Below are 81,155 nucleotides of genomic sequence, written 5' to 3' on the forward strand. Positions count from 1 at the left end.
CCCGCGAGGTCTACCGCGCCCTGACCACCACACCAACCGAACGAACCAGTCAAAACGACCTTGCTCCTGCCGCTTGACATCTATAGGAGCATCCCCGGACACCGCTCCAGGTGCCCAGGCAAAGCAGAGGGCGCCTCCGACCGGATCGGTCGGAGGCGCCCTCCACTCGGAAAATCAGCTGCGGCGAGCCCGCTTGGCCTTGCGCGGCGGCGGCAGCGCGCCCTCCGCGCGGAGCCGGGCCGCGTGCTCGGCCAACGCGTCCACCAAGTCCTCCACCCGCGGGATCTCCGGCTGGACGTCGACCCGCAGGCCGAACTCCTTCGCGGTCTCCGCGGTGTTCGGGCCGATGCACGCCACCAGCGTCCGGGCGTGCGGCTTGCCCGCGATGCCGACCAGGTTCCGGACGGTGGACGACGAGGTGAAGCACACCGCGTCGAACCCGCCGGTCTTGATCATCTCGCGGGTCTCGGCCGGCGGCGGCGCGGCGCGGACGGTGCGGTAGGCCGTCACGTCGTCGACCTCCCAGCCGCGCTCGCGCAGCCCGGCCGACAGCGTCTCGGTGGCGATGTCCGCCCGCGGCAGCAGCACCCGGTCGACCGGGTCGAGGATGTCGTCGTGCGGCGGGAAGTCATTCAGCAGGCCGTCGCTGGACTGGTCGCCCGAGGGCAGCAGCTCCGGGATGATCCCGAAGGAGCGGACCTTCTCCGCGGTGGCCTCGCCGACGCACGCGATCTTCACGCCTGAGAACGCCCGGGCGTCCAGTCCGAACTCGCCGAACTTCTCCCACACCGCGCGGACCGCGTTCGCCGAGGTGAACACCACCCACTGGTAGCGGCCGTCGACCAGGCCCTTGACCGCGCGCTCCATCTGCGCGGGGCTGCGCGGCGGCTCGACGGAGATCGTCGGCACCTCGTGCGAGACGGCGCCGTGCGACCACAGCCGGTCGCTCATCACGCCGGCCTGCTCCTTGGTGCGCGGCACCAGGACCTTCCAGCCGTACAGGGCGCGCGACTCCCACCAGGACAGCTTGCCGCGCTCGGACACGATGTCGCCGATGGTCACCACCAGGTGGCCCTGCAGCTCACCCGCGTCGGCGGCCAGCGAGGCCAGTGTCGTGTCGATCGTGCGCTGCTGCACGGTGGTGCCGGAGGCGGTCACCGCCACGGCGGTCGTCGCCGGCCTGCCGTGCTCGACCAGGCGCGAGGCGGCCTCGGCCAAGTGGCTGCCGGTGGTGTGCAGCACCAGTGCGCCGGGCACCGCGGCCAGCGATGCCCAGTCCACGTCGCCGCGGACATCGACCTCGGTGTGCACCGCGCCGAGCGCGACGCCGGCGTAGGCCGGAACCGCGCTGCCGCCGGCGACGCCGGGGATGATGTCGAAGGCGGCGCCGGTCTTGGCGACCTCCTGGACCTCGCGGACCACCGCGTCGGCGGTCAGCGGGTCGCCCGCGACCAACCGCACCACGGTGCGGCCGATCGCGGCCTCGTTCGCCAGGTCCTTGGCCACGTCCGCGGGATCGCCCACGGCGGGGCGGACCTCGGCGCCGTCGGCTGCTTGGCCGACGATGTCGGCGGGTACGTCCGGGTCGGTCACCAGCAGCGAAGCGCGGGTGATCACGTCCCGGCCCCGAACGGTGAGCAGTCCCGCGTCACCGGGACCGGAGCCCACGAAAGCAATCCGTCCGGGGGTCTTACGTGCTCGGGTCATCAGGGCACTCCCCATCAACTACTGCCAGGTCCGCTGAGCAAAGCGGCCCTGGCTTCCAGCAACTGGGCGGCCAACTCCCGGCCCAGCTGCTCGGCGGCGGTCGTCTCACCAGTGGCGGAGGCGCGCACCAACTGATCGTCGTCGGTCGCCACCACCCCTCGCACGGACAGCCGCAGCGCCACGCGCCCGTCCTCGTCGAGGTCATCCACCACTTCGGCCAGCGCGCCGACCGGCGCGCTACAGCCCGCTTCGAGCGCGGACAACATGGCGCGCTCGGCGGCCACCGCGGCGCGGCTGGCCTGATCGTCCAAAACGGACTGCAGCAGGTGCTCGGTGTCCACGTCATCGACGCGGCATTCCACTGCGAGCGCACCCTGGGCGGGCGCGGGCAGCATCTGCAGTGGATCGAGCGTTTCCGTGATCACCGCAAGCCGGCCCACACGGGCCAGCCCGGCTCGGGCGAGCACGACGGCGTCCAGCTCACCGTCGGTCACCTTCCGCAGGCGGGTGTCCACATTGCCGCGGATGCTGCGCACCTCCAGCCCCAGGCCGAGGGCCCGGAGCTGGCTGGCGCGGCGCGGCGAACCGGTGCCCACAACGGACCCCGGGGGCAATTCACCGAGCGTCAGACCGTCCCGTGCCACCAGCGCGTCCCGCGGGTCCTCCCGGACCGGGACAGCCGCCAGCGACAACCGGGGGTCCGGTTCGGTCGGCAGGTCTTTGAAGGAGTGCACCGCGACGTCCACCTCGCCGGCGGCCAGCGCCTCGCGCAGCGCCGAGGTGAACACGCCGACACCGATCTCGGCGATCGGCGCCATCGAGAGATCGCCGGGGGTCTTCACGGTGACCAGCTGGGTCGGATAGCCCGCCTTCTCCAGCTCCTCGGCGACATTCGACGACTGCGCCATCGCCAGGGCGCTGCCGCGGGTGCCGATGCGGAGGGTCTTGTTCAACGGTCCTCACCGTCCTGTTCTGCTCGACCGCGCAGCCGCGCCTGGGCGACGGTGACCCCGCCGGGCAGACTCTCGTCGGCCTGCGGGGTGCCGAGCACGGCAGTCGTCTGCGGATCGAGTTCGAAGAGCTCTCGGAGCGCGTCGGCGTACCCGGCACCGCCGGGCACCGACGCGAGTTGCTTGACCCGGACCGTCGGCGTGTGCAGGAGCTTGTCCACCACGCGACGGACGGTGCGCGCCAGTTCGTCGCGCACGTCGCCGTCCAGTTCAGGCAGCCGCGAGTCGAGTCGCAGCAATTCGCCGTCCACGACCTCGGCGGCGCGCTTGCGCAGCGCGGTCACGGTCGGAGTCACCTCGGCCGAGCGTTGCGCGGCGAGGTAGTTGCGCAGTTCCTCGGCGACGATCTGCGCGGCCCGCTCGGACTCGTTGCCGCCCTGCTTGTCCGACAGCCGCTGCTGCAGGCTCTCCAGGTCGACGACGGTCACGCCGGGCAGCCCGGCCACCTCGGGCGCGATGTCCCTGGGCAGGCCGAGGTCGCAGCACAGCAGCGGGCGGTCGTCGCGGACGGTCAGCGCCGCCGCGACCACGTCTTCGGTCACCACCGCGCCGATCGCGCCGGTGCAGGCCACCACCAGGTCGGCCGCGGCGATCGCGCTCCTGAGGTCCGTGAGGTCGGCGGTGCGGGCAGCGACGCCGTCGGCGCGCAGCGACGAGGCCAGCCGTTCGCCGTTGGCCGCGGTGCGGTTGGCGATCACGACCTCGCCGATGCCCGCTCGCTTGAGCTGCGCGGAGGCCAGGCCGCCCATCGAGCCCGCGCCGACCACCAGCGCGCTGCGCCCGGCCAGGCCGTCGAGCGCGACCTCGGCGTCGGCGAGCGCCTCGGAGACCACCGACGCGCCTTCGGCGTCGATGCCGGTCTCGGCGTGCACCCGCTTGCCGACGCGCAGCGCCTGCTGCGCGAGCTCGTGCAGCGTCTTGCCGATAGTGCCGTTCTCGTCGGCGGTGCCGTAGGCCTGCCGCAGCTGGCCGAGGATCTGCGCCTCGCCGACGACCATCGAGTCCAGGCCCGCGGACACCGAGAACAGGTGCTCCACCGCGGCGCCCGCGTAGTAGACGTAGAGGTGATCGGCGAGCTCGCCGACCTCCGCACCCGCGTGCCGGGCGAGCACGGACGTCACGTCGTCCAGGCCGCCGTGGAAGGTCTCCGCGACCGCGTAGACCTCGACCCGGTTGCAGGTCGAGATGATGAACGCCTCGCAGATGTGCTCGCGCTGCAGCAGTTCGCCGAGGAGCTTGGGGACGTCATCGCCGCCGATCGCGACGCGCTCCAGCACCCGCACCGGGGCGCTGTGGTGGGAAATCCCGACGGTGAGCAGGTTCACAGCCGTTCCACCATCCTGTCCGCCGATTCGACCTCACCCGACACCCGATCGCCGCCGCCCGGTGGACCGATGTCCGCACCGTCCACATCGGATCGGCCGGCTTCCGCCGCCGCTTCCTGCTGACGTCGGGCCACGTGAAACGAGAGGATCTGCATCTCCACCGCCAGGTCGACCTTGCGCACCTCGACGTCTTCGGGGACCTGCAGCACGACGGGCGCGAAGTTCAGGATGCACGTAACGCCGCCGGCGACCAAACGGTCGCAGACCTCCTGGGCGCCCTGCACGGGCGTGGCGATGACGCCGATGGTGACCTCGCGGTCGGCGCACACCTCGACGATGTCGTCGATGTGGCTGACCGGGATGCCGCCGACCGGCACGCCGACCAGGTCCGGGTCGAGGTCGAACAACGCGGAGACCGGGAAGCCGCGGCCGGGGAAGCCGCCGTAGTTGGCCAGCGCGTGGCCGAGGTTACCGATCCCGACCACCGCGACGCTGTGCTTGCGGGTCAGGCCCAGGGTGCGCTCGATCTGGCCGATGAGCACCGCGACCTCGTAGCCGACGCCGCGGGTGCCGTAGGAGCCGATGTAGGAGAGATCCTTGCGCAGCTTCGCGGAGTTGACCCCGGCGACGACGGCCAGCTCGTCGCTGGAGACCGTGCCCACGTTCTGCTCGGCGAGGGTGGAAAGGGCCCGCAGGTAGACCGCGAGCCGGGCGACGGCGGCTTCCGGGATCGCCCTGGCGCGCTCCCGAGCCGCGGGGACCTCGATCGCCGGCGACTGCTTGGAGTCGGTCCGGGAATCGGCCTCGGCCTGCCCGTCACCGTCCTGCACGTCCGCTCCGTGGGCCGTCACGCTGGATCTCCCTCGCCCTACCTGCTGCTTTGGCCTGCCCGCCCGTCCGCACCCGGAGGCGCGGCGGTCGTCGCCCACTTCCCGGCATCACTGCTCAGGCTGGGGGCTCCGACACCGGCCGGGCTGCCGACCGGCTGCCCGGCGTCATCCGCGAACGCCGTCGGCATCCGACGGCTCGACACCTGATCCGCTGATCCACACCGGGAATCCGGCGACCCGACCCGTACACCGTAACTAATTTGTGAACGCATGCACAAAGTCGCAGGGCCGGACTCCGCCGGAGGCGCAAGCCTTCCCCGCCATCATTGCCGATAGCCCCCCGACGTGCCAAAACGCGTGGTCTGGAGCACGTGACGGCGGCAACCCGCGCCGGCACCGGGCGGGATCGCGGTTCAGTGGGCCAGGGCCCGGCGGAAGCGGCCCTCCTCGACCTTCCAGTAGCCGTGCTCGACTCCATCGATCAAGATCACCGGGACCCGGTCGCCGTACTCCGCGCGCAGTTCCGGGTCGGCGTCCACGTCCTGCGCGGACCACGGCACATCGAGCTCTGCGCAGATCCGCCGCACGTCGGAGATCGCGTCCGCGCAGGAGTGGCAACCCTCGCGGGTCATCACCGTCACCTCGTGCATGCCTTCGCTCCAGGGAGAAATTCGGGCCGACTTCGCGACCTCCAAGGTACCCAGCGGATCGAGGGGCGGCGCGACACCGACCGCGCTGGTCAAGTGTCCAAAATCACCTGTCCGAGTTAGGCGTCGCGCCGCAGTTGAACACGCTGTGCAACCAGACCGTCACCGAGTAGCACTACCTACTTCCGAGTAACAACACGTATGCTGCTGCTCCAACGCCCACGCCCCCGGCGTCACCAGGCCATCGGAGCCCCGTCGGCCGACCGGAGGCGGGTGTCCGCCGGACACCGCGACATGACACCGGCACCGGTGCGTCCCACCTGCACCACGCCGGTCCGCCAACGACGGCAGGAGGTCGCAAGAGATGAGCAGCCCGAAGACGCTCGCACCCCCCGCCCCGGCCGCACCCTTCCGCAGCGTCGACACCCCGGCCGCCCGACCGGTGTCCCGGCCGGGCACCGAGAGCTGGGTGTACGTCAGCGCCGCGCAGCAGGGCGACAACGACGCCTTCGGCCACCTCTACGACGAGTACGCCCAGATCGTCTACCGGTACGTGCTGTTCCGGGTCAGCGACCACTGCCTCGCCGAGGACATCACCAGCGAGACGTTCCTGCGCGCGCTGCGCCGGATCGCCTCCATCAGCTACCAGGGCCGCGACGTGGCGGCCTGGTTCATCACCATCGCCAAGAACCTGATCCTCGACCACATCAAGTCCAGCCGGAACCGGCTGGAGATCCCCACCTCCGACGTCACCGACAACCTGCCGGTCGGCCGGACGCACTTCGGCCCGGAACAGCACGTGCTCACCGAGGCGACCCACCGGGAGCTGCTCAGCTGCGTCCGGCAGCTCAACCCCGACCAGCGGGAATGCATCCGGCTGCGGTTCCTGCAGGGCCTGTCGGTAACCGAGACGGCGGTCGCGATGCAGCGCAACGAGGGGGCGGTCAAAGCCCTCCAGCACCGCGCGATCCGCCGGCTGGCGCAACTGCTGCCCGACGACCTCCGCTGACCTCCCGCCGCGATTCCGGCGGAGCCGGACGCCCGGTTTCCGCCGGAATCGCGGACCACCACGCCACGGCGGAGGTGCGCAAGTTCGGTTGCGGCCAGGTCTTAAGCTAGAGGCCTGCTGAGCCGGTCCGGCCCGGGTCGGCAAGACCTGGAACTTCGCACGACAACACCGGAGGACCCCCGGGAGGCGCGGCGGTGCCGACACGTCAAGGCTCAGCCGATGGCGCGGACCAGAGCTCGCGCGCGCCCGGCTCCGATCCGATCGACAGCGCGAAGGTGGCCGGTCGCGCGTCCGCCGAGGCCGCCGTCGCCGCCGCGCCGGTCCCGGACGGCTCGCTGGCCACCCCGCCCGACCTCACCGCCGCGGCGTTCTTCGACGTCGACAACACGATGATGATGGGCGCCTCGCTGTTCCACTTCGCCCGCGGACTCGCCGCCCGCAAGTTCCTCACCGCCACCGACCTGGCCGGGTTCGCCTGGCAGCAGCTGAAGTTCCGGGTCGGCGGCCGGGAGAACCCGCAGGACATGCAGGCCAGCCGGGAGCAGGCGCTGTCGTTCGTGGCCGGCCGCAAGGTCTCGGAGCTGGTGGAGCTCAGCGAGGAGATCTACGACGAGCTGATGGCGGACCGGATCTGGGCGGGCACCCGGGCATTGGCCCAGATGCACCTCGACGCGGGCCAGCGGGTGTGGCTGGTGACGGCGACCCCGGTGGAGCTGGCGCAGATCATCGCGCGGCGGCTCGGGCTGACCGGGGCGCTGGGCACGGTCGCGGAGAGCTCCGACGGCGTGTACACGGGCCGGCTGGTCGGCGAGATGCTGCACGGGCGCGCGAAGGCGCACGCGGTGCGGGCGATGGCCGCCAGCGAAGGCCTGGACCTGCGCCGCTGCACGGCTTACTCGGACTCGGCCAACGACATCCCGATGCTGTCGGCGGTGGGAACTGCGGTGGCCGTCAACCCGGACCAGCGCCTGCGCGACATCGCCCGGGCCCGCGGCTGGGAGGTCCGGGACTTCCGGACGGGCCGCAAGGCGGCGCGGATCGGCCTGAACTCGATCATGGGAGCCGGCGCCGTCGCGGGCGCGGTAGCGGCCGGCCTCGCCTACCGCCGCCGCGACCGGTCGTGAGCGATCCTTCCGGTTCTTACCGGCTTCAGCGCTCACGATCCGTCGGAAGCGCCGCCGACGGCTCGTGAGCGGTTGATCCGGTTCTTACCGGAACGACCGCTCACGAGGTCTGCGCCGGTCACGAGCCGGCGATGTTCACCATCCAGCCGATGCCGAACCGGTCCACGCACATGCCGAACGTGTCGCCCCACATCTGCTTCTCCAGCGGCACCGCCACCGTGCCCGCCTCCGCCAGCTTCGCCCAGTAGCCGCGCAGCTCGTCCTCCGAGTCACCGCTGACGCTCACCGAGATGTTGGTGCCCGGCTTGTGCTCCATGCCCGGCGGCGTGTCGGAGGCCATGAGCGTGAAGCCGCTGTCGGTCTCGAGCATCGCGTGCATGACCTTGTCCGCGCTGCTCGGGTCCGGGGCGCCGAACTCACCGAAGGTGCTCATCGTCAGGTTGCCGCCGAACACGCTCTTGTAGAACTCCATCGCCTGCCGGGCGTCGCCGTCGAAGCTGATGTACGGGTTGAGCCGGGAACTCATCGGATTCTCCCCACCGGTAGCGGATTGGACTCGGCGAAAGCATGACCGGACGCACCGACGGCGGCCACGCGAAAACCGGACCGGTGCGGTGGCATCCCCGCCCACCGCACCGGCCCGTCCGAAGGCCGGGCGCGCCCCTCCCGCTCGCGCGTCCGGTCATCGGCGTCATCCGGACGCGGCGACCCGCTTCGCGGCGGAGCGGATCCGGAAGGCGGTGATGATCTCCACGATGCCGAGGACGACCAACCAGATCCCGCCGAACAGGACCAGCAGCGCCACCGAGGCCAGCGGCGACACCATCAGCACGATCCCCGCCAGGGCCGTGACGATGCCCATGAAGATCTGCCAGCCGCGCGCGGGCATCGCCCGGTCGGCGATCGACGCGGTCGTCTGCGTGACGCCGCGGAACAGCCAGCCGATGCCGATCCACAGGCCCAGGAACAGGATCGACTGCATCTCGCCCCGGAAGCACAGCAGGCCCAGCAGGATCGACAGCGCGCCGCTGATGAACGCCAGCACCCTGATCGCCGCCGTCACGTGCGTGCCGAACGCCGCGACGATCTGCAGCACGCCGCTGACCAGCAGGTAGACACCGAACAGCACGCCGACGACGATCAGCGTCGCCCGTGGCCAGACCAGCGCCAGCACGCCGACGACCAGTGAGCAGACGCCCACGACGAGCACGGACTCCCAGGCCAGCTTCGCCAGCCGGTCGGTCACCGCCTGGGTCGGATCATCCGAAAGGCTACTCATGATCCATCCTTCCCACGGGATTTCGAACCAGCGCACTTCCGAACCGCCCGGACCACCGCTCCGGGTGGCTTCGCCGCGTTCGGCCGGGCAACGGCGATTCCGGGGGCTGTGGAAGCCGTCCCGGACGTGGTGGGGGCGGTGGCGTTGACCGAGCTCAGACCTTGCTCGATTCGGGCGCCTTGTCCCCGGCCTGCTGCGGGACGTCCGCTTCGTGCGGCCGGGCCAGGGTGCAGATCAGGTCGTCGTCCTCGATCGAGGCGAGGATCGTGTCGCCCGGCTGGACCTCGCCGCGCAGCAGCAGCTTGGAGATCCGGTTGTCCAGTTGCGTCTGGATGGTGCGCAGCAGCGGCCGCGCCCCGAACTCCGGCTTGAACCCGCGCCGGGTCAGCCACTTCTTGGCCGCCTCGGTGACCTCCAGGCCGATCTCCTGGGCGCGCAGCAGGCGGCGGCTGCGGTCCAGCATCAGGTCGACGATCTGCGCCAGGTCGTCCTCGGTCAGCCGGTGGAAGACGATCGTCTCGTCGATGCGGTTGAGGAACTCCGGCGCGAACCTCGCGTGCAGGTCGTCCATCAGCTGGTCGCGGATGCCGTCCACGTCGCCCTCGTGGGCCAGGATCCGCTGGGCTCCCGCGTTGCTCGTCATGATCACCACGGTGTTGCGGAAGTCCACGGTGCGGCCCTGGGCGTCGGTCAGCCGGCCGTCGTCGAGCACCTGCAGCAGCGTGTTGAACACGTCCCGGTGCGCCTTCTCGATCTCGTCGAACAGCAGCACGCTGTAGGGCTGCCTGCGGACCTTCTCGGTCAGCTGCCCGGCCTCCTCGTACCCGACGTAGCCGGGCGGGGCGCCGACCAGCCGGGACACGGTGTGCTTCTCCTGGAACTCGCTCATGTCGAAGCGGATCAGCTTGTGCTCGTCGCCGAACATCAGCTCCGCGAGCGCCTTCGCCAGTTCGGTCTTGCCGACGCCGGTCGGCCCCAGGAACAGGAACGACCCGATGGGGCGGTCCGGGTGCGCCATCCCTGCCCGGCTGCGGCGGACCGCCTCCGCCACCGCCAGGACCGCTTCGTCCTGGCCGACGACCCGCTCGTGCAGGGCCTCCTCCAGCCGCAGCAGGCGGTGCTTCTCGTCCTCGGTCAGCTGCGCGACGGGGATGCCGGTGCGCTTGGACAGCACCTCCGCGATGTCCTGGGTCGTCACGTCCGCGACGCCTTCGCGCCGCTCGGTGATACCGGCGATCTCCCCTTCCAGGTCCTCGATCTGCTCCTTGAGCTCGCGGGCCCGGTCGTAGTCCTCGGCGTCGACGGCCTGGTCCTTCTCTCGGCGCAGCTTGGCCATCCGGTCCTCGCGCTCCCGGACGTCGCCGCTGCGGCTGACCGACCGCAGCCGCACCCGCGCGCCCGCCTGGTCCATCAGGTCGATGGCCTTGTCCGGCAGGTAGCGGTCGCTGATGTAGCGGTCGGAGAGGGCGGCGGCCGAGGAGAGCGCCTCGTCGGAGAAGCGGACGCCGTGGTGCGCCTCGTAGGAGTCGCGCAAGCCCTGCAGGATCTGGATGGTCTCCTCGACGGTGGGCTCCGCGATCAGGACCGGCTGGAACCGGCGTTCCAGCGCTGCGTCCTTCTCCACGTGCTTGCGGTACTCGTCGATCGTGGTGGCCCCGATGACGTGCAGTTCTCCCCGGGACAACGCGGGTTTGAGGATGTTGCCCGCGTCCATGCTGCTCTCGCCGCCGGCCCCGGCGCCGACGATGGTGTGCATCTCGTCGATGAACAAGATCACCGAGCCCTCGGCGGCGCGGACCTCGTCGATCACCTTCTTCAGCCGCTGCTCGAACTCGCCGCGGTACTGCGCGCCGGCCACCAGGCCGGTCATGTCGAGCGCGAGAACCCGCTTGTCCTGCAGGGTTTCCGGGACGTCGCCGGCGATGACGCGCTGCGCCAGCCCCTCGACGATCGCGGTCTTGCCGACGCCGGGTTCGCCGATGAGCACGGGATTGTTCTTGCTGCGCCGCGAAAGGATCTCCACGGTCTGCTCGATCTCGTCGGCGCGCCCGACGACCAGGTCCAGCTTGCCCGCGCGGGCCTCTTCGGTGAGGTCCCGGCTGTACTCGTCCAGCGTCGGGGTGTCGCTGCCCGCGGTCGTCGGGATGTTGTCGGTGGTCGCGGCGCGGTCGACCCGGTCGCGGAGCTTGCGGGTGTTGATCTCGTAGGAGTCCAGCAGCTTGACCGCCGCCGAGTCCGGATCGTCGAGCAGGGCCGCCAGGATGTGCTCGGGCCCGATGTAGGACTTCTCCGCCGCCTGGGACCGCGCGTGCGCGCCGATCAGCGCGCGCTTCGCGGCGGGCGTCAGCCCCGGGCTCGCCGAGGGCTCGGCGCTGGCGCCGGGCAGCACCTCGGCGATCCGCGAGGCGAGGTGGTCCGGCTCCGCCCCGGCCTGGACCAGCAGGCTGCGGGACGGTTCCACCTGCGTCGCCGCCCACAGCAGGTGTTCGGTGTCCAGGTCGGCGCTGCCGTCCTGCTTCGCGCGCTCGGACGCCTTGCCGATCAGCTCGGTGGCGGATTCGCTGAGCAGCCGGCCGATCGGCACTCGCTGCACGGCGGGCGGCGACGTCATCGGCGACATGCCGAAGAACCTGTTGAGCAGCTCCGCGAAGGGATCTTGGGAGCCGAAGGTCGAGGGGTAGCTCATCACGCACCGTCCGCTTCGTCTGGCAACTGTCCGGATTTCCGCGTTCGACCTCACGGAAAAAGCACGTTCACCAGCACAAATAGAACAACGGACGGCCCGGTCCGCAACGCGGCACCGACCCGGCGACAGCCTTACAATCCCTGGCCTCGGCGCCCCGCCACGCCAGTTTCAATTGAAACTGGCAACCACCGACGCACTCACCAGGTCGAGCCCAGTTTCAAATTGAAACCGCGGTCAGCCGAGGAAGACGTTGGTGCGTTGGGAGAGCAGGCGGTAGAGGGTCTGCTGGATGATCTCCCGGACCTGGTCGCTGAGGCTGAACACCAGCATCGGGTCGTCCGCGGCGCCCTCCGGGAACGACGAGGTCTCGATCGGCTCGCCGAACTCGATGTACCACTTCGACGGCAGCGGCACCGCCCCCAGCAGCCCGAAGTGCGGGAAGAACGGCGTGACCGGGAAGTACGGCACGCCGAGCAACCGCGCCAGCGGCTTGATGTCCGCCAGCTTCGGGTAGATCTCCTCGGCGCCGACGATCGAGCAGGGCACGATCGGCGCGCCGGTGCGCAGCGCGGCCGAGACGAACCCGCCGCGCCCGAAGCGCTGCAGCTTGTACCGGTCCTTGAACGACTTCCCGATGCCCTTGAAGCCCTCCGGCCACACCCCGACCAGCTCGCCGTTGGTCAGCAACCGCTCCGCGTCCGGGTTGCAGGCCAGCGTGTGCCCGGCCTTGCGGGCCAGCGGGCCGAGCACCGGCAGCGAGAACACCAGGTCGGCGCCGAGCATCCGCAGGTGCCGGGGCGCCTGGACGTGGTCGTGCAGCGCGACCGTGGTCATCAGCGCGTCCCACGGCAGCGTGCCGGAGTGGTTGGCCACCACCAGCGCGCCGCGGTCGACGGGCACGTGGTGGCCGCCGATCACCTCGACCCGGAACCACTTCTCGTAGACCGGCCGCAGGAGCCGGAGGAACACCTCGTCGGTCAGCTCCTGGTCGAAGCCGAACTCGTCGACCTGGTAGTCGCCGAGCAACCGCCGACGGGCGAACGCCAGCGCGTCGATGACGGCGTCCTCCCAGCCGGGTTCCGGCGGTTTCGCGGCCTCCAGCTGCTCCCGGTCCGCCGCGCGCAGCGGGATCACCTGCGCATCCGCCATCACGCCCCCGCACCCGGTCGGGCGCGACCGTCGCTCACCAGTTCCGCCTCTCCGCGTTTCACAGTTGTGGTTGCGTCCGGCTCAATCACGCGTTTCGCAGTTTCTTGTGGCTGGTTTGCGTCACGTTCCCCTGAGGTGCGGTTGAGGAGGACTCGGGTTGACACAGGGCTACTCATGCCGCCTCCGTCACCGCAGCTTGGCCAGCAGGTCCCCGGCGCCGCGCTCCAGCGCCAGGATGTTCTCCTTGTCGACCACCGGCCGCAGGCCCCGACCGCGCACGAAGTCGTCGAACGCCTGCTGGGTGGTCCAGCGCGGGGTGAACCCGAACTCCTCGCGGAGCCTCGTCGTGTCCAGCACCCGGCCGAAGTTGAGGTAGCGCAGCTGCTCCGGCGAGAAGTCGACCAGCCGGGCGCTGCGGAAGAATTGGGCCAGCGGCAGCACCGCCGTGCTCGGCAGCGGCATCGCGACGCGCCCGGCGCGCCGGATCGCCTGCGAGAGCATCAGCACGCCGTCACCGGCCACGTTGAACACGCCGGGCAGGTCCATCATCGTCGCCCGCTCCAGCACCGCCAGCGCGTCCTCGGAGTGCAGCATCTGCAGCCGCGCGTCGAACCCGAGCACGGTCGGCACCACCGGCAGCGCGAAGTAGCGGGCCAGCACGGCGTCGATGCGCGGGCCGATCAGGTTGCTGAACCGCAGCGTGGTGATGTCCACATCGGGCCGCCGCCGGCCGAAGCCGCGCACGTAGCCCTCGATCTCCACCGCGTCCTTGGCGTAGCCGGACGACGGCAGGTCCTTGGGCTCCATCTCCTCAGTGAACACCGCCGGGTCCCGCGAGCTCGACCCGTAGACCGCGCAGGTCGACCGGACCACCACCTTGCGCACCAGCGGCGACTGCTGGCAGGCGGCCAGCAGCTGCATAGTGCCGATGACGTTCATCTCCTTCGTCGTGGCCCGTCCGCCGGGCCCGGAGTGGGAGTTGACCGCCGCGTGCACCACGGTGTCGACCTCGGCGTTCGCGATGACCTTGCTGATCAGCGGGTTCCGGATGTCGGCGCGGACGAACTCGGTGCGCCCCATCCGCCGCAGCAGATCGCGGCCGGGCTGCACGGTGTCCACGCCGAGGACCCGCTGAACCGAGGGATCGGCCGCCAGTCGCGCGGCGAGGTGCCCGCCCAGGAACCGGCTGACCCCCGTCACCAGCACGACATTCGGGCCCACTGTGCCTCCCTGCGCTCTCCGGCACGCTCGCCGACTGCGATGCTACCGCCGAATGCGCCCCTCACAGCGGCGTTCGGGTTACCGGAACGAGTCGGCCGCGCGCACCGGCCCACCGGCAAAAAACAACCGCCGCCGACCATCGGCCGGCGGCGGTGCGCAGGTCACTTGCCCAACTTGCGACGCTGAACGCGCGTCTTGCGGAGCAGCTTGCGGTGCTTCTTCTTGGACATGCGCTTACGGCGCTTCTTGATGACCGAGCCCATGCGGACTCCTTCACTCTTGACGGCAGTTCGAACGTCTCCCGCACCGGTGCAGCCGCATGAGCACGCACACCTGGCACGACCAACCCAAAACTTTACCCGCAGGTCTCGAGGCCTTCCGCCGTGGTCCTCGAAACGCCGCCGGGCACCGCCGGCCGGGCGCGCGAGCCGTCCGGGCCGCCATCGGCCGCCCGTCGGGCTCGCGGCCGGTCACCTGCGCAAACGGCCGGGCGGGCGGTCTCAGCCCGCGTTGTAGTAGGCGCTTTCCAGGTACGCGTGGACGTCCTTCTCGGCGACCCGAAACGAACGCCCCACTCGTGCTGCGGGCAGCTCACCCGCGTGCACGAGCCGGTAGACCGTCATCTTCGACACCCGCATCAGCTTTGCGACCTCTGCGACGGTGAGGAACCGCACCTGACCCATGCTCGGTGGCGCCTGTTGGCTGGGTTCGGAGTTCGCAGACATGCTTCACCGTGCCCTTCGGCACGTGTCGCGCCGTCGGCTTCCCCTCCGACGGAAACCTCACGCACGTGCTCTATCGAGAGTAGCGGGACACACGGGACACCTGCGATGGCCGAACGTCCCCCTTGGCCCTGAGTAGTTCGCACCACCTCGCGCTCGAAGCCATGCGGTCGCGCGGCGAGGGTGGCGATTTCGCGCGAAATCGCCACCCGTCAGGCGTGGGGAACGCCGATTTCGCCCGAAATCGGCGCCGTACCAGCACCGACCCGTCAGGCTGGTTCGTCGGTCTCGTGGGCCTTGCCGAGCTCGACGGACCGGTCGCGGGCCGCCTCGATGGCGTCGATGAGCGCCGCGCGCACGCCGTGCTTCTCCAGCTCGCGGATGCCCGCGATGGTCGTGCCCGCCGGGGAGGTGACCGCCTCGCGCAGCATCACCGGGTGGCCGCCGCCCTCGCGGAGCATCGCCGCCGCGCCGACCGCGGACTGGACGATCAGGTCCGCCGCGGTGGCCCGCGGGATGCCCAGCAGGATGCCGGCGTCGATCATGGCTTCGACAAGGTAGAAGAAGTACGCCGGGCCCGAGCCGGACAGCGCCGTCACCGCGTCCTGCTGGCTCTCGGGCACTCGCGCGACCTTGCCGACGCTGCCGAGCAGATCCTCGACCAGCGCCAGGTCTGCGTCCGAGGCGTGCGCGCCGCCGGAGATCGCGCTCATCGCCTCGCCGACCAGCATCGGGGTGTTCGGCATGACCCGGACGACCGCGGTGCTCTCGGGCAACCGGCGCTCGAACAGCTTCGTCGGCAGGCCCGCGCACAGCGACACCACGAGCTTGCCGCTGGGCAGGTTCGGCGCCATCTCGTCCAGCAGCGGCTCGATGTCCTGCGGCTTGACGGCGACGACGATGACGTCCGCGCGCTGCACGGCACCGGCCACGTCGACGTGCGTGATGCCGTAGGTCTTGGTCAGCTCCTCCGCGCGCGTCGGGAACCGCTCGGTGAACAGCAGGTCCGACGGGGCGCGCCCCGCCTTCAGCAGCCCCGACAGCAGGGATTCCCCGATCTTTCCGGCTCCGAGTACGGCGATCGTCGTCATGCCGCTCAGGGTGCCAGACCACGCTGCGTGGCCGACCCTCCCGAAGGTCGATTCCAGCCGCTACTGTGTCTGCCACCACAGCGCCCGCCACGGCCGAGCGATCTTTCGCGCCTGAATGACCAGCCCAAAGGAGCTTTGATCATGTTCAGCACGATGCAGGACGGCCCGCTCTCGATCGCTCGGATCCTCCAGCAGGGCAGCGGGCCGCACGGCGCGTCCGCAGAAGTCGTGACCTGGACCGGCGACGGGGCGCGGCGCCGCAGCTTCGCGGAGGTGGGCCGCCGGACCGCGCAGCTGGCGCACGCGCTGCGCGGCCTCGGCGTGACCGGCGACGAGCGGGTCGGCACGTTCATGTGGAACAACGCCGAGCACCTGGAGGCATACTTCGCGGTTCCGTCGATGGGCGCCGTGCTGCACACCCTGAACATCCGGTTGTTCCCCGAGCAGCTCGTCTACGTCGCCAACCACGCCGAGGACCAGGTCGTGCTGGTCGACGGGACGCTGCTGCCGCTGTTCCAGAAGCTGCTGCCGGAGCTGAAGACGGTGCGGCACGTGATCGTCACCGGCGGCGCCAAGGCCGCGCTGGAGGCGCCGTCCGGGGTGGCGGTGCACGACTACGAGGAACTACTGGCCGGGAAGCCGGAGGAGTTCGACTGGCCGGAGATCGACGAACGCTCGGCCGCCGCCATGTGCTACACCTCCGGCACCACCGCCAACCCGAAGGGCGTCGTCTACTCGCACCGGTCGATCTACCTGCACTCGATGCAGGTGTGCATGACCGACGGGATGGCCCTGTCGCAGGCGGACCGGTCGCTGGCCGTGGTGCCGATGTTCCACGCGATGTCGTGGGGCCTGCCGTACGCGGCGTTCATGGTCGGCGCGTCGATGATCATGCCGGACCGGTTCCTGCAGCCCGAGCCGCTGCTGAAGATGATCGAGGCGGAGCGCCCGACGATGGCCGCGGCGGTGCCGACGATCTGGCAGGGCGTGCTGCAGCACCTCGACGCCGACCCGCACGACGTGTCCTCGCTGCGCGAGGTCGTGGTCGGCGGCGCGGCGTGCCCGCCGTCGCTGATGAAGGCGTTCGACGAGAAGTACGACATCGCGGTGCTGCACGCCTGGGGCATGACCGAGACGTCGCCGCTGGGCAGCGTGGCCCGGGCGCCGGGAGGCGTCACCGGCGAGCAGCGCTGGACCTACCGCGCCAGCCAGGGGCGCCTGCCCGCCGGCGTGCAGGGCCGGCTGGTCGGCGACGACGGCGCGGTGCTGCCGTGGGACGGCGAAAGCGTCGGCGAGCTGGAGGTCCGCGGGCCGTGGATCGCCGGGGCGTACTACGGCGACGACGATCCGGAGAAGTTCCACGACGGCTGGCTGCGCACCGGGGACGTGGGGTTCATCACGCCGGACGGGTTCGTGCAGCTGACGGACCGGGCCAAGGACGTGATCAAGTCGGGCGGCGAGTGGATCTCGTCGGTCGACCTGGAGAACAAGGTGATGGGGCACCCGGCGGTGGCCGAGGCGGTGGTCATCGGCGTGCCGGACGAGAGGTGGTCCGAGCGGCCGCTGGTCGCGGTGGTGCTCCGCGACGGCCAGCAGGTGGACGCGGCCGAGCTGCGCGACTTCCTCGCGGGCGAGGTGGCGAAGTGGCAGGTGCCGGAGTACTGGACGTTCATCCCGGAAGCGCCGAAGACCAGCGTCGGCAAGTTCGACAAGAAGCGCCTCCGCAAGCAGCACGCCGACGGAGGCCTCGACGTCACCCGCCTCACCTGACCCCGCCCCCGACACCGGGCCCGCCGCAGATCACGAGGTCCTGAGCCTGGATCCCTGGTCCGGTGTCCCTGGTCCGCAGGGGACAGGGCCCGGTGTCCGGGTCGTCCGCAGAGCACGGGGTCCAGGGCCCGGGTCGTCCGCAGAGCACGGGGTCCAGGGCCCGGGTCGTCCGCAGAGCACGGGGTCCTGGCCCGGGGTCCGCAGGGCACGGGGTCCGGGGTCCGGGTCGTCCGCAATTTCAATGGAAATCAGAGGTCCGATTTCCATTGAAATTGCGGGAGTTGTCCACAACCTCCGGTGTGTTGGGATCCGACACACCGGACGTCCGCAGTTTCCCTTGAAACTGGAGGACCAGTTTCAAGGGAAACTGCGGGGAGACCGGGTCAGGGGGACAGGGCGAGTTGGCGGGCCTGGCAGATCAGGCGGCCGACCGAGTCGATCACCATGACGTCCTCGTCGAACCACTGGCCGTGCACCGCGCGGCAGTCCACCACCATCCGCAGCCAGCCGTTCGCCGGCTGAGCCCGCAGCAGGGCGGTGAGCTGCACCGTCGGCGCCCAGCCGAACCGGCCGAGGTTCAGCGTCACCGGCACCGTCAGGTCGCCCGCGACCAGCCCGAACAGCAGGTCGGGCTGCGCCTCGCGGGGCTTGGCCCACAGCCTCAGCCGCGGTTCGCCGGTGCCGCCGTTGAGGAAGTCCGCGGTGCTCGCGTCCAGCCGCATGTCGCAGACCCGGGCCAGCGTGAAGAACTTCCGCGCCTCGGTGGCGGCGAGGTCGATCGCGGTCGACGGCGGGTTCACCGGCATGTCGGGCAGATCCGACCACTCTGGCTCCGACTCGGGCACCTTGCCGAGGGTGGCCGTGGCTTCCACGCAGACCTGGCCGCTCTGCTCCAGCTGCGCGCGGGCGGCCGTCACGGTCTTGCCTGCCTTGAGCACCTCGGTCCGGACCAGCACCGGGCCGACGCGGGGCGGGTGCAGGTACTGGGCGCTGATCGAAAGCGGCGCGAGCCCGGTCACGTCGCCGAGGGCGCGGGCCATCAGCGCGAGCAGGTAGCCGCCGTGCGGACGTTCTCCGACGGCCCAGTCGGGATGCAGGTTGGCGACGAAGGTGCCATCGCCGAGCGGGCGCACCGAAGTGGCCGCTGCGAAGGGATCCAGGACCTCCGTCACGTGCGGTCCAGCGGTCGGAAGCGCTCGGCGGCCGATGCGCGCAACGAGTTCATGGTCACTGATTCTAGTGACCTTCGGAGAAGTTGATCACTAGGCATCGGTTAGTCGCGCCGGCCGCCCGCGCGCGGTTTTTGCGGGCTATCGCATGGAAAACCGCGCCCGGACCCTGACCAGGAGAAACCGGTCAGCCCGCGTGCAGGGGCTCCAGGTGCAGCCGCGCGAACAGCAGCGCCTCGGACAGCAATGCCGCGCGCTGCTGGGGATTGCGCGCCTTGCGGGTGTTGATCTCCAGGACCACCGCGCCCTGGTAGCCGTCGGCGGCCAGCGCCTCGCACACCTCCGCGCACGGCTGGTTGCCCTGCCCCGGCACCAGGTGTTCGTCCCGCGGCGCTCCGGTGCCGTCCGCCAGGTGCACATGCGCCAGGCCGTCCTTCATCCGCTTCAACAGCTCGATTGCGTCCACGTGCGCCGCGGCGGCGTGCGACAGGTCGAGCGTGTAGTTGCGGTAGCCGACCTCCGTCGGGTCCGGCGAGGGCTTGAACGCCGACAGCCCGCTGCTCTTGCCGCCGCGCAACCGGTTCAGCGTGCTCGGCGGACGCAGCGGGAACATGTTCTCCACGGCGATCGAGATCCCGCTGGTCTCCTCCAGCTCCGCGACCAGCTCGGTGAATCCCTCCGCGTAGCGGCGCTGCCAGCGGAACGGCGGGTGCACGACGACCGTCTGCGCGCCCAGCTCGCTGGCCACCACCACGGACCGCCGCAGCCGCTCCTCCGGCTCCGGCGACCAGACCCGCTGCGTGATCAGCAGGCACGGCGCGTGGACCGCCAGGATCGGCACGCCGTGCTGCTCGGAAAGCCGGTGCAGCGCCGAGACGTCCTGGCTGACCGCGTCCGCCCAGACCATCACCTCGACGCCGTCGAACCCGAGGTCCGCGGCCATCTCGAACGCCGCGCGCGCGGGCTGCGGCCACACCGACGCGCTGGACAGCCCGACCGGGATCCGGCCGGGTGCCTCCTCGCGCTGGGGCGGTTGCACTGTCATCGCCTGCCAAGCATGACCGACGGTGGGTAGGTGGTCGTGCGCCGGTGCGTCACGAGTGGCTGAACAGCAGCAGTGCCGCCGGGGACACCGTGCAGAACAAGCCGACCAGCACCGCCAGCAGGATCGTCTGCAGATCGTTGGTGCGCAAGAACTTCCACGCGATGAACACCAGCAGACCGGTGATCACCAGCGCCGCGCCGAGCGCCGCGAGGGCGTTCGTGCCCCACAACCAGCGGAACCCGACCCAGACCAGCCCGCCGCCGACCAGGCCGCCGACGCCCTGCAGCACCAGCGTGCCCCACTCCTTGCCCGCGGAGACGGGCTCGTCATCGGGTTCGCCGTCGCGGTAGTCGTCCGCATCCAGGCCCGCGGGCAGCTCGGGGTCGTAGTCGTCCTCGGCGTACTCGGACTCGGGTTCGTCGTAGGAGTCGAAGTCGTACGGGTCCTCCGGCTCGTCCGGCGCTTCCTCCTCCTCCTCCTGCTGCTGCGCAGGTGCAGGCGCGGGCGGGTAGGCCAGCACCGCAGTGCCTTCCGGATCGGGCTCGGACTTGGCTGCCGCGACGCGCGGCAGCTGCTCCGTGAGCCCCTCCTGCGGAGTGGGCTTCGGCGGCGCCGGGGGCGCGTCCTGCTGCGGAGTCGGCCGCCGCAAGGCGGGCTGCTGGATCGTCGCCTCGGCGTCGCCTTCCGGCGGAGCCGACGGGGGCGACGCCTTGCCCTTGCCCGCGCTGGTGAACCGCTGAGCCCAGTAGCCGGCGCCCGCCGCCTCCGCCGCTGGCTCCGAGGCCGCGGGAGGCGCAGCGGGAGGCGGTGTCGCAGGTGCTGCCGGCGGTGGCGGAGCTGCGGGCTGCTGAGCGGCCGGAGGCTGCGGAGCGGGCGCTTGTGGAGCCGACTGCTGAGCGGCCGGAGGCTGCGGAGCGGGCGCTTGTGGAGCCGACTGCTGAGCGGCCGGAGGCTGCGGAGCAGGTGCTTGTGGAGCCTGCTGCTGGGCAGCCGGGTTCGGTGCACCCGGGCGGTGGCTGCGACGCTGCGGCGGCTCGGCGTCCGGCGGCACGGCGCGCATCTGGCCGCTGTCCGACAGCACCCGCTCGATGATCGCCTGTGGCGCGGTTTCGGACGGGTCTTCGGCCCTGCGGCGCCGGCGGCGGGAACTCTTCTGCGAGCTGCCGCCGTACTCGGCCAGCAGCTCCGCAACGGTGCGCTGGGTGGGCTGATCGGCCCCGCTGTCCCGACTCATCGCTCCCACCGTGCCCCGTGCTGCGTCTGGCGTCCAGTTCCGTCCGCGGACCCCGACTCCGCGAGCCCCAGTGTTGCGCGGGCCTGAATGGCAGTGTGACTGTCTCCATTGGTGTGGTCCAGTCGTCGCAGGATCACACCCTCCCGCAGCGCCCAGGGGCAGATGTCGAGTTCCTTCAGACCCAGCGCCCGCATGGCGGCCTCAGCCACCAGCGCGCCCCCCACCAGCTGGTGCGCCCGCGCGCCGCTCACGCCGTCCAGCGCGGCCAGGTCGGCCGACGACATGCGGGTGATGAACGCGAGCAGCTGCCGCAGGCCGGTCTCGGTCAGCGTGCGCGGCACCCGTGGTCCCGCCGAGGCCGGGGCCGCCCCGGTCAGCCTCGCCAGCGACCGGAACGTCTTCGAGCTGGCCACCGCGCGATCGGGCCGCCCCAGCTTGCGGAAGCGCTTCGCGGTGGGCGCCAGCTGCCCCTGCAGCCAATCGCGCAGCTTCTTCACCTCGTCCTGGGTCGGCGGGTCGTGCAGCATCGTGCGCGCCAGCCGCCCGGCGCCCAGCGGCACCGACACCGCCAGGTCCGGCTGCTCGTCGATGCCGACCGCCATCTCCAGCGAGCCGCCGCCGATGTCGAGCATCAGCAGGTTGCCCGCCGACCAGCCATACCAGCGGCGGGCCGCCAGGAAAGTGAACCGGGCCTCGTCCTCGCCTGGCAGCACCTCCAGCTCGATGCCGGTCTCGGCGCGCACCCGAGCCAGCACTTCGGCGGCGTTCTCCGCGTCGCGGATCGCCGAGGTCGCGAAGGCCATCAGCTCCTCGCAACCTGCGGCGATGGCAGCCTCCTGCGCGTCGGCGACGGTGCGGACGAGCTCCGCGGCGTCCTCCTCTGCGAGTCGGCCGCCGTGCGAGCCGATCCGCTCGGCCAGCCGCAGCACGGTCTTCTCCGATGTCATCGGGGTCGGATGGGCACCACGATGCGCGTCCACCACCAGCAGGTGGACCGTGTTGGATCCGACGTCGAGCACCCCTAGGCGCATGCCCGACAAATTACCGGCTGCGCACGCGGTCGGGGGCGAGGTGGGGCAGCAAACGGCCTACCAGCCCACCCCGCGCACGCCGCAGACCTGGCCAACCAGGACATCAGTGCGCCAGGTCACGCGGCCAACATCACCCCTCGGCCTCGCCGTCGAGGTCGAGGCCCGAGAGGCCTGTCACGCTGAGTGCGCACTGGCCCGCCTACGCTAGAGGCTGTTTTGTGGTCCCGCGGATTGGAGCTTTGAAGCGGCGGAGCCGGGTTCTCAGACCGTGCCCGCCCTTCTGGGCTACTGGGCGAGGCCAGTCCTCGACGCCGCGTATTGGTCATACGAAGGTCGGGGATCCCACAGCCAGGCGGCTTCGGTAACTCCCGCAGGAAGGCCGCCACCCGCACCGCCACGCAAAACGAGCCTGGAAACCATCCTCCTCTCCTAGGCCGTTACCCGGCGGTTGGGGACGATGCTCCACCAGGTCGCGCAGCGCCAGACCCACTCCAGCGGGCCGTACCGGAAGCGGGCGAGCCACAGCCGGCTCCAGGTGATCTGGACGACGAGGATGCCGACGGCCAGCGCGATGAGCGCGCCGTACTCCGCCGACTCCCACAGTCCGGCCAGGGGGCCGAGCAGGAGGACCAGCAGCGTCGCGGCGACGTAGTTGGTCAGCGCCATCCGGCCCAGCGGTTCGAGCACCGCGGACAGCGCGCGGCGAGCCGGCGTCCGCATCAGCAGGAGCAGCCCTGTCGCGTAGGCGATGGCCATGAACAGCCCGGCCGCCGCCGACGAGTGCGTGAAGCCGGCGCTCAGGGGGTCCTGCTCTTGCAGCACCAGGAACCCGGCGGAGGCGATCACGGCCACCGCGAACACGATCGCGATCTGGCCACCGCGGCGGTGCAGCGTCGCGGGCAACCCGCTCTGGGCGAGGGCGAACCCGGTCAGCATCATGCCCGGGATCAGCGATATGCCGCCGCTGGTGAGGATGGTCGCGGCGGCGATCAGGGCCGCGCCGATCGGCAGGTTCGCCCACCACGGCAGGAAGCTCATCGGCAGCAGCACGACCAGCCCCAAGATCGCGTACGGCAGCAGCGCCTCGCCCGGCTGGAGGAACTGGTGCAGGGTGCCGAACCCGGCGAGCATGACCAGCCTGCGCAGGAACACCACGCGCGGATGCGCCGCGCGGCGGCCCGCGCTCGCCAGGAAGATCCCGAACCCGACGCCGAACAGCAGCGAGAAGATCGGGAAGAACCGCTGCTGGACGAACATGTCGAACACGTGCGGGATCGGCAGGACCTGGTAGTCCACCGTCCGGTCCATGTGCATCAGCGGCGGGATGTTGACCAGGAGGATCCCGCACAACGCGAAGCCGCGCAGCACGTCGAGCTCGACGATGCGCCTGGCGGCGGGTTTGCCGGGCGGCGCAGCGACGGCGGGCGGCGGAGTCGCGGCGGGGGCGTTGGGGATCGGGTTGTTCACGACTCAAGATTGCCCGCTCGCTCCCTGTTCGCCGATTGGCCGATCGGCCCTCCGACCTCGGTCGATCGGTCAGTCGTCGGCGCTGCTCGCTCGGCCGATCGGCGCGATCGAGCCCCCGGCGCGGGTCCCGAGGGGCCCGCACCGGGGGCTCGATCGCACGTCGTCCCCGCCCGCGGCTAGCCCTCGAACTTGTAGCCGAGGCCGCGGACCGTGATCAGGTAGCGCGGGTCCGCCGGATCGGGCTCGACCTTCGAGCGCAGGCGCTTGACGTGCACGTCCAGCGTCTTGGTGTCGCCGACGTAGTCGGCGCCCCACACCCGGTCGATGAGCTGGCCGCGGGTGAGCACCCGGCCGACGTTGCGCAGCAGGTATTCGAGCAGGTCGAACTCCTTCAGCGGCAGGTTGACGTCGGTACCGTCCACGGTCACCACGTGGCGTTCCACGTCCATCCGCACCGGCCCGGCCGCCAGCACCTGCGGCTGCAGCTCCTCCGCCTCGCCGCGGCGGCGCAGCACCGCGCGCACCCGCGCGATCAGCTCCCGCGCCGAGTACGGCTTGGTGACGTAGTCGTCGGCGCCGAGCTCCAGGCCCACGACCTTGTCGATCTCGCTGTCCCGGGCGGTCACCATGATCACCGGGACCGAGGAGCGCTGGCGCAGGTGCTTGCACACGTCCGTGCCGCTCATGCCTGGCAGCATCAGATCCAGCAGCACGATGTCCGCGCCGTTGCGATCGAACTCGTCCAACGCCTCCGGGCCGTTGGCGGCGACCGCCGCCGTGAAGCCCTCCTTGCGCAGCAAGAAGGCAAGTGGGTCGGCGAAGGACTCCTCGTCCTCCACGATCAGCACCCTGGTCACCGGACTCCTCCCGTTTCGACGGTTGTGACCCCGTCCGCGCTCTCCATCGCCGAGCGGGCGGCACTGCCCGCGCGATCCGCTGATGACACCGGCTCTGCTGCGGCCGGCGGGCCGTCGGTCGTGCCGTGCCTGGGCACCCGAAGTGTGAAGGTGGAGCCGGTGCCGGTGCGACTCCACAACTTGACCTCGCCGCCGTGGTTGGCGGCGACGTGCTTGACGATCGCCAGGCCCAGGCCCGTGCCGCCGGTGGCGCGGGACCGCGCCGGATCCACCCGGAAGAACCGCTCGAACACCCGCTCGTGGTACTCGGGTTCGATGCCGATGCCGCGGTCGGTGACCGCGATCTCCACGAAGTCGCCGGACAACCGGCGGCTGATCGACACCGGGCTGTCCGGCGGCGAGTACGAGATGGCGTTGTTGATCAGGTTGCTCAGCGCGGTCACCAGCAGCGTCCGGTCGCCGTCCAGCAGGTAGCCGGTGGGCTCGTCGACGGCGATCTCGATCCCGGCGGACTCGGAGGCCAGCCGGCAGCGGCCCAGCGCCTCCTCCACCACGGCGTCGACGCCGACCGTGGTCAGCTCGGGCAGCCGCTCCGCGCCCTGCAGCCGGGACAGCGCGATCAGCTCGGAGACCAGCGTCCCGAGCCGGGTCGACTCGTGCAGGATCTTGTTGGAGAACCGCCGCACCTCTTCGGCGTCGTCGGCGGCGTCCAGCACCGCCTCGGCGAGCAGCGCGAGCGCCCCGACCGGGGTCTTGAGCTCGTGGCTGACGTTCGCCACGAAGTCGCGCCGGGTGGCCTCCAGGCGGACCGAGTCGGACTCGTCGGCGGCGTCGACGACGCTGAAGCCGTCGCCGAGCGGGCGCACCTCGCCGAGCACCGCGGCCGGGCCGCTGCCGCGCAGCGCGGTGCCCGCGCGGTTGAGCGGGGAGAGGTCGACGGGCACGGATTCGCCGGTCAGCAGGGCCTGCTCGGCGGCCTTGCGGGCGCGCGGATCGGCCTGGTGGTCGCGGATGAGCCCGAGTTCGTCGGCCCGCGGGTTGTGCAGCACCACGTCGCCGAACTTGTTGAGCACGACAACGCCGCTGTCACTGGTGTGCACCAGCCGCTGAAGGAGGTCTGCGACGGTCGGCCCTTCGGGCTTGCCGCGGCGCCGGGATCCCCGAGCTGCGACGAAGCCGCCGATCGCGCCCAGTGCGAGCGCGCCGATGATCAGGGCGGTGTAGCCCAATGCGGTCACGCCAGCATCGTAAGCAAGCCGGGGTGGGGAAAGGCCAGTCTACGAGGGCGTTCCGTGATACCCGTGACACGAAAAGGGGGCTTCTTCACCTCGGCTTCACCCCCTGCTGGGAGCCAGTTCACGTAGCGCCCGGTCGACCGTCGCGCTCCGTTCTCCGCCTCGGCGACTATTCGCCATCCGCCACCCATCTAGGTAACGCGAGAGGGGCACCCGCACCAGGTTGCCCGGCGCCGGGTGCCCCTTGCTCTTGGGCCGATCGGGCTAGCGGCCCTGGTTCGCGACCGCCGCCGCGGCGGTGGCGGCGGCCTCCGGGTCGAGGTAAGTGCCGCCCGGGTTGGTGGGCTTGAGGTCGGCGTCGAGGTCGTAGCGCAGCGGGATGCCGGTCGGGATGTTCAGGCCCGCGATGTCGCCGTCGGAGATCCCGTCCAGGTGCTTCACCAGCGCGCGCAGCGAGTTGCCGTGCGCGGCGACCAGCACCGTGCGGCCGGCCCGCAGGTCCGGCACGATCGCCGGCTCCCAGTACGGCAGCAGCCGGGCCACCACGTCCTTGAGGCACTCGGTGCGCGGGAGGTCGGCGCCGAGGCCGGCGTAGCGCGGGTCGGCGTCCTGGCTGAACTCGCTGCCGAGCTCGATCTCCGGCGGCGGCGTGTCGTACGAGCGACGCCAGAGCATGAACTGGTCCTCGCCGTAGGCCTCGAGGGTCTGCTTCTTGTTCTTGCCCTGCAGCGCGCCGTAGTGGCGCTCGTTGAGCCGCCAGTCGCGCCGAACCGGGATCCAGTGCCGGTCCGCGACGTCGAGGGCGATGTTCGCCGTCGAGATGGCGCGGCGCAGCAGCGAGGTGTGCAGCACGTCCGGCAGCACCCCGCTCTCGCGCAGCAGCTCACCGCCGCGCTTGGCCTCGGCCACGCCCTTCTCCGACAGCGGTACGTCCACCCAACCGGTGAACAGGTTCTCGGCGTTCCACGTGCTCTCACCGTGCCGCAGCAGCACCAGGGTCGAAGTCATAACCCCAGGCTATAGAGGTTGTTCGGGAGCTGGTGGCGTCGGGTGCGGTAGCACGGGACGTTGCCTTTGAAGCGGCGCAGCCGCTTAGCCCACCTACGCAACTCGCACCGCCGCGGGTTCTCAGAGGGCTTCTCCCGAGGACAGCCCCGACGCCGCGGGTCATACGCAAGTCGGGGATCCCGGAGTTGAGAAAGGCCTCTGAGGTTCCTCCGCCACCCGCACCGCTACTCAAGGTGGGTCTGGAAACAGGCTCTTCAGTCGAGGGCGGCGTCGAGGGTGATGGTGGTTCCGGTGAGGGCCGCCGAGACCGGGCAGATCTCCTTGGCCTTCTGGGCCGTTCGGTCGAAGACGTCCGGCTCGATTCCCGGTACCTTCGCCCGCACGGTGAGCGCGATCCCGGTGATGGCGAAGCCGTCGCCGCGCGGGCCGAAGGCGACCTCGGCGCTGGTGTCGATCCGCTCCGGCGGCGTGCCGGCCGCGGTGAGCAGGCCGGAGAGCTGCATCGAGTAGCAGGCGGAGTGGGCCGCGGCGATCAGTTCCTCGGGACTGGTGCGGCCGTCGGGCTCCTCGGCCCGGGACGCCCAGGTGACCGGGAACTGGCCGGCGTTGGACGAGTCCAGCGTGACGGTGCCGGAGCCGCCCTTGAGGTCTCCGGTCCACTGCGTGGTGGCGTTGCGATCGGTCATCTCGCCGCTCCTCATCGGGTGCGCGGAGGCCGCTGCCCTCCGCCGGACCCACCCTCCCGCAGCGCGCGGTGCCCCGCAGTTTTGGTTGTGTGCTTCACCCGACAGTTATGTGATCACCGCAGCGCCGTGACACGAAAGTGGCGACTGTCACTTCCGTGGGCAAACTGAACGCAGTTCGAATCCTTAGCGTTACTTTCAGTAGAAAACATCACACTAATGGAGTAATGCGGCGGGCTTGTGGCCGCTGCAGGACTCTGCGAAGTTGACAACGCTCTCCTTGAGATCGGCTCCCACGCACTCCCCGATCTCGTGAGAGCAAGTCCGCGGTTCGCATCCCCCATCGAACCGCGCCCCCGCCGGGCCCCGGGTGCCCCCCGCCCACCGGCCCGTCAGGCGGGACCCCCACGCGGGGCGGCTCGTGCTCGTGACTCCCCCTCTCTCCCGAGCCGCCCCGCGCGGTCTCTTTGGGTCTTCCAGACGCGTTCCGCGCAGCGTTGCGGGTGGCGGAACCTCGCAAGCCTTGCCAGGCCCGATGCTGGTCCTAAGGTCAGATGCTGGCCTTGCGGAGGGCTTTGCGGCGGCGACGCAGGAGCCAGGCCGCGGTTGCCGGCACCGCGAGCGCCGCCGCGAACGGCAGCACCGCGCCGAAGGCCGTCAGCAGGAACGCGCCGATCTCGGACAGCGCCCGCCAGCCGCCGAAGAGGCCCGCCAGGAAGCCCGTGTCGTCGTCGGCGACCGCGGCCGGGCGCTCCAGCCGCACCGTCACCGTGGCCAGCTCGACCTGGCCGGACAGCGTCGCTTCGCGTCGTTCGAGGGCGTCCAGTTCCGTTTCGCGCGAGGTCAGCTCGCTCTCGATCGACACGATCTCGTCGACCGTCGCGGCGCGGTCCATCAGCGCGCGCAACCGCTGCACGCTGGCCCGCTGGGAATCGATCCGGCTCCGCGTGTCCACCAGCTGGTCGGTGACGTCCTGGGCCTGCTGGCTGCGCGACGTGACCCGTCCCAGGCCCGACAGCTCGCCCAGCACCTGGTCCAGCCGGTCCGCCGGAACCCGCATCGTCATCGTCGTGCCCGACCGGTAGGCGTCCTCCTGCTGGAGGTAGCCGCCCGCGCCCTCGCTGCGCCGCCGCACCTCGGCCGCGCCCCGCTCGACGTCGTCGACCTCGATGTCCAGCTCGGCCGTCCGGATCACCTCGCGCGCACCGGTCGCCGGGCTCTGCGCGTCGCCGGATGCCGTGTCTGTCGCGAAACCGCTGCCCGAGGTGTTGCGCTCCTGCGGAGCCGCCGGCGCCACCGCGCGCGACTCCGAGACCGCCGAATCACCCGCCCCCGAGGAACACCCGCCCAACAGGCCCAGTGCGACCAGCGCCACGATCGGCCCGCGTAATCGCCGCTTGCCCATGCCGTTCTCCTCCGCATCGTCGTGAACACGGCGGAGACGGAGCGGGACGATCTTCCGGTTGCACCGATCGGGCGAAACGCCGCTACGGCCGGTCGTGCAGGGGCTCGACCGGGCCGTCGCGCACCACCAGTTGCCGGAACGGCTGGAGGTTCGCCAGGGACTCGCCGCGCGATTCGCGCCAGCCCCACTCGCGCCGGATGGCCGTGGCGAACCCGAGCTCCAGCAGGGTGTTGAAGTCGCCGTCGGCCGCCTCCAGGACCTGCCCGAGCACCCTGTCGAGCTCGTCGGCGGTCACCGCGTGCAGGCCGATCCGGCCGACCAGGTAGATGTCGCCGTTGCCGTCGATCGTGTAGTGCACGCCGTAGAGCCGGGCGTTGCGGCGCAGCAGGAGCCGGTAGACGTCCTCGTGCGCCTCGTCGGGCTGCCGGCACACGAACGCCTCGACGACCAGGGCGTGCTCGGCGACGATGAGCCAGCAGTTGGTCTGCAGCTTCTTGGTGCCGGGCAGCGTGACGAAGTACCGCCCCACGCCCTTGGGCGCGTACTCCAGCCCACTCTCGTCCAATGTGGACTTGATGACCTCGTCGACGCTCACGCCGTGACCTCCCGGATGCGCAGCTGCGCGTGGAACGACATCTTCGCCTGCGCGTAGGCGTCGAGCAGGGCCTCGGTGGTGCGCTGCCACGAGAAGCGCGCTGCGTGCGCGGTGGTGTTCGCCGCCAGCCGAGCGCGCAGCCCCGGCTCCAGCATCGAGCCGAGCGCATCGGCCCACTGCCCGGCGCCGTGCCCGTCCACCAGCAGCCCGGACACCCGGTCGTCCACCGCGACCGGCAAGCCGCCGACGGCGGCCGCCACCACCGGCGTGCCGCAGGCCTGCGCCTCCAGCGCGACCAGCCCGAAGGACTCGTTGTAGCTCGGCACCGCCACGACGTCCGCCGCCCGGTACACATCACGCAGCGCCGCCCCGCTGCGCGGCGGGAGGAAGCGCACCACGTCGGTGATGCCCAGCTGCACGGCAAGTTCCTGCAGCGCCCGGGGACGCTCCAGCCCGCTGCCGGACGGGCCGCCGACCACCAGCACCACGAGGCGGTCGCGGATCTCCGGCCGACGAGCGAGCAGTTCCGCAGTCGCCCGCAGCAGCACGTCCGGGGCCTTCAGGGGCTGGATCCGGCCGACGAAGGCGAGCACCACCGCGTCCGGCGGCAGGTCCAGGGCCGTCCGGGCGGCAGCGCGGTCGCCGGGGGTGAAGAGTTCCAGGTCGACGCCGGGCGGGATCGTCGCGACCGCGTCCGGGTCGGCGCCGTAGCGTTCGATCAGGTCGGCGGCCTCGAACTCGGTGTTGGCCACCAGCATGTCCGCCTCGGCCACCACCTGCTCCTCGCCGAGCACCCGGCCTCGCGGCTCGGGGTTGTCGCCCTGGGCGAGGTTGGCGTTCTTGACCTTGGCGAGGGTGTGCGCCGTGTGCACCAGCGGGACGCCCCAGCGCTCCCGCGCCAGCCAGCCGACCTGCCCGGACAGCCAGTAGTGCGAGTGGACGATGTCGTAGTAGCCGGGCTCGTGGCGGGCTTCCACCCGCAGAGCGCCGGCGGCGAAGGCGCACAGCTGGGACGGCAGGTCGTTCTTGTCGAGCCCCTCGAAGGGGCCCGCGACCACGTTCCGGACCAGGACACCGGGGGCCAGCTCCGCGATCGGCGGGATGTCCGAGGAGGTCGCCCTGGTGAAGATCTCGACCTCGGTGCCGAGCGCGGCGAGCCGCTTGGCGGTCTGCGCGACGTAGACGTTCATGCCCCCGGCATCGCCGGTGCCGGGCTGCTCCAGCGGGGAGGTGTGCAACGAGAAGACGGCGGCGCGGCGCGGCCGCATGCGTAACGTGCTGGAAGTCATCTGCTGCCCATCGCAAGCCGAGCGGCCCGAATTTTTCGGGCCCGCGTCAACCCCGACACCCGGCGCGGCGGAAACATTCCCGTCGCCGTGCCGGAACACAGCCGGGGCCAGCGTTCGACGCTACCGCTCAAGGGCCGCCGGACGGTCCTGCCAGGCGGCCCCGGGTGGCACTGCTCACACGCCGGCCGACCGGCCCGCACGCAGCGCGAGCAACGCCACCGGAGGAACGCGAAGGGGCCGCGAGTCCTCCGGGCCGCGGCGGCGACCCGAAGGGCTCACGGCCCCGTTCCAGCAGCAGCTCAGACCGCGGACTTCTTGGTCCACTGATCCCAGTTGAGCAGCCAGTCGTAGACGTCGAACTGCGGCGGCATGCTGCTCGCCGAGCCCGTCACCTCGACCGGGTCGCCGAGCAGCGCGCTGTCGAAGTAGGCCTTCGCGTCGGCAGCGCTGAGGTTGATGCAGCCGTGCGAGTTGTTGACCTTGCCGAGCGCCGCGGCGTTCTCCTGGTTCTCGTGGATGAACTCGCCGTGGTTCGAGAACCGCGCCGCCCAGGTCTTGCGCACGTCGCGGTAGCCGTAACGGGGATTGTCCATGATCTCCACCGGGTTCTTCTGCATGATGATGAACGTGCCGTTGGGTGTGTTGCGGCCCGGGTCGTACTCCTCGCCGTAGCTCGCTGCGTAGTTGGCCACCTGCTCGCCATTGCGCATCACGACCAGCCGGTGGGTGCCCACCGCCGCCTTGACGATCTGCGCCCGGCCGATGTCGAACTCGGTGCTCAGGTCCGCCAGCCCGTAGGAGCCCTGGCCGTAGGACTGGCCGTAGAGCTTGGCGTGCACGCTGACGTGGGTGTGCGCCGGCCAGTACTCCTTCGGCCGCCAGTCGACCTGCCGGTCCGACAGCCAGGCCCAGGAGCCTTCGACCGGCACCGAGGTCTGCACGGTCAGCGCCCGCTGGATCCCCGCCTTGTCCTGGACCGCCTCGTCGAACTTCACGCTGATCGGCATCGCGATGCCGACCTCGGCGTTGTCCGTCGGGTTGATCGTCGCGCGGATCGTCTTCTTCGGCTGCAGCGTGCTGAAGGCGCCCTGCACCGGCACCTGCTTGCCATCCTCGCCGGTGGCCTGGCCGGTCCAGGAGTAGCTCTTGCCGTAGCCGAGCGCCTCGGTGGCGTGCCAGTTCTTGCCGTCCCTGGACAGCTCGCCTGCGACCTGCTTGCCGTCGGCGTTGGTCAGCGCGATGGAGTCGAACCTGCCTCGATCCACGGTGGCCGTGATCGGCGCGGCGGGGTTGACCTCGCCCGCGTCGGCGCCCGGTTCGAAGGACACCTTGGCGACCGGATCCGCGGGTTTCTGCTCCTGCGGCGCGGACGCACCGCAGCCCGAAATCAGCAGCACCGCCGCTACAGCTCCCGCCAGCGCAGCCCACCCCGACCGCAGCTTGGAACCACTCACCTTCTGACCTCTATCCCCTTCGAGAATGTGCGCACGACCATCCGTTTTGCCGGAATGCAACGGGACGGTCGTCGAAAAGTGACCCTTTATCCATAAGACGCCCGAAGGCGAAAAAAGATGTCTGGAACCCCCAGTGTGTCGTGTCACATCCGGCACGTCACATCAGCCCCGGCCGGACGTGGTCCGATGGACGCGGGCAATCGGCCGTCTCCCGGGAGGAAGAAGACGTGAGCACAAGTTCTGCAGGCCGCTGGGCCGTGGTCACAGGGGCGAGCTCCGGCATCGGCGCGGCCACCGCGCGCCACCTCGCCGCCGCGGGCTTCCACGTGGTGCTGGGCGCCCGGCGGCTCGAACGGCTGACCGCGCTCGCCGAGGAGATCGGCGGCACCGCGCTGCCGCTGGACGTCACCGACCCGGATTCGGTCGCCGCGTTCGTCGAGCAGGTGCCGGAATGCCACGTGCTGATCAACAACGCCGGCGGCGCGAAGGGCCTGGCCAAGATCGCCGAAGCCGACGAGGACGACTGGCGCTGGATGTGGGAGACCAACGTGCTCGGCACGCTCCGGGTCACCAAGGCGCTACTGCCGAAGCTCGTCGCCTCGGGCGACGGGCACGTGGTGACGGTGACCTCGGTGGCGGCCTCCGAGGTCTACGACAACGGCGCGGGCTACACCTCGGCCAAGCACGCGCAGGGCGCGCTGCACCGCACGCTGCGCGGCGAGCTCCTGGGCGAGCCGGTGCGGTTCACCGAGATCGCGCCGGGCGCCGTGGAGACCGAGTTCTCCGAGGTGCGCTTCGGCGGCGACAAAGAGCGCGCGGCGGCGGTCTACCACGGCATCACGCCGCTGGTCGCCGACGACATCGCGGACATCATCGCGTTCGCGGTGACCCGCCCGTCCCACGTGAACCTGGACTTCATCTCCGTCAAACCCCGCGACCAGCACTCGGCCACCCGGATGCACCGCCGGACCGAGTGATCCCGCCCGGGTGACGGTCCGCAATTTCCATTGAAATCGAGCCTCTGATTTCCATTGAAATTGCGGACCCGACCGGCCGGGAGCCGATCGGGTCGGGGCAGGAGGGGTGTGGGTCAGACTCGGATTCGCTGGGATTCGGTGCAGAGTTCCACGTCGAGTTCCGCCAGCACGTCCGCGATCGGGCTGGCGAAGCCGAACGCCCCGCCGCGGCTGCCCGCCACGTGCAGGCCGATGATCCGCCCGCCCGGATCGAGCACCGCCGCCCCGGCGTCGCCCGGCCCGCAGAACCGCAGGTCCGCGGCCGCGATCCGGATCTGCTCCCGCAGCACCCGGACACCCAGGGCCTCGCCGTGATCGATCCGCACGGTCGCGTCGATCGAGGTGACGACGCCGAGCGTCACGCCCGTGCCGAAGCCGTTCTTGCGGACCCGCTCGCCCGGGTACGCCGACGCGTGCCCGGTGACCGGGCCGATCCCGGCGACCACGCACGACGTCTCCGAACCCGGCGCGATCGCGACCGCGGCCGCGTCGACCCGGCCGGACAGCGCCGCCCGCGCCAGCTCGGTGTGCACCCGGCCGTCGTCCGGATCCGCCATCCTGTCGCCCACCGCCCAGGCGTCGTCCAGGCAGGCCACGTCGAAGGTGGTCAGGCCCATCGTGACCACCGTCGGCGCGGTGCCGGTGACGATCGCCCCGAGCGTGCCGATGCGGCAGTACTCGCCGGCGCTCGGCACGGTCGGCGGCGCCAGGTGGACGGCCCGGCAGGGCGCTAAACCACCGCCGGCCCGCACCACCCCGGAGCGGTCTCCGCGGCGCCGGTTCGGCGCCATCGCCTCCTGCCGGGCGCAGTGGATGTGCTGCAGGACCGGTTGTTCCTCGATGACGTCGGTCGGGATGCCGAAGATGTCGCCCGGCACGCAGGTGCCCGGGACGAGCTGATCGCGCGGCCTCTTGCGGATCACCGAGACGACGATCGCCTGTTGGCCGGTGGGTGCCCCGGCACGGTGCTTCACACCGATGTCGACAGCGGTCACCCAGGGCAGGTCCAGGAGCTGGTCCTCGACCGCCCGCTTGATCGGGCGTATGACCGCCCGATCCCTAAGCTCCCTGATGCTCAGCATGGTGGCCCCCTCCACCTACCCCATTTAACACTCAGGGTTACGCATCAGTCACGAAGAGTCACTCTTACGGCCGTTCGGCTCTTCGGCTGCTACAGCGAACAGTCCACCAACACGGGCTCGGGTGCCAGCGAAACGCCGAAGGCCACGCGTACCCCGTCCCGAACTTCACGCGCTAGAAGTAGCAGGTCGCGGGTCGTCGCGGCGCCCCGGTTGGTCAGCGCGAGGGTGTGCTTGGTGGACAGCCCCACCCGTCCGCCGGGGCCGGGGTGCCCCTTGGCGAACCCGGCGCGCTCGATCAGCCACGCCGCGGACAGCTTGGTCCGGCCGCCGTCCGCCGGGTACTGCGGGATCCGCTGGTCCGGGCCGATCTCGGTGACGATCCGGGACAGCACCTCGGGCAGGTCGCCGGCCTCGACGATCGGGTTCGTGAAGAACGAACCGGCGCTCCAGGTGTCGTGGTCGGCCGGGTCGAGCACCATGCCCTTGCCACGCCGCAGCGCCAGCACCGCCTGGCGGGCGGCGGCGACGTCGACCTGCCCGCCGGGCTCCGCGCCGAGCGTGCGCGCGAGCTCGGCGTACCGGATCGGGGCCGACCGGCCGCCGTCGCGCAGCAGGAACCGGGCGCGCAGCACCACGGCCGTGTCGCTGTGCTTGAGCACGCTGGTCCGGTAGGCCAGTCCGAGCTCGTCGGCCGGGACCGTGCGCACGCGCCCGGTGGCGCGGTCCAGCAGGTCGACCGAGACCAGCAGCTCGGACACCTCGACGCCGTAGGCGCCGACGTTCTGCACCGGCGTCGCCCCGGTCAGGCCGGGGATGCCGGACAGGCATTCGAGCCCGCCCAGGCCCTGGCGGACCGTGTCGGCGACCACCTCGTCCCAGTCCTCGCCGGCCTCCGCCGTGAGCTGCACCAGCCCGTCGCCGACGCTGTCGTACTGGCGCCCCTTGGTGGCGATCCGCACCACGTGCCCGGCGAAGCCCTCGTCCGCGACCACGACGTTCGAGCCGCCGCCCAGCACCAGCAGCCGCTGCCCGGCCGAGTCCGCGGCCCGCACCGCGGCGGTCAGCTCGTCTGGGTGATGGGCGACCACCAGGTCGGCCGCCGGGCCACCCAGCCGCAGCGTGGTGTAACCGGCCAGCGGCCGGCCGTCGGCGCCGTGCTCGACGGTGGTCCCGGCTGGGTGCGGATCCGACGACCGAGTGTTGTCGCGCACTTCTTCGGCACCGGACATGGAGGGATTCACGGTTGCCAAAGGTAGCCTCCGCTGCATGGCACGCCGCATCGAGCACCGGAGCACCTCCGAGTGGCCCGCCGCCCGGGTGTACGAGGCGCTGATCGACAAGGATTACCTCACCGACCGGTTGGCGGAGATCGGCGGCGCCAGCGCGGCGCTGGTCCAGCACGTCAACACCGAGGACGGCGCGCGGTTCCAGTTGCGCCAGGCCGTGCACGCCGACTCGCTGCCCTCGGTGGCCCGCACGGTGGTCGGCGGAGACCTGACGATCGACCGCAGCGAATCGTGGCGGCGCGAGGAGGACGGGCACTACACCGGCGAGATCGCTGCCGAGGTCGCCGGCGCGCCCTGCTCGATCACCGGCTCGATGTGGCTGCGCGACCTGGCCGAACCGGCCGGAGCCGCGGTCAGCGAGTTCGTGGTGTCCGGGAGCGTGCGGGTGAACGTGCCGTTCCTGGGCGGCAAGCTGGAAGATCTGATCGTCGACCAGGTGCAGAAGCTGCTGACCGACGAGGAACGCTTCACGACCGAGTGGCTGGCCCGCCGGGGATGAACTCGGCCCCGAAGAAGCGGGCGCCCCGGCTCGCCGCCGGTCGGGCCCGCGCCCTGGGCATGCCCACGCGCGGCACGACCAACCCGAACCGGCTGCGGCGCATCGACCGGTGGATCGCCGGCACGCAGTGGGTCGCCGACGCGCTGCGCAACGCGGCGGAGCCGGTCGTCATCGACCTCGGCTACGGCGCCACCCCGGTGACCACCGTGGAGCTGGCGGCCCGGCTGCGGCCGCTGCGCTCGGACGCGCGGGTGGTGGGCCTGGAGATCGACCCGGACCGGGTGGCGGCCGGCAAGCTCGTCGCCGATCCGCCCGCGCTGGAGTTCCGCCGCGGCGGGTTCGAGCTGGCCGGGCTGGCCGCCGGGGTGCGCGACTTCCCGGGGCCCGCGCTGGTGCGGGCGTTGAACGTGCTGCGCCAGTACACCGAGCCCGAGGCGTGGAAGGCGTGGGAGGATCTGTGCTCCCGGCTGGCGCCCGACGGGTTGCTGGTGGAGGGCACCTGCGACGAGATCGGTCGGCGCTGTTGCTGGGTGACGCTGGACCGGGGCGGGCCGCGGACGCTGACGCTGGCCTGCCTGCCCGCCGACATCGAGCGGCCGTCGGACCTCGCGGAGCGGCTGCCGAAGACCTTGATCCACCGCAACGTGCCGGGCGAGAAGGTGCACGCGATGCTGGCCGAGCTCGACTCGTGCTGGGCGAAGGCCGCCCCGATGGCCCCGTTCGGGCCGCGCGCCCGGTGGGCTCAGGCCGCGGAGTCGTTCGCGGAGCTGGGCTGGCCGGTGCGGGACCGGCGACGCCGGTGGCGGCTGGGCGAGCTCACCGTCGACTGGTCCGCGGTGGCGCCCTGAGCCGACCCGGTCGAGCGGGATTCCGCGCACGCGCCCGGCTGCACCAAGGCTTCCGCTGATCTCGCGGCCCGCCACCGGTGTCCGCGACGACGTCCGGATTCCTATTGTGGAGGCATGGCTAGCGACTTCTTGCACCGCGCATTCCGGGACCAGGCCGCTGCCTTCCGCAGCGCCGTGCTCCAGGCCGGGCCGAACGCCGAGGTCTCGACCTGCCCCGGCTGGGACGTCCGCAAGCTGGTCCAGCACCTCGGGCAGGCCTACGCGAGGGCGGAGCTCTCCCTGCACCTGGAGCCGGGCAGCGAGCGCCCCGAGGACCTGCGGCCGCCGGCCGAGTTCGACGACGTGGTCGCCTGGTGGGACGAGCGGCTGACGATCCTGCTCCAGACGCTGTCCACAATGGATCCGGATCGGCCCGTGCGGTGGTTCTTCGCCGGCGGCACGCCGCGGACCTGGATCCGGCGGATGGCGCACGAGACGGCGATCCACCGGCTCGACGCGGAGCACGCGCTCGCCGGGCTCGGCCCGGACCACGTGCACGACCTGATCTTCGACCCGGAACTGGCGGCCGACGGCATCGACGAGTTCCTGACCGCGCTGCTGCCCCTGGGCGACTGGACGGAGCAGGAGAACGAGGGCAAGGTGCTCTTCCACGCTCCGGACGCGGGCCGCGCGTGGCTGGTCGAGTACCGGCCGGGCCGGCCGCCGCTGGCCGGGGCGCCGACCGACGCGGCGCTGGAGGTCGACGCGACGGTCGCGGGCACCGCGGACGCGGTGTTCCGGCGGGTCTGGGGCCGCCCGAGCACTGCCGTGGTGACCGGCGACGCCGCCCTCGCGGCCCTCGCCGCCGGGCGCTGACTACGGCCCGTGCGTACTTCGTGCTGCTACAGCAACACGAAGTACGCACGGCACTCACGCGGCGACAGTCACGGCGAATTCGTCGAACCCCTCCGCCGCCGTCAACGCCAGCACCAGCAGCGTCGCCTTCAAGCGCAGCCTCGGCATCCGCCCCAGCGAGCACCGCGCCGCCCCCGCCTGCTGACCGCGCCCGGTTCGCCGTTCACCCCACAGGCCGCCCACTTCGTCCACCCGAGCCGGGCGCAGCACCCGACCAGGCGAAACGACGACTCCTAGTGGGCGTCACGCGGCTCGGCCTGTTGCCGGTACAGCCATTGCTACCTGCGATAATCACCGGCCGTGAGCCCTTCCGAACGTCGTTTCGTCATCAGCCTCGGGTGCCCGGACCGCACCGGGATCGTCGCCCGCATCGCGACCTTCATCGCCGAGCACGGCGGCTGGATCGTCGAGGCCGGCTACCACACCGACATCAACACCGGCTGGTTCTTCACCCGGCAGGAGGTCCGCGCGGACTCGCTGCCGTTCGGCATCGACGAGCTGCGCCGCCGGTTCGCCGCCGTCGCCGACGAGCTCGGCAGCCGTACCGACTGGCGGGTGGCGGACACCGGCGAGCGGCGGCGCGTGGTGATCCTGGTGTCGAAGGAAGGCCACTGCCTGCACGACCTGCTCGGCCGCATCGGTTCCGGGGAGCTCGACGTCGACCTGCGCGCGGTGATCGGCAACCACCAGGACCTGGGCCCCATCACCGAGGCGCACGGCATCCCGTTCCACCACGTGCCGTTCGGCAAGGACCCGGACTCGAAGGCGGCGGCGTTCCGGGAGGTCCGGAAGCTGGTCGACGACCACGATCCGAACGCGATCGTGCTCGCCCGCTTCATGCAGGTGCTGCCGCCCGAGCTGTGCGAGGCGTGGGCCGGCCGGGCGCTGAACATCCACCACAGCTTCCTGCCGTCGTTCGCCGGCGCGCGCCCGTACCACCAGGCGTACGAGCGCGGCGTGAAGCTCATCGGCGCGACGTGCCACTACGTGACCGCGGAGCTCGACGCGGGACCGATCGTCGAGCAGGACGTGATCCGCGTGGACCACACCGACGACGTGACGGACATGGTCCGCAAGGGCCGGGACGCCGAGAAGCTCGTGCTGGCCCGGGGCCTGCGCGCGCACCTCGAAGACCGGGTCCTGGTCCACGGCCGCCGCACCGTCGTCTTCTGAGCTACCGGGGCGGGGCCGCCGGGTAGGCGGTGTAGCCCTCGGGGCCGTTGGTGCAGAGGCGGGTTTCGTCGATCTCGGCCAGCGGCGCCCCGGTGGCGATCCGGTGCGGCAGATCCGGGTTCGAGATGAAGAGCCGCCCGAAGGACACCCGGTCCGCGCGGCCCTCCTCGACCAGCGCCGCCCCGGCCTCGGGCGTGGTGGGATGCCCGAACCCGGTGTTGCCGATCAGCGTTCCGGTCCACCGTGGACGGAGGTCCCGCAGGGCCGGGTAGCGGCTGTTGTCGGTCAGGTGCAGGTATGCCAGGCCGAGGGGTTCGAGCGCGTCGACGAGCGCCCGGTACACCCGAGCCGGGTCCGCCTCGACGAGCCCGGTCAGCGGATTTCCCGGCGACAGCCGGATTCCGACGCGGTGCGCACCGATCGCGGCCGCCACCGCTTCGGCCACCTCGACGGCGAACCGGACCCGGCCGCGGCCGCCGAGCTGTCCCGCCGCACCGGGGCGAGCGAGCGCGCGCTGCGCTACTACGAGCAGCAGGGACTGCTGACTGCCGCCCGGACTCCGGGCGGCCACCGCGAATACGCCGAGTCCGATGTGGGCAAGGTGACGCTGGTGCAGCGGCTGATCGGGGCCGGCGTGTCGAGCGCGAAGATGGCGGAGATCTTCCCGTGCGTCTTCGGCGGCCACTCCAAACCCACCGTCGAGGTGGTCGCCGACCTCTGCCAGGAACGGGAGCGGATCAACGGGATGATCGACGACCTCATCGCGTCCCGCTCGATCCTGGACGACATGATCACCGAAGCCCGGGTCGCCGCCGGCGTGTGACTCCGGGACGTGAGCGCGAAGGCCGGCGAGAACCGGCTTCCGCGCTCACGGTTCAGCGGCCGAGGCCCTCGAGGACTTCTGCGCCCGGGAGCTGCGCCAGGAGCTCGCCCGGCGTGATGATCTTGCTTCGCCGGACACCGCTGCCGACGACCACGGCCGGGGCCACGGCCACCTCGGAATCCACCAGGATCGGCCAGTCGGCGGGCAGCCCGAACGGCGTGATCCCGCCGTACTCCATGCCCGTGAGCCGCACCGCGTCGTCCATCGGCGCGAACGACGCCTTGCGCACGTCCAGCCGCCGCTTGACCACGCCGTTGACGTCGGCACGGGTCGTGGCGAGCACCACGCACGCGGCGTAGCGCACCTCACCGGCGCGCTTGCCCGCGACCACCACGCAGTTCGCCGACAGCTCCAGCGGCGAGCCGTACTTCTCGCAGAACTCGGCGGTGTCCGCCAGATCCGGGTCGATCTCGGTCGCCCCGATCCGCTCGTCGTCGAGCTCGCGAACCGCGGCCACGACCGGCTCGGCGAGCAGTTCGAGGCGCTCCAGCGCCGACGTGACGTCCAGCGTTCCAGCCGCCGCAGACCAATCAACACCCATGACCAGACAATACGAATCCCGGCGGAGCGGCCGGACGCGGGTTCAGCCCACGAAGTCCACCAGCAGGCGGCGCAGCTCCCGGCGGTGCGTGAGCATCGGCGCCGGGGAGGGCATGACCTCCAGCCGCGCGCGGGCGAAGGCCGCGGCCACCGCCTTGGCGACCTCGGCCGGGTGCAGCGGATCGTCGGTGGCGCCGATGACCAGCACCTCCGACCGGACACCGGCCAGCACGGCGGCGTCCGGCACCGGAACCTGTTCCGGCAGCTCGCGCAGCGCGTCTTCCAGCCGCAGCAGCGCCTCGGCGCGGCGTTCGACGTAGTCGCCGACCTCCACGCCCTCGGGCAGGTCTGCGGCCACGGTCTCGCGCAACGTCTCGCCGCCGGCCGCGACCGCCGCCGCGAGCCGCTCGAACGCCCAGGTCGCAGCTACCTCGCGCGGCCTGTCCAGGGCGGCGGGCAACAGCAGCGCCAGCCGCTCGAACCGGTCCGGGTGCTCCGCGGCGATGCGCGTCAAGGCGCCGGCTCCGAGCGAGACGCCGACAGCGCGGGTCGCCTCGACCTCGTCCGCCACGGCGAGGACATCTGCCGCGATCGAGCCGTAGTTCCAGTAGTCCGGCGGCGCGTCGTCGGCGCTGCCGTGGCCCGGGAGCGCCAGGACGACGCGGGTGCCCGGCAGCCCGGAGGCCGGGATGCGGGCTTCGCCTTCGGTCGCGCCCAAACCGTGCACGACCAGCGTCACCGGGGCTCCGCGGCCGTGCGCCGTCCAGCGAGCCCCCACTACCAGGACCGCCCCTGGACTTCCTTCACCTTAGGCCGGACGTCAACGATGTAGACCAACGAGGCGATCAGCCCGGCGATCCAAATGATCGTGAACGGTCCCAGCGTGCTGAAGATCAGCACGAGCGCGGCGACGCCCGTGATGCCCATCCAGGCCAGCTTGTTCAGCTTGTCCACGGCGGTGAAAGCATCCGCGCGCTGCGACGCAGCGTGCACGAAAGCGAAAACCCCGACCGGGATGCCCGCAATCCAGATGATCGTCAGGATCCAAAGCGCCAGCTCCACATGCACACCCTACGTGGTCGCCGGCGCAGTGGGCACCCTGCCGGACCGTCAGCTCTCGCTGGACTTGCTGGTCGGGGACTTCTTCGCGGCGGTCGACTTGGTCGTGGTCTTGCGCGTGGTGGTCCGCGCGGCCGTGGTCTTCGCGGCGGGCTTGGCGGCGGGCGCCTCGGCCTCGGGCTCGGCGGCCTTCGGCTCCTCGGCGGCAGCTTCCTCGGTCTTGCCGAACGGGCGGCTGACCTTGCCGAGCACGTCGTCGGCCAGGTCGCGGACCTCGTCGACGGTGTCCTCGACCTTGCCCTGCGCGGTGCCCACCTGGTCCCAGACCTTCTTGACCTGCGGCTGGTCCTGCAGCCGGTGCAGCGTCTCCTCGCCGCGCTCGGCCAGGTAGTCGTAGAGGTTCTTCGCGGTCTGGCTGTAGGCGTCGACGCGCTTGCGCAGCTCGGCCGGGTCGAACTTGTCGCGCAGCTCGCCGAAGTCGCCGGGCAGGTCCTGGCGCGCGGCCTCGGCGCGCTCGTTGAGCTGGGTGCGGACCTTGTTGACCGCCTCCACGAGAGCCTGGGCGGCGAGGTCACCGGCGCCGAGCGCGGCGAGCAGCGGGGTCCGGGCCTGCTCGACGGCCTCGCCCAGGGCGTGCGCGGCCTGCTCGCGCACCTTGTTCACGTCGTCGGTCTTCGGGAAAGCCGGCATGGCGGTCACTCCTCGGGTTGCTCGGTATCCCCGTCCGCCGCGGTGTCGTGCTCCCGCCGGAACGAGGCGTAGATGTCCAGAAGCACTTGTTTCTGCCGCTCGTCGAGCTCCGGGTCGGCGAGGATCGCGTCCACCACCGGCCCGCTCTCGCGGCGCTCCAAGATCCCGGCCTGCACGTAGAGCGCTTCGGCGGAGATCCGCAGCCCCTTGGCTATCTGCTGCAGGATCTCCGCGCTGGGCTTGCGCAGCCCGCGCTCCACCTGACTCAGGTAGGGGTTCGACACGCCGGCGAGTTTCGCCAGCTGCCGCAACGAGATCTGGGCATTGTTGCGTTGCGTCCGGATGTAGCTGCCGAGGTCGCTGACCGCCTGGTTGACGGCCTTGTTGACGGCTTTGTCCACGCGTTCCATCGGGCTAGCACCTTTCCGGTCGCCAACCACGATACGCATGAGTGCTAACTCTTGCAAGCACCCTGCTTGCACTCGATCGGGCAGCCCCGCCGTCGTTGCCGGCGACAGCGGGCCAAGGCGGCTTCCAGGAGCAGGCCCGCTCCGGCGATCAGTCCTCACCGGCGCACATGCAGAACGGGTGGCCGGCCGGGTCGGCATAGACGCGCCACTTCGCATCCGGCTGGTCGGACGGTTGCGGCAGCAGTGTCGCGCCCGCCGCGATCGCCTGCTCGTGGCCCTCCGCGAGCGTCCGCACCCGGATGTCGAGGTGCATCATCTGCGGCACGTCCCGGCTCGGCCAGGTCGGCGGACGGTAGCCAGGATCACGCTGGAACGCCAGCCGCGCGCCGCCGGCCGGGTCCACGAGCTCGATCCAGCCCTCGTCGGCCTCGGAGTCGTCGATCTCCTCCCAGCCCAGCAGCCGCCCGTAGAACTCGGCCAGCGCCCGCGGGTCCGGGCAGTCGATCGCGAAGGCGGCCAAGCGCAAGGTCGTCGTCATCGTCATCCCTCTCGTCAGTTGAGGCAGCCGCGCGGAGCCGGGCCGGGGTCCACCGCTGCGCCGGGCCGCAGCGCCGCCGTCGCCGAGGCCCACCAGTTGGCGAACCGGTCGAGCCACGCGGGACGGAGCCGCCCCCCTTCCTTCAGCGCCCGGTCGATCTCGGCACCGCGCGCGGCCCGCGCAGTCAGCTCGCGACTGCTCTCGGAGTACCCGTGCGGCTCGATCTGGATCGGATTCACCGCCACACTCCAACCTGTCAAACACGTTCACCGGTTACTAACCGCTGTAGTGATTATGTTGGTTACATGAGGTCGGCACAACCCCCTATTGGCTTACGATGGTGTTCGTGAACAGCAGAGCTGTCGCTCCGGAGGTGGATCGCCCGTCGGCGCCGGAGGGCGTCGAACTCGACTTCGACCACGACATAGAGCTGGTCCTGGCCTTCCTGAACACCTGCGACGCCGAGAAGGGCACCGAGATCCTGGACGATCCCGGGCAGTGGCAGCAGTGGTGCATCGACCAGGGCCTCGGCAAGGCACCGGGCGTCGATGCGGCGCGGGAGATCCGGGACTCCATGCGCAACGCGGTGTCCTGCGGCGTCCGGCCGCAGGCGGGTTTCGAAACGGCCTGGCCGGTCCAGGTCCGGTTGCACAACGGCGTTCCGACGCTGACCGGCGGCGATGCGATCGGGAGCGTGCTGGTGGCCGCGGCCAGGCTGGTGCACACGGGGCGCTGGGACCGGATCAAGATCTGCCCGGCCGACGACTGCCTGTGGGCGTTCTACGACCGCTCCCGCAATCGCTCCCGCACCTGGTGCTCGATGCGCGTGTGCGGCAACCGCGAGAAGGCCCGCTCCTGGCGGGAACGCCACACCGGCTGAAGAGCTCGTTTCCAGGCTCGTTTTGGGTAGCGGTGCGAGTGGCGGCCCCTGCGGGAGTCGTTGCCGCCTTCTCGCTGTGGGATCCCCGACATCATGAATGCCAATTCATGAATGCCAATTCACCGCATCGGAGCTGTCCTCCCGGGAAGACCTCTGAGAACCCGCGGCGACGCAAACGGCGAGGGTGGGCTAAGCGGCTGCGCCGCTCCAAAGACGAAGGCCCGCCCTCCCTGCGGCGCTCAGAGGAACAGCTGGGAGAGGGTGTAGATCAGCAGGCCGGCGAGGGCGCCGACCACGGTGCCGTTGATGCGGATGAACTGCAGGTCCCGGCCGACCTGGAGCTCGATCTTGCGGGACGTCTCCTGCGCGTCCCAGCGCTCCACCGTCTCCGTGATCAGCGTGGTCAGCTCGTCGCGGTAGTTGGACACCACGTACACCACGGCGCCCTCCACCCAACCGTCCACCTTGGACTGCAGCTCCGGCTCCTCGACCAGCCGGCGGCCGAGCGAACGCAGCCCTTCGCGCACCCGCACCCGCAGCTCGCTCGACGGGTCCTCGGCCGCGTCGAGCAGCATCTTCTTGGCGGTGCCCCACGCCGAGGAGACGAGGTTCTGCACCTCCGGGTGCTCCAGCACCTGCTGCTGGATCTGCTCGGCCTTGGCCATCGTCTTCGGGTCGTTCTGCAGGTCGTCGGCGAACTCCACCAGGAAGCGGTCGACGGCCTTGCGCATCGGGTGCTCCGGGTCGGTCTTCACCGCCCACGCGAACGACAGCACCTCGGCGTAGATCTTGTCGGCCACGATGGTGTCGAAGAACTTCGGCGACCACGACGGCGCGCGCTGGCTGACCACGCGCAGCACGGTCTCGTGGTTGTCCCGCACCCAGTCGTAGGCCCGGTCGCAGATCAGATCGACGAGCTTGTGGTGCGAGCCGTCGGCGAAGACCTGGCCGAGGATCCGGCCCAGCGGCGGCCCCCAGGGCTGGGCGAGCACCTTGCGCACAACCGCCTGCTCCAGCACGGCCTGCACGTCCTCGTCCCGCAGCACCTGCACGGCGCCGCGCACCGCCGTGGCCAGCTCCGAGGTGACCCGCTCGGCGTGCTCGGCGTCGTCGAGCCAGCCGCCGAGGCGGCGGCCGATCTCCGCGCGGCGCAGCTTGTCCCGCACCACCTGCTCGGCCAGGAAGTTCGAGCCGACGAAGTCGCCGAGGCTGCGGCCGATCATGTCCTTGCGGGTCGGGATGATCGCGGTGTGCGGGATCGGCAGGCCCAGCGGCCGCCGGAACAGCGCGGTGACCGCGAACCAGTCCGCCAGCGCACCGACCATGCCGGCCTCGGCCGCGGCCCGCACGTACCCCACCCAGGCACCGGCGCCGGCGTTCTCCTGCCAGCGGGCGATCACGTAGATCAGGGTCGCGAGCAGGAGGAACCCGCCGGCCACCGCCTTCATCCGCCGCAGGCCACGGCGCTTGTCACTGTCGGTTTCCGCTGTCGGCTGCACATACCGATTGTGGCAGCGCTTGAAGAGCGCCGACGCGCCACGGCGATCCGGCAGCGGCTGCGGGCCCCGCAGCACCCGCTGGTCACCGACCACAGCGCGAGACGACCGAGCGTCGCACCGGCAGTTTCGACTACCCTGCGGAAACGTGCGTACTCCTGCCCTCACCAGCCGGTTGCGGCCCTTCACGTCCACGATCTTCGCCGAGATCACCGAGCTCGCCCGGCGGACGGGCGCGGTCAACCTCGGGCAGGGCTTCCCGGACACCGACGGTCCCGCGGGCATGCTGCGCGTCGCGCAGGAGGCCATCGCCAACGGCGTCAACCAGTACCCGCCGGGCGCCGGCGAGCCGGACCTGCGGGCCGCGATCTCCGAGCACCGCCAGGCGCGCTACGGCATCGAGCACCGCCCCGAGGACGAGGTGCTGGTCACAGTCGGCGCGACCGAGGCGCTGACGGCCGCGATGCTCGCCCTGGTCGAGCCCGGCGACGAGGTGGTGCTCGTCGAGCCGTACTACGACTCGTACCCGGTCGCCATCGCGATGGCCGGCGGGGTGCGCCGGACCGTCGCGCTGCGGCAGGGCCCCGACCACCGCTTCGAGCTCGACGTCGAGGCGCTGCGCGCCGCCGTCGGGCCGCAGACCCGCGCCCTGGTGCTGAACTCGCCGCACAACCCAACCGGCACCGTGTTCACCGACGCCGAGCTGGCCGTGATCGCCGAGGTCTGCCGCGACAACGACGTGATCGCCATCACCGACGAGGTCTACGAGCACCTGATCTTCGACGGCCGCAAGCACCGCCCGCTGGCCACCCTGCCCGGCATGGCCGAGCGGACGCTGTCGATCTCCAGCGTCGGCAAGAGCTTCAGCGCCACCGGCTGGAAGATCGGCTGGATCTGCGGCCCGGCCGAGCTCGTCGCCGCCGTGCGCGCGGCCAAGCAGTTCATGACCTTCGTCGGCGGCGCACCGTTCCAGCCCGCCGTCGCGCACGCCCTGCGCAACGAGCTCGACTGGGTCGATCGGTTGCGCGACGACCTCCAGCGCAAGCGGGACCGGCTCGCCGGCGGGCTGACCGAGGCGGGCTTCGACGTGCTCGCCAGCGAGGGCACCTACTTCATCTGCGCCGACGTCCGGCCGCTGGGCTTCGAGGACGGCGCCGAGCTCTGCCGCTCGCTGCCGGAACGGATCGGGCTCGCCGCGATCCCGGTGCAGGTCTTCTGCGACCACCCGGAGGACGCCAAGCACCTGGTGCGGTTCGCCTTCTGCAAGCGCGACGAGGTCCTGGACGAAGCGATCCGGCGCCTCCACAAGCTCCGCTGACGCGGCACGTTCCGGTCATCGACCACCTCCGTACCCGAGGCAGACGAACCCGGTTTCGCCGTGCTCCGCTTGGGCCTCCGCCAGCGCCGCAGCGGCGGGGCGGCCCGCGCGGAGCGCGCGGTGCAGCGACGTCATCACGCCTGCCGTGCGCTCGTCCGGGACCGGCACGACGCTGGCGATCACCGTCGCGGTGCCGCGCCCGAGGAGCGTGGTCGCCAGGCCGCTGAGCTGGTCGCCCCGGCTGACCGCCGATCGGCCCACGTCGCAGGCCGACAGCACCACCGTGGTGGGGCCGCGGTGCAGCCGGTCCAGGTCGTAGGCGTACAGCGGCCCGTCGGCGAGATCCACGCACGACAGCAGCGGTTGGTCGTCCCGGAACCGGCCGTGCGCGGCGATGTGCACGATCGCCGCCCCGTCCACAGTGGATAGGACTCGCTCCGAGATCGCCTCGGCGCCCACCAGCAGCCGCCCGCCCGCGACCGCGTGCAGACCCTCGACCTCCCGCTCCGCGTGCTCCAGGCCGGGGCCCGCGACCCACACCGGCGCACCGGCCTGATCGGCGCTCCGCGAGTCCGATGCGCCGCGCAACCAGCACCGCAACGACGGGCTCACGGTCACGCTGCGCCCGCGGCACGCCGGTAGCGCCGCCCACGGGAGCACGTGCAGGCGCCCGGTCGGGATCACGACGAGCTGCCGACCTCGTTCGAGCGCGGGCAGCACCGGCGCGAGCAGCTGCGCCTGCAGCTCCTCCGCCTCGCGGCGCGCGCTCATCTCGAAGACCGGCGCCGCGCTCGGCGCGGTGCCCACCGCCTGCCGCGCGAGCAAGTGCCGGAGCCGGGCCGCGCGGCCTTCCGCGTTCGCCTCCGGACCGAGCACGTGCAGCCGGACATCCCCATCCACAATGGACACCGCGAACAGCCGATCGCCGTGGGAGAAGAGGCTGAGCAGCACGGAATCGCCGAGCTCCGCGATGACGTCGTCGATGCCGCCGGGCGCCCGGAGGCCGCTGGTGCGGCCGCGCACCAGCATCGCGCGGTGGCGCACCTGCTCCTCCAGCTCCGCGATGGTGGCCAGCGCTTGCTTCGGGTCGCGGCTGCCCTCCAGCACCGCGGCGCGCAGCCGCACCAGCGCGGAGTTCAGCCTCGAATCCGTCGGCGGCCGCAGCACCCGGCGGTGCAGCGCGCTGCACCGCGACCGCTCGGTCCAGCGCAGGACCAGCCGCGGATCGCCCGTGCGGAGCGCGGCGCCGACCGCGATGTCGCCCAGCTCGCCCGCCAGACCGAGCGCGTGCACCCGCAGCTCGAAGGCCGCCATCCCGGCCGCTTGGCCGTCAACGGCCTGCAACCCGCCCCGGCACGCCGCGAACACCCGGTCCACATCGCCGTCCTGGTCGGCCAGCAGCGCTTCGGCCAGCCACCCCAGCGCCCGATGTTGCGGAGGCCCCGAGAGCTCGTCGCGCAGCGGGACGCACAGCGCGAAGAGCTTGCGGGACAACGCGTGCATCCCCGCGCGGGCAGCACTCCGACCGGCGATGAGCCGCAGCTCGGCCGCAGGCCCGATCCACCCGGCCTCCTCACACGCGGCGGCGGCTCGCCGCGCGGCCCCGAAGGCGTAGCGGGAACACTGGCCGCCGCGCAGCTTCGCCTGCCACGCGATGGCCGTCGCCAACGCCGCCCACGCCGGGCGCCGCTGAGCGCGGAACAACTGCCGTGCGCTGCTCGCGGCCTCGGCGGCGGCAGCCGCATCGCCGTCCCGCAGCGCGCAGCCGGCCAGCGCCAGCCGGGTTTCGGCGAGCCGACCGGCCCGGCCGCAGGCGGCCAACCGGTCGGCCGCGTGCTCCATCGCCGCCCGGGCCTCGCCGCGCAACCCGGCCGCCGCCAACGCCTCCGCCCGATCGACCAGCGCCTCCGGGTTCGACTCGACGTCCAGCCCGGCGGCCACCGCCTCCTCGAACAGCCGCAGCGCACGCGGCAGGTCACCGGCCCGGAACGCGACGCAACCGCGGTTGTGCAGGCAGCCCGCCGCCCGTGCGGTCCTGCCGTCCGAGGCGAAAACCCGTTCCGCGGCGGCAAGATCCGCCTCCGCCGCGGCCAACCTGTTGGTGTACAGGTTCGCCAGGCCACGCCCCAGCAGTGCGTTCGCCCGCCAGCGCCGATCGTCGCCCGCCGACAGGCTCCGCAACGCCCGGCTCAGCTCCGCTATCGCTTCGTGGTGCTGGTCGCTCTGGCAGTGCAGGAGGCCGCGCAGGCAGGCGGCCCGGGTCTGGTCCGCAGCGGGCAGCGACGGCTCCGCCGCCACCAGCTGCGCCCAGCTCGCGCTCGTCGCGCCGCGCTCCATCTCGATCCACGCGAGCGTGAGCCGCAGCTGCGCGGCCCGCTCCGGCTGCCCGGTCCGGTTGGCCGCGGCCAACCCGAGGCGCGCGTGCCGCTGCGCCTGTCGCACCTTCCCGCGCTCGACCGCGGCGAGCGCCGCGATGTGCCGGGCGAGCACCCTCAACTCCGCGTCGCCGGTGCCCGACAGCAGTTCCTCCGCCTTGCGCATGGCCGGCTCCGGTGCCGCGCCGGCGTTGTCCCGCCACCACAGCGCCGCGGTGATCTCATCCGGCGGTGCCACCGCCGTCCCGGCGCTCAACAGACCAGCCAATCGGCGACGGCGGGCGCCGACCGGAGCGGCCGGAACACCACGCTGATCGGGCCGCGGGGCACGTCGGCCACCCGGAACGCGCCGTGCTCGTCCAGCGGGCCCGCGCATTCCCCGGCCGGATGGCGGAGCACGACCTCGCCCGCCGGCGGGACGTGGCCCGCCCGGTTCAGCACCATCCCGGACGCCCGGTACTGGCCGGTCACGGTCGGGAGCAGGTCGATCTCCAGCACCCGGCCGGGCATCGCGAAGGTCAGCACCCGCGGCTCCGGCCGCCCGGACCGGATCCTCGCCGGCGACTCCGCCGAGTCGCCGACGAGCTCCAGCGCCATCTGGTCCGGGTGCGGCGAGCGCCGCGCCATGGCCGAGTACGCGCCCGCCAGGGCGTGCTCCGGAATCGGGTCGCAGGACTGGAACATGTCGCGCAACCGCCACAGCTCCGACGGCATCCACCGGCTCATCCCGCCACCTCCTCCGGGACGTCGGCGGCCAGCATGAGCCGCCGCAGCTCCGCCAGGCAGCGGCTCTTCTTCGGCCCGATCGTTCCCCTCGGCATCCCCAGGGCCTGGCTGACCTGGGAATAGGTCGTCTCCGGCGCGACCGCCAGCACCCGCAGCAACTGCTGGCAGCGCTGCGGCAGCTGGGCGAACGACTGCGCCAGCCGCGAACTCGTCATGGCCCGCAGCACCTTGTGCTCCGGGTCCTCCGCGTGGTCCGGCGGCCCGAGATCGCCGGAATCCAGCCCGACCGGCGATTCCCGCCGCCGCGCCCGGCGCAACCGCATCGACTCCCGCCGCGCGGTGGTCACCAGCCACCCGGACAGCGACTCCGGTTCGCGCAGCCGCCCCAGGTTCTCCGCCAGCAGCAACCAGGTGGCCTGGTAGATGTCCTCGGCGTCCGCGTTGTTCGTCGTGAACGCCCGCGACACGCCCCAGACCACCGGCGCGTTGCGGTCCACCAGTTCCTGCCACGCCTGCTGATCACCGGATGCCGCGCGGCGCAACAGCACCGTCGACGTCCGGGCCTCCCCGACCTCGTGCACGACCAAGCACCTCTCCCCGTTCGGCGATCTTCTTTCCTCCCGCGTAATAAGAGGAAGCAGAGGTGCTCGTAGATTCACTTCGCGCCGATTACCGCTCGAACGGGTAACGCCGACGAGCAAGATCGCGTGCCTCGTTCGGATTCAGGCCGTCCCGCAAGGCGTTCGCAGCGGCGGCGGCCACCTGCGGCGCGGCGAACGACGTCCCGCTCCAGCGCGCGTAGCCGAATCGGCGATCGCCGCCGGGAGTCATCCGCACGAAGCTGCTCGCCACATCCACCCCGGGCGCGGCGGCATCGACCCACGGTCCGGAGTTGGAGAACTCGGCGACCGCGCCGTCGGCCCCGGTCGCTGCCACCGCGACCACCGAAGGCAGCGCCGCAGGCCAGAACGGCCTGGTCTGCGCGTGATTTCCAGCGGCGGCGACAACGACGGTGTCCGGCCAGTTGCTCACCTCCTCGCGCAGGACCGGCGGGCACTCGTCGTCCGCGGTGTGGCAGCCGGCGGTCAGCACGGCGACCCCGATGCGTTCGCCGCGCGCCTCGGCCGACCGCCGCAACGAACGCAGCCCGGTCGCGACGGTGCAGTCATCGGTGAACCCGAGCGACGAAAGCACCCGGCGCGCACGGATCACCGCGCCCGGCGCGTGTTGCAGCACCACGCCGCTGACGAACGTGCCGTGGCCCGCCTGGCGGTCCTGGCCCGCGTCGCCGTCGGCGTCCAGCACCTCCGGCACCGCCTCGAACCACGGCCGGTCCTGGAACCACGGGTGCGGGTCGCACCCGGTGTCCAGCACCCCGACCACGACCGGCGGATCCCACTGCCGCGACGGCGGTTCCGGAAGTGCCGGGCCCGCCTGCGCATCCTCCCCGGTTCCCCACATCACCGGCATCCCGTACATGATCGAGCAGCCGAAGTGCACGTGGTTGGCGGCGACGCCCGCCTCCCGGGCGAGATCGACGCACCGGTCCCGCTCGGCGCCCCGCAGCCGCACCCTGGCCAGCAGCAGCTCGTCGTCGTGCTGCACGTCGTCGACCCAGCGGCGGTAGCGGTCGAGGACCGGATCCAAGTCGCTCGCCGGCGCGATGAGCTCGCCCCGCCGCACAAGGCATTCGCCGCTGCCGCCGGGATCGTGCAGCAGCAGATCGTGCCCGTGGGAAGCCCAGAACTCCTGGAGTTCGCCGATGCTCAGCCGGATTTCGCGCTCTTGATCCACAGCGGACACTGTGCCGGGCACCCGATCTGTCCACTGCGGACACGCCGCCGCCGGCCGCCGACCTCACCCGTACGACGACGCCGGAGATCTTTCCTGGTCGCCCGATTCCGTGGAGAATGCGAGGGCGACCGCCGCACCCGTCGCGGTCGATGCCCCGAAACCGCCACCTCAGGTGGTTGAATGCTCACACCGCGCCGATCACCCCGGCGCACCCGACGCCAGCGCCGCGCCCGGCCGCGCGGACCCGACCGACAGGCGGTGGTGACCGTGACGGGAGCCTGCGCGCAGCGCAGTCCCTGGTCGCGGCTCCGCGCGCTCGCGACGCGGGCGGCGTTCATCGGCGGCCTGGGCATCGGCGGGTGGCTCGGCATCACCGGCGCCGCCGATGCAGTCGAGCTCGATCCTCCCCGGATCGAGGTGGAGCACGTCGTCGTCGACCTGGTAGCGAAGCCCGACACCGAGCTCGATCCGGTGGCACGGCCCGTGGTCGAGCCGCCCGAACCGGCAGCACCCGCGATCGAACCACCTCGAATCGACCGCCCGGTCACGCCGATCGGCGAAGCCGACCAGCCCACCGCCATCGCCGACGACACCGACGATGTCCCGTCGGCTCCGGCGACGTTCGCGCCACCACCGCACGAGCACGCCGCCGCGCCGGCCACCGCCGATCGGGCAGCTCTGCTGCCGAAGCGGTCGCCGGTACCCACCACGGCCGCCCGGACCCTCCCGGAACCCCGGGCCCCGGCCGCCCCGTCCCGCATCACGCCACCGACCAGCCCGGCGCCGGAACCACCGACGCCCCCGGCACCGGCCACATCGCTGTCCGCAGGAACGACCTCCTGGGGCGGCGGGCTGCGAGGTCAGCTGGCGATCCTGCCGACCGGCCCCGACCAGGCCGGATCGGCCAACGCCGGCGTCGCCAGCCCGGAAGACCGGCCGGCGCCCGGCGTCCCGTCATTCGAACCATCTACGTCGCCCGACTGACGCTGCACCGAGCCGCTCCGGCGGCAATCCTGGGGAAACGTTCGCACCCACCAGCTCCGAGCCGGCCGTCTGCGCCCGGCCGGATCGGAATCGGGGCGCCCCGGCCTATCCCCGGCAAAGTCGGTGACCTGGCGGAAAGCCGAGGACTGGGCCCCCGGAGCCCCGGTGCCGCAATGCCCCTGCGGCACCGGGGCGGCGCCCGCGGTCGAACCGCCCGTCGGCACGACGAGGGGCCGTGCCGACGGGCGGTCGGCTGTTCAGGCGAGCGGCGCCGTCAAGACGGTCGGGCCGGGCCCGTCCGGCATCGACGACGCCGCCGCCGCGAGACGGCGGATCGCCTCTTCCAGCTGATCGACCGGCAACGTGTACGGGACGCGAATCCAGCGCTCCAGCGAACCGTGCACCGAGAAGCGCACCCCCGGCGCCACCCGCACACCGTGCTGCTCCGCCGCCACCGAGAGCCTGCTGCTGACCGGTGCGCCGATGTCGCACCACAGCGAAAGGCCGCCGTCCGGGACGCGGAAGCGCCAGTGCGGCAGGTGTTCGCGCAGGGCCGCGATGAGGTGGTCGCGGCGCTCGATCGCCTCGGCGCGCCGACGCTCCAGCAGCCGGTCGGCGTCCCGCAGCAGCTCCGCCAGCACCAGCTGTTCGAGGACCGGGCTGCCGAGGTCCACCGCGGCGCGGCCGACCACCGCGCGCTGCACGAAGTCTTCGGACGCGCGGATCCAGCCGAGCCGGATGCCACCCCAGAACGACTTGCTCGCCGACCCGACCAGCAGCGCCCGATCGGTGAACGAGGCCATCGGCAGCGGCGCATCGTCGCCGGTCAGGTCGATCTCGGCGAGCGTCTCGTCGATGACCGAGGTGGTGCAGGTGCGCGCCAGCTCCCGGGCGAGCCGCTCCCGGCCGGCCGCCTCCAGCCGGATTCCGGTCGGGTTGTGGAAGTCCGGGATCAGGTACGCCAGCCGCGGCGAGGTCTGCCGCAGACTCGCGGCCAGGAGCTCCAGGTCCCAGCCGTCCGCGACCATCGGCACCGCCACCGGGGCGGCGTTGAGCCCGCGGATCGCCTCCAGCGCGTTCGGGTACGTCGGGTGCTCCACGAGCACCCGCTCGCCCGGCGACACCAGCATCCGGAGCAGGAGCGCGAAGCCGTGCTGCGCGCCGCTGGTGACGAGGATCTGGTCCGGGTTGGTCGGCAGCCCCCGTTTCGCGTAGCGCTCGGCGATCTGTTCGCGCAGCTCCGGCAGCCCGTGCGGCTGGTAGCCGTGGCTGGACAGCTGCTCGGCGAACCTCAGCCGCGCTTGATCCACCGCGGCGCACAGCTCCGGCGGCGCGCTCGGCGTGGCCTGCGCGAGGTTCAGCACCTCGCTGTCCGCGGCCGGGAACCACCCGCCGTGGGATTCGTTGCCGCGATCCCGGTCCGGCAGCTTCACCCACGACCCGGCCCCGCGCCGGCTCGCCACGAAACCTTCTTCGCGCAGCCGGTCCAGCGTGCGCGCGACCAGCGTCCGGCTGACTTCGAGGGCGTCGGCGAGCTCGCGTTCCGCCGGCAGCCTCGTGCCCGGCGGCAGTCGCCCGTCCAGCGCCAGCTGCCGAAGAGCCGCGGCCAACGCCTGGGAGGACGGGCGCGCCGTGCCGCGCCAGGAACCGAGCAATTCGACGAGCTTGTGGCCGTGGATGTGCGCGGACGGAGTGAACGACATGTGACCAATATAGTTCAATTGGCTATCGACTTTAAGTCCAATCGCAGGATAGAAAGTCCACATGGCGTCAACATCAGCCCCAGTGGACCTCTCACCGCTCCCGATCCGCACCCGGCCGCTGCTCCGGTTCGGGCAGCTCTTCGGCGGCCTGGTGCTCTTCGGCGCCAGCATGGGGTTCATGGTGCGGGCCCAGCTGGGCCTCGACCCGTGGGACGTCCTGCACGAGGGCCTGTCCGAGCGGCTCGGCTTGAGCTTCGGGGCGGTCACCGCACTGACCGGCGTGGCGGTGCTGCTCGCCTGGCTGCCGCTGCGCCAACGGCCCGGCATCGGCACGGTCGCCAACGTGGTGGTCATCGCATTCGCGGTGGACATCACACTCGCCGTGACACCACCGGTCGACGCGCTACCGGGGCAAATCTTCCTGATGACCGCCGCCATCGTGCTCAACGGAATCGCGACGGCGGTGTACGTCGGCGCGCGGCTCGGCCCGGGCCCGCGGGACGGCCTGATGACCGGCCTGCACGCTCGTACCGGCTGGTCTGTGCGCCTCGTCCGCACCGCCATCGAGCTCAGCGTCCTCGCCGCCGGATGGCTGCTGGGCGGCACCGTCGGCGTCGGCACCGTGCTCTACGCGTTGGCCATCGGGCCGCTGACCCAGTTCTTCCTCCGGTTCGCGGCGGTCCGGGAGAAAAAAGATCTCTGCCCCTAGAGACATCTCGGATACCACGAAGTAGCATGGACGCCGTCCACCTGACCCCCAGGGGTGGACCTTGACGCCCCCGCACTCCCGGTAACCCCCAGGCCGGTTGAGCGCGGGGGCGTCCCTACTTCTCCGGTCTGTCGGTGCTGTTCAGGACGTGGTTCTGCGGGGCCGCAGCCCCGCCACCGCCACGCAGAACGAGCCCTGTCAGGCCGGCGGGTGGAGGCCGGAGAGGTGGCCCTTGCCGCCGCACTGCGGGCAGGTCCGCCATTCCGCCATGGTCATGCCGGTCTGCATGTCCTCGGTGGCCTGCACGACGTAGATCCGCGGCTCGCTGAGCTTGCGGAGTCCGCCGCAGGTGAAGCACAGCGCGTTGGGGCCGCCCGCCAGGTCTGGCTCCTCGTTGTCCGGCATGCGCCGATCCTTCCACGCCTCGGAGCCCGGCCGATCCGGGTGTCAGATCGCGGCGATCGTGGCAGGTGCGCGCTCCGCCCGGCTCAGCGCCCGCAGCACGGCCGTCTGCCCGTGCCGCCGCACAGCGAGCTGCGAGAGCAGCGCGAGCACGTGGTCGTATACCTCCGGCGGCAGTTCCGGCGTGGCGATGCCCACGCTCGACGCCAGGTCGTCGGAGTGCACCGCGATCTCCATCATCCGGGTGATCAGGAAGTCGTCGATGTGCAGCACCCGCCGGGAGAACGCCACCGACCGGTCCGCCGGCGTCGCGGGCAGGGCCGAACGAAGATCTCGAACGGCCGAGTCGACCTCGGCGACCAGCGCCGCGGCTCCCTCGGTCGCGAGGTCCTCGCCCATCTCCCGGAGCCGGACGTTGACCTCCGCGTTGACGTCGGCGCCGATCCACTCGCTCTGCGCGTAGTAGCCGAGGAGCGGCACGGGTCCTTCTTCCGGTTCCGCGGCGGCGAGCACCCGGGGAACGAAGAGGACCTGCGAGGCCAGGTGCCCGGCCAGCCCGCGGACGCTGAACTCCGCCAGGGCGCTGGGCCGGTCCCACGCGGCCGCGACCGCCGGATCGCCCAGCACCTTCGCGGTCGATGCGGCTGCCTGCAGATAAGCCTCTCGGATCTCGCTCATCCCAATCCCTTCCCGATGCCGACGCCGTTGATCAAGCTATCGGCCGGGTACGACAACGGGACGACCAACACCGGGCAAACGCTCACCCCGCGAGCTCGGTGAGCTTCCCGTCCGCCATCTCCAGGCGGCGGTTTGTGCTCACCGCGTCGAGCATCCGGCGATCGTGGGTGACCAGCAGGAGCGTGCCGCCGTAGGAGTCCAGCGCCGACTCCAGCTGCTCGATCGCGGGCAGGTCGAGGTGGTTGGTCGGCTCGTCCAGCACCAGGAGGTTGACGCCTCGCCCCTGCAGCAGCGCCAGCGCGGCCCGGGTGCGCTCGCCGGGCGACAGCGTGGCGGCCGACCGCAGCACGTGGTCGGCTTTGAGGCCGAACTTGGCGAGCAACGTGCGGACCTCGGCGGTCTCGGTTTCCGGCACGGCCGCGCAGAACGCGTCGAGCAGCGACTCCGAGCCGTGGAACAGCGCGCGGGCCTGGTCGACCTCGCCGACGACGACGCCCGAACCGAGCGCGGCGGTCCCCGCGTCCAGCTGGATCCGCCCGAGCAGTGCGCCGAGCAGCGTCGACTTGCCCGAGCCGTTGGCCCCGGTGATCGCGACCCGGTCCGCCCAGTCGATCTGCAGCGTCACCGGCCCGAACGCGAAGTCGCCGCGCCGCACCTCCGCATCGCGGAGGGTCGCGACGACCGCGCCGGAGCGGGGCGCCGCGGCGATCTCCATCCGCAGCTCCCACTCCTTGCGCGGTTCCTCGACGACGTCGAGCCGCTCGATGAGCCGTTCGGTCTGCCGCGCCTTGGCGGCTTGCTTCTCGGTGGATTCGGAGCGGAACTTGCGGCCGACCTTGTCGTTGTCGGTGTTCTTGCGACGGGCGTTCTTGACGCCCTTCTCCATCCACCCGCGCTGCATGCGGCCGCGCGCCTCCAGCGCGGACTTCTTGTCGGCGTACTCCTCGTACGAGTCCCGCGCGTGCCTGCGCGCGACATCGCGTTCCTCCAGGTAGGAGTCGTAGCCACCGCCGTAGAGGTTGATCTGCTGCTGGGCCAGGTCGAGTTCGAGGACCTTGTTGACGGTGCGGGTGAGGAACTCGCGGTCGTGGCTGACGACGACGGTGCCGGCGCGCAGCCCGCGCACGAAGTCCTCCAGCAGTTCCAGGCCCTCCAGGTCGAGGTCGTTGGTCGGCTCGTCGAGGAGGAACACGTCGTAGCGGGACAGCAGGAGCGAGGCGAGCCCCGCGCGGGCGGCCTGGCCGCCGGACAGCGAGGTCATGGCCTGGTCGAGTTCGATGATCAGGCCGAGCGAATCCGCGACCCCTTCGGCGCGCTCGTCCAGGTCGGCGCCGCCGAGGTTCAGCCAGCGCTCCAGGCTCGCGGCGTAGGCGTCGTCGGCCCCGGGAGCGCCTTCCGCGAGGGCATCCGCCGCCGCATCCATCGCGCGCTGCGCCGCGGCGACGCCGGTGCGCCGGGCTAGGAACTGGGCCACCGTCTCCCCGGGCTTGCGGTCGGGCTCCTGCGGCAGGTATCCGACGGTCGCGGTGGGCGGGGAGAGCCGCAGCTCGCCCTGCTCCGGGTCGTCGAGCCCGGCGAGGAGCCGCAGCAGCGTGGACTTCCCGGCTCCGTTGGTGCCGACGAGCCCGATCACGTCGCCGGGCGCGACGACGAGGTCGAGCCCGGTGAACAGGGAGCGATTGCCGTGGCCGGCGGCGAGATTCGTGGCGACGAGAGTTGCAGACATCAGGTCGCCGAGAATAACAACCGGCGCTCGACACACCTGCTGCGAAGCGAAGAAGCTCTCACCATTGCAGATGGGGCTTCTTTCGTAGCTCTTCGCGGTGGCCAGGGCCGGGATCGAACCGCCGACCTTCCGCTTTTGCCCTCGCACCCCGCGTCTGAACGCGGGCTCGGTCGTCCAGTCCAGCCTAGGCTGGAGCCGAGCAGGCGGGGGGAGGAGCGTCGATGGGTCCCGGGGACAGATCATCGCGCGGTGGTTCACGCGGGTGGCCTTATCCGCAGCGCAGCGCCATCGAGCAGCTCGGCGACATGGACCGCGAAGACGCCCTCGCCTTCATGCGCCGGACCGGCGACCTGCTGATGGTGCACAAGTTCGGCGTCGACGAACTCATGACCAAGCTGCGGATCTGGAGCGAGGAGTTCGACTACGCCCACGAGCACGATCCGATCGAGCACATCTCCTCGCGGATCAAGCGCCCGGAGGCGATCGCGGCCAAGCTCGCCCGGCGCGGGCTGCCGGTCGACCCGGTGTCGGCCCGCGAACACCTCACCGACATCGCCGGCGTGCGCGTCGTGTGCCCGTTCATCTCCGACGTCTACCTCCTCCGCGATCTCATCCACCAGCACCAGATCGAGATCGTGCAGACCAAGGACTACATCGCAGCGCCGAAGCCGAACGGCTACCGCAGCCTGCACCTGATCATCAAGGTGCCGGTGCACCTGTCCGACCGCACCGAGCTGGTCGCCGTCGAACTCCAGCTGCGCACCATCGCGATGGACTTCTGGGCCGCAGTCGAGCACGAGCTGCTCTACAAGAGCGGCGGCGAGGTGCCGGAGAGCTTCGCCGCCGAGCTCAAGGCGGCTGCCGAGGCCGCTGCCGGGCTCGACGCTCAGATGTCTTCGCTGCACGAGCGCAGCGAGGGGACACCCGGTTAGGACTGACGTGCTGCGGACGTCCTTCGAAGCGACCTCGCCGACCGGCTGAACGCGTACTTCTGGACGGGCTGAGACGACAAGTGAGACGAAACAGCCCCCGCCGAAACCGGCGGGGGCTGTTTCGCAGCTCTTAGCGGTGGCCAGGGGCGGGGTCGAACCGCCGACCTTCCGCTTTTCAGGCGGACGCTCGTACCAACTGAGCTACCTGGCCGAAGCGTCGGCGCAATGCCGTTCGCCTTGGCGACCCAGACGGGACTCGAACCCGCGACCTCCGCCGTGACAGGGCGGCGCGCTAACCAACTGCGCCACTGGGCCATGCTCTATCTTCAGTTGTTCGTACCCCCAACGGGATTCGAACCCGCGCTACCGCCTTGAAAGGGCGGCGTCCTAGGCCGCTAGACGATGGGGGCTTGGCCGATTCGAAACCGACCCGGCCTTGCCTCCAACCGGCTTTCCCCTTTCGGAGCGCCCCGTTGGCAGTGATGAAAGCTTACGACACCCCTTCGCGGGCCCCGCAACGGGGGGTCCCTTAAACCGCGCACAGCCCTCGGACGTCGCCGATCCGGCACGGCCCGAAGCCCCACGATAGCCGTTCCACCTGCAGTTTTCATCGATCATGGAGGACCGCCGCCCGGCCGCGACAGCGGGCGCTCGGCAGCCTCCAGGGCTCACCCGGGAGCTCAAAACACGACAAACGGGATCAATCGAAAACTTGTGATCCACGCCTCAGGGTTGGCCGGTCAGTTCAACGTCCGCGCGCCAGCCGTCCCGGGCGACTCCGGCGAGCACCACGCGCCAGATCTCCTCGAAGCGATCGACCAGCCCTTCTGGCTCGTCGCCGACCGTGTGCGCGCCCACCAGCGCCGCGTAGAGAACCCGCGCCGCTTCCGCCGGATCGACTCCAGGGCGCAGCTGCCCCGCCTCGGTCGCCTTCACCACCAGCTCGCAGATCGCCTCGTACCAGCCGTCGGACTCCGCGCCGATCCGATTGCAGGCCAGCAGCATGCCGGCCCGCAGGACGACGTCGCGCTCCAGCCTGCGGGCGGCTTCCGAGGTCAGGCCGACCAGCGTCGACAGCGGGTCCAGGGCGCGGCCGGACCACCGCCGCTGCATCGCCGTCAGGTTCAGCAGGTACTGCTGGGCCAGCGCCTCGGCGACCGCCTCCTTGGCCGTGAAGTGGAAGTAGAAGGCGCCCTTGGTGGTACCGGAGCGCCGCAGGACCGAGCTCAGCGTGGCGGCTTCGTAGCCGATCAGGTCGAACTCCTCCGCCGCGGCGGCCAAGATGGCGCGGCGCGTGAGCTTGGCCCGATGCTGCTGGGGCATGGCGCGACTCCGGCACGAAGAGGGCGTCCGGGATCCGCCGCCCGAGCGACGCGGTCCACGAACGGTTGATCAACTACGCCACCGGAAGTTACCTCGAATCCGGCCGGTCCGCGCGCCGGGCGCGGCGTGGTGCCGGCTCGCCGGAGACCTCCCGACGAGCCCACCGAAGCACGACGCGGCGGCGCGGCCGACGCCCGGCTAGCGGACGACCGGCGGCTGCCCGTCATCGTCCGGTGCCAATCCCAGCATGTCCAGCAGGAGCTTGCAGTCCTCGGCGTTCTCCGCACTGCGGGCGACCGCCATCCTGGCGCGGTGCACCTGCTCCGACGAGATCCGCGAGGGCTCACCGGCGCGCGGCACGGGCACCGCGGACGGCTGCCGCGAGGTCCCGTCGTCCTGCTGCCACAAGAAATTGCGTACGTCCAGCGACCCGTACATGACGCCTCCCCGGCCTCGGGTTCCGGGCGCAGGTTATCCACAGGTTGTCAACAGCCGCAGCCCCCCAGAGAGTGATTTACCTTCGACGGAGAGTAATCATTCGGCGGTCCTCGATCCACTTCGGATATTGGTCGCGCCGCACCCGCCGGGGCTGCCCCCGCCTGGGCCGTCCACACTGGACGTTCGGGACAGTTGCGGCGGTATCCGCATCCGGTCGTGGCAGGAAGTGCCAGGAGGGAACTCGCATGAGCAATCAGACGTTCACGGTGGGCGGCATGACGTGCGGCCACTGCGCCAGGTCGGTCACCGAGGAGCTTTCGGAGCTGCCCGGCGTCAGCGACGTGCAGGTCTCGGTGGAGAACGGCCAGGTGTCCGTGACCAGTGCCCAGCCGCTCACCCTGGAGGCCGCGACCGCGGCGATCACCGAAGCCGGCTACGCGATCACGGACTGGCCGAGCCCGAACTGAGCCGGTACCACCTCGGATCGTTGCGCAGGACCGCCGTCCGGTCCTCGTCCGACGGTGCCGGACGCACGAATCATGCGTCGAAGGCTCCCCACCACGACCTACGACGTGTCACAATCGGGTCGCTGACACACCCCCGGTCAGCACCTGTGGAGATCCCCTCCGGCCCCCGCGCACTCCCCCTGGCGCGGGGGCCCTCCGCGTTTCCGGGCCAGTGAGAGGGCTCACAGCGATTCGCGCGCCGCAACACAACCGTTATCGTGGGCCGGTGGCTCTAGGACGAACCAAGACCAGCAGGCGGCAGCAGAAGCCCGCCGAGCCGGCCGAACCGGATCATGAGTTCGAGTCGTACCTGGCTGCGCTGGCCCCGGAGGAGAACGTCGAGTCCACCGGGTCCGGACGCCGCTTCGGCGGCTCCCAGGTCTACCAGCTGCGGCTGCCGCTGATGGCCAACGAGCGCCTCCGGGAGCTCGCGGTCAAGCAGGGCACGTCGCCCGCGGCGCTGGCCCGGGACTGGGTGATGCAGCACCTCGCCGAGGTCGAAGCCGAGCAGGAATCGTTCGGCCAGGCGCCGGGCGGCCAGGCCCCGATGGGTCAGGCACCGGACGGCTACGGGCCCGTGTGGCCCGGCGAGGAGACCCAGCAGGACTTCCGGCCCTTGCCCGAGTACGGCGACCAGGCCGGTTACCCCGGCATCGAGCAGACCGACGAGATCACCGTGCCGCAGAAGCGGTTCCGCTGATCCCTCCGACCGACCGAACCGAACAACCCCGACCGATGACGTACCGGCCGGCGGAGGCAACCCCCCGAAGCCTCCGCCGGCCGTCTTCGTTCCCGGCTCCGCGCCGCCAGGACGAAGTGGGATTTCGTCTTTGAAGCGGCGCAGCCGCTTAGCCCACCCTCGCAACTCGCACCGCCGCGGGTTCTCAGGCGTCGCCTGGCGAGGACAGCCCCGATGCCGTGTATTGGACATACATAAATCGGGGATCCCACAGCCAGGCGGCGCCTGAGGTTCCGCTACATGCACCGCCACGCAAAATGAGTCTGGAAGCTTCTGATCACGCCGGGAGGCCCAGCTCTCGGGCGATCAGCATTCGCTGGACTTCGCTCGTGCCTTCGCCGATCTCCAGGATCTTGGCGTCCCGGTAGAAGCGGCCGACCGGGGTCTCGTTCATGAAGCCGTAGCCGCCGAAGATCTGCGTGGCGTCCCGGGCGTTGTCCATCGCCGCGTTCGACGAGGCGAGCTTGGCGATCGCGGCCTGCTTCTTGTACGGCTCGCCGCGCAGCATCCGCGACGCCGCGTCGTAGTAGGCCAGGCGCGCGGTGTGCGCGCGCAGCTCCATGTCGGCGACCTTGAACTGCATCGCCTGGTACTCGCCGATCTTCCGGCCGAAGGCCTCGCGTTCGCCCAGGTAGCGCAGGCATTCGTCGACGCAGCCCTGGGCGAGGCCGACGCCGACCGCGGCGATCGCGACCCGGCCCTCGGTGAGCGTGGCGAGGAACTGGGCGTAGCCGCGGCCGCGCTCGCCGAGCAGGTTCGAGGCGGGCACCCGGCAGTCGTCGAAGGACAGCGCGTGGGTGTCGGAGGCGTTCCAGCCGACCTTCGAGTACTTCTTCGCGACGGTGAAGCCCGGCGTGCCGGCGGGCACGATGATCGTGGAGATCTCCTTGCCGCCATTGGACTTCTGCCCGGTGACGGCGGTGACCGTGACGAGGCCGGTGAGATCGGTGCCGGAGTTGGTGATGAACGCCTTCGAGCCGTTGATCACCCAGTGGTCGCCGTCGAGCACCGCCGTGGTGCGGGTGCTGCCCGCGTCGGAGCCGCCGCCCGGCTCGGTGAGGCCGAACGCGCCGAGGATCTCCCCGGCCGCCAGCCGGGGCAGCCAGGTGCGCCGCTGCTCGTCGTCGCCGAACCGGTAGATCGGCATGACGCCCAGCGAAACCCCGGCCTCCAGGGTGATCGCGACCGACGAGTCGACCCGGGCGAGCTCCTCCAGGGCCAGGCACAGCGCGAAGTAGTCGCCGCCCATGCCGCCGTGCTCCTCGGGCACCGGCAGCCCGAACAGGCCCATCCGGCCCATGGTCTGCACCAGCGGGTACGGGAATTCCTCGCGTTCGTAGTAGTCGCCGATGACCGGCGCGACTTCCTTGCGGGCGAAGGTCTGCACGCTCTCGCGCAGGGCTTCGTGCTCTTCGCTGAGCCGGTGGTCCACCATCGATCAGGCCTCCTCTTGAGCGGCGAGGACAGCCAGCGGCTGGTCGAGTCCGACCGACTGCCCCTTCCTGGCGTGCACTTCGGCGACTACGCCGTCGATCGGCGCGGTGACGGTGTGTTCCATCTTCATCGCCTCCACCACGAACAATCTCTGTCCACTCTGGACTTCTTGGCCCGGGCTGACGTCGGCGACCAGCACCGTGCCGGGCATCGGGCTGGTCACCACGCCGTCCGACCGGCCGCCGCTGCCACCCCGGTCGGCGAGCATCCGGTGCTCGGCGAGCGCCCAGGTGCGGCCGTCGGCGGCGAGCCAGGTGGTGCCGTCGACGTGCGCGTACCGGTAGCGGCGGGTGCGGCCCCGGTAGGTGACGGTCAGCTCGTCGCCGTGCGCCTCGACCGAGGCCCGGTGGGCGGTTCCTCCTGGCGCAGTTTCAATTGAAACTTCGGCGTCACGGGACCGGCCGCGCAGGCGGATGGCGACCTCGTCGGGTGTTCCGGCGAAGCGCCAGGTGCTCCAGGCGGGCTCGCCGAGCCGCCAGCCGTCGGTCACGTCCCACGGGTCGACGACCTGGTCGGTCGGTTCACCCGCGAGCAGCCGCTCCAGGGCTGCGGCGACGTAGGCGTCGTCCGGCGTCGTATTGCTCTCCGCGATGAGTTCGGTCAGGTCGCGCTCGACGAGCCCGGTGTCGAGGCGGCCCGCCAGCACGTCTTCGTGCCTCAGCAGCGCGCGGAGGAACGCGACGTTGGTGTGCAGGCCGAGGACCGCCGTGTCGGCCAGCGCGGCGTCCAGGCGGCGCAGCGCGTCGGCCCGGCTCGGCGCCCACGCGATGACCTTGGCCAGCATCGGGTCGTAGTCCGAGCCGACGCGCCCGCCTGCTCGCACCCCGGAATCGACCCGCACTCCGGGGCCGGAGGGCTCGTGCACGGCGAGGACGTCGCCGCCGGTCGGGAGGAAGTTGCGGGCCGGGTCCTCGGCGTAGACCCGCGCCTCCACCGCGTGGCCCTCGATCGACAGGTCCTCCTGCGCCCACGGCAGCGGCTCGCCCGCGGCGACCCGGACCTGCTGTTCCACGAGGTCGACGCCGCGGTGCCCGCCGACCGCGGTGACCAGCTCGGTCACCGGGTGCTCGACCTGCAGGCGGGTGTTCATCTCCATGAAGAAGAACTCGTCCGGCCGGTCCGCAGAGACGATGAACTCGACGGTGCCCGCCCCGACGTAGCCCACCGAGCGGGCGGCGTCGACGGCCGCGCCGCCGATGCGGGCCCTGGTTTCGGCGTCCAGCAGCGGCGACGGGGCTTCCTCGATGATCTTCTGGTGCCGCCGCTGCAGGCTGCACTCGCGCTCGCCGAGGTGCACCACGTTGCCGTGCGCGTCCGCCAGCACCTGGACCTCGATGTGCCGCGGGCGGGACACGAAGCGCTCGACGAACAGCGTGTCGTCGCCGAACGCCGACCGCGCCTCCCGGCGCGCCGAGGCGATCTGATCGTCCAGTGCGGACTCGTCGTGGATCAGCCGCATGCCCTTGCCGCCGCCACCCGCGGAGGGCTTCAGCAGCACCGGAAACCCGATCTCGATCGCGGCCGCGTGCAGGTCGGCGTCGGTCATGTCCGGCTCGCTGCGGCCGGGCACCACCGGGACGCCGGCGGCGGAAACCGTTTGCTTGGCGCGGATCTTGTCGCCCATCGAATCGATCGCCGAGGCCGGCGGGCCGATGAACTCGATGCCCGCCTTCGCGCACGCCTCGGCGAAGCCCGCGTTCTCGGCGAGGAAGCCGTAGCCGGGGTGGATCGCCTGGGCCCCGGTGCCGCGCGCGGCGTCCAGGATGCGTTTGACGTCCAGGTAGCTCTCGGTCGCCGGGCTCGGTCCGATGTGGACGGCGGTGTCGGCCTCGGCGACGTGCCGCGCGCCGCGGTCGGCGTCGCTGAACACCGCGACGGAGCGGATGCCCAGCCGCCGCAGCGTCCGGATCACGCGCACCGCGATCTCGCCCCGGTTCGCCACCAGCACCGTGTCGAAGTGCCGCATCGTCATCCCTTCGCCTTGCCGAACGGCAGGATCGCAACGTTCTGCCTGGTCAGTGCCCGTGCGTGTTTTGGAGTGCTATAGCGCTCCAAAACACTCACGAGCTCTTTGTCCTTGAAGCGGCGCAGCCGCTTAACCCACCCTCGCAACTCGCACCGCCGCGGGTTCTGAGGTTCCGCCACCCGCACCGCCACGCAAAGCGAGCCGCTCATTGGAAGATCACATCCGGAATACGCCGTAGGAGACCGGTTCCAGGGGCGCGTTGGCGGCCGCCGAGATCGCCAGGCCCAGGACCGTCCGGGTCTGCTTCGGGTCGATCACGCCGTCGTCCCACAGCCTCGCCGTCGCGTAGTACGGGTGGCCCTGGTGCTCGTACTGGTCGCGGATCGGCTGCTTGAACGCTTCCTCGTCCTCGACCGGCCATTGCTCGCCGCGGGCGTCCAGCTGGTCGCGGCGCACCGTCGCCAGCACCGACGCCGCCTGCTCGCCGCCCATCACCGAGATCCGGGCGTTCGGCCACATCCACAGGAACCGCGGCGAGTACGCCCGGCCGCACATCGAGTAGTTGCCCGCCCCGAAGGAGCCGCCGATGACGACGGTGAACTTGGGGACCCGGGCGCAGGCCACCGCGGTGACCATCTTCGCGCCGTGCTTGGCGATGCCGCCCGCCTCGTACTCCTTGCCGACCATGAACCCCGAGATGTTCTGCAGGAACACCAGCGGGATGGACCGCTTGTCGCACAGCTCGATGAAGTGCGCGCCCTTGAGCGCCGACTCGCTGAACAGGATCCCGTTGTTGGCGATGATGCCGACCGGGTGCCCGTGGATGCGGGCGAATCCGGTCACCAGCGTCTGGCCGTAGTCGTGCTTGAACTCGGCGAACCGGCTGCCGTCGACGATCCGCGCGATCACCTCGCGCACGTCGTACGGGGTGCGGCTGTCGGTCGGCACCGCGCCGTAGAGCTCGTCGGGGTCGACCGCCGGCGCTTCGACCGGCGCGACGTCCCAGGGCCGGGGCTCGCGGGGGCCGAGCGTGCTGACGATGGAGCGGACGATGCGCAGCGCGTCCGCGTCGTCGACGGCGAGGTGGTCGGTGACGCCGGAGGTGCGCGAGTGCAGCTCGCCGCCGCCGAGCTCCTCGGCGGTCACCTCGGCCCCGGTCGCGGCCTTCACCAGCGGCGGACCGCCCAGGAAGATGGTGCCCTGCTCGCGGACGATCACCGCCTCGTCGCTCATCGCCGGGACGTAGGCGCCGCCCGCGGTGCACGAGCCCAGCACGGCGGCGATCTGCGGGATGCCGCGGGCCGACATCGTGGCCTGGTTGTAGAAGATCCGGCCGAAGTGCTCGCGGTCCGGGAACACCTCGTCCTGCCTGGGCAGGAACGCGCCGCCGGAGTCGACCAGGTAGAGGCACGGCAGGTTGTTGTGCAGCGCGACTTCCTGCGCGCGCAGGTGCTTCTTCACCGTGACCGGGTAGTAGGTGCCGCCCTTGACGGTGGCGTCGTTGGCCACGACCACGCATTCCCGCCCGGACACCCGGCCGATGCCGGTGATGATGCCCGCCGACGGCGCTTCGTCGTCGTACAGGCCGTGCGCGGCCATCGGCGAGAGCTCCAGGAACGGCGAGCCGCGGTCGAGCAGCGCGTCGACCCGGTCGCGGGGCAGCAGCTTGCCCCGTTCGACGTGCCGGATGCGGGCCTTCTCCGGCCCGCCCAGCCGGGCGCGGCCGAGCTGGGTGTTGAGGTCGTCGACGAGTTTCGCGTGCTGCTCGGTGTAGCGGGCGAACTCCGCCGAGTCCGGGTCCACGGCCGTGCGCAGGGCGGGCGCATCCATGCGGGGGCACCTTCCACCGGGAGTTAGTCATCGTTAACGCGACCGATGTTAACGATGACTAACGGCTTGCGTCTAGTATCGACGCTGATGTCCACCGATGCAGCCAAGCCGTCCCGCCGCGAGCAGATCCTCACCGCCGCGGCGGAGAAGTTCGCGCGCTCCGGCTTCCACGGCGTCGGCATCGACGACATCGGCGCCGCCGTCGGCATCTCCGGCCCCGGCCTGTACCGGCACTTCCGCAGCAAGGACGCGATGCTCGCGGAGCTGCTCACCGGCATCAGCGACCGGCTGCTGCTCGGCGGCCAGGACCGGGTGGGCGCCGCCGCGGACCCGCGCGACGCGCTGGACCGGCTCGTGCGGTGGCACGTCGAGTTCGCGCTGGCCAACCCGGCGCTGATCACCGTGCACATGCGCGACCTGGACAGCCTCGCCGAGACCGACCGGCACAAGGTCCGCGAGCTGCAGCGCAGCTACGTCGAGGTCTGGGTGGACGTGCTGTGCCAGGTCCGGCCGGACCTGGACCGCCCGACCGCGCGCGCCGCCGCGCACGCGGTGTTCGGCCTGATCAACTCGACGCCCTACAGCGCCCACCTGGACGCCGAAGCGATGTCCCGGCTGCTGCACCGGATGGCCCTCGCCGCCATCGAGAACGCTGCCTGAGCAGGGTCACGCGCGGAAGCCCTTCCCGAGCAGTGCGGCGACGAGCAGCGCGCCGAAGGCGAGGAGCGCGGCCGCGACGGTGAGCGCCAGCGAGAAACCCGCCGACGGATCGGCGGTCTGGGCGCGTGCGGCCATGGCGACCAGCACTGCCACTCCCACCGCGCCGCCGACCTGCTGGACGGAGCTCAAGATGGCCGAGCCGAGACCGGCGTCCTGCTCGGTGGTGCCCTCGACCGCGGCGATCGCCAGCGCGGGATTGCCCAGGCCGCATCCGAGGCTCGTGATGAGCATGCCGGGCAGCACGACCGTCGCGTAGTCGTCGCCCGGCGCCACGCCGGCCAGCAGGAGCAGGCCGACCGCGCCGATCAGGAATGACGCGACGAGCGTCCGGCGCATCCCGAACCTGAGCACCGCGCGGGACGAGAGCCACAGGCCGGTGAGCATGCCTGCGGCGTAGGGCGAGTAGGCGAGACCCGCCGTCAGCGGCGGATAACCGAGCACGGTCTGCAGGTGCACCATCAGCAGGAAGGCCATCGCGAAGAAGGCGGCGGAGAACAGGAACGACGCGCAGTTGGCCACCGCGCGGATGCGGACGGCCAGGAACGACAACGGCACGAGCGGTTCAGCAGTGCGGGCCTCGACCGCTACGAACAACACCGCCAGCACGACGGCGATGACGAGGGGGCCGACGGCGGCGATGTCGTCCCACCCCGACTCCGCGGTCTGGATCAGGCCGTAGACCAGGGACACGAGGGCGCCGGTGCCCAGCACCGCGCCCGGAACGTCCACTCGTCCCGGCCGGCCTGCCCGGCTCTCCGCGACGAGGCGCGGGAGCAGCACGAGGGCCGCGACCGCGATCGGCAGGTTGATCAAGAAGATCCAGCGCCAGGACGCGAGACCGGTCAGCGCGCCGGAAATCACCAGGCCCGCCGTGCCGCCCAGCCCGGCGATGCCGCCCCAGATGCCGAGCGCCCTGGCGCGCTCCGCGGAACCCGGGAACAGCAGCGTGATCAGCGCCAACGCGGCCGGGCTCGCCATGGCCGCGCCCGCGCCCTGGGCGAATCGTCCGGCCACGAGCTGCCAGGGCTCCTGCGCGATCCCGCAGACGAGGCTCGCCGCGCCGAACAGCGCCACGCCGCTCAGGAAGACACGTCGGCGGCCGAACAGGTCGGCCGCGCGGCCGAACAGCAGCAGCAGTCCGCCGAAGGCGACGAAGTACGCGTTGACGACCCAGGTCAGGCCCGCGGCGCTGAAGCCGAGGTCGTCCCGGAGGCTGGGCAGCGCGACGCTCACCACGGTGTCGTCCAGGACGAGCATGAACTGTACGAAGCACAGCACCACCAGGGCCGGCCCGCCGTCGCGGCGCTCCTGGCGATGATCAATCGGCATGCCACGACGCTATGCAGCGGCCAACCCGTCCGCTATGCGCTACCAGGCCGAATGATGTCGCGCTGAGGACATAGGCTGGCGGCATGGCCGAGGCAATCACGGGCGCCGTCCCACCCGGAGTCGGGGCGATCGTCGTCGGCAACTTCCCGCTGTCGTCGGGGCAGTGGTTCGAGGAGCACAGCCATCCGCAGCACCAGCTGGCCTGGACCCGGCGCGGCGTGCTCGGCGTGGCCGTCGGGGACGTCCACTGGGTCCTGCCGCCCACCCTGGCGCTGTGGCTGCCCGCCGGGGTCGTGCACCGGACCGGCACGACCCGCGATGCGGTGCTGAGCAGCCTCTACTTCGAGCCGGACCGGTGCGCCCTCGACTGGGCCGAACCCACTCCGGTCGGAGTGGACGGGCTGCTCGCGCAGCTGATCGCGTACCTGGGCCGCGACGATCTCGCCGATGACGCGCGGCTGCGCGGCGAGGCGGTGGTGTTCGACCTGCTGCGCCCCCTGCCCACCACGCCCATCGATGTGCCGCGCCCCGTCGACGAACGCGTCCGCGCCGTGGCGGATGCGCTGCTCGCCGACCCCGCGGACCAGCGGGGCATGGAAGCGCACGCCCTGGCCGCCGGGGTGAGCCGCCGCACCCTGACGCGGCTTTTCGTCCACGACACCGGCATGTCCTTCGACCGCTGGCGCACCCACGCGCGGCTCCGCGCCGCACTGGCCCTCCTCGCCGAGGGCCAGCCGGTCTCCCGGGTCGCGCACGCCGTCGGGTACGCGACGCCGAGCGCGTTCCTCGCCGCGTTCAAGCGCACCGTCGGGACGTCTCCGAGCCGCTACCTCGGCGGCGATGCCTAGCCCTGCCGATTGCGGGTGGTCGGAGGCGGGGTGAGACTGGGTTGGTTCCGGCCCCGACTCTCGCGATGCCGCAGGAGACGAGCATGGCCACCGTCAGGATCGAACCCACCCACGTTCCGACCCGGTCGCGCACCACGCCGCGACCGGTCAAGGGCAGGCACCTGGTCCCGTGGCTGCGCACCACCGATCCCAAGGACATCGGGATCCTCTACCTGATCGCCTCGTTCTTCTTCTTCATCGCCGGCGGCTCGATGGCGATGCTGATCCGCGGCGAACTCGCCGCGCCCGGCCTGCAGTTCCTCTCCCAGGAGCAGTACAACCAGCTGTTCACCATGCACGGCACGATCATGCTGCTGCTGTTCGCCACGCCCATCGTGTTCGGCTTCGCCAACGTCGTGCTGCCGCTGCAGATCGGGGCGCCGGACGTGGCGTTCCCGCGGCTGAACGCGCTGTCGTTCTGGCTGTTCCTGTTCGGCGGGCTGATCGTGCTGAGCGGGTTCCTGCTGCCGGGCGGCGCCGCCGACTTCGGCTGGACCGCCTACGCGCCGCTGTCGCGCGGGATGTTCAGCCAGGGGCCGGGCGGCGACGTGTGGGCGGCCGGACTGATCCTCAGCGGGGTGGGCACGATCCTGAGCGCCGTCAACATGATCACCACGCTGGTCTGCCTGCGCTGCCCCGGCATGACGATGTGGCGGATGCCGATCTTCTGCTGGAACATCCTGGCCACCAGCCTGCTGGTGCTGATGGCGTTCCCGATCCTGGCCGCCGCGCTGTTCGGGCTCCTGGTCGACCGGCACCTCGGCGGGCACGCGTTCGACCCGGCCAACGGCGGCGCCATCCTGTTCCAGCACCTGTTCTGGTTCTTCGGCCACCCCGAGGTCTACATCGTGGCGCTGCCGTTCTTCGGCATCGTCACCGAGATCCTCCCGGTGTTCAGCCGGAAACCGCTGTTCGGCTACACCGGCCTGGTGTTCGCCACGCTGATGATCATGGGGCTGTCGATGATCGTGTGGGCGCACCACATGTTCGCCACCGGCGCGGTGCTGCTGCCGTTCTTCTCGTTCGCGACGTTCCTGATCGCGGTGCCGACCGGGATCAAGTTCTTCAACTGGATCGGCACGATGTGGCGCGGGCAGCTGACCTTCGAGACGCCGATGCTGTTCTCGGTCGGGTTCCTGCTGACGTTCCTGCTGGGCGGGCTGACCGGCGTCATCCTCGCGGCGCCGCCGCTGGACTTCCACATCACCGACACCTACTTCGTGGTCGCGCACTTCCACTACGTGCTGTTCGGGACGATCGTGTTCGCAGTGTTCGCCGGGGTGTACTTCTGGTTCCCCAAGATGACCGGCCGGATGATGGACGAGCGGCTGGGCAAGCTGCACTTCTGGCTGACCTTCGTCGGGTTCCACACCACGTTCCTGGTGCAGCACTGGCTGGGCGCCGAAGGGATGCCGCGGCGCTACGCCGACTACCTGGCCTCCGACGGCTTCACCACGCTGAACATCGTGTCGAGCATCGGCGCGTTCGTGCTGGGCGCCTCGATCCTGCCGTTCCTGTACAACGTCTTCACCAGCTACCGGTTCGGCGCGGTGGTCGAGGTGGACGACCCGTGGGGGCACGGGAACTCGCTGGAGTGGGCCACGTCCTGTCCGCCGCCGCGGCACAACTTCACCGCGCTGCCGCGGATCCGCTCGGTCCGGCCCGCGTTCGAGCTGCACTACCCGCACATGGTCGAGCGCATGGACCGGGAGGCGCACGCCAGCCTGCGGCCCGGCACGAAGGAAGAATCGTTCGGTTCGTGAACGATTCTGTACAGTGTTCGCGTGGCAGCAGACCTTCCCGCGCTCGGTGTTTCGTTCCTGCTCACTCAGCTGGGCGCGCACGCCACGGCGAAGTTCGCCGCCCGCGTCGGCGAGCTCGACCTGACCCCGCCCCAGGTGGGCATGCTGCGGATGATCGCCGCGCAGCCGGGCCTGAGCCAGCAGGCGCTGGCCGGGAACCTCGGGATGCTGCCGAGCAAGGTCGTCACGTTCGTCGACGAGCTGGAGGGCCGCGGCCTGGTCACCCGCACCCGCAGCACCCGCGACCGCCGGGTCCACGAGCTCACCCTCACCGAGGAGGGGACCGAGCTGCTGGGCGAGGTCCACGCGGTGGCGGCCGAGCACGAGGCCGACTTCTGCCAGGCCCTCGACCGCGACGAACGGACCCGGCTCAAGTCCCTCCTGGAGCGCCTGGCGAACAGCCACGACCTGACGCCCGGAGTCCACCCCGGCTACCGCACCATCCGCTGACGCACCGGCGCACTACCCCACCCCGACAAAACCCGAACCCGAGAACGCGCTTCCAGCCCACATCCCTCCCCTCCCCTGCTCCCCCCTGCTCCCCCTACTCTCCTGCTCCCTTCCCCTCGCGCTTCTCCCTCGCGCTCCTCCTCCGCCCCCTGTGCCGGTACCGGAATCCCGCAATTTCAATGGAAATCAGAGGTCCGATTTCCATTGAAATTGCGGTGAGTTGTCCACAAGCGTCGGCGTGTCGGGGTGCGACACGCCGATGATCCGCAAGTTCCATTGAAATTGGAGGTTCGATTTCAATGGAAATTGCGGGACACCGGGCACCGGACACTGGGCTGGAGAGGTGGGCTGTGGGGGTTAGGTCATTCGGCTTGGGCCGGTTTGGAGCGGGCTAGGACCTGGCCGCCGGCGTCGAGGGCTTCGACTGCCGCGAAGGCTTCTGGGGCCGGTAGCGCAGCTTCGGTTTCGAAGCCGGTCCTCTGCACTTCGGTGATCGGCCGGAGTTGGTCCGGGGCCGGGCCCGCCAGGATCCTCCAGGCTCGGACTTCAGTGGCTCCGTTCCAGCTCGCGTACACCGTCGCGACGCCGTCCGCTTCGCGCAACGCCGCCACCGGCGGCTCGGTGGGCGCTCCGGTCCAGCCCAGCCGGAAGGCCCGGTAGGAGGGCATGCCGTCGCCGAACGAGCCGTGCAGCGCCACCGCCCCGCTCCCGTCGAACTCGGTGAACTGCGGCTGCGAGCCCCAGCCGACGAAGCTGTTGCCGCCCGGCAGCACCTGGTGGTCGCCCTGGCTGACGCTGGTGCCGCCGCCGGGGTGCGGGAAGTCCCGCGCCAGCCGGGCGGTGCGCGCTTGCTGGTCGACGTCCAGCACGATCGCCCGCGACACCGGGCCGGGCTCGCTGGCCGCGTTGTCGAACAGGCTCATGGTTCCGTCGGGCAGCCAGCGCGCGTCGTGCTGCCTGGCGAACGCCGCGTCCGGATCGACCGCGAAGTCGCTGCGGCTGCCGCCGAGCCGCCACTGCACCTCGCCGGTGGCGCGGTCCAGCAGGTACAGCGCGTCGGTGTGCCGGGCGGAGATCAGCAGGTTGCCCGCCGAGTCCTCGGTGATCGAGTTGAGGTGGATGTAGTCGTACGGCGCGGCGGGGTCTTCCGGCAGCGGCGCCGTCGACTCCTCCGGCGCAACGTGGTCGAGGCTGCGCCAGTCGAACAGCACCTCGCCGGTGGCAATGTCGATCTCCTGCACGACGCCTTCCACGACGGGCCGCTCCCGCTGCACCGTGTGGTAGGCGATGATCAGCGCGGTGTCGCGCGGCGTGATGACCATCTCGTGCAGGTCGGCGCGCAGCCCGCCGCCCGCGTCGACCTTGCCGATCTCCCGGTAGGAGCGGTCGCGGATGACGTACTCGCCCTCGCCGTAGCCGGGGTGCGGCGCGCCCTGCCACCAGGTGAGCACCGGCTCGCCCCGGTAGGTCTGCGCCTTGAAGTCCATTGTGAACAGTCCGGCGCCGTCGCCGACCGGCTCGGACCATACCGGTTGCCCGGCGTCATCGATGATCATCGGCCCGCTCTGGGCGGCGGTGCCGTGGGGCGCGAGGAAGATGTAGCCGGGCTCGGTTCCGTTCGCCGGGGTGTCGATGCGCACCACCGGCGGGTTCAGGTCCGGCCTGGTGACGAAGCGGTGCGGTTCCGGCGGCGCGGCGACGCCGGGCGTGGCGGCCGCCACCAGCAGCGCCAACGTCGACGTCATGACCGCGAGGACTTTCGAGCGCATCGGACCTCCGTCCACCTGGGGATCGGTCCGAGAGCTATCACCGATCGACGGGCGGCCGACAGCCTGTTGCGAAAAGTTTCCACGTTTTGTTCTTTGCCAGAGTGCACAACGCGACCACTCCCCGGATGTGCACCGCGCACCGATTCAGGTCCATTGTGGATGGATGGTTTTCCTTGCCTGCTCGGCCGAACGAGCGGTTTCCGACGTGGCGCGGTTCATAACCGCTTCGGGAACAGCGGGGTGCCGGACTACTGTTGAACACGTCTGGGGAGCGCCACCGACAGTCGACTTCCTGAATCGTTCTCGAAGACCGGAATGCGACGCGCACCGCCGTGCGCCCGACCGGCGAGGACGCCAAGACCCAGTCCGGCACGTTCGTTTCAGGGGAGACTTCCTTGCCCATTGCCCTGTTGGCCCTGGCCATCGCCGCATTCGGGATTGGAACGACCGAGTTCGTGATGATGGGCCTGCTGCCCGAGGTCGCCACCGATCTGCAGGTGTCGATCCCCGACGCCGGCGGCTACATCTCGCTGTACGCGCTCGGCGTGGTGATCGGCGCACCGCTGCTGACCATGCTGGGCATGCGGTTCAAGCGCAAGACGATGCTGCTGAGCATGCTCGTGCTGTTCACCGTCGGGAACCTGTGCTCGGCGTTCGCGCCGACCCACGAGCTGCTGCTCGGCGCCCGGTTCCTCGCCGGCCTGCCGCACGGCGTGTTCTTCGGCATCGGTGCCGTGGTCGCCGCGAGCCTGGTCGCCACCGACAAGCGCGCGCAGGCCATCTCGATGATGTTCATCGGCCTCACCGTGGCGAACATCGTCGGCGTCCCGGTCGGCACGCTGCTCGGCCAAGCGCTCGGCTGGCGCTGGGCGTTCGGCCTGGTCGCGGTCATCGGCGTGGTCGCGCTGGCCGCGGTCGCGGCGCTGGTGCCCGACCAGCCCAAGCCCACCGACGTCAGCGTGCGCGGCGAGCTGCGCGCGTTCCGCCGCCCGCAGGTCTGGCTGGCGTTCGCGGTCGTGGTCTTCGGCTTCGCCGCGACGTTCTCCTTCTACAGCTACATCAAGCCGGTGCTGACCGACGTGACCGGCTACTCGCCGACCGCGGTCACGCCGCTGCTCGCGCTGTTCGGCGTCGGCATGACCGTGGGCACCGCGGTCGGCGGACGGCTCGCCGACAAGGCCCCGATGAAGACGCTGTACGTCTTCCTCGGCGCGCTGGCAGCATGCCTGGCGCTGTTCGTGGTGACCGCGCACAGCGCGGTGCTGGCGCCGGTCACGGTGTTCCTGATCGGCGCGACCGGGTTCGCGGCGATCCCCAGCATCCAGGCGCGGATCCTCGACCAGGCCAAGGAGGCGCCGGCGCTGGGCTCGGCGAGCATCCAGTCGACCTTCAACATCGCCAACTCGCTGGGCGCCTACCTCGGCGGCGTGGTGATCGCGGCCGGCCTCGGGCTGACCGCGCCGAGCTGGGTCGGCGCCCTGCTCGCGGTGGTCGGCCTGGGCTTCGCGCTGGTCTCCGGCTGGCTCGACCGGCGGCCGCAGCGGGCCGGGGCGACCGCCTCGCACCGCGCCGCGCAGCCCACCGAGTCGGTCGAGGTCGGCTGAGGCTTCCCGCAGAACAGATCGGCTAGCCGGGGCCGACCGCACCTAATACGGTGACCGCAGGGCGGACACCAGCCCGTGAACGCGGATTCGCGGGGCGAACCATCCGACATCGGCGGAGGAAAACACCCACATGACACAGGTTCCGAACATCACGCTGAACACCGGTGCACAGATGCCGCAGCTGGGCTACGGCGTCTTCCAGGTCCCGGCCGACCAGGTCGTCGAGCCGGTGCGGGCGGCGCTGAAGGCCGGGTACCGCAGCATCGACACGGCCGCGGTGTACGGCAACGAGGAAGGCGTGGGCAAGGCGATCGCCGAATCGGGCCTCAAGCGCGAGGAACTGTTCGTGACCACGAAGCTCTGGAACGACTCGCAGGGCTACGACAGCACGCTGAAGGCCTTCGACGAGAGCCTCGCCAAGCTCGGGCTCGACCACGTCGACCTGTACCTGATCCACTGGCCGGTGGCGCCCAAGGACAAGTACGTGGAGACCTGGAAGGCCTTCCAGCAGCTGCACGCCGACGGCCGGGCCAAGGCGATCGGCGTGTCGAACTTCCAGATCCCGCACCTGCGCCGGCTGTTCGAGGAGACCGACGTGGTGCCCGCGGTCAACCAGATCGAGCTGCACCCGAACCTGCCGCAGGCCGATCTGCGCGCGTTCCACGCCGAGCACGGCATCGCCACCGAGGCGTGGAGCCCGCTGGGCCAGGGCAAGGGCCTGCTGGACGACGCCGCGCTGGCCGCGCTGGCCGAGAAGTACGGCAAGAGCCCGGCGCAGATCGTGCTGCGCTGGCAGATCCAGCTCGGCAACATCGCGATCCCGAAGTCCGTCACGCCGTCGCGGATCAAGGAGAACCTCGAGGTCTTCGACTTCGAGCTCGCCGACGACGACGTCGCGGCCATCACGGCGCTGAAGACCGGCGTGCGCGTCGGACCCGACCCGGACGTCTTCGGCAGCTGACCCGCAACTCGAAGGCCCTCCTCGCCGGTCGGCGGGGAGGGCTTCTTGCTGCGCGGAGAACTCCGACGAACGGCCGTTGACGCGGTGCGACGGCGGCCGAAAGATCGACGCAGGGTTCCAATCTCTTGGAGGTTTTCCGTGCACAGGTCTCTCGTCGGCGCCGTTTCTCTCGCGCTCGTGCTCGCGTCGCCGGGCGCCGCGACGGCCGCGCCGGATCAGGCGGACTGGCAGCTGGTCGGCGACGGGATCAAGTCCGGGATCAGCGGGATCGCGCTCGTCGACGCCACGCCCGAAGCGACCGAGGCGATCATCGTCCGGGACAACAAGGAGGACGGCGAGAACCGGGCGTCCTGGCTGTCGCTGCGGCAGGGGCAGGTCATCGGCGCCGAACCGCTGGACTGGCGGGGCGAGGTGCCGGTCGACCTGGAGGCGATCGACGCGATCCCCGGTGCGCCCGGCGAGTACATCGCGCTGGCCAGCGACGGAAGCGCCTTCCACGTCCGGATCGACCGCGGCGGCGCCACCGTCCTGGGCACCTTCGCGCTGCCCGACCGCGCCGACGACGAGAACTACGAGGGCTTCGGCCTGATGGCGGCGGAGGGCCGGCTGTTCGCGGTCTGGGCCGAGCGCGGCGAGGACGACCGGCCCGCGACGCTGCGCGCAGCCGAGTTCGACAAGGAGCGCCTGGAGTTCGGCGATGCTCAGGCGCAGGAGTTCCGCGCGCCGTACCCGACGAAGGACGTGCGGCACGTGTCGGACCTGAAGCTGCGCGCGGACGGCCGGATCGTGGTGTCCTCGGCGTCCGACTCCGGCGACGACGGGCCGTTCGACTCCGCCGTGTTCGCCGCCGGAACGCTCACCTTCGACGGCGGCGAGCCGCGCCTGACCATCGACCAGGAGCCGGAGCGGCTCGGCGAGTTCCCCGGGCACAAGATCGAGGCGCTGAACGAGGTCGGCGGCTGCCTGCTGCTGGGCAGCGACGACGAGAACGCCGGAGGCTCGGTCCTGACGCCCGGGAGCTGAGTCGATTGAGAGGCGGGGTGAGTCAACGGCCTGTTCACCTCGCCAAACGAGACGAACGGTCCGTTCACCTCACATCAGCCAGCGGGGATGCGGAGCGAGGTCAGGCGGCCTGGATGCTGGGGCGGGCCAGGCGGAGGACGTCGCTACCGGAGCGCAGCGACGCCACCTGGCTGCGGGTCGCCAACCACCTCGGGAACTTCGCCAAGCGCTGCAGCGGCGTGCTGCGCTGCGCCGATGTCAGCGCCGCGGTGCGCGACACCTTCAGCGCGCGGGGACGGCGCTCCTGCTCGTAGGCGCGCAGCAGCTCCGCCGGTTCCCTGTCGACAACGGACAGGAACTGGGTGAGCAGCCAGGCGTCTTCCAGCGTCTGGTTGGCCGCTTGCGCCACGGCGGGCGGCATCGCGTGCACCGCGTCGCCCAGCAGCGTGCTGCGCGGGCCGCCCCAGACCTGCGGCACCTTGTGCCGGATGTGCGGGAAGAACCCCAGGTCGTCGTCGGTGACCGAGGCCAGCAGCGCCTCGACAGGATCGGGCCAGCCGCGGAAGGCCCGCTGCAGCTCGGCGACGGACAGCACCGGATCGCCGTCCTTCCAGGGCATGTCGAACCACCAGTGCAGCAGCCCGTCGCCGGTCGGGATCAGGCCGCAGTGCGCGTAGCGGCCGGCGATGTTGAGCGTCTGGTGGCCGTGCGCGACAGGGAGGTCGCTGCGGGTCAGGCCCTGCCAGCTGGCCCAGCCGGTAGGCCGCGCCGGTTCGCCGCCCAGCACCTCGCGGCGCACCACCGAGCGTTGCCCGTCGGCGCCGATCAGCAGGTCACCGGTGGCCGAGCTGCCATCGGCGAACTGGACGACGACGTGGTCCGGGTGCTCGGTGACGCCGACGCAACGGCGGCCGAAGTGCAGCACGCCCGGCGGCAGCGCGGCGGCCATCTCCGCGATCAGCTCGCGGCGCGGGATCTGCACCGTGGGCGACCCCAGGCGCTCGGTGACCTCGCCGAGATCGGCCTCCCAGAGCAGCCGGCCGGATTCGGTGACCGAGCGGAGGCTGTGCAGCCGGTGACCGGCCGGTTCGATGTCGACGCCGAGGCCGCGCAGCGCCGCGGTGCCGTTGCTCCACACCGTGATGCCCGCACCCGTGGTGCGCAGGGCGTCCGCGTGCTCGAAGATCTGCACGTGGTGGCCCTTGCCGATCAATCCGTTGGCGATGGCGAGTCCCCCGACTCCGGCCCCGATCACGAGAACCCGCATCGTCTCCATCCGTCGTCCCGACGTCGGTTTTCAACGACGATTTTATCGACTCGACCGGAAGTACCGAATTGTCCTTGCTCACACCGCGTGCCCGCAGGAATCGATCAAGGAATCCGTTTCACCTGGTCAAGAGCCCGGGAGACATGTGGAGATCCGCCAGCAGACCGGCGGCCCACGGGTTGACAACGCTGCTCCAGCGGCCGGGGATGCCGTCAGGCCGCTTCCAGGAATCTCCCCGCGACCAGGCCGGGCTCGTCGCCTCCGTCGAACCGCACCCACAGGACGGGACCGTCGAAGACCTCCGGAAGACCGGTGGCGGTCTCCACCACCGTGCCGACCTGATCACGGAACCGGCCGAACGTGGCGCGCACCCGCACGCCTGGTTCAAACGGGCTCGATGACTGCTCCATGAGGGGGGACGTTACGTGCCCGCGGGCCGCAACGGAAATCGCCTCCACCCCGAGCCTCCATCGCCGCGCTGACCTGCACTGTTACCGGAGTGGGAGGATGGACGGGGAGGACCGCCGCGCGGCGGTGAGCGGCATCACCTGGCGAAGGGGACGGATGCGGACGATCAAGCGGCCGGGCGAGCACGAGCTGGAGGTCAAGAAGTCCCGCTTCCTGTGTGCGCTGGCGCGGGTCACCAGCGAGGCCGAGGCCCGGGAGTTCATCCAGCAGCGACGCAGGCTGCACCACGACGCGCGGCACCACTGCTCCGCGTTCGTCCTCGGCGACGCCGGCGAGTTCCAGAAGTCCAGCGACGACGGAGAGCCGGCGGGCACCGCGGGCGTGCCGATGCTGGAAGTGCTGCGCCGCAACGAGATCACCAACTCGGTCGCCGTGGTGACCCGCTACTTCGGCGGGGTGCTGCTCGGCGCGGGCGGCCTGGTGCGCGCCTACGGCGGCGCGGTGTCGGCGGCGCTGGACCACGTCGGCCTGGTCGAACGCCGCCCGGTCCGCGTCGTCGAGACCACAGTGGACTACCTGCTGGCCGGGAAGCTCGACAACGATCTGCGTTCGGCCGGCCACCAGGTGGCCGACACGGACTACCAGGAAGAGGTCCGCTTCCGCATCAACGTCCCGGAGTCCGAAGTGGACGCATTCCGGACCTGGCTGGCGGCGGCCACCGGCGGCGCCGCCGAAGCAGAACTCGGCGACCTCGGCTACGCCGAGGTCGACATCTGATCGCTTACCGCCATTCGGCCTAATACTTTCTATGGTTTAGGCCACGAGTTTTGGGCGGATTTTCCCGTTGCTGATCGGCTAGCGTCGTTGCGCGCCGTGCAAGAGCGGTTACGGGGGGATCATGAGTTCATCGGCGTCCATTGCGGACGCGCCACCACTGGTGCGCGAAGCGCTCCGGTTCCGGCGGAGCATGCAGCGCCCGGAAGATCTGGTGGCCACTTTCCGCAGCGCCGACGTCTGCCTGGAATGCGTGTCCGACCCGCCGACCGTGCCGGTCGTGCACGTGGACGGGATTCCGTGGCTCCCGGTGTTCTCGGATCTGCGGTACTTCTCGGAATACCGGCGGCAGCGCGGCGAAGGCGACCTGGCGGCCGAGTACCTGGTGCTCACCGGAGCCCGGCTGCTGGACGGATACCTGCCGGGCATGCCGCAGGGCACGAGCCTGCTGCTGGATCCGCTTCAAGAGCACTCCGTGACGCTGCCCGCGCTGCGCGGAATCCTGGCCGAATCGATCGCAGTGGATCGCAACCGGCCGGATCGCCCGGTGTCTTCGCAGTCTCCGTACGAGAAACCCGTCAAGCGTGCTTGGGGAGGGACGCTGTAAGTGGGTAACGATGGATTCCGCGTCGATCTGGCGGCGCTGCAGCAAGCGTCGCAAGGCGTCAACGACGCCATCGCCGCGTTGGAGAACGAACTTCCGTGGCCCGTGAAGAAGATGGGCAACGACGGCCACGGCGTCACCATGATGAACCTCGACGCGGAGCAGTCCGGGTCGGCGCTGGTCACCGAGGCGCTGAAGAGGTTCTGCGGCCGGTGGGAATACGGGGTGAAGTTCCTGGTCGAGGAAGGTGCCGCCGCGGCATCGGCGCTGACCGATACCCGCTCCGAGTACGAGAAGATGGAGCAGGCGGCGATCGACGCCTTCAAGAAGGTCCTGGGCGCCGGGTTCGACAACCCCACCGCCGATCTGAACGCCGCCCCGCAGAAGTCGTTCGCGCAGTTCGGGGTCGACATCGCGCCGGAAGGCATGCCGCAGCAAGCCGCCTCGCACGTGTTGAACCAGGCGGGCTACAACACCAAGGTGGACGGCTGATGGCGCCGGACCTCACAGCCCGAACCGGCAGCATCCGCCTGCACGGCAAGGGCGACGAAGTCCACAACGTCCCGCTGCCCGCCGTCGCGCGCCAGCGCCTGTCCGCC

81 protein-coding genes and 3 tRNA genes are annotated in these 81,155 nt (G+C 71.1%); 26 read left to right on the forward strand and 58 right to left on the reverse strand.

Features of this window, described 5'->3' with window-relative positions; all coding sequences use genetic code 11:
* Positions 1–174: 174 nt before the first annotated feature.
* From AC07FN_RS29180 to AC07FN_RS29200, 5 genes are all read right to left on the reverse strand, one after another.
* Positions 175–1,707 carry a bifunctional uroporphyrinogen-III C-methyltransferase/uroporphyrinogen-III synthase gene (locus AC07FN_RS29180; protein ID WP_478398496.1) on the reverse strand — a complete coding sequence of 511 codons (1,533 nt, stop codon included), beginning with the start codon at positions 1,705–1,707 and terminating at the stop codon, positions 175–177.
* A 14-nt stretch (positions 1,708–1,721) separates the two neighbouring features.
* Positions 1,722–2,660, reverse strand: a complete 939-nt coding sequence (gene hemC, locus AC07FN_RS29185; protein ID WP_358576115.1) for a hydroxymethylbilane synthase — start codon at positions 2,658–2,660, stop codon at positions 1,722–1,724.
* Positions 2,657–4,042 (reverse strand): glutamyl-tRNA reductase, encoded by a 1,386-nt coding sequence (locus AC07FN_RS29190; protein ID WP_478398497.1) that lies wholly within the window; start codon positions 4,040–4,042, stop codon positions 2,657–2,659. Before AC07FN_RS29190 ends, hemC begins: the two co-directional genes overlap by 4 nt.
* On the reverse strand, positions 4,039–4,893 hold the full coding sequence (locus tag AC07FN_RS29195) for a redox-sensing transcriptional repressor Rex (RefSeq protein WP_478398498.1): 855 nt from the start codon (positions 4,891–4,893) through the stop codon (positions 4,039–4,041). Before AC07FN_RS29195 ends, AC07FN_RS29190 begins: the two co-directional genes overlap by 4 nt.
* 392 nt (positions 4,894–5,285) lie before the next feature.
* On the reverse strand, positions 5,286–5,522 hold the full coding sequence (locus AC07FN_RS29200) for a glutaredoxin family protein (RefSeq protein WP_478398499.1): 237 nt from the start codon (positions 5,520–5,522) through the stop codon (positions 5,286–5,288).
* Between the two features lie 361 nt (positions 5,523–5,883).
* On the opposite strand from AC07FN_RS29200, the gene AC07FN_RS29205 reads away from it, so the two are divergent.
* Positions 5,884–6,528, forward strand: coding sequence for a sigma-70 family RNA polymerase sigma factor (locus AC07FN_RS29205; protein ID WP_478398500.1), 645 nt, complete (start codon positions 5,884–5,886; stop codon positions 6,526–6,528).
* 194 nt (positions 6,529–6,722) lie between these two features.
* A complete protein-coding gene (locus tag AC07FN_RS29210) occupies positions 6,723–7,652 on the forward strand; it encodes an HAD family hydrolase (protein ID WP_478398501.1) in 930 nt (309 codons plus the stop codon).
* Positions 7,653–7,770: 118 nt separating this feature from the next.
* Here the strand turns inward: AC07FN_RS29210 and AC07FN_RS29215 are convergent, their stop codons facing one another.
* The 8 genes from AC07FN_RS29215 to proC form a co-directional block, all read right to left on the reverse strand.
* Complete coding sequence (locus AC07FN_RS29215; RefSeq protein WP_358576105.1) at positions 7,771–8,178, reverse strand: VOC family protein; 408 nt, start codon at positions 8,176–8,178, stop codon at positions 7,771–7,773.
* A gap of 165 nt (positions 8,179–8,343) precedes the next feature.
* Positions 8,344–8,931 (reverse strand): HdeD family acid-resistance protein, encoded by a 588-nt coding sequence (locus AC07FN_RS29220; RefSeq protein ID WP_478398502.1) that lies wholly within the window; start codon positions 8,929–8,931, stop codon positions 8,344–8,346.
* A 154-nt stretch (positions 8,932–9,085) separates the two neighbouring features.
* Entirely contained in the window at positions 9,086–11,617 is a 2,532-nt protein-coding gene (locus AC07FN_RS29225) for an ATP-dependent Clp protease ATP-binding subunit (RefSeq protein ID WP_478398503.1), read from the reverse strand.
* 234 nt (positions 11,618–11,851) lie between these two features.
* Positions 11,852–12,766: a lysophospholipid acyltransferase family protein gene (locus tag AC07FN_RS29230; RefSeq protein WP_478398504.1), complete on the reverse strand. Its 915-nt coding sequence runs from the start codon at positions 12,764–12,766 to the stop codon at positions 11,852–11,854.
* A 186-nt stretch (positions 12,767–12,952) separates the two neighbouring features.
* Positions 12,953–13,987 (reverse strand): NAD-dependent epimerase/dehydratase family protein, encoded by a 1,035-nt coding sequence (locus AC07FN_RS29235; protein WP_478398505.1) that lies wholly within the window; start codon positions 13,985–13,987, stop codon positions 12,953–12,955.
* Between the two features lie 161 nt (positions 13,988–14,148).
* Positions 14,149–14,250 (reverse strand): 30S ribosomal protein bS22, encoded by a 102-nt coding sequence (locus tag AC07FN_RS29240; protein ID WP_010241351.1) that lies wholly within the window; start codon positions 14,248–14,250, stop codon positions 14,149–14,151.
* A 237-nt stretch (positions 14,251–14,487) separates the two neighbouring features.
* Positions 14,488–14,712: a helix-turn-helix domain-containing protein gene (locus AC07FN_RS29245; RefSeq protein WP_029535864.1), complete on the reverse strand. Its 225-nt coding sequence runs from the start codon at positions 14,710–14,712 to the stop codon at positions 14,488–14,490.
* A 266-nt stretch (positions 14,713–14,978) separates the two neighbouring features.
* Entirely contained in the window at positions 14,979–15,800 is an 822-nt protein-coding gene (gene proC, locus AC07FN_RS29250) for a pyrroline-5-carboxylate reductase (protein ID WP_452613387.1), read from the reverse strand.
* Positions 15,801–15,941: 141 nt separating this feature from the next.
* On the opposite strand from proC, the gene AC07FN_RS29255 reads away from it, so the two are divergent.
* On the forward strand, positions 15,942–17,570 hold the full coding sequence (locus AC07FN_RS29255; protein WP_478398506.1) for a long-chain fatty acid--CoA ligase: 1,629 nt from the start codon (positions 15,942–15,944) through the stop codon (positions 17,568–17,570).
* A gap of 383 nt (positions 17,571–17,953) precedes the next feature.
* On the opposite strand, the gene AC07FN_RS29260 is transcribed toward AC07FN_RS29255, so the two are convergent.
* From AC07FN_RS29260 to AC07FN_RS29320, 13 genes are all read right to left on the reverse strand, one after another.
* Complete coding sequence (locus tag AC07FN_RS29260) at positions 17,954–18,742, reverse strand: thioesterase family protein (RefSeq protein WP_478398507.1); 789 nt, start codon at positions 18,740–18,742, stop codon at positions 17,954–17,956.
* 184 nt (positions 18,743–18,926) lie between these two features.
* Positions 18,927–19,784: a sugar phosphate isomerase/epimerase family protein gene (locus tag AC07FN_RS29265; protein WP_452613384.1), complete on the reverse strand. Its 858-nt coding sequence runs from the start codon at positions 19,782–19,784 to the stop codon at positions 18,927–18,929.
* A gap of 49 nt (positions 19,785–19,833) precedes the next feature.
* The gene (locus AC07FN_RS29270; RefSeq protein ID WP_478398508.1) at positions 19,834–21,018 is read right to left on the reverse strand and encodes a hypothetical protein; all 1,185 of its coding nucleotides are present in this window, start codon (positions 21,016–21,018) and stop codon (positions 19,834–19,836) included.
* Positions 21,015–22,049 carry a Ppx/GppA family phosphatase gene (locus tag AC07FN_RS29275; protein WP_358576086.1) on the reverse strand — a complete coding sequence of 345 codons (1,035 nt, stop codon included), beginning with the start codon at positions 22,047–22,049 and terminating at the stop codon, positions 21,015–21,017. The genes AC07FN_RS29270 and AC07FN_RS29275 overlap by 4 nt, the downstream gene beginning before the upstream one ends.
* A gap of 429 nt (positions 22,050–22,478) precedes the next feature.
* Positions 22,479–23,516 (reverse strand): DUF418 domain-containing protein, encoded by a 1,038-nt coding sequence (locus AC07FN_RS29280; protein WP_478398509.1) that lies wholly within the window; start codon positions 23,514–23,516, stop codon positions 22,479–22,481.
* Positions 23,517–23,692: 176 nt separating this feature from the next.
* Positions 23,693–24,373, reverse strand: coding sequence for a response regulator (locus AC07FN_RS29285; RefSeq protein ID WP_478398510.1), 681 nt, complete (start codon positions 24,371–24,373; stop codon positions 23,693–23,695).
* The gene (locus AC07FN_RS29290) at positions 24,370–25,611 is read right to left on the reverse strand and encodes a sensor histidine kinase (protein WP_478398511.1); all 1,242 of its coding nucleotides are present in this window, start codon (positions 25,609–25,611) and stop codon (positions 24,370–24,372) included. Before AC07FN_RS29290 ends, AC07FN_RS29285 begins: the two co-directional genes overlap by 4 nt.
* Positions 25,612–25,872: 261 nt before the next feature.
* The gene (locus tag AC07FN_RS29295; RefSeq protein WP_478398512.1) at positions 25,873–26,616 is read right to left on the reverse strand and encodes a phosphoglyceromutase; all 744 of its coding nucleotides are present in this window, start codon (positions 26,614–26,616) and stop codon (positions 25,873–25,875) included.
* Between the two features lie 254 nt (positions 26,617–26,870).
* A complete protein-coding gene (locus AC07FN_RS29300) occupies positions 26,871–27,302 on the reverse strand; it encodes an OsmC family protein (protein WP_478398513.1) in 432 nt (143 codons plus the stop codon).
* Positions 27,303–27,849: 547 nt separating this feature from the next.
* The gene (locus tag AC07FN_RS29305) at positions 27,850–28,704 is read right to left on the reverse strand and encodes a DUF4349 domain-containing protein (RefSeq protein ID WP_478398514.1); all 855 of its coding nucleotides are present in this window, start codon (positions 28,702–28,704) and stop codon (positions 27,850–27,852) included.
* A gap of 82 nt (positions 28,705–28,786) precedes the next feature.
* Positions 28,787–29,299 (reverse strand): type III secretion system chaperone family protein, encoded by a 513-nt coding sequence (locus tag AC07FN_RS29310; RefSeq protein WP_478398515.1) that lies wholly within the window; start codon positions 29,297–29,299, stop codon positions 28,787–28,789.
* On the reverse strand, positions 29,296–30,588 hold the full coding sequence (gene mshA / locus AC07FN_RS29315; protein ID WP_452613376.1) for a D-inositol-3-phosphate glycosyltransferase: 1,293 nt from the start codon (positions 30,586–30,588) through the stop codon (positions 29,296–29,298). Before mshA ends, AC07FN_RS29310 begins: the two co-directional genes overlap by 4 nt.
* Before the next feature lie 299 nt (positions 30,589–30,887).
* A complete protein-coding gene (locus tag AC07FN_RS29320; RefSeq protein WP_478398516.1) occupies positions 30,888–32,042 on the reverse strand; it encodes a L,D-transpeptidase in 1,155 nt (384 codons plus the stop codon).
* Positions 32,043–32,269: 227 nt separating this feature from the next.
* On the opposite strand from AC07FN_RS29320, the gene AC07FN_RS29325 reads away from it, so the two are divergent.
* Positions 32,270–33,019 (forward strand): SDR family NAD(P)-dependent oxidoreductase, encoded by a 750-nt coding sequence (locus AC07FN_RS29325; RefSeq protein ID WP_452613374.1) that lies wholly within the window; start codon positions 32,270–32,272, stop codon positions 33,017–33,019.
* 113 nt (positions 33,020–33,132) lie between these two features.
* Here AC07FN_RS29325 and AC07FN_RS29330 read toward each other — a convergent pair whose 3' ends face one another.
* On the reverse strand, positions 33,133–34,140 hold the full coding sequence (locus AC07FN_RS29330) for a chymotrypsin family serine protease (RefSeq protein WP_478398517.1): 1,008 nt from the start codon (positions 34,138–34,140) through the stop codon (positions 33,133–33,135).
* Positions 34,141–34,229: 89 nt separating this feature from the next.
* Complete coding sequence (locus tag AC07FN_RS29335) at positions 34,230–35,369, reverse strand: UDP-N-acetylmuramate dehydrogenase (RefSeq protein ID WP_478398518.1); 1,140 nt, start codon at positions 35,367–35,369, stop codon at positions 34,230–34,232.
* A 37-nt stretch (positions 35,370–35,406) separates the two neighbouring features.
* On the opposite strand from AC07FN_RS29335, the gene AC07FN_RS29340 reads away from it, so the two are divergent.
* The 3 genes from AC07FN_RS29340 (at position 35,407) to AC07FN_RS29350 (ending at position 37,628) form a co-directional block, all read left to right on the forward strand.
* Entirely contained in the window at positions 35,407–35,925 is a 519-nt protein-coding gene (locus AC07FN_RS29340) for a DUF2505 domain-containing protein (protein WP_478398519.1), read from the forward strand.
* Complete coding sequence (locus AC07FN_RS29345; protein ID WP_478398520.1) at positions 35,922–36,773, forward strand: class I SAM-dependent methyltransferase; 852 nt, start codon at positions 35,922–35,924, stop codon at positions 36,771–36,773. The genes AC07FN_RS29340 and AC07FN_RS29345 overlap by 4 nt, the downstream gene beginning before the upstream one ends.
* Before the next feature lie 114 nt (positions 36,774–36,887).
* Positions 36,888–37,628, forward strand: a complete 741-nt coding sequence (locus tag AC07FN_RS29350) for a maleylpyruvate isomerase N-terminal domain-containing protein (RefSeq protein WP_478398521.1) — start codon at positions 36,888–36,890, stop codon at positions 37,626–37,628.
* 54 nt (positions 37,629–37,682) lie between these two features.
* Here AC07FN_RS29350 and AC07FN_RS29355 read toward each other — a convergent pair whose 3' ends face one another.
* Entirely contained in the window at positions 37,683–37,877 is a 195-nt protein-coding gene (locus tag AC07FN_RS29355; protein ID WP_478398522.1) for a hypothetical protein, read from the reverse strand.
* 90 nt (positions 37,878–37,967) lie between these two features.
* Here AC07FN_RS29355 and purU point away from each other — a divergent pair, with 90 nt between their 5' ends.
* Positions 37,968–38,840: a formyltetrahydrofolate deformylase gene (purU, locus tag AC07FN_RS29360; protein ID WP_478398523.1), complete on the forward strand. Its 873-nt coding sequence runs from the start codon at positions 37,968–37,970 to the stop codon at positions 38,838–38,840.
* Between the two features lies 1 nt (position 38,841).
* On the opposite strand, the gene AC07FN_RS29365 is transcribed toward purU, so the two are convergent.
* Positions 38,842–39,273: an oxidoreductase gene (locus tag AC07FN_RS29365; protein WP_478398524.1), complete on the reverse strand. Its 432-nt coding sequence runs from the start codon at positions 39,271–39,273 to the stop codon at positions 38,842–38,844.
* On the opposite strand from AC07FN_RS29365, the gene AC07FN_RS29370 reads away from it, so the two are divergent.
* A complete protein-coding gene (locus tag AC07FN_RS29370; RefSeq protein WP_478398525.1) occupies positions 39,250–39,663 on the forward strand; it encodes a MerR family transcriptional regulator in 414 nt (137 codons plus the stop codon). The genes AC07FN_RS29365 and AC07FN_RS29370 overlap by 24 nt on opposite strands.
* 52 nt (positions 39,664–39,715) lie before the next feature.
* Here the strand turns inward: AC07FN_RS29370 and AC07FN_RS29375 are convergent, their stop codons facing one another.
* The 7 genes from AC07FN_RS29375 to AC07FN_RS29405 form a co-directional block, all read right to left on the reverse strand.
* On the reverse strand, positions 39,716–40,264 hold the full coding sequence (locus AC07FN_RS29375; RefSeq protein ID WP_478398526.1) for a YbaK/EbsC family protein: 549 nt from the start codon (positions 40,262–40,264) through the stop codon (positions 39,716–39,718).
* A gap of 42 nt (positions 40,265–40,306) precedes the next feature.
* On the reverse strand, positions 40,307–41,002 hold the full coding sequence (locus AC07FN_RS29380; protein ID WP_478398527.1) for an alpha/beta fold hydrolase: 696 nt from the start codon (positions 41,000–41,002) through the stop codon (positions 40,307–40,309).
* A gap of 38 nt (positions 41,003–41,040) precedes the next feature.
* The gene (locus tag AC07FN_RS29385) at positions 41,041–41,325 is read right to left on the reverse strand and encodes a DUF2516 family protein (RefSeq protein ID WP_132489869.1); all 285 of its coding nucleotides are present in this window, start codon (positions 41,323–41,325) and stop codon (positions 41,041–41,043) included.
* Between the two features lie 48 nt (positions 41,326–41,373).
* Positions 41,374–42,012: a hypothetical protein gene (locus AC07FN_RS29390; protein WP_478398528.1), complete on the reverse strand. Its 639-nt coding sequence runs from the start codon at positions 42,010–42,012 to the stop codon at positions 41,374–41,376.
* Positions 42,013–42,017: 5 nt separating this feature from the next.
* On the reverse strand, positions 42,018–42,422 hold the full coding sequence (locus tag AC07FN_RS29395; RefSeq protein ID WP_478398529.1) for a helix-turn-helix domain-containing protein: 405 nt from the start codon (positions 42,420–42,422) through the stop codon (positions 42,018–42,020).
* A 148-nt stretch (positions 42,423–42,570) separates the two neighbouring features.
* The gene (locus AC07FN_RS29400) at positions 42,571–42,960 is read right to left on the reverse strand and encodes a VOC family protein (protein WP_478398530.1); all 390 of its coding nucleotides are present in this window, start codon (positions 42,958–42,960) and stop codon (positions 42,571–42,573) included.
* 14 nt (positions 42,961–42,974) lie between these two features.
* Positions 42,975–43,199 carry a hypothetical protein gene (locus AC07FN_RS29405; protein ID WP_478398531.1) on the reverse strand — a complete coding sequence of 75 codons (225 nt, stop codon included), beginning with the start codon at positions 43,197–43,199 and terminating at the stop codon, positions 42,975–42,977.
* Positions 43,200–43,297: 98 nt separating this feature from the next.
* Between AC07FN_RS29405 and AC07FN_RS29410 the strand changes: the two genes are divergently transcribed.
* Positions 43,298–43,840 (forward strand): CGNR zinc finger domain-containing protein, encoded by a 543-nt coding sequence (locus AC07FN_RS29410; protein WP_478398532.1) that lies wholly within the window; start codon positions 43,298–43,300, stop codon positions 43,838–43,840.
* A gap of 239 nt (positions 43,841–44,079) precedes the next feature.
* Here AC07FN_RS29410 and AC07FN_RS29415 read toward each other — a convergent pair whose 3' ends face one another.
* Positions 44,080–45,288 (reverse strand): DUF445 domain-containing protein, encoded by a 1,209-nt coding sequence (locus AC07FN_RS29415; RefSeq protein ID WP_478398558.1) that lies wholly within the window; start codon positions 45,286–45,288, stop codon positions 44,080–44,082.
* A gap of 196 nt (positions 45,289–45,484) precedes the next feature.
* Between AC07FN_RS29415 and AC07FN_RS29420 the strand changes: the two genes are divergently transcribed.
* Positions 45,485–46,654: a pyridoxal phosphate-dependent aminotransferase gene (locus tag AC07FN_RS29420; RefSeq protein WP_132489879.1), complete on the forward strand. Its 1,170-nt coding sequence runs from the start codon at positions 45,485–45,487 to the stop codon at positions 46,652–46,654.
* A gap of 15 nt (positions 46,655–46,669) precedes the next feature.
* On the opposite strand, the gene AC07FN_RS29425 is transcribed toward AC07FN_RS29420, so the two are convergent.
* The 4 genes from AC07FN_RS29425 to AC07FN_RS29440 form a co-directional block, all read right to left on the reverse strand.
* Positions 46,670–49,285, reverse strand: coding sequence for a CHAT domain-containing protein (locus AC07FN_RS29425; protein ID WP_478398533.1), 2,616 nt, complete (start codon positions 49,283–49,285; stop codon positions 46,670–46,672).
* On the reverse strand, positions 49,282–49,755 hold the full coding sequence (locus AC07FN_RS29430) for a hypothetical protein (protein WP_478398534.1): 474 nt from the start codon (positions 49,753–49,755) through the stop codon (positions 49,282–49,284). Before AC07FN_RS29430 ends, AC07FN_RS29425 begins: the two co-directional genes overlap by 4 nt.
* Positions 49,752–50,336, reverse strand: a complete 585-nt coding sequence (locus tag AC07FN_RS29435; RefSeq protein WP_132489885.1) for an RNA polymerase sigma factor — start codon at positions 50,334–50,336, stop codon at positions 49,752–49,754. The genes AC07FN_RS29430 and AC07FN_RS29435 overlap by 4 nt, the downstream gene beginning before the upstream one ends.
* A gap of 88 nt (positions 50,337–50,424) precedes the next feature.
* Positions 50,425–51,549, reverse strand: a complete 1,125-nt coding sequence (locus AC07FN_RS29440; RefSeq protein WP_478398535.1) for a S8 family peptidase — start codon at positions 51,547–51,549, stop codon at positions 50,425–50,427.
* A 267-nt stretch (positions 51,550–51,816) separates the two neighbouring features.
* On the opposite strand from AC07FN_RS29440, the gene AC07FN_RS29445 reads away from it, so the two are divergent.
* Positions 51,817–52,533 carry a hypothetical protein gene (locus AC07FN_RS29445; protein ID WP_478398536.1) on the forward strand — a complete coding sequence of 239 codons (717 nt, stop codon included), beginning with the start codon at positions 51,817–51,819 and terminating at the stop codon, positions 52,531–52,533.
* Between the two features lie 257 nt (positions 52,534–52,790).
* Here the strand turns inward: AC07FN_RS29445 and yczR are convergent, their stop codons facing one another.
* Entirely contained in the window at positions 52,791–54,236 is a 1,446-nt protein-coding gene (gene yczR, locus AC07FN_RS29450; RefSeq protein WP_478398537.1) for a MocR-like transcription factor YczR, read from the reverse strand.
* A 61-nt stretch (positions 54,237–54,297) separates the two neighbouring features.
* Here yczR and yczE point away from each other — a divergent pair, with 61 nt between their 5' ends.
* Positions 54,298–54,945 (forward strand): membrane protein YczE, encoded by a 648-nt coding sequence (yczE, locus tag AC07FN_RS29455; RefSeq protein ID WP_478398538.1) that lies wholly within the window; start codon positions 54,298–54,300, stop codon positions 54,943–54,945.
* A 198-nt stretch (positions 54,946–55,143) separates the two neighbouring features.
* Here yczE and AC07FN_RS29460 read toward each other — a convergent pair whose 3' ends face one another.
* The 3 genes from AC07FN_RS29460 to AC07FN_RS29470 all read right to left on the reverse strand — a co-directional run bounded on the left by AC07FN_RS29460 (position 55,144) and on the right by AC07FN_RS29470 (position 57,751).
* Positions 55,144–55,350 (reverse strand): hypothetical protein, encoded by a 207-nt coding sequence (locus AC07FN_RS29460; protein WP_093269367.1) that lies wholly within the window; start codon positions 55,348–55,350, stop codon positions 55,144–55,146.
* A gap of 42 nt (positions 55,351–55,392) precedes the next feature.
* The gene (locus tag AC07FN_RS29465) at positions 55,393–56,025 is read right to left on the reverse strand and encodes a maleylpyruvate isomerase N-terminal domain-containing protein (protein ID WP_478398539.1); all 633 of its coding nucleotides are present in this window, start codon (positions 56,023–56,025) and stop codon (positions 55,393–55,395) included.
* A gap of 82 nt (positions 56,026–56,107) precedes the next feature.
* The gene (locus AC07FN_RS29470) at positions 56,108–57,751 is read right to left on the reverse strand and encodes an ABC-F family ATP-binding cassette domain-containing protein (protein ID WP_478398540.1); all 1,644 of its coding nucleotides are present in this window, start codon (positions 57,749–57,751) and stop codon (positions 56,108–56,110) included.
* 221 nt (positions 57,752–57,972) lie between these two features.
* Here AC07FN_RS29470 and AC07FN_RS29475 point away from each other — a divergent pair, with 221 nt between their 5' ends.
* Entirely contained in the window at positions 57,973–58,683 is a 711-nt protein-coding gene (locus AC07FN_RS29475) for a GTP pyrophosphokinase (RefSeq protein WP_478398541.1), read from the forward strand.
* Positions 58,684–58,820: 137 nt separating this feature from the next.
* On the opposite strand, the gene AC07FN_RS29480 is transcribed toward AC07FN_RS29475, so the two are convergent.
* From AC07FN_RS29480 to AC07FN_RS29500, 5 genes are all read right to left on the reverse strand, one after another.
* Positions 58,821–58,894 (reverse strand) — tRNA-Phe (locus AC07FN_RS29480).
* Positions 58,895–58,921: 27 nt separating this feature from the next.
* Positions 58,922–58,998, reverse strand: a tRNA-Asp gene (locus AC07FN_RS29485).
* A gap of 22 nt (positions 58,999–59,020) precedes the next feature.
* A tRNA-Glu gene (locus AC07FN_RS29490) sits at positions 59,021–59,093 on the reverse strand.
* A gap of 316 nt (positions 59,094–59,409) precedes the next feature.
* The gene (locus AC07FN_RS29495; protein ID WP_478398542.1) at positions 59,410–60,006 is read right to left on the reverse strand and encodes a ScbR family autoregulator-binding transcription factor; all 597 of its coding nucleotides are present in this window, start codon (positions 60,004–60,006) and stop codon (positions 59,410–59,412) included.
* A gap of 198 nt (positions 60,007–60,204) precedes the next feature.
* The gene (locus AC07FN_RS29500; RefSeq protein WP_452613350.1) at positions 60,205–60,444 is read right to left on the reverse strand and encodes a hypothetical protein; all 240 of its coding nucleotides are present in this window, start codon (positions 60,442–60,444) and stop codon (positions 60,205–60,207) included.
* Between the two features lie 245 nt (positions 60,445–60,689).
* On the opposite strand from AC07FN_RS29500, the gene AC07FN_RS29505 reads away from it, so the two are divergent.
* Entirely contained in the window at positions 60,690–60,911 is a 222-nt protein-coding gene (locus tag AC07FN_RS29505; protein WP_478398543.1) for a heavy-metal-associated domain-containing protein, read from the forward strand.
* A 265-nt stretch (positions 60,912–61,176) separates the two neighbouring features.
* Entirely contained in the window at positions 61,177–61,650 is a 474-nt protein-coding gene (locus AC07FN_RS29510; protein ID WP_452613349.1) for a hypothetical protein, read from the forward strand.
* 316 nt (positions 61,651–61,966) lie between these two features.
* Here AC07FN_RS29510 and AC07FN_RS29515 read toward each other — a convergent pair whose 3' ends face one another.
* The 3 genes from AC07FN_RS29515 to AC07FN_RS29525 all read right to left on the reverse strand — a co-directional run bounded on the left by AC07FN_RS29515 (position 61,967) and on the right by AC07FN_RS29525 (position 66,979).
* Entirely contained in the window at positions 61,967–63,124 is a 1,158-nt protein-coding gene (locus AC07FN_RS29515) for an acyl-CoA dehydrogenase family protein (protein ID WP_478398544.1), read from the reverse strand.
* Between the two features lie 3 nt (positions 63,125–63,127).
* Positions 63,128–65,155 (reverse strand): acetyl/propionyl/methylcrotonyl-CoA carboxylase subunit alpha, encoded by a 2,028-nt coding sequence (locus AC07FN_RS29520; RefSeq protein ID WP_478398545.1) that lies wholly within the window; start codon positions 65,153–65,155, stop codon positions 63,128–63,130.
* A 210-nt stretch (positions 65,156–65,365) separates the two neighbouring features.
* A complete protein-coding gene (locus AC07FN_RS29525) occupies positions 65,366–66,979 on the reverse strand; it encodes a carboxyl transferase domain-containing protein (RefSeq protein ID WP_478398546.1) in 1,614 nt (537 codons plus the stop codon).
* Between the two features lie 87 nt (positions 66,980–67,066).
* On the opposite strand from AC07FN_RS29525, the gene AC07FN_RS29530 reads away from it, so the two are divergent.
* Positions 67,067–67,639 (forward strand): SACE_7040 family transcriptional regulator, encoded by a 573-nt coding sequence (locus AC07FN_RS29530; protein ID WP_132489911.1) that lies wholly within the window; start codon positions 67,067–67,069, stop codon positions 67,637–67,639.
* Positions 67,640–67,645: 6 nt separating this feature from the next.
* Here the strand turns inward: AC07FN_RS29530 and AC07FN_RS29535 are convergent, their stop codons facing one another.
* Positions 67,646–69,028, reverse strand: coding sequence for an MFS transporter (locus AC07FN_RS29535; protein ID WP_478398547.1), 1,383 nt, complete (start codon positions 69,026–69,028; stop codon positions 67,646–67,648).
* Positions 69,029–69,111: 83 nt separating this feature from the next.
* On the opposite strand from AC07FN_RS29535, the gene AC07FN_RS29540 reads away from it, so the two are divergent.
* The 3 genes from AC07FN_RS29540 (at position 69,112) to AC07FN_RS29550 (ending at position 72,167) form a co-directional block, all read left to right on the forward strand.
* The gene (locus tag AC07FN_RS29540) at positions 69,112–69,876 is read left to right on the forward strand and encodes an AraC family transcriptional regulator (protein WP_478398548.1); all 765 of its coding nucleotides are present in this window, start codon (positions 69,112–69,114) and stop codon (positions 69,874–69,876) included.
* Positions 69,877–69,959: 83 nt separating this feature from the next.
* Entirely contained in the window at positions 69,960–71,678 is a 1,719-nt protein-coding gene (ctaD, locus tag AC07FN_RS29545) for an aa3-type cytochrome oxidase subunit I (protein ID WP_478398549.1), read from the forward strand.
* A 21-nt stretch (positions 71,679–71,699) separates the two neighbouring features.
* The gene (locus tag AC07FN_RS29550; protein ID WP_478398550.1) at positions 71,700–72,167 is read left to right on the forward strand and encodes a MarR family winged helix-turn-helix transcriptional regulator; all 468 of its coding nucleotides are present in this window, start codon (positions 71,700–71,702) and stop codon (positions 72,165–72,167) included.
* 362 nt (positions 72,168–72,529) lie between these two features.
* Here AC07FN_RS29550 and AC07FN_RS29555 read toward each other — a convergent pair whose 3' ends face one another.
* Complete coding sequence (locus AC07FN_RS29555; RefSeq protein ID WP_478398551.1) at positions 72,530–73,936, reverse strand: arylsulfotransferase family protein; 1,407 nt, start codon at positions 73,934–73,936, stop codon at positions 72,530–72,532.
* Between the two features lie 395 nt (positions 73,937–74,331).
* Between AC07FN_RS29555 and AC07FN_RS29560 the strand changes: the two genes are divergently transcribed.
* The 3 genes from AC07FN_RS29560 (at position 74,332) to AC07FN_RS29570 (ending at position 77,524) form a co-directional block, all read left to right on the forward strand.
* Positions 74,332–75,540 carry an MFS transporter gene (locus tag AC07FN_RS29560; RefSeq protein ID WP_478398552.1) on the forward strand — a complete coding sequence of 403 codons (1,209 nt, stop codon included), beginning with the start codon at positions 74,332–74,334 and terminating at the stop codon, positions 75,538–75,540.
* 130 nt (positions 75,541–75,670) lie between these two features.
* On the forward strand, positions 75,671–76,501 hold the full coding sequence (locus tag AC07FN_RS29565) for an aldo/keto reductase (RefSeq protein WP_478398553.1): 831 nt from the start codon (positions 75,671–75,673) through the stop codon (positions 76,499–76,501).
* A gap of 138 nt (positions 76,502–76,639) precedes the next feature.
* Positions 76,640–77,524, forward strand: coding sequence for a hypothetical protein (locus AC07FN_RS29570; protein WP_478398554.1), 885 nt, complete (start codon positions 76,640–76,642; stop codon positions 77,522–77,524).
* A 100-nt stretch (positions 77,525–77,624) separates the two neighbouring features.
* Here AC07FN_RS29570 and AC07FN_RS29575 read toward each other — a convergent pair whose 3' ends face one another.
* Positions 77,625–78,770 (reverse strand): FAD-dependent monooxygenase, encoded by a 1,146-nt coding sequence (locus AC07FN_RS29575; RefSeq protein WP_478398555.1) that lies wholly within the window; start codon positions 78,768–78,770, stop codon positions 77,625–77,627.
* 212 nt (positions 78,771–78,982) lie between these two features.
* Positions 78,983–79,180, reverse strand: a complete 198-nt coding sequence (locus AC07FN_RS29580) for a hypothetical protein (RefSeq protein WP_093269316.1) — start codon at positions 79,178–79,180, stop codon at positions 78,983–78,985.
* Positions 79,181–79,334: 154 nt separating this feature from the next.
* On the opposite strand from AC07FN_RS29580, the gene AC07FN_RS29585 reads away from it, so the two are divergent.
* From AC07FN_RS29585 to AC07FN_RS29595, 3 genes are all read left to right on the forward strand, one after another.
* The gene (locus AC07FN_RS29585; RefSeq protein WP_478398559.1) at positions 79,335–79,955 is read left to right on the forward strand and encodes a YigZ family protein; all 621 of its coding nucleotides are present in this window, start codon (positions 79,335–79,337) and stop codon (positions 79,953–79,955) included.
* Between the two features lie 121 nt (positions 79,956–80,076).
* The gene (locus AC07FN_RS29590) at positions 80,077–80,559 is read left to right on the forward strand and encodes a hypothetical protein (protein WP_478398556.1); all 483 of its coding nucleotides are present in this window, start codon (positions 80,077–80,079) and stop codon (positions 80,557–80,559) included.
* The gene (locus AC07FN_RS29595; protein ID WP_478398557.1) at positions 80,560–81,048 is read left to right on the forward strand and encodes a hypothetical protein; all 489 of its coding nucleotides are present in this window, start codon (positions 80,560–80,562) and stop codon (positions 81,046–81,048) included.
* Positions 81,049–81,155: the final 107 nt, after the last annotated feature.

The sequence above is a fragment of the Saccharopolyspora sp. NPDC045941 genome (assembly GCF_056431445.1).

What these genes read in the sequence shown, in the direction of transcription:
- AC07FN_RS29180 (WP_478398496.1), bottom strand. Translation starts at nt 1,707, where the DNA reads ATGACCCGAGCACGTAAGACCCCCGGACGGATTGCTTTCGTGGGCTCC.
- AC07FN_RS29200 (WP_478398499.1), bottom strand. Translation starts at nt 5,522, where the DNA reads ATGCACGAGGTGACGGTGATGACCCGCGAGGGTTGCCACTCCTGCGCG.
- AC07FN_RS29205 (WP_478398500.1), top strand. Translation starts at nt 5,884, where the DNA reads ATGAGCAGCCCGAAGACGCTCGCACCCCCCGCCCCGGCCGCACCCTTC.
- AC07FN_RS29215 (WP_358576105.1), bottom strand. Translation starts at nt 8,178, where the DNA reads ATGAGTTCCCGGCTCAACCCGTACATCAGCTTCGACGGCGACGCCCGG.
- AC07FN_RS29220 (WP_478398502.1), bottom strand. Translation starts at nt 8,931, where the DNA reads ATGAGTAGCCTTTCGGATGATCCGACCCAGGCGGTGACCGACCGGCTG.
- AC07FN_RS29225 (WP_478398503.1), bottom strand. Translation starts at nt 11,617, where the DNA reads ATGAGCTACCCCTCGACCTTCGGCTCCCAAGATCCCTTCGCGGAGCTG.
- AC07FN_RS29230 (WP_478398504.1), bottom strand. Translation starts at nt 12,766, where the DNA reads ATGGCGGATGCGCAGGTGATCCCGCTGCGCGCGGCGGACCGGGAGCAG.
- AC07FN_RS29240 (WP_010241351.1), bottom strand. Translation starts at nt 14,250, where the DNA reads ATGGGCTCGGTCATCAAGAAGCGCCGTAAGCGCATGTCCAAGAAGAAG.
- AC07FN_RS29245 (WP_029535864.1), bottom strand. Translation starts at nt 14,712, where the DNA reads ATGTCTGCGAACTCCGAACCCAGCCAACAGGCGCCACCGAGCATGGGT.
- proC (WP_452613387.1), bottom strand. Translation starts at nt 15,800, where the DNA reads ATGACGACGATCGCCGTACTCGGAGCCGGAAAGATCGGGGAATCCCTG.
- AC07FN_RS29255 (WP_478398506.1), top strand. Translation starts at nt 15,942, where the DNA reads ATGTTCAGCACGATGCAGGACGGCCCGCTCTCGATCGCTCGGATCCTC.
- AC07FN_RS29265 (WP_452613384.1), bottom strand. Translation starts at nt 19,784, where the DNA reads ATGACAGTGCAACCGCCCCAGCGCGAGGAGGCACCCGGCCGGATCCCG.
- AC07FN_RS29270 (WP_478398508.1), bottom strand. Translation starts at nt 21,018, where the DNA reads ATGAGTCGGGACAGCGGGGCCGATCAGCCCACCCAGCGCACCGTTGCG.
- AC07FN_RS29275 (WP_358576086.1), bottom strand. Translation starts at nt 22,049, where the DNA reads ATGCGCCTAGGGGTGCTCGACGTCGGATCCAACACGGTCCACCTGCTG.
- AC07FN_RS29295 (WP_478398512.1), bottom strand. Translation starts at nt 26,616, where the DNA reads ATGACTTCGACCCTGGTGCTGCTGCGGCACGGTGAGAGCACGTGGAAC.
- AC07FN_RS29300 (WP_478398513.1), bottom strand. Translation starts at nt 27,302, where the DNA reads ATGACCGATCGCAACGCCACCACGCAGTGGACCGGAGACCTCAAGGGC.
- AC07FN_RS29305 (WP_478398514.1), bottom strand. Translation starts at nt 28,704, where the DNA reads ATGGGCAAGCGGCGATTACGCGGGCCGATCGTGGCGCTGGTCGCACTG.
- mshA (WP_452613376.1), bottom strand. Translation starts at nt 30,588, where the DNA reads ATGACTTCCAGCACGTTACGCATGCGGCCGCGCCGCGCCGCCGTCTTC.
- AC07FN_RS29330 (WP_478398517.1), bottom strand. Translation starts at nt 34,140, where the DNA reads ATGCTGAGCATCAGGGAGCTTAGGGATCGGGCGGTCATACGCCCGATC.
- AC07FN_RS29335 (WP_478398518.1), bottom strand. Translation starts at nt 35,369, where the DNA reads ATGTCCGGTGCCGAAGAAGTGCGCGACAACACTCGGTCGTCGGATCCG.
- AC07FN_RS29340 (WP_478398519.1), top strand. Translation starts at nt 35,407, where the DNA reads ATGGCACGCCGCATCGAGCACCGGAGCACCTCCGAGTGGCCCGCCGCC.
- AC07FN_RS29345 (WP_478398520.1), top strand. Translation starts at nt 35,922, where the DNA reads ATGAACTCGGCCCCGAAGAAGCGGGCGCCCCGGCTCGCCGCCGGTCGG.
- AC07FN_RS29350 (WP_478398521.1), top strand. Translation starts at nt 36,888, where the DNA reads ATGGCTAGCGACTTCTTGCACCGCGCATTCCGGGACCAGGCCGCTGCC.
- AC07FN_RS29375 (WP_478398526.1), bottom strand. Translation starts at nt 40,264, where the DNA reads ATGGGTGTTGATTGGTCTGCGGCGGCTGGAACGCTGGACGTCACGTCG.
- AC07FN_RS29390 (WP_478398528.1), bottom strand. Translation starts at nt 42,012, where the DNA reads ATGCCGGCTTTCCCGAAGACCGACGACGTGAACAAGGTGCGCGAGCAG.
- AC07FN_RS29395 (WP_478398529.1), bottom strand. Translation starts at nt 42,422, where the DNA reads ATGGAACGCGTGGACAAAGCCGTCAACAAGGCCGTCAACCAGGCGGTC.
- AC07FN_RS29400 (WP_478398530.1), bottom strand. Translation starts at nt 42,960, where the DNA reads ATGACGACGACCTTGCGCTTGGCCGCCTTCGCGATCGACTGCCCGGAC.
- AC07FN_RS29410 (WP_478398532.1), top strand. Translation starts at nt 43,298, where the DNA reads ATGGTGTTCGTGAACAGCAGAGCTGTCGCTCCGGAGGTGGATCGCCCG.
- AC07FN_RS29415 (WP_478398558.1), bottom strand. Translation starts at nt 45,288, where the DNA reads ATGAAGGCGGTGGCCGGCGGGTTCCTCCTGCTCGCGACCCTGATCTAC.
- AC07FN_RS29430 (WP_478398534.1), bottom strand. Translation starts at nt 49,755, where the DNA reads ATGAGCCGGTGGATGCCGTCGGAGCTGTGGCGGTTGCGCGACATGTTC.
- yczR (WP_478398537.1), bottom strand. Translation starts at nt 54,236, where the DNA reads ATGTCGTTCACTCCGTCCGCGCACATCCACGGCCACAAGCTCGTCGAA.
- yczE (WP_478398538.1), top strand. Translation starts at nt 54,298, where the DNA reads ATGGCGTCAACATCAGCCCCAGTGGACCTCTCACCGCTCCCGATCCGC.
- AC07FN_RS29460 (WP_093269367.1), bottom strand. Translation starts at nt 55,350, where the DNA reads ATGCCGGACAACGAGGAGCCAGACCTGGCGGGCGGCCCCAACGCGCTG.
- AC07FN_RS29465 (WP_478398539.1), bottom strand. Translation starts at nt 56,025, where the DNA reads ATGAGCGAGATCCGAGAGGCTTATCTGCAGGCAGCCGCATCGACCGCG.
- AC07FN_RS29470 (WP_478398540.1), bottom strand. Translation starts at nt 57,751, where the DNA reads ATGTCTGCAACTCTCGTCGCCACGAATCTCGCCGCCGGCCACGGCAAT.
- AC07FN_RS29475 (WP_478398541.1), top strand. Translation starts at nt 57,973, where the DNA reads ATGGGTCCCGGGGACAGATCATCGCGCGGTGGTTCACGCGGGTGGCCT.
- AC07FN_RS29495 (WP_478398542.1), bottom strand. Translation starts at nt 60,006, where the DNA reads ATGCCCCAGCAGCATCGGGCCAAGCTCACGCGCCGCGCCATCTTGGCC.
- AC07FN_RS29500 (WP_452613350.1), bottom strand. Translation starts at nt 60,444, where the DNA reads ATGTACGGGTCGCTGGACGTACGCAATTTCTTGTGGCAGCAGGACGAC.
- AC07FN_RS29505 (WP_478398543.1), top strand. Translation starts at nt 60,690, where the DNA reads ATGAGCAATCAGACGTTCACGGTGGGCGGCATGACGTGCGGCCACTGC.
- AC07FN_RS29515 (WP_478398544.1), bottom strand. Translation starts at nt 63,124, where the DNA reads ATGGTGGACCACCGGCTCAGCGAAGAGCACGAAGCCCTGCGCGAGAGC.
- AC07FN_RS29520 (WP_478398545.1), bottom strand. Translation starts at nt 65,155, where the DNA reads ATGACGATGCGGCACTTCGACACGGTGCTGGTGGCGAACCGGGGCGAG.
- AC07FN_RS29525 (WP_478398546.1), bottom strand. Translation starts at nt 66,979, where the DNA reads ATGGATGCGCCCGCCCTGCGCACGGCCGTGGACCCGGACTCGGCGGAG.
- AC07FN_RS29530 (WP_132489911.1), top strand. Translation starts at nt 67,067, where the DNA reads ATGTCCACCGATGCAGCCAAGCCGTCCCGCCGCGAGCAGATCCTCACC.
- AC07FN_RS29535 (WP_478398547.1), bottom strand. Translation starts at nt 69,028, where the DNA reads ATGCCGATTGATCATCGCCAGGAGCGCCGCGACGGCGGGCCGGCCCTG.
- AC07FN_RS29540 (WP_478398548.1), top strand. Translation starts at nt 69,112, where the DNA reads ATGGCCGAGGCAATCACGGGCGCCGTCCCACCCGGAGTCGGGGCGATC.
- ctaD (WP_478398549.1), top strand. Translation starts at nt 69,960, where the DNA reads ATGGCCACCGTCAGGATCGAACCCACCCACGTTCCGACCCGGTCGCGC.
- AC07FN_RS29555 (WP_478398551.1), bottom strand. Translation starts at nt 73,936, where the DNA reads ATGCGCTCGAAAGTCCTCGCGGTCATGACGTCGACGTTGGCGCTGCTG.
- AC07FN_RS29565 (WP_478398553.1), top strand. Translation starts at nt 75,671, where the DNA reads ATGACACAGGTTCCGAACATCACGCTGAACACCGGTGCACAGATGCCG.
- AC07FN_RS29575 (WP_478398555.1), bottom strand. Translation starts at nt 78,770, where the DNA reads ATGCGGGTTCTCGTGATCGGGGCCGGAGTCGGGGGACTCGCCATCGCC.
- AC07FN_RS29580 (WP_093269316.1), bottom strand. Translation starts at nt 79,180, where the DNA reads ATGGAGCAGTCATCGAGCCCGTTTGAACCAGGCGTGCGGGTGCGCGCC.
- AC07FN_RS29585 (WP_478398559.1), top strand. Translation starts at nt 79,335, where the DNA reads ATGCGGACGATCAAGCGGCCGGGCGAGCACGAGCTGGAGGTCAAGAAG.
- AC07FN_RS29590 (WP_478398556.1), top strand. Translation starts at nt 80,077, where the DNA reads ATGAGTTCATCGGCGTCCATTGCGGACGCGCCACCACTGGTGCGCGAA.